Here is a 115,343-nt window from a genome sequence, read left to right as displayed (position 1 = left end):
GTCATGTCCGGATATAAGGGTGGCGTTTCCGGTAAATAGCCAATTTTGCCACGTGCCTTACGGGATGGCTCGTGCATCGGCAATCCATCGAGCCAGATTTGTCCTGAAGTTGGCGTTAAATAGCCCGTAATCATACGCATCGTCGTCGTCTTACCCGCTCCATTCGGACCGAGAAAACCAACGATTTCCCCACGTTCCATCTCAAAATTAATTCCGTCCACACTGCGTCGCCGATCAAAATGTTTGCTGACTTGCTGGACTTGAAGCATCGTTATTTCCCCTCCTGCCAGTTCCTGCCCGGATGAATCCTGCTTAACCGTTCATACACCGGGACATGGATAGGTTCCAAAAACCTATTTTACTATATCCGACAAACTATAAAAACAGCTTAAAATAGAATAAAGGAAAGCTTAAAAGGGATTCTGTGTGAAAACTAGCTGATTCTTTTACTGTTTCTTTTATTATGGATGGAATGAGCATATATTTCGTAGGATGCATTAGAGTAAACTTGGAATTGGAGTTGGTCAACATACTGCTATTTGTCTCATTGATCTATAGTTCATTCGTACGATGCAAAAAACGCCTACAACCCACAGGGGAGAGCATACCTGTGGGTTGTAGGCATTTCATGTATTGATGAGAGCGCATATCCATTCACATTCTGGTACGTCCAGCGTTTGTATAATTGCATATTCAGCAATTGTTCATCTCCTATCGCAGCGCCAGCGCATATCGTACAGATGAGCTGTGCACAGAGAACTATCTGCTGGACAGATCGACACGAAAATCATATCGATACTCCATATTTTTATTACTATTCTCGCATACATGAATTAGTGAGACATACGCCAGAATAAGACAAAAGTATAAAAGATCGCAGCTAATAGAAGTTGAATCCGGTAATATTGTTTTTCATTTCTATCACCTTGAATGTAGATGCCAATGGATACAAGTAGATTGGGCAGATAGACAAGTGCTAATAGAAGAACTCCTGTTGAAAAGCTAATCAATTTCAAGTTACCACCAATATAACTGAGGACTAGCAGACCAAGCACAAAGAAAATCAGCGTAACGATCTGCCATTTATCCATCGTTTTCCGATCTATGTTTTTGATCGCTTGGATCATCATTCATCACCTCATTATTGGTCTGGCGGTTAGGGGTTACTACGTTAAGTTGATTCTCTAACAATTCGTTTCTTATAGTTTATATATCAAAAAAATTGTACTTTTGCAAAAACTGTGATGAATGGTACTTGGTTTTATCTGTTTAGTTTTAGGCGTATAATTTTATTCTGGTATCAAGAAGTAAAACTTCTTTTCTACTCATGAACGACAATTAGATTGTGCTGTTGTGCTAGAGCAAGTAACTACCATTCGTTCTCTATACTCGTCCGACTGAATATTGCGCTGCCCTTTACGCTTTTTGTTCACCAATCCAATCCCGATCGCAATCATAATCAAGCCAGCAAACAGCGTGGCCGTTACTAGCTCGCCCAGCATGAAAATGCTAAATATATTCGACAGCACCGGAATGGCAAATGTGTACGAACCGACCGTACTGGCTTCGCCGCTGTTCAGCAGCTTGAAGTAGACGAGCCAGCCACCAGCGATGACGAACACTGAAATGAATACTAAAATCTCTACGAACGACACACTCCAATGAATATCCGACCAGCTTTCGGTGCCGCTACCCACTGCCAGTAAAACGATCCCACCCAGCAGTAGCTGCACGGTTAGCGCCCAGAGTGAATCGATGCGGGTGCTATGTTTTTTCATGCAAATCGTACCGATTGCCCAGCATAAAGCAGACGCAATCGCCAGTATGATACCGAGTGGAGACAGATGCCCTTCCAAACCGCCAGAGCTAATGACTGCTACACCGGCAAAACCGAATAATAAACCGGTTGCCTTCAATATCGTCATATTTTCGCCCAGCCATAGCCATGAGAACAAGCCGAGCAGTACAGGCTGTAAAAACACGATCGTTGAAAATAAACCTGCTGGCAAATAACCGATCCCAATCGTCTGCAAGCCATAGTATCCGATAATATTAAAAATCGCCAGTATGACATATACACGCCAGTTACGCTTCCACTGTAATGCAGAGCGGCTACGCCAGGCAATCGTCAGTAACAGCAAACCACCAATAAATGTACGCAGTCCGGAAAATAAGATCGGTGGTACCGATGGTAACGCTAGCTTGGTCAGCGGCCAGTTAATGCCCCAGATCGTAACGAGAAATAGTACAAGTAGTAACGTAGTGAGTGGAGTAAGTTTGGCTTGTTTCTCTTGTTTCTCTTGTTTCTCTTGTGCGCCCCGTTTGCTTGGATTGATCTGATGCACTTGCTTCAACTTCTGTCTGACTTGACCTGCATGTTGCGTCTGCTGTTTCTGATGCTGTTGCTTATCCGTCTGTGCGGCCGTTGATATTGTTCGAGCTTGTTCCACTTGATCTGACTGCATAGGCTGTGAAGCTTCATCAAACTGTAATGCTCGATCACTCTCGGCATGTATATCATGATTCCGGTCATTACCGGATCGATATGAATTCATAGCGTGCTCTCCTATCTATATGTTCATTTTGATCTATTGGATAGCTCTAGCGTATAACTTCTGCTATCATAAATAAAATGAATATTTTTCATGAAGGAGATAACTTTTTAGTTATGACAATCACACAGATATTGATTTTTGTACGTGTTGCAGAGACGTTGAATTTTACACAGGCTGCTCAAGAGCTACATATGACCCAGCCAGCGGTCAGTCATGCCATTGCCAGCATTGAAAATGAACTGGATGTGAAACTGCTGCTACGTGATCGTAAAAAGGGCGTTTTGCTCACCGATATCGGGCAACGCGTTGTACGTGAATTTCGAAGTATATTACAAAGTATGAATCGTGTGGAGCAACAGGTTGCCGCTGAAAAAGGACTGGATATCGGTACGATTACCGTCGGCGCCTTTCCGTCTGCGTCTGCATACTTTTTGCCGCCTGTTATTCAGCAGATTCAGCAGCAATATCCCAATCTCGTGTTTGATCTGCATGAAGGCTCTACGAATGATGTGAAGGAATGGGTGCATAGCCGGCGGATTGATGCAGGTATTATTTTGCTGCCTGATCCACTCGTGGAGACATTGCCGCTATACAGCGATCAGATGGTGTTGCTGTTACCGAATCAGCATCCCTTGCAACAACAGGAGCAGATTACGATTCGCCATTTGCATGGTCAGGATATGATTTTGTGTAAAGGTGGTCATGAGGTAGCTATACTGGATGCATTTGAACGGGAAAAAAGTGAGCTGCATATTCGCTTTACGACGCACAATGTGAGCACACTCGTACAGATGGTACGTCAGGGGCTTGGCATTGGCATCGTCTCAGATCTGGCATTGTCGATGTTCCCACATGAATTAACGGTGACACCTGTCTACCCGATCATTCATCGACAGATTGGTATTGCCGCACCTTCCATCGAACAGGCGTCACTGGCAACAAAGTTGTTCATCCGTACAGCTCAGGAACTATTTGTGCCAGAATTAGCACTCCACACAAAGTAACACATCAACCCATATCGCCCACAATCAAAGCAGCTTACAGCTATACAAACACTATCGAGCACATATACAACTGTTCGATAGCTCTACATATGTAAACGCAATCAAAAAACCGTAGCATCCACCCGCTCTGTCAGGTATACTTGAATAAATAAACCTCAATACTTATCCAACACTTTAGCAAAACTTACTCTTCTGTGCTTATGATGAACTACAGATTAGCATCGTGAACCTACACCTCCATCCGTATGACACAGACTCCATTTTAGATTGTGAAAGGAAAGTGAAGCCCCGTGGTAACCCGTTATTTTGATGAACCGCAAAGTATGCATTATCGTTTTGGTGAAGATCAATCCCAGGTGCTGAAAGTACTGGCTGAACGTTATATCGGAGCCAATGCGCAGGCGGATTTTGTATATCGTGCTTTTCAGCGTTCCGGTATTTTGCAAAATGCGGAAGGCTTGTATACATTCGATTTTGGTAAGCGCTTTCCAGAAGCGGTAAAAGGAGATTATGTATGGGCTGCCGGATTAGTTTGGGGGGATGAGCAGCGGAATTTGGATCTGCTTGTACGGTGCGATGGACCGGTGCGACTTTATTTTAATGGCGAGCTAATCTACCGTTCTACCGTTATTGACGAGCTGGCTCAGCACGCTGAGGTGAAGCTGCCGATCGATATTCAGCCAGGCTGGAATACGATGCTGCTGGAATGTCGTTACACACCAGCCGGATTCGGCTGTCAGCTTGGTGCGGATGAAGGCAAGGTACGGATTCTGAATGTGCTCGCTCCGTTCGGTGAGCGTGAAGGTCAGGCTGGCTGGGTGTACTCACCACTGCTGCATCGAGACACGACGAGCAAAGGAAGCGGATTAGCTTCGTTCGCTACATCGTTAAATGTAAGCGCCGACACAAAAGCAGCTCCCTCTATAGTAAATACTTTGCATGAGAAGGCTATACCTGAGCAGACGATCGATAAGCACGCAATGGATCAAAACATCGCTGTTGCTTCCCTTCATCCTACAGACGCCACGTCTCAGCAGACACATCTACAGCGACCGGATCGTATTGAGCAGCTTCATGCTGCATTGCTAGGAAGTGAGCCACAGAGCGGTATCGCCTGGTTGCCAAGCCCAACATGGTCAGATGAGCAGCAACAATTGCCCTCTCTGGAAAGAATGTATGGCAAACGTTCCGGTTACAGCGCGTATGCCTGGACACGTATCCAGCAGGAAGATACAGAGCAATCAATGATTCGACTGAAGGGTCATAGTCATGGCCCACTGCGTATCTGGTTACAGCAACAGCTTGTCGTAACGCTGACAGAAGCCGGTTCGTTTGCAGTCGATGTGGAAGCGGATTTTGGTCCAAATGATCTGCTCGTATACAGTGAATGTACAGCAGATGGCTCTTCATGGGATTATACTGTGCAGGCAACATGTGGTGATCATTCGTTAGCTCAGGAATTGCCGTGGCGCATCCGTGGTGCGTATGATCAGAGCTGGCTGTATGCCGGTCCATTTGCTGCCGGTAGCGTACCCGATCCTGCGCATATGTACACGATGAATCGACTGTATGCGACCGACACAACGACACTTACAAACGAAAGGGACGGAACGAAGCTAGCATCATCAGCACAGATATCCACTCCATCCGTTTCACACACGTACTGGCGGCTTGATCGCCCGGATACGTGGATTCGTCCGTATTATGAAAATGCGATGCTCAGCAACAAATGGACAGTCGGACAGGTGACTAACTATGGACGCTGGGACTATCCGCTTGGCGTCACCGTATACGGTCTGCTCCAAACAGGACGTTATCTACAGCGTCAGGACATTACCCAGTATGCCGCCGAGCATGTACAGGCATGTACGACAATGTATCACTATTCACTCTGGGATCGTGATCAATATGGGTTCCCTTCGATCAATCAGCAACTCGTCATGTTGAAAATGCTCGACAACTGTGGCTCTTTTGGTTCTGCCATGCTGGAAGCCTATGAAGAATGCCATGAACCTACATTTTTGGACATCGCTGATCGAATTGCTGACTTTATGCTCAATCGTCTGGAACGCCAGCCTGATGGTGCTTTTTACCGTACATGTGCCGGCGAATATGCTGCCAATACGATGTGGGCAGACGATCTGTATATGAGCACACCGTTCCTTGTGCGTTATGCAAGAATACGCAATCACCCGGCTGCACTGGATGAAGCGGCTCGTCAATTTTTGCTGTTCCGCAAGTATCTGTTTATCCCAGAATACCAGATCATGTCGCATGTGTACGATTTCAAATACGGTCAGGCGACTCAAATTCCGTGGGGACGTGGTAATGGCTGGACACTATTCTCACTGTCTGAGGTGCTGGAAGCCTTGCCTGAACAGCACCAGCAGCGTGCCGCACTAGTCGACTTTTTCAACGAGCTATGCGAAGGCTATGCTGCTCTGCAAAGCAGTAGTGGGCTGTGGCATCAGGTACTGAACGAGCCAGGCACCTACGAGGAAGCGTCTTGCACCGCCATGTTCGCCTACGGCTTCGCCCGCGGTGTACGGATGGGCTGGCTACGACAACCGGATCGCTACGCTGCTGCCGCTCGCAAAGCATGGAACGCACTCACAAGGCTTGCGATCGACCGCCAGGGCAATGTGCATGGCGTATGCAGCGGCTCTCGTTACGCGTTTACCGCTGAATACTACGATCAGGATTTGCGCACTGTGACTAACGATAACCACGGCATCGGCATCATGATGTTAGCCGGTACCGAGGTCGCCCGTATGAAACAACACCTCGGTCAAAAAATCGCCGTGTCTGACGGCGTATTGTCGTAAGCTTATCGTTTTACTATAACGATCTATGATTGGACTGTAACGATCCATGCTATGCTCACTTCATCATAAGCCAGCTCAAACAGAGGTTGCCGCCAAGCGTGCAACCTCTCCTATTTCCAGCACACACTAGAGGCAAGCAGTACATCTTTTCCTCACTGCATCCAAAAATCATCTCCAAACAAATGCTTACTTTTTTAACAGGATAGCTTACTTTTGTTTATGTCATCCCCAGGCTCGACCGGATACAATATTATTTGTAAGCGATTTCAAAATAGTTAGGGAGGGTTCAAGGATGATGCAAGGGAAGATGAAAAAGTGGGGCGTATTACTAACTCTGACCCTGTTATTGTTAACGACCGCCTGTGGTGGCGGCACTTCCAATACGGCTTCTTCTGGTAATGGGAACAGCGAAGCCGATGCTTCCGGGAAAATTGAACTGCGCATGACATGGTGGGGATCGCAAACTAGGCATGATCTGACGACCAAAGTGATCAAGCTATTTGAACAGAAGCATCCTAACATTACAATCAAACCTGAATACTCCGGCTGGGACGGTTATATGGACAAGTTAACGACCCAGGTTGCCGGCTCGAACGCTCCCGATCTGTTGCAAATGGATTACGCTTTTCTGAGCGACTTTGCCCGCCGCGGTGCGTTACTTGACCTTACCCCTTACACCCAGAATAGTGAGCTGGATATTTCCAAGCACGATAAAAGTATGATCGACGCAGGTTCGATCGACGGCAAGCTATACGCGATCACCCTCGGCGTGAATGCGCCTGGCGTGATCTACGATGCAACACTGTTACAACAATTAGGTATCGAAGCACCGCAGGAGAGCTGGACATGGAAAGACTTTAGCGATATGTCAGCTAAGATTGCAGCTGCTAAAGGTCAGGGTTTTTATGGCTCGGCAGATATTTCGGGTATGACCAATATGTTTGAAGTATTTTTACGTCAGAGTGGTGTCGGCTTATTCGAAAATGGTAAATTGGCAGCTACGAATGAGCAGTTACAGCAATGGTTTGATATGTGGGCAGCGCTGCGTGCGAACGGCGGCGTGACACCAGCCGAAGTAACAGCTTCCACTACAAATGCGATTGAAACGAGACCGATTTCACTCGGTACGGCAGCGATGGATTTTGCATGGTCGAATCAGTTGCTAACGTTCCAGCAAGTGAACAAAAATCAAGATCACAAGCTCGCCATTCAAGTTATTCCACATGGCGTAGATGAGAAAAAAAGCGGCGAATATCTCAAACCCGGTCAGTTTATGTCCGGCTATTCCAAAACAAAGTATCCAAAAGAAGTCGCTATGTTTATCGACTTTATGGTCAATGATCCTGAAGCGACAGCCATTCTCGGCTCAGAGCGCGGGGTTCCGGTAAACTCCAGCATTCGTGAGCAGATGCAAAGCAAGCTGCCGGAAGCCGAACAGGCTATCTTTCAATTTATCGATGTAGTAGCCAAACATTCCAGTCCGATCAATCCGCCTTACCCGCAAGGATATTCAGAAGTCGATACCAGCTTCAAAACAGCCAGTGAGCAAATTGCCTTTAATCAGGGCAATCCTGCGGATGTGATTCAGCAATTTATCGATAATGCTAATGCGGCGCTGGCAAGCGGACAATAGCATTGGCGTTCATCCATCTGTAGCGTTTGCTTGATAGTGCAACTAGTGTCTGTAGCGTTCGATTCATAATGCAACTAGCGTCTGTAACACTCGGTTCGCGATATCACGATTATCTGTAGCGCTCGGTTCATGATCATCTATAGCATTCCATTCATACTACAGCGTTCGATTTTATATACACTCGAAACTCCGTCACAGGATATTTACCTTTTATACATACATCCTGTGAGCTAGATAAACATATCGGGTGCACCAAACGCCATACATTTGGGAATGCTGTAGGTGGCATGTGCTGAACGCTATACATTTGCGAATGCCGTAGATGGCATGTGCTGAACGCCATACATTTGTGATGCTGTAGATGGCGTGTGCTGAACGCCATACATTTGTGATGCTGTAGATGGCGTGTGCTGAACGTCATACATTTGCGATGCTATAGATGGCATGTGCTGAACACTATACATTTGCGAATGCTGTAGATGGCATGTGCTGAACGCCATACATTTGTGATGCTGTAGATGGCATGTGTGCGATGCTGTAGATGGCGTGTGCTGAACGTCATACATTTACGAATGCTGTAGATGGTATGTGCTGAACACCATGTATCTGAGAACGCTGTAAATATCGTGTACTGCCTAATGACGCGTACTGACTGGTGCACATTGCACATCGACACACACTAAATGACGCATAGGGGTTAATGCTTACTGGCTGATACACACTCAAATGGTCACGACGACTGACTTTGATCCAAACGGGAGGTTGCTACTGTGAAAATGATAACGACAACGATCAGCCGTACCCGCGCCGGGCAAAAGGCTACGCGCAAAGTCAAACGGCGGTATGCTCATAATCGAATCGCCCTGCTGTTTCTAGCACCGTGGTTAGTTGGTCTTGTTCTACTTACACTCGGTCCAATGCTGACCTCGCTCTATATTTCATTTACCAACTACACGATTTTGAATCCGCCGGTATGGGTCGGTTTGCAAAACTATATTACGATGTTTACCGGTGATCCATTATTTATGAAATCACTTAAAGTCACATTCACGTATGTAGGCGTATCGGTACCGGTCAAATTGATCTTCGCACTGCTCGTCGCCATGCTGCTCAATCGTGGTATTCGCGGACTGGGCATTTACCGGACGATCTATTACATCCCTACGCTGCTTGGCGGCAGTGTAGCGATTGCAATGTTATGGCGCAAAATGCTCGGCGGTGATGGACTGCTGAACGGATTGCTCGCCATGATCGGCATTAAAGCACCGGATTGGGTGGCGAATCCGAACTATGCTCTCTACTCGATCGTTTTATTGTCTGTATGGCAATTTGGTTCATCAATGATCATCTTCCTCGCCGGACTGAAACAGATTCCACCGGAATATGATGAAGCGGCAGCAGTAGATGGTGCAGGCGCAGTACGACGCTTTTTCCATATTACACTGCCAATTCTATCGCCCGTTATTTTCTTCAATCTGGTCATGCAGTTGATCACATCCTTCCAGTCGTTCACACAGGCGTTCATCATTAGCAATGGCTCCGGTGGGCCGGTAAACTCGACGCTGATGTACTCACTGTATTTGTACAAAAAAGGCTTTGCCTTTTTCCAGATGGGTTATGCGTCAGCGATGGCATGGATTCTTGTCATTCTAATCGGACTGTTCACACTGCTTGTATTCCGCAGCAGCAAGCTGTGGGTACATTACGAGGATGGTGGTAAATGATGATCGGACAACGCAGTTCTACCGCATGGATTGTGATGAAGCATCTGGTCATTTCCGGCATCGCCTTTGTGATGTTGTATCCGGTGCTCTGGATGTTCGGTAGCTCGTTCAAGCCCGGACATCTAATCTTCTCGGAAATCTGGTTTTGGCCGAGCGAATGGAATTGGGGCAATTATCGCAGTGGCTGGGAAGGCATTCAAGGGAATCCGTTTGCTCGCTTTTTGCTAAACTCGATTGTGTTATCGCTTGGTGCGGTGCTCGGTAATGTGATCTCGTGCTCGATGGCAGCGTATGCGTTCGCACGACTTGATTTTCGCTTTAAAGCGTTTGGCTTTGCACTGATGCTGATGACGATCATGCTGCCGCATCATGTAACACTGATTCCGCAGTATATCCTGTTTAATCATCTGGAATGGATCAATACGTACTTACCGCTCATTGTGCCCAAATGGCTCGCTACGGATGCGTTTTTCATCTTTTTGATGGTGCAATTTTTCCGTGGACTGCCGAAAGAGCTGGATGAAGCCGCTACGATTGATGGCTGCGGCCCGGTTCGCATTTACTTAAAAATTATTATTCCACTCGCTTTTCCAGCGCTGGTCACAACGATGATCTTCACCTTCCTGTGGACATGGGATGACTTTTTCAGCCAGCTCATTTATTTGAGCGATGTGAGTAAATACACTGTACCGCTCGGCTTACGCCTGTTCCTCGATTCCAGCTCACAATCCGATTGGGGCCCGATGTTCGCAATGTCAGTGCTGTCACTCATTCCATGCTTTATCATTTTCATCGTCTGTCAAAAATACTTTGTTGAAGGTATTGCCACCTCCGGTTTGAAAGGATAGAACATATGGGTCCTACCTACTCTCATAATAAAGCGAGTGATGACGTATGACGAAAGCAAGTCTTTCCATCCGCATCCGACATAAGCTGCAACAAAGCAAGCTCACCACATTGATGGTGACTTGCTTTATTGCGTTTAATCTGTTGCTTGTGTCGGTCATTGTATGGCTCGCCTACCAGTCTTTCTCTGCCGTCACTTTTGCGGAGATTAGTAAGGCACGACTAGCCTTGTTAAACGAAAGTACCAGACGTGGCTTCGACTTTATTACCGGCGTGTCCGGTACTGCCTATTCGCTCGCCAGCAACCGCGAGCTATCGACATTGTTACATACGAGCAATGCCAGACCGCTAGCACAGATTCATCAGCGGCGCGAAGTATCGCGTATGATTGAGCATACGCTTGTGGTGAATGATCGGATTAGCTCGATTGAACTGTATACAGACGCATTTGATGAGGTGCCGGTGACGATGGCAGATCATATTTATCCGGTACAGCAAATTACAGATGAACACTGGTTTCAGACGTTACGACAGGCAGATGCCGTCTGGGTTCCGCTACAGGAGCAGTCATCCGGTCATTCATTAATTGGCTATGCGCAGCGTATTTTTGACAGTCACGGCGAAACGGTTGCGTATGTGCTCATTCGATTGAGCCGTGACGATATCGTACAGCGCTTTGCGGATCTGCCATTGCTGCAAGATGGTCAGGTGTTGCTGATCGATACTGCTGGGCATACGATTATGCGTATAGGTTCTCAGGGCACAGCAGTTACAGAGCCAGAACAAGCTGTCGATTCCAACCGATCCGGTTTGCTCACGCGTACAGCGGAGGCAGACGGAATGACGATTGATCCCTTATGGCTGGAGCAACATACCCGGTTAGGCGAAGACGGGTTTGAAGTGCTAACCGATGAAAACGGTAATCAACAGCTTGTGCTCTACTCTCGTCCGGGTACACTACAATGGCGAATCGTCCAGACGATTCCAGTGCATACGCTACTCGCTCCGGTGCAGACTGCTGGCTGGCAAATTATCGCGGTCGCTGTGATCGGTCTACTGTGTTCGGTACTGCTGGCGTACTGGTTTGTACGCCGGATCGTCCGTCCGCTCCAACAGCTGATTCAGCATATGAAGCGGCTGGAAGAAGGACAGTTTGATACGCGTATTACGCTCTCTTTTACCGAGGAATATGCACGGCTTGCTTCTGGATTTAACCATATGGCTTCCCGTTTGACCGAATTGATGAATCAAGTACGCGAGGAGAGCCGTGCCAAGCGCGAGGCGCAGACTGGACTGCTGGAAGCGCAGATCAAGCCGCATTTTCTGTACAATACACTTGATATGATTCACTGGCGGGCGCTTGATTATGAAGCGCGCGATATTAGCCGCATGATCGTACAGCTGAGTAAGCTACTGCGGATCGGTTTGAGTGGTGGGCGACTGTTCATCTGTGTGCGTGATGAGCTGGAACATGCACGTTGTTATGTGAGCATACAGGCGGAGCGGCTTCCTTTTGCAATCGCTTATGAAGAACAGGTTCACCCCCTGCTGCGTGGCTCGTATATTCCAAAAATTATTTTACAACCGTTTATTGAAAATGCGGTGATGCACGCCTGTCCTGACGACGATGTGTTGCGTGTGAAAGTCGAAATCCAGCCGCTGGGCGAGCAGGAACAGGATACGTTTACGCGGCGATTCGATCCTCCTATGCTGGAGCAGTCAGACGGCATCGTTATTCGTATTACCGATAATGGTCAGGGATTGCCGGAGAATTGGCGTGAAGATCAATGCTCTGGCATTGGCATCCATAATGTACAGCAGCGTATCCGGCTCTACTGTGGCCATCAGTACGGTGTACAGCTAGCCAATGGCGCTACAGGTGGAACGGTCGTGACCATCACATTACCGCGGATCGATAATGAGCAACAGCTCCGATTGTGGTTAGGAGGCGAAAGCGCATGAAAAGTATTTTACTCGTCGATGATGATCCCCATATTATTCGTGCACTACGTGAGCATATTGACTGGGCTGCTCTGGATTTACACGTTGCCGGTACGGCCGCTAGCGGTACGGAGGCATTGGAGCTGTTCTATCATTTACAGCCTGATCTGCTGATGACAGATGTGTATTTGCCGGACCTAAACGGACTGGAACTGACCCAGAAGCTGCGCGGAGATTATCCGAATCTGCCCATTATTATATTGAGCGGTTATGATGAATTCGAGAATGCACGTGCGGCGATGCGCTGGGGGGTAAGCCATTTTCTGTTAAAGCCGGCTGAGGTGGATGAAATTACAAATGTACTACAGGAAGTGATGCTGGAATACGATGTGAGGGAACGCCATGAGCAGCTGGAACTGACGTATCGGCAGGAAGTTGGGCGGATGCTGCCCTATTTGCGCAAGCAGTTTATGAAAGAACTGCTGACGACGCGGTATCGCCCTGAACAGCTGTCTCATGAACGGATGGATTATATCGGGATCGAGCATCGAGATCAGGTGCGTGCCGTCAGTCTGCAACTGAATCGTCCTAAGTTTGTCACGCGGATGAAGGAGCGTGATTGGCAACTGCTGCGCTACGGTGCCGCCGATATTATTCGGGAAAATGCTGCTCTTTACGCCCAGCAGCACGTACACGGTCAGGTTGAGCTTGTCGATTATTCGGATCGTGTATTTGTGCTTGTATTGCTGGAGCAGCATAGTGCACTGGATCGGCTGTATGTGTTATTAGAACGAATGATCGAGCAAATTTTCACGTATTTGAAAATTGAAGTTAGTGCCGGGATTGGGATGTGCAAACCTCATTTATGTGAGCTAATGGATTCATATCTGGAAAGCTGTGAAGCGCTGGAAAATGCTGAGTTTCAAGGTGGAAGCCGCATGTATTGTTATGAACACGATATGTTGGAACAATCTCCTGTACCGGATCATTCGGCTGCACTGCGGCAATGGCATGATGCGTGGAATGATATGCGTACCGATGCGGCGCTGGATATATGGCATACGTTACGGGTTCAACTGGAAAGCGGCAACTGTTTGCTACAGGATGTACAGGTAGTTGCGGTAAGCCTATTCGATACGCTTATTCATAGCTGGAATCGACGCTACCCGAGACTCCAGCCGCCCTTATCGATGAGTGAATTTTTACGGGATATTCAGTCAAAGTATGCGTTAACTGAACTAACGAACTGGATGGATGAACTGATCGGACACTGGCTGGAGCATATTCAGCGTGAGCAAGCCGAGAAAAAGAGCAATCGACTTGTCGCCCAGGTGAAGCAGTATGTGGAGCAACATTATGCGGAAGAGATTAGCTTTGAAGCGATTGCTCGTTCGCTCTATGTGCATCCGAAGTATTTGAGCCAGTTGTTCAAACGGATGACGGGGGAGAATTTTGTAAGCTATTTGAATCAGTATCGGATTGAGCAGGCGCTGGCGCTACTGGAGTCGGGGCAGTATATGGTGTATGAGGTGAGTGAGATGACGGGATTTCGTAATGCGACTTATTTTAGCCAGGTGTTTAAGATGGTGACGGGGAAGAGTCCGTCTGATGTTGTGAGGTGAGGGCGGTTGGTTTTGGGAGCTTTGTGCGTATTGCGGGGCTGATTTGGTACACCACTCCGGGAAGGAATAAGGGGACGGACTCCGGTCTCGCACAGGAATCTACGGAGTAAGCATGAGCTGTAGATTCCTGTGCTCAAAAGTCGTCCTTTCCCCTTATTTCCTTCCCTCCGTTCTGTGCTTGTCGCAGCCTTTTCTTTATAGCTACTAGGATCAAACCAACTGATCTTATGGGGGAGTAGGCAAGTTTTTTTTAAAAGCTATGTAATTAGGTCATTATGAGCAATATATAATAGGACATCCTAAACGAGCAAAAAAAGCCTACCATGTGGATTATCATCCTCTTTTGGGCTTTCGTTATTTTAAATAGATCAGCTCATTCGTAGATCAAAACTCGACACGCGTTCTGGGTTCACAACTTTTAGGAATTTTCGTACTATACTTCGCTCTGCAATACTATTAAAAAACAACAAAGCAACACATATCTTCCACAGTGTCTTGCTGCATTAGTATACTTTCTTCCTCTTCGTTTTCAGTAATATAAATAGGCATATCTTCAATAGCTTAGCGAATGTCTAAATCATTACTACAGATAATACCTGCACTAAGTAGCATGGCTGCTGCTAAACTATGCATTTCTCCCAGATCGTTTGTATTTTTTAAAAAGCGTCCTTGATTCATCTTTTTTGATCCAGCTGATAAAACGCTTCTTGAATATCTCGTACATATTTACAGTACCACTCGTATAATTCATCTGTAGCCATATATGTTTCTTCTTCGGATCAAACCATTTCCATTGTCCCGATTCGATCAATTGGATGGCTTTATTTTTGACTGAACAAACTTTAAGTTCCATTAGAACTTCAACATGAATATAAATCTCTGCATATAAATTATTAATCCATTGAAAGATATCCGCTTTAAAGCTATAAATTGTTCACCGGAAACGTGTTCGCTTGCCTGATAGTATATGTCCGATCAATGATTTGCTCACATTCAATTCATCAGCAAGCCATTGATGAGATTTACTATTTTTCTCCATCCAGGCTTTTACATTATTAATCACTACATTATTAGTACGCATGTCACTAACCTCCCTGACTACAATTATTTATCATTTCTTGTAGTCGGCTACAAAATATTTTTTACTATTTTACGTACCATGCTACTATTTTGCTAATGGATGATATGAATTTTTTAATCTGTTTTGCGATGAAAATAGCAAAAAGAGAGGACTGCCTTGTCGCTCAGCATCCCTCTCTTTTTATCAACATCCTAATTCAATGATATCCATATTAAATACTACTACTACATACTGACGAAGTTCAGTTTAAACGACATTACCTATATCCATCACAACACCGTCGCTGGCTCTGGCATTTGATCTACACCAGATGAACCGGACTGGATATGCACTTGCAGTTCGCCATTGGTGGCGGTTACTTCTACGATGGAACCAGCGGTTGCTTCGCCTGCGATTAATGCTCTCGCTACTCTCGTTTCCAGCGCACGCTGGATGAATCGCTTCAGTGGGCGTGCACCGTAAGCAGGGTCGAAGCCTTCGTCGGCGATCAGGCGTGCTGCGTCGTCGCTAATGTGCAGGCTGATCTGGCGATCGGCCAGACGAGCGCGTAGGCCGTCGGCCAGTTTGAGCACGATTTGTTGGATCTCATTCAGGCTCAGCGGCTTGAAGATGACGATATCGTCGACACGGTTTAGAAATTCTGGTCGGAAATGGCTGTTCAGTTCGCGCATTACGGTCTGACGAACGGATTCGCTAATCTCGCCTTCACGCTCCATCGCTTGCAGCAAATGCACGGAGCCGATATTCGATGTCATGATAACGATCGTATTTTTAAAATCGACATTGCGTCCCTGTGAATCGGTCAGGCGTCCATCGTCCAGCAGTTGCAGCAGCAGATTGAACACATCAGGATGCGCCTTCTCCACTTCATCCAACAAAATGACGGAATACGGCTGGCGGCGTACCGCTTCGGTGAGCTGTCCACCTTCTTCATAACCGATATAGCCTGGTGGCGCACCGACGAGACGGGATACACTGTGCTTCTCCATATATTCCGACATATCGATGCGGATCATATTTTCCTCACGATCAAATAACGAAGCCGCAATCGCTTTAGCCAGCTCGGTCTTACCGACACCGGTTGGGCCGAGGAACAGGAATGAGCCGATCGGGCGGTTCGGGTCTTTAATCCCTGCACGCGAGCGAATGACCGCATCGGCGACAAGCTGTACCGCTTCATCCTGCCCGACTACACGCTCATGCAGCACTTCTTCCAGACGCAGTAACTTTTCACGCTCACCTTCCACGAGGCGACTAACCGGAATACCGGTCCAGCGCGAAACGATATCGGCGATTTCTTCCTCCGTCACCGCTTCACGTAGCAATCTGCCATCGTGATCCTGCTGCGCTTCTTCCTCTGCTTGCTTGAGCTGACGTTCCAGATCTGGAATAATGCCATAGCTCAGCTCGGCAGAACGGTTCAGATCGTATTCCTCCTGCGCATTTTCCAGATCGATACGCGCTTGCTCCAGTCGCTTTTTCAGCTCATTGACGCGCTCGATGCCTTCTTTTTCCTTATCCCATCGCGCTTTCATCTCTAATTGCTTCTCTTTGAGATCGGCTAGCTCGCGCTGTAGGGCTTCCAGGCGTGAACGGCTGAGATCGTCCGTTTCTTTTTTCAAAGCAGCTTCCTCAATTTCCAGCTTCATAATGCGGCGGGTCACTTCATCCATCTCACCTGGCATCGAATCAATCTCGGTACGGATCATTGCGCATGCTTCGTCGATCAGATCAATTGCTTTATCAGGTAAAAAGCGATCTGAAATATAACGATCGGACAGCACACCTGCTGCTACGATCGCATGATCATGAATTTTCACGCCGTGGTGAACTTCAAATCGTTCCTTCAAACCGCGTAAAATCGAAATTGTATCTTCTACATCCGGTTCACTTACGAGCACCTGCTGGAAGCGGCGTTCCAGTGCAGGATCTTTTTCGATATACGTGCGATATTCATCCAGTGTGGTCGCACCAATACAATGAAGCTCACCACGTGCGAGCATCGGTTTGAGCATATTGCCTGCATCCATCGAGCCTTCCGTTTTACCAGCGCCCACAATCGTATGCAGCTCATCAATGAACAAAATGATCTGTCCGTTGCTCTCCTTCACCTCGCGCAGTACCGCTTGCAGACGTTCTTCAAATTCACCACGATACTTAGCTCCAGCGACGAGCGCACTCATATCGAGCGAGAAAATCATTTTATCTTTCAGCCCTTCCGGCACGTCCTTACGCACAATACGATGGGCAAGTCCTTCCACAATAGCGGTTTTACCAACACCGGGTTCACCGATTAGCACCGGGTTATTTTTCGTCTTGCGTGACAGGATACGGATCACGCGACGAATCTCATCATCACGACCGATCACCGGATCTACTTTACCAGCACGCACTTCAGCGACTAGATCGCGTCCGTACTTTTCCAGCACCTCATACGTTGCTTCCGGGTCTTTGCTCGTAATACGCTGATGTCCACGAATCTCGGTCAATGCGTCCAGCACCGTATCACGCTTCATCCCATGCTGATTAAGCAGTTGACGCACTTCGCGGTTGCCTGGCTCATCGCTTGATAATAATGCCAGCACGGCATGCTCAACAGCGACGAATTCGTCTTTCATCTCCGCCGCTTCTTTCTCCGCTTGATTGAGCACCTGTAGCAAACCTGCCGACGCATAACGACTGACCGCTGACGAGCCGCTAATGCTTGCCTTGCGGCGTAGTAACTCTTCATTTTGACGTGCAATCACATCCGGAGAAATATTCATTTTTTGTAGCAATCTAGGCAGTAAACCGGCATCCTGCTCCAATAGCGCTTTGAGCAGATGGGCGGTCGTAATTTCCTGATGCCCCATTCCGGTCGCAAGCGATTGGGCAGACGCTACGGCCTGTTGTAGCTTATTCGTTAATTTATTATAATCCATACTTCTCTCCCTCCTTCAAACATCCAATAAATGATTGGTGCTAGATGTTAAGACTTACGCTTCATATGCGCGCGATAGCCGTTCGTCCGCGATAATTCGCGGTACAGCTCACGCTCTCGTTCACTCAGTATATCCGGCACGATCACTTCAATCTCCAGCATCAGATCGCCATAGCCATGCTCATCGTCCTTCATCCCTTTACCGGGAATCCGTAACTGCTGTCCTGCCTGTATGCCCGCAGGCACCTTAACTTTGACACGGGACCAATCCGGGAGCTGAATTTGCGATTGCGTACCGAATACAGCTTCCCATGGTGCAATTTGCAATGTGCCTTGCAGATGCTTCCCATCCAAACGGAATATAGCATGAGGGAGAATATGCAGCGTAATGAGCAATTCTTCATTCGCACGAATGCCATTGCTGCCTGTGCCACGAATACGGATGGTACGATCGGTCTGAATGCGTTCTGGAATTTTCACATGAATATTGGAATCGCCTAGCTTGATCGGCAATTGATCGCCGCGATAAGCCTGCTCCAGCGTAATATTCATCGTCGCTTTGGTCGTGCGTGCCTGTGGATTGGCACCCATATAACCGCCGGTAAATGCACGTGCCGAGTCACCAAAAAAATCAAATCCATTCATCCGTTCGCCAAAAAACATATCGAACAAATCCTCATCGGCATCATTCGAATGGGTACGGTATTCATAACGTGTACCGCCGTTACTAGTAGACGAACGAGAACCGGACGAGGAAGCTGAACCGCCATTCTCGTATTCACGCCTTGCCTGTTCATGCTTTAACAGTTCATCATATTGTGCGCGGCGACGCTCATGGCCAAGCGTTTCATACGCTTCAGCAACCTCCTTAAAGCGCGACTCTGCCTCCTGCGCCTTGTTCACATCCGGATGCCATTGCTTAGCAAGCTTCTGGTATGCTTTTTTAATTTCCTGCGCAGACGCTGTCGCTGGAACACCCAGCACTTCATAATAGTTACGGGGCATATTCTCCCTCCTTTCATATCCATATGTTCGTTACGACGCAGATCTATTCATAACTGTACATGTACGTATACGCTTGTATTGGCGTGTACATATCTGTACCTATTCATTTTCATATATAACAAAGGTGCATTATAGCCTTCATATCTACAATGCACCTCAGATGGTCGGTTAGAACCTTGTATGATCGTTTGGCATGATCACTTTCCTGCAAAACCAATCGGATTTAGAATTATACGTGTTACGATACGAATCTGTTTCATAGAAAAGAAGGGTTGTCCCTCGAGCGCTCATGGCTGCCATTCCGGCAATCCGAATCATACGGATCATTAGCACCCGAATTGCCTAGCATATCAATGCTTATTTTACTTATTTTTAAGCCAATTGACTAGCCATTCAAACAATCGACGCTACTTATTCTCCCGATTGAATTTCGATGCGGCGGCCTTCTGGACGCTGACGTTTTGGAATATCCAGTTTTAGCAGGCCATCTTTGAGCGAAGCATCGATCGCATCGGCATCGATATCCTCCACATAGAAGCGACGCACGTATTCGCCATAACGACGTTCTTTGCGGACAAAGTGTCCTTTTTCCGTATCTTCAGTGTTATTTTCCTCCTGATGAACAGCTTTGATTGTCAAATAAGGAGCGGCATAGTCAATATTAATATTTTCCTTCGTAAAGCCCGGCAGCTCGGCTTCTACATGATAAGCCTGCTCGGTTTCCCGAATATCGGTTTTGAACGATAGCGTGCTCGATTTGAGCGGAGCAAAGAAATCATCATTAAACGCATCACCGAAGGACTTCATCAACTGACCCAATGCATCCTCACGACGTTTACCAAATGGAACCAGATCAAACATAACGCATCCTCCTTTAGTGAATAGTATGAAATAGATTGAATATCGATCAGTGTTGGATCAAATGAGCCATTCAGCCATTCGCAATCGGTCATGACCTGTACTGTTGCTACTCACTTGCACACAAATCATTCATTTTACAGTTCGACAACGAGCCGCAGTAAAATCGTTCACCGATCACGTCTGCTGAACTCTTTGACCTTCACTGACCTTGTGACTTTATTATAGCTCCATGCTATCGATACAACAAAAGCGATTTTAGCCCATTTACGGCGATTACAGGCGATAATGAGCGATTATTTCAACATATTTTATGATTGCTTATTATTTGACCTTTTTTGACCTTTAGTCCAATATTCTGATCCATAGCATCTAATTTTATATGTACAGTGATAGTTTAATCATTGTAGACAAGTCGGCCTGCTATGCCAAATGGTAAGCGTCTGTTCAAAGTTTTATATCGCTCATGATGTTCAGATAGCTTAAAACAAGCGTTAATCTGTTTAATCAATCGCCGTTCATCTGCTTTTTATAAGCTAACGGTGTCATCTGCATCAACTTGCGGAAACGCTCGATAAAATAACTTGTGCTATTGAATCCTACTCCATACGCCGTTTCAGTTACGCTTTGATCCTGTTGCAGTAAAATCAAGCTTTGCCTGATACGATAATCCGCGACATAATTCAGCGGTGATGTTTTAAAATAACGACGAAAATAACGACAGCATTCTGAACGACTTAATTGTCCGGCATGGGCAATCTCGTCTAGCGTTATCTTTTCAGCGTAATGAATATGAATCCATTCCAGCATCTGCTTGATGCGCTCGTTCTTGATCATTTCCGCCTGGCTATACTGAGGTTGGAATCCGCTGGTGATTAGATGCTGCCACATCGACGTTAATTGAACCGCCAGCTGGATCTCAAAAACTGGCGGACGCTCTTGCAGCAATTGCCACAGCTTGTGAACGCTCTGTACGATCGCCTTTCCCCATGCTTCATGGCACGGAATCGGAATAAACGGTAAATTCGTCGCCTGCACATAAGGATGTACACAGACGGCATACAAATCATGCGCTGTAATGAAATGAGCAGCCACATTCAAACAGATGTATGTACAGTCTCCATCTGAAGCAGCCTCCGCCATATGAAAACTACCACTATTAATAAATAATCCGTCTCCTTGCTGTACAGACAACTTTTGATCATAAACTTGAAACCAGGCACTCCCCTGTAGCATCACTACAAATTGCAGCTCGTCATGCCAGTGCAACGGAATATATCCTTGCACATGCTGACGAATATCTGTCTTGTAACAAGCAAGCGGTAAGGTTGTTGTGCGATGCACAGTCAGCTCCTGAAGACTGGTCGTATCGATTTTAAAATGAATAGCGGGCATAGATCTACCTCAATCTAGTGTTATTTTCTGATGCAATATCGATATTCTCTCACTATATATTTCGTTATGATCATTCTATCATTGTATTTTTAAAGGAGATAGCATGTATGCTTAGATCATCAAGACATAAAGGACTCGCTCTTGTCATTATAGGGGCGACGTGCTGGGGAATTGGAGGTACCGTTGCGAAAAAGCTGTTCGCACAATATGGCATTGATGTGAATTGGCTCGTTAGTATCCGCCTGCTTGCTGCTGGTCTGCTATTGCTAATCCTTCAGCTTCTGCTCGGACGCCGCGCTTCCATGATGGCTGTATGGAAAAATAAAGCTACGATCGCACGGCTTATTCTATTTAGTATCTTCGGCATGCTTGCCGTACAGTATACGTATATGGCATCTATTCAGCATGGCAATGCTGCTGTTGCTACGTTGCTGCAATATTTATCACCGGTGATGATTATCGTCTACTTGTTGCTGCGCAAACAGATGGCATTGACGCTACGCGATCTCATCATGGTCGCACTGGCACTGCTCGGCTGCTTTTTATTACTGACTAACGGCTCACTGGCTGGATTAGCCGTACCTGTGCCTGCGATCGTATGGGGTATATTATCCGGGGTAACGGCTGCCTTCTATACGCTGTATGCAGCCGAGCTGATCAGGCAGTATGATTCATTAACGATCGTCGGCTGGGCTATGGTGATCGGCGGCTGTGGAATGAGTTTCATCCATCCACCGTGGCAGGTTGATCTTGCTCGAATGACAGTAGAGGTCTGGCTGTATATGCTGTTTGTGATTGTTTTTGGTACGATGCTTGCATTCTGGTTTTATGTGAGTAGCCTGCATTATTTACCTGCCCGTGAAGTGAGTTTACTCGGTAGCCTCGAACCACTGGCTGCGGTCATCACGACCGTCTTCTGGCTGCATACGCCATTTGGTCTGCTGCAATGGCTGGGCACCGGGTGTATTGTCGGGCTGATTTTATTGCTTACGCTTCAGCGCAAGTCTGCCGCTGCCCCAGCTTGAACATTCGTTGGTATTAAATTTCCCAATACGAAGCTTGTATTGCACTTAGCTTGTATTACATTTGAAGCTCCTATTGTACTTAGCTTTTATTGCATTTAACTTCCACTACACTTAGCTGCCATTGCATTCCATGAAGCTTCTATTCCAAGCTTCTATTCCAAGCTTCGATCCCAGTCCATCAGGATAAAAAAACCAACCCGATGCGATCCTTGTTGCAGATCGCATCGGGTTGGCTTTTTATACTATTGCTATTTTTCATGGTTATGGTTGCTAATATACGCAACTACAGAGCGCGCCAACGTTTTTTATCCAAAATGTTGTTGCAAAAACTCCATCGTCCGGCGCGTATGATACGGCCCGACATAATGACCATCAAATGGATACACCGCGATCTGCTTATCTGCACGAATCCGATTATACGCAGCAAAGATCGTTTCCGGCAGACAGACCATATCTTTCAATCCGCAGGAAGCAAGCAGTGGAATACGAATGCGATCCCCCAGATTCATAATATCAAAATAGCTAAGCGTCTGGAGCACGTGTTGCAAATGCTGCGGATGACGGCTCACAAACTGAGCTGCTTCTTTCAGCGAGCTTTCCGAATTCAAAATACCAAAATCCATATGACACATATTCGGAATGTTCGCTACCACAACTGCCGGAATATCGCTTAATGCTGCTGTAATAAGCGCCAGTCCACCGCCCTGACTCGCTCCATATACCGCAATACGATCGCGATCCACATCATCACGCTCGGCTGCCCATTGAACCGCTTTCAACGCATCGATCGTAATCGCTAAATAATAAAACTTTTCCTTATCCAAAATGCCCTGTGACAGCCAGCCTGCACTCATTCCAAATTCAGACGATAAATGGTTGCCTGTCTCCCCACCCTGTCCACGCACATCGATGGCGAATACCGCATAACCTAATGCTGTCCATTGCGCATATTCTTCTGGATAGCCCTTACTCCCCGTATAACCATGATACATTACGATACAGGGTAAACGCTGTCCTTCCGCATCGGCAGGTCGAACAAACCAGCCTGACAATGGCGTATCATCAAAACCTTCATATGTCACCTTGTGCACTTCTACCGTGCGCATGGGCGTCGTCTCCAGCTCCGTTTTGCTATGCAATGGCTTATCGTTAAAACGCTCCAGCGTCCGGCTCCAAAATTCATCCAGATCCGTCGGCGCAGTGAGCATTGGAGCATATTGCTCCAAATCACGCATTCTGCGTGCAATCGCATTACTAATCATAATGTCCAGACTCCTTTGTTAGTTTGCCACAGGTGAACCGTGTCACGACTGCTGACAAAATGGGGTTCTTGGATCAACGTTCTCCAGATCCATATAGGCATAAATAGATGATGTAAGTCAGGGCGGGCAGCCTGCATCATGTGCAAGCCATCCCGCCCCTGTTCACCCTGCTGCTCATCTAACGATCAGCGGCACTTACTTGTTCAGCTTGACGATCCAGCCGGTAATCATACGAAAGCAAAAGCTGAAAATAGCAGATGGCACAATGGCAATCACCAATGTCAGCAATATACTTCCAAACCCGACTGTATCCGGGTTATTGCGAAACTCCAGCACGACAAGCAGCACGGCCATAATCACATACCAGCCTACAAAATCGGACACTCTGAAGTTCGATTTGATCCAGTTCATCGTATTCCCTCTTTACTCCAAAATAAGCCTTCACCGCCGCAATCTATCGGAGCGGAGGCTCAATATCCCCATGCTATCAGTAAAATCAGTGGATGACAAGCCAACAGTGAAGTGTATATTCGATTGTTTAACATAGCGCGGAATGAATGATGTTCAGCCGATCTTCCCATAATTAAAATGGAACAGATCGGCTTCAAGCTAATGTACAGCGCAAGCTACATTCATTCCTAAATGAGCAGCATACGACGAGAAAACAAGGGAACAATAGAGGAAGGAAATAGATGAAAATGGAGATGAATGGAAAATAATCGTAACGGATCAGGCATACAGTCGTAGTAACGTATAGATCATGCTAAGTGGAGTGCAATAGATAGCGATTCGAAAGCTGAATCCATTCGAAACCTGCATGCTTGCGCACGGATTCCTTAGCTGCATCGAATAAGCCCGTCTAATCATCCCCAAAATCCAATTTAACTACCGAAGTATAGCCAAAACGTACAACGAAAAATACAGCAAGAAGGACAGCCAAAACGCAAATTCATATTATACGTTGATGAAATGGAGGCATACATATGAACACATCTAGTACACGATTACAGTTAATTGACGCGATGCGCGGCTTTTCCCTGCTTGGCATCATTCTGGCGAATATGCTTATTTTTCAATACGGTAGCTGGGGATTGATCGATATTCAAGCTACGTCTTTTTCCCGTCTGGATCATATGGTGAACGGACTGCTGGAAGTGCTGGTCGTCGGCAGCTTTATGCCGATTTTTGCACTATTATTCGGATTTGGAATTGTGAAAATGAAGGAAAGTTTGGAGCGAAGGCATTTGTCGCCGTACACGCATCTGGGCAGGCGTTTTGCACTACTAATGGTAATCGGGATGGTGCACGCCTTTTTCATCTGGGACGGTGATATTTTAACGTATTATGGAGCGTTCGGTTTTGGCTTGCTATTGTATCTTCGCTGCCGCCCTAACACACTGCTCGTATGGACATCGCTTGGATTTGGCGTCCTATTGTTGATTGGACTCGTTAGCCTGATCGTGCCGGATTCAGGCAGTGATACGGCGGACAACGCTTATTTAATGAATATGTTGTCCGTGTACAGTCAGGGCAGTTATCTGGACATTGTGTTGCATCGCAATACGGAGACGCCGTTTGGCTCCTTTGCATTTAGCTTTGTACTGATGTTTTTGCTGCTATTCAGTACATCGCTGTTATATATTCCGTTATTCTGGCTGGGCATGTATATGGCGAAGAAAGGTGTATTTGAGCAAGCGAACACCAAAAAGTCGCTCTATATGCGCGGTACGCTCCTATTCGTTCCGATCGGTCTGGCACTCAAACTTACACCGCTGATCATACCGGTGCTGGAATGGGAAACGTTAGCGGTTCTGTTTGGCGGCCCGGTGCTGGCGATTGGCTATGTGTTTGCTTTTGCCTGGATCTATGTCGCTGTAGGCGAACGTCGCTGGATGAACCATTTTACAGCGGTCGGCAAATTGTCGTTGACGAACTATTTGCTGCAAAGTGTGCTCGCAACGACGCTATTTTATGGCTATGGATTCGGCTGGTTTGGGCAACTTGGCGTAACGATGGGCGCGGTCATCGCACTGGGCATTTATGTGCTGCAATGGCTGCTCAGCCCATTATATCTACGCCGCTATTCATATGGCCCGGTGGAAAAGCTGCTGCGGATGTGGACGAATCTGTCGCGCAATGGTCAGCCACGAGCTGTGACACCAAATATTCATTCAGCCCGTACGCCCTAGCGCTCCATTGTTTTTACATTCGTGATCATATCCGATTCAATACTATCCTTGAATGATTTGAATCGCAATTTGCGTCACATAACCGTCTGGATGTTGTACGGCTACTTCGGCAATTAAATATTTTTCATAGGCAAACGGTTCAGGAATTATCTTATTACTATTATGCAAAAGCAGTGACTGTATGATTTCAAACATATGTCTCAAACCCCTTTCACAACATAAAGGCTGTTCGCGTAAATGACATGCATACGCAAACAGCCTTTATCTATACCGCGTGACTTCCTTAGTGCAACAGCTTTACAAACCCGGTCGATGTACCGGTAAATCCAAGATGTCGATAAAAGTCATGCGCCCCTGTTCGTTCCTCGCGATTACCGCTATTGAGTGCCAGTGCACGCGCACCTACCGTTCCTGCCCAGCCTTCGGCAGCCAGCAACAGCGCACGACCGATGCCGCTGCCGCGATAACGATCATCCACAACCAGTGCTCCCACACGCACATGCATACCATCACGCTCAAACCGCAGTTCCTTAATCAAACCGATCATGCCTACGACTTCTCCATCCGACTCCGCTACATACGTCTGATAATCCGAATGCTCCTGTAAAGCAGCAAAACGCGTCTGAAAATCCTCCTCTGATACCGGATAACCAAGCTGATCCATTAATACGACAAGTCTTGACATATCGTCCTGCTTCGCTTCGCGAATAACGAGTGTATGCTGCTCCATCTCTTCTACTCCTCCTGTGCATTTCTTATGCATTTCTTGTTTACTGTAAATTTCTTATTTACTGCAATACGTATTTTAATTATGTACCCCATCACTATAGCATGCGCTCTCTGTGTAAACCAATTGTAGCTTTATGACACTTTTATCAGCTTGAAAAGATTGCGCCTGTGTACGATGCGAATAACACGGTTAAATAGTGAGGAGTTACATCCAAAATTTGTATATTCAATTTAAAAACGGTATAATAAAGATCATATATGTAAATAAATATATATAAATCTTAAAATGAACTGCGACACTGGAATGAAATGAATACTCGTTTGAATGTTGCCATTTAATCAATCAAGGAGGATATGTATGAATCAGACAACCAAGTATGCTAACTATATCCCGATGCGTGAACTGAATACGGTAGATCAACAACTTTATCCATTTAACGCTTATAACGAGCTGCTGGAGCAGACGCCCGTTCGTTATGATGAGAATCGTAAATGCTGGGATGTATTCCGTTATGAGGATGTACAGTATGTGTTGAAAAATCCAAAGCTGTTCTCCTCCCAGCGCAATCGCAGCAATCAAAGTCTGCTGTATATGGACCCACCTAAACATAAACAATTACGCGATCTGGTCAATCAGGCCTTCACACCGAAAAAGATCGAGCAGCTTGCCCCTCATATTCGTGAGATTGCTGAAGATTTACTCCGTTCGCATCTAGCCAATGGACGAATCGATCTGGTGCATGAACTTGCAGGACCGCTGCCTGTGATCGTAATCGCCGAACTCATTGGCGTGCCTACATCCGATCGTCATAAGTTCAAACATCTGTCCGACCTGCTCGTCAAAGGCGCACGTGACGACAGCGAAGAAGCGTTTCAAGAGCTAATGGATGAAAAAGCGAAGGCACATGAAGAGCTTGATCAATATTTTATGAATATTGTGAATGAGCGTCGACATGACTTGAAAGATGATCTCGTTTCATTGCTGATCGAAGCGGAAATTGAAGGGCAAAAGCTGAGCGATCTGGACATTGTACGGTTTTGTATTTTATTGCTGGTGGCAGGGAATGAAACGACTACAAATCTGATTACGAATGCGGTACGCATTTTGTGTGAACAGCCAGAGCTTCAGCAACGTATCGCTGAGCAACCGAGCTTCATTCCAACGACGGTGGAAGAAACGCTGCGCTATTATCCACCGATTGTAGCAATTGGACGCGTAGCTAGCGAAGAAGTCGTGTTGCAAGGACAAACGATTCAGGCGGGTCAGCAGGTGATCTCCTGGGTCGGTGCAGCTAATCGGGATGAACGCAAATTTGCACAATCCGAGCAGTTCGTGCCGGATCGTAAGCCAAACCAGCATATGGGATTTGGATTTGGCATTCACTTTTGTCTCGGTGCACCGCTGGCGCGACTGGAAGGACGGATTGTATTGGAGACGTTGCTTGCTCATATGCGTGAGATGAAGTTGGAAGCTGGAGCGGAATTGAAGCCAATTCAGAGTGCGTTTGTGTTTGGAGTACAGGAGTATCCTGTCGTGTTTGACTCTATTGATTAAAATTTCAAAATTTCGTGTGTAGGTGCTTTTTGGCTTTCTTGCAATAATCACTCTGGGAAAAATAAGGGGACGGACTCCAGTGGAGTTACGGGAATCTACGGATTAGAAATTTAGCTTAGATTCCCGCCCCCTCTACGTTTAATACATTTAATACGATATGTTGCTGCACAAAAATCTCTTCTGGTTGCACCCCGTGTTCAAAAATCGCTAACATCGTAAACCGTCTTTTCCCCTTATTGGCTTCCCGCAGTGAAGTGCGGATTACAATCTGAATATTTGCATCTATCCATGAAGTCTAATTTCTTGCAATTCCTTAATGAATAGCATCAATAGAGTTACTGTAGTTTTATAGATACCAACTAAGGTATGCCGCATATTAACATACCTGTACATAAGATATTTTGTTCAATCTTTATCTTTTAAGAACTCAAGAACTCAAGAACTCAAGAACTCAAGAACTCAAGAACTCAAGAACTCAAGAACTCAAGAACTCAAGAACTCAAGAACTCAAGAACTCAAGAACTCAAGAACTCAAGACTAATTGTAATGACGCAAATAAGATAATCAAGAAATTTGTAGTAGCCGTTCCATCGTTGATGAAGCGGCTTTTATATGAGCATGTATTGAGTGGTTGTTTCGATGAAATAAGACTAATTACTCACTTTTTGTTAGATAATGTATGACTTGTTTCGCAACCATGTCGTACCTTAAATGAAGATTGCATGAAATAGCAGGGCTTATGCCTTATTTTTGGACATCATAAGGTGTTTGCGGCTGTTATTTAACTTTTGAAGTGCTTGCTATGCTTGAATAAAAACTTGCTACTGCATCTTTTCGTGCAGGTGTAGTAAGCGATATTTTAGCAAAGTTGAAACTTACAATGTTACAGGTTACAATCGTTGTATTCGAGCAGTACGTGCTGCTTGCACATTATTTAGAGGAGTGATATTATGCCGAAAAAAAGTTATGCTCTATTGTCCATGACCCTTGCTTCTGCACTGGCCTTATCTACAGCTGGAGTTGCAGGTGCTTCAGCATCCCCGTGCGGCACCTCCACTACGTCTTCCGCTTCCGTCAAAGCGAAAACGGCGAAAGCAGCTACCGCTGCACCGTCTTCCCAGCAAAGCAGTGAGAAAGCGAATCAGAAGAAACTGGCTGAGAACAAGCAATTTGTGCTGAATATGTTCAAGGACATTTTCACCGACCATAAACTGGATACGGCAAGCAAGTATATTGCGGATGATTACATTCAACATAATCCGCTCGCTGGCAACGGACGTCAGGCATTTGTTGATTTCTTCGCTCCCTTTGTGAAGCAAAATCCGCAATACAATGTGGAAGTCAAACGCATTATCGCTCAAGGCGACCTCGTACTGGTGCATAGCCTGGCGAAAACGAACAAATCGGATCGCGGAATGGCGGTTGTTGACATTTTCCGTCTGGAGCGCGTGAATGGCAAACCGATCATCAAAGAACACTGGGATCTCGCTCAGCAAATCCCTGAGAAGTCCGCCAACAAAAATACGATGTTCCCACTGGCAGGTACACCTGTGCAGGTAACACCAACTAGTTCCAAGCAGGTCGCTGCCAATGTGAAATTCGTGACAACGTTCTATAACGATTTCTTTAACAAAAAAGATGGCGATGCGCTGAAAAAATACGTAGATGAAAACTACATCCAACATAACCCAAGCGTACCAACCGGACGCAAACCACTGGAATCGTTTATCCCGATGCTAAAAAGCAACCCGGATAGCCGCAACAATATCGTACGTGTCGTGGCTGAAGGCGATATCGTCGCGCTGCATGTGCATGCCCAAAACAACAAGGATGATCGTGGTGCAGCCGTTATAGATATGTTCCGCGTGAAAACGATTAATGGCAAGTTGAAAATCGTAGAGCATTGGGATGTTGTACAGGAAGTGCCTGAGAAGTCGGCAAATAATAATACGATGTTTTAATCGTAGGCGTATCATCGTTTTATAGTAAAAAAGCAAACCACACCTCTACCCTGATTGGTCATGATCTGGCAGGAGTAGGGGTGTGGTTTGTGTTGTTTGTGTTGTTTGTGTTGTTTGTGTTGTTTGTGTTGTTTGTGTTGTTTGTGTTGTTTGTGTTGTTTGTGTTGTTGTATTTATGTACAAATACTGTTCTACTACCATTATTCAGCGCGTGTACGCAAACTATTTCGCTGAGACAGAACCCACTGTGACTTACACGTATACGAGTTTGCGTATACATTCTAGGGCGTGTCTTCAAACCTAGTACGAGATACATATTGTTTTATTAAGCTGACATGATCGAATATATTCTACATGACCACCCTTCTCTTATAAATTTTATCAATAAGTAATTAGACAACATATAGCTTTTACCTATAAAAACATAGGAATCAAATATTGGATTGTATACGACGATCATAGTAAAGTGAACAGCATCTTCATATCGTGCATTTCTTCATCTCTACATTGATATACACCGACTGATAGAGGAATGGAATTCACGGCTTGCGACCAGAGAGGATGAACAAGATGCTGCTTCAATTATTGTCTACGATGTACCAGATTTTTCTGCCCATTTCACTGCCTGTTATTGGTGGTGTATTGCTCAAACGTTTTCGCCATTTAGATACACGTCCTATCGCTACCGTATCATTGTACATACTCACGCCTTCGATCGTCTTCCATACGCTTCTGCATGCACAATTGTCGATGGCGGATGTGGGCGTGACCATTGTATTTTCCTTGATCAGCCTTGTTGTGATGTGGTTGCTAGCTCTTGCGCTGGGAAGGTTGTTACGTCTACCTCAGCAAGAGCAAGCAGGGCTAACGCTCATTTCGATGTTTACTAACTGTGTGAATTACGGCTTACCGCTCGTGTTGCTCGCATTTGGACAGCTTGGACTGGATAAAGCGTCTGTATTTGTCATCGGTCAGATGATTATCGTGAACACGGTCGGTGTCTTTTTCGCGGCACGATCTCATTTTTCGGTCAAGCAGGCGTTTTATGCTGTTTTCCGCTTGCCTGCGGTATATGCAGCAATCGTTGCTTCCATTTTGCGGCTGTCTGGATTATCTTTACCGACTGCGCTGGATGATGGTTTTGCTATGCTTGCCGCTGCTTATTCACCACTCGCACTTGTTGTGCTTGGTGCACAGATGATCCATGTCAGCTCCAATGTATCCTCTGATGATGATACAGTCGCATCGCCACGCGCATTCTGGGCAGGCATGGGACTGCGTATGGTCGCCGCTCCGCTAATATCATGGCTATTGCTTATACTGCTCGGCGTGGAAGGTACGCTGTTCAGCGTGTTACTTGTGCTCACCTCAATGCCAACGGCGGTGAATGCCGTTATTCTCGCACAGCAATTTGGTGCAGCACCGCGATTAGTGTCACGCTGTATTCTGTGGACGACGCTTGGCTCGATCATGACGTTGCCTGCGTTGTTGCTGTGGCTACAATAGCGGACGCTGCTATGCCAATTATCAATCGCAAAATACCGGCAACTGCGGATTGCGTAAATGCTCGAACAACGTCCGAATCTGCTGTTCTGTATTCCGCTCTACCGATAACGGTGGCAATGCATCCTCAGCGAAAAATCCAACCTCGGTCGTCTCCGTTGTATTTGTCGTTGCTTCACCACCGGCGATTTCACATAGAATAAATATCTTATACACATGCCACGGAGAAGGCGGATGCGCGTGGAACTTTTTGTCCAGTACGCCCAGTAAACGAATTGGCTCTACGATATAGCCGGACTCTTCCCGCACCTCTTTGATCGCAATTTCTTTTGGTGAAAGTCCGATATCTGCCCAGCCTCCCGGCAATGACCAGTGACCATCGATTTTCTCTTTCACCATTAGAATCTTATTATCCCGAAATACGACGCCACGCACATCCACCTTCGGTGTTGCATAACCGGTCTCGGCAGCAAACAGCTCGCGAATTTGCTCACTTTCTACTTCGGTATATTGCTGCATAATCTCGATACTCAGCTCACGCAATTGCTGAAAACGCTCGATATCGTACACATCGCGCGAATATTCCAGTCCTGCCTGACTGATCGCCTGCATCTGCTTTGCCCATTCCAACCATTTCAATTGCACATGCTCCACCCTTTCCCTATTGGCTTACAACTCCTATTGGCTTACGGCTATTATTCCGCCGGTTTCGCCTCATGTGGTAACAGATGATTTGTGCAATTGTACAAGGCGCAATCCCATTTGTGCTCAGCATCACACGCGACAACCGTAATGGACATATTATCAAGTGAATGCCATTTTGGCGGCTGCTGGTGCAAAATCGCATTTAGCACATGACTGAGCAATACGCCATGACTCACGATTAGAATCTGCTCATTCGGATGACGCTGTGCCAGTTCCTGCAAACAGGCGACACCTCGTGTTGCGCCCGATTCCGGCGTTTCCAGACCGAGATCTTTTTCCTTCCAATCTTCGCCCCAGCGTTCAATCCGCTCGGCTTGCGTCGTACCTTCAATCAAGCCACCATCCAGCTCGCGCAGACGCGCATCCAGTGTAATTTCCAAGCCAGCCGCCTCTCCAATCGCCTGTGCGGTTTGCTGCGCTCGAATGAGATCGCTTGCATAAATACGATCCCATTGCTCCCCTGCTACACGTTGTCCAAGCAGACGTGCCTGCTGCCAGCCATTTTCATTTAATGGGATATCGGAGCTGCCCTGTGCACGGCCTTCCTTGTTCCATATGGTGCTTCCATGCCGGATTAAGCCGAAAGTCGTCATATTATTGCCTCCATTCCCTTATTTTCGTCGTCTTAGTCGTTAGATTATAAAGTGACTTTTATGTGCAAACGGTATACAATTATTTTTTATGAACAGGCGTGCGACCCGCTAATTCTTTTTATTTTACCATGTTTTTGGATAGCAGTCGCCTGATTGAACGTTTGCCTTTGTATCGATGAATCGTTTTAGCGCTTGCGTATAAGTCATAGTTGTGTCAATATAACGAAGCAAACGAATGTACGCACTATTTTTCCTTATTTTGGAAAGGAGATCACCTGGATCATGGCCAACACGATGTTTCGCCTGCTCACCGAGCTATCCTCTCGCAAGTGGGTATCCCGGCTTACAGGCAGCTTTGCCAAATCACGGGCCAGCCGCGCGTTAATCCCGAAGTTCATTCAGGCTTATCGCATCCCGGCAGAAGAAGCAGAAAAACCGTTACAGGATTATCATACATTGAACGAATTTTTCACGCGTCGTCTTCAGCCTAGCGCACGCCCGGTTGATGCCGACCCGATGTCACTCGTTAGCCCGGTTGATGCGCTCATTACCGCGATGGGACCGCTGGATGACCAGTTAATTCCGAATGTAAAAGGACAGGACTATACGCTGGACGAGCTGCTTAACCACTCGCCGCGTCTGGAATCGTATCGAGACGGTTATATGTTCGTGCTGTATTTAAGCCCGCGCGACTACCACCGGATTCATACTCCTGTTACCGGCAGACAGACCGAACGCGAATATATACCGGGTAAAGTCTATCCGGTTAATGAGCGCAGTATGGTCAATATGCGTGCTGTATTGAGCCGCAATGAGCGTCAGATTACCTATATCTCTCACCATTATGGCGAGGTCGCTGTAGCTAAAGTAGGCGCGCTCAATGTGAGCAGCATCCGCTATGCTGACGAGACACGCACATCATGGAATAAAGGCGATGAGCTTGCTTATTTTGAATTTGGTTCTACGGTTGTGCTGCTCATGCAAAAACATACGTTTGAACCGAATGAGCTGCTTACCGTAGGCAGCCGTGTCAAAATGGGTGAAAAGCTTGGCACATTGCTTGACCTGGAAGCCACACGCCCGTATCAGCGGATCAAGGATACCGATATGTAAGCAACGCAAAGCCCGGACAGGAGTTAGCTCCAGTGTCCGGGCTTTTTGTTATATTCGACTGGTTGTTTGGTTTATCTAGTTTTGATTCAGCTAGTTTGATGTCGCTATGTTTGCATCGGTTCCATCGTATTCGTTCAGATCAGATCTGTTGAATACGATGGATTCATCCTATCGCTTCTGTGCTCTTTAACGAATCTCCGATGGACTTTTTCCAGTATACTGCTTGAACTGCCGGCTGAAAAAGAAAATATCGCGATAACCGAGCGCATCGGCAACCTCGGTCACATTCATGCCCGTATACACGAGCAGATGCTCTGCACGCTCAATCCGCATCCGAATAATGTATGACTGTACGGATACACCGATCAATTCTTTGAATTTGATCGAGAAGTAACGCGGCGACAGACCGGCTCTAGCAGCCAAATCTTCTACCCGATGCGACAAACTTGGGTGCTGACGAATGTAGTTGGCCACTTCCTGAATCGTCTCGTTCAGTTGATTACTCACCTTACGCGGTACAGGCTTACGCTGCTCCTCACGTAATAGATGAATCATGAGCTGCTTGAGAATAAGTCGCGCTTCTTCCTCTGCTGCAAAAGCATGTTCCAGCAGCAGTCTCACATAACGGACAAGCATATATTCAAAATCAATCGTCTCATCCAGTATCCGATAACGGATCGGTACACGACTCACCGGCTCATCCACATCAAAATGAATATACGTCAGCACAAGCGGCTTTTGCGCATTATGGGTTGCTGTTGTCTCATCACCCGGGCGGAACAAAAAACAGCTGCCTTTGCTAATCGCATATGGCTCGCCGTTTAGAATCAGCTCGCCCTCTCCGCTCCACACATAGAACAGATCGTAGTTGGGCATCGGTTTTTCCCGCTTTGGCCAGCGCCACTCCGGTTCACAGAAGATTTTGGCAAAAGCCGGTTTGAGTACAAATGAAGATGGCGATACTTCAAGCATCGGATTCCCCCCTTTTTCTATACACTGCTTCAATAGGCAGATCGATATCGTTTATGCTACAACGCACACACAGCGCAAGCTTATCGCATCATAAGATATATACCTAACATCTAAAATTCAAAATATCATCGTATAGCTAGCGGAATGCTATAGTTATGCCGGGTGATCGCGTATAGGCTAGTGATACCCAACGAAACGATAACAAAAAGCTGCTATGCGCTTATATTGCGCAAAAACTGTCATTTCGTCAATGCTATCGTGGAATTTGGTCATTATCCCCCTGCTGCAAGCGCGCGTGCTCCTGTAGCTCATCGTCAATAAAAGCCGCAATCATCGCGCGATACACCTGCTCTGCCACCAGCGGATTCAGTTCATTAGCGAGCGCGAGTCCGCGTACCTTCTCGATGACCGCCTCTACTCGTGCGGGTGCTTTAACTGCATCTGTATCCTTTTTAAAAGCAGCTGCTTGTTTCACATATTGACTGCGCTCACCGAGCAATGCCACGATCTGCTGATCCAACCTGTCTATACACACACGTACCTCATCCAAACTTTGACATGGCTCCATCGCTCATCCACTCCTCATCATTGTTGCTTTGATCACTGTTACTTTGTTAGGTATTCAGTTACTTTGTTAGGTATTCAGTTACTTTATGATGTGTATTCATACTATAAATAGCGTCTATCCCAGCGTCCGTTGCCATGCCTGCTCCAAACGTTCCATGCCCTGCCTGATCTGCTGCTCATCCGTATGGGCAAAACTAAAACATACCGCTGGCGCTCCAGCAGCTAACTGGTACAATGAAGCATCCTTCCATATGACACCTAGCTCCAATGCCTCCCTGCGGAATTGCTCATATTGCGGACGTTCCAGACGCCAGCTTCCGTAAATGTGCAAGCCCGAATCGGTATCTATCCAATCGAACAGCTCGGACAAACGTTCGGTTAACAGCCGATGTAGCTCATGAAAACGTGGACGGTACAATCGAGTCATTCTGCGCAGATGACGCATATAATCGCCACGCTGCATAAAACGAGCCAGTGCACGCTGCTCCAGCGGTGAAGAGGGTAAAGGTGCGTACAGACTTTTAGCAGCGACCAGTGGTTGAATGAGCGCTGGCGGCACGATTGCGTAACCGATGCGTAGCGCTGTAAACATACTTTTTGAAAAGGAACCGACATAGATCACCTGCTCCGAATGATCCAGTGCCTTAAGCGGTTCCAATGGACGACCACCCCAGCGGAATTCACTATCATAATCATCTTCTACAATCCATGCGCCCTGTCGATCTGCCCATTGTAGCAATTGCTGTCTGCGTGCGAGCGGCAATACCGCACCGGTTGGAAATTGACGTGCCGGTGTGACGAACAACAGACGGGAATCCCAATTCGCTGGAATGATACCATGCCGATCGATCGGTACACCGAGCAGTTCACCACCAGCTGCCCTCACTGCTCTCATAATTCCCGTATAACAGGGATCTTCGACCACGACCGCTTCCTGCTCATTAATGAGCAATTGACAGAGCAGCACAAGCGCCTCCTGCGAACCGCTATACAAAATAACCTGTGCCGGATGAGCACGAATACCACGCGTACGTCCCACATCAGCACAAATTGCTTCCCGTAGCCGCATATCTCCAATCGTACTCATATCTTCCGCAAAATGGGCAGATTGCATATCCTGAGACGCTGCCGACAGTGCCGCTTTCCAATCCGTCAGTGAATTACCGTGCAGCACCAGATCCTGCGGGCAAAAAGAGATGGGCGATAATACTGCTTGCCCCTCTTTATCGTGTGTATACGAGCTGGAAGTTGTTGGCTTGAGCTTCGTTGGTGTGGGGGCAGTCGCATCGAATGGCATAGAAGCATTTGATCGCATAACAGCGTCTAAGGCTGCTGCTGAAGTCATACGAACCTGAGTATGACCTGTATAGGGCGTTTTATCAGAATGATGACCTGCATGGGGCGGCGTTTTATCAGAAACATCTGACTTCGCTATCGAAGTAGCAAGAGTCGTATCATTTCCAGCACCCATAGCTCTTTTTCCATTATTATACATATCAGCTAATGAAGCATCATGCTCCCTATTGGATAACTCCGCAGGCTGTGTCGTATCCAATTGCATAATGCGCTGTCCCCAGCGCGACAATGTCGGTGTAGAGCGAATTTCATTCTGTCGCTCTATTTTACCATTCCTGTTCCTATTCGTGTCTGCTTCGTAAGCGGACGGTTCCATTCGATCCACTTGCTCGGACACATAAGTTCCCCTGCCTACCGCAGCTTCCACATAGCCTTCGGCCAGCAATAGATCGTATGCTTCCGCAACGATGCCACGCGATACTCCGTACATTTCAGCCAATCTGCGGGTGGAAGGCAGTCGACTGCCGGCAGGCAGTGTACCGCTTAGTATAGCTTCGCGTAACGCATGATATAGCGCTACATATTTATATCCATGCTGTTCCAGCAGCCGCTGATAAGCAATCGTAATTTCCTGCATCTCAAACCCTCTTTTCTATGTTCCAGCTCGCTCTTGCTTAGACGTAGCGATCTTGATCCAGTTTATGCCTAGCTGTATTCATCGTTAGTTCAGTAACAAGGCTTGGTTCTATTCATGATTAACTCAGCGATTAGTTCAGTAATTAGTTCAATGATTAGTTCAGTGAGCAGTTAGATAGGGAACGATCTCTATACGATTCAAATTGGCCTATTCATTTTAACTAATATTGGCTCTTTTAACCTGTCAATATTCAGCATAAGCTGGAACAACAGAGCGGTCAAGCGATGGAATGGGATCGGGATATCGTAATGAAATCGATTGGTGATCACACCGATTAGATTGGTAACTATACCGATATGAAGCCCTTTTCAATGCGTTGAGCACGCGAACTTAACCATCTAGCAAGACATCGATAAGGGAGAGAAACGATATGCGTAGAAAAGAATTTTCGATTGCAGAAGAACAGGAAATGGCAGAATTTTTGGAGGAAGTGACATTTGGCTTTCTCGGTCTGGCAAGCGAGGACGGTTGGCCGCGAGTCGTGCCGCTTAATTTTGCGTATGGCAATGGTGTATTTTATGTGCATGGCAGCCGTGCAGGTGAGAAAATGAAGCTGCTCAAAAAGGACACCCGTGTCACCTTCTCGGCAGCACGTGAATATGCGTTGCTGCCCTCGTATTTTACAGATGATCATATGGCGTGTCCGGCAAGCGCTTATTTTAAAAGTGTGACCGTGCGTGGTCATGCAGAGATGGTCGAGGATCTGGAGGAGAAAGCGGAAGGTTTCAGCCTGTTCATGCGTAAGCTACAGCCAGAGGGTGGCTATGATCCGATCACAACGGAAGACCCGCGCTATGTGTCTCAGCTTAAAGCGGTAGCATTAATTAAGATCGTACCCGAGGAATGGAGCGCCAAATTCAAATTTGGACAAAATGCTCGTGAGCCGGAGCGCCAGCGCGTCATGCAAGGATTGGAACAAAGGGGACTGCCGGATGATCTGGAAACACTGCGTTTGATGGAGAAGTATTGTCCGTATCATCGCGGAACGGAATAATAGCGAAATAACGACGGAATAACAATAGACCCGTGTTGGGACAGTGGTCATGGCGTTGCTTGAATCCAGTGACGTATCCAGTAGTCAGATTTGTATTGTACGGACTATTCAGCCCATTTGTTATCATGCTCCAGCTTATTTATTGTCGTTCTCTAGTTATTATCGTGCTCAAGCTCATTTATTGTCATTTCCTAGTTACTATTATGCTCCAGCACATTGCTATCATGTTGTCGTTTCTTGCTCCATCCCGGATACTAAGCTACACCTGTGCAGGCTCCATCATGAGCGATCACCTATACGCTTTTTATAAGAAGACACTGTAAATAAGCTGCGCTCATCGATTCGTTTACGATTCGTTCACATCTAAAAACGTAAAATTCACCAGTCGCACCGTGACACCTTCCCCCTAACAGTGATATACTATGATGCAGCGAAATCAGGCGGAAAATCGATACTTAAACCGCAATCGAATCGCCTGGTTATCATTTAAACAGACCCGGAAGGATGAAAAAGATGAACCCACTGGCAGGACAATTGAATGACACGCTCAAAGCAGACAGCCCGTTTATTTACGACATGCTGTCCACACTCGGCAAAGAACTGTATTTTCCAAAGGAAGGCATATTGAGCCAATCGGCAGAAGCATCGAGCCAGGCGAAGAAATACAATGCGACGATTGGAATTGCAACCGAAAATGGAAAGCCGATGCATCTGAAGGTCATTCAGGACTCCTTATCCGCATTTCAGCCAAAAGACCTGTATCCTTATGCACCACCGGCAGGCAAGCCGGAGCTGCGTAAAGCATGGCGGGAAAAGATGATCAAAGACAACCCGTCTATGGCTGACAAGACGTTTGGCAATCCGATCGCAACTAACGCCCTGACGCATGGACTGAGCATCGTTGCCGATCTGTTCGCGGACGCTGGTGACGTTGTCATTTATCCGGACAAAAACTGGGAAAATTATGAACTGACCTTTGGTGTACGCCGCGGCGCCGAGATCGTGAACTATCCCCTGTTCACAAGTGATATGAAATTTAATAGTGACGGCTTGCGTGAAGCGCTGCTGGCACAAAAAGATAAAGGGAAAGCGATCGTCGTATTGAACTTCCCGAACAACCCGACCGGCTATACGCCCAATGTAGAAGACGGACACCGGATTGTAGCAGCTATTAATGAAGCGGCGCTGGCAGGTATTAATGTCGTCGTAGTTACCGATGATGCCTACTTCGGATTGTTCTTTGAAGATTCGATGCATGAATCACTGTTTGGCGAATTGGCAGGTTTGCACAACCGCATTTTGCCGATCAAAGTCGATGGGGCAACCAAAGAAGAATATGTATGGGGCTTCCGCGTCGGCTTTATTACGTATGGCGCAACAAGCAGCACCGCACTGAATGTACTGGAGCAAAAAACGCTCGGTATTATTCGCTCCACCATTTCCAGCGGTGCGCATCCGTCTCAGACATTCGTCCTGAACGCACTGCAATCGCCGGAATTCGATACGCAAAAGGCAGAGAAATTCCAGATCATGAAAGGCCGCGCCAATAAAGTCAAAGACTTGCTCGACAGCGGCAAATACGGCGATGTGTGGGAATACTACCCGTTCAACTCCGGCTACTTTATGTGTCTCAAACTGAACGATGTATCCGCGGAAGCGGTACGTCAACGTCTGCTGAGCGAATACGAAGTCGGTACTATCGCACTGGGCGAACACGATCTACGCGTAGCATTCTCCTGTATCGATGAAGCGTATCTGGAAGATCTGTATGATCTGATTCACCGAGCGGTATTGGAAGTAAAGCAGGGCTAATCTTACTTATCAATAGTTAATGTCCATATCTACTGCAAATAGCCTATGTAACACTCTAATATAACGTTCTACTACATTATGCTCTTTCATTTATATTTTCCGAAAAGGATGTGCCTTATAAGAAGGTACATCCTTTTCGTTCATTCATTTACCTGAATGCAAATTATCCCCCTCCATTCTCTCTCTATCCCCACCTCCTACCAGTAAAGGAAAATACATTTCCAAACCCTATTCTGTATAGTATGATGAATCTATATACCTACATAGCTTTCCCTATAGTTCTAAATAGAAACCATATTATAGGTCATAAGCTGTACATCTGGATTGCTTCATTTATATCAATTCACTGGGGGACTAACAGGAATGTTTAAAGTAAATAGACAAACATGGACTGCGCTCGTATTAAGCGCTTCTCTGGTGCTGCCACTTGCAGGGGTTGCCTACCCGACATCCGTGCACGCAGCATCCGACACGCAAAACCACTGGGCACGCAATGTACTGAATGAATGGCAAACGAAAGGCTTTATTAGCGGTTTCGCTGACGGTAGCCTAAAGCCCGATCAAAGTGTCACGCGTTCGCAGCTCGCGGCACTGATTAACAAAGCGTATGGCTTCACACGTACCACCTCGATTCAATATACCGATGTACAAACGTCAGACTGGTATTATAACGATGTTGCAATCGCCAGAGCACAGGGCTATATGGAAGGATACAAAGACTCTACTTTTCAGCCAAATAAGCAGGTCAGCCGCCAGGAACTGGCTGTTATTTTGACTACGCTCAAAAAGCTTAAGTCTTCAAGCTCTGCCAATAGCATGTTTGATACTCAAAATAGTCCGCAATGGAGTAAAGGCTCCATCGGTGCGGTGCTGGATAGCGGTCTCATGAAAGGCGACGAAAAAGGCTTTCGTCCACGAGATATTACGACCCGCGCTGAAGCCGTAACGGTACTGGATCGTTCCATGCAAGGCACATCTGCTGCATCGACCGTATATAACTCAGCTGGTGTATATGGCCCGGAAAGTGGATCGCAAACATTACATGGCAATGTCTATTTAAACGCTGCCGGCAGTACGCTCCGCAATGTCGCCATCGATGGTGATCTGATCCTCGGTGCAGGTATTGGCGAAGGCGATGTGCTGCTAAGCCACATTACCGTTAAAGGAACAACAATGGTAAATGGCGGCGGCAGCCATAGCGTTCATATTAAAGATTCCACACTGGCGAATATGATCGTGAATAAACCCAATAGCACCGTGCGGATTGTATCAGCAGGTTCCACCAGCATTCAACAGACAACACTGCAAACAGCTGCGCTTCTGGAAGAAGAACAGCCGACCGCTTCCGGCTTTCATAACGTAGTGCTAGCTTCCCAGCTTCCATCTGGTGCAGCCGTTAATCTGAAAGGAAATTATGATGCCGTTGATGTGAGTTCATCCGGTGCGATGCTCAGCATGACTACCGGTGCGATTGATCAATTCGCTGTTGCCACAGGTGCAATGAATAATCGAGTTACACTAAATCCTGCCTCATCGATCAATATGTTTACGGCCAATGCACCAACGACCGTGAACGGAGACGGTACGATTAATCGTGCGATTATTCAATCTTCCGATGTGACGATCACACCGCGCGTGACACAGACAACAGTCGGTTCGGGAATCACCGCCAGAGTGGAAGGCCGTACAGTCGGTGCACCGCAGGCCGAGACAAATGTGAAGAAGGATGATAAGAAAGATCATTCTTCAGCAGGCACGACGCAGCCCGTGACACCGGGCACATCTACCCCATCGCAAACTACTTATGTTCTGGGCATCAACAACGGACAGGCCATTTTACCTGATCATGCTAATTATGCCGGGCTGAATATGAGCGATATGAAGATTACCGTGACGTTAGACGGTCAACCTGCGCCTCATTTATTGAGTTCACTCCATTTTAATAGTGAGACACGAGCGATTGAGTTTACTCCGTTGTATGTTAAACCTTCAAATTACGGAAAGACGATCCAGATGACCGTTGAACCTTCTGGCCCTTCTTCCTTACTTAAAGATCGCTTTGTCGGTAGTTTCCAAATGACCGGAGCTTATGGACAAATCACCGATGCTCAGGGCAATGCTGTAGCGGATATGCAGATTTCATTCCGCCGCGGAACCGATGTGAAAACAGGGCCAATCGTGCTGACCACGTCAACCGATGTGGACGGTTATTACTATACCGATTTACCGCCTGGCTCTTATACGGGTGAATTGCAAAAAGATGGCTATCTGATCACCTATATGAACGCATCCGTCTTAGCAAGCGAATATATTCAAACGGATGCAACAGCGATCACTAAAGCTGCGCAGGATCAGATTCGCATTGTACTTACCTGGTCGGCGCTTCCACAGGATTTGGACGCTCATTTGTATGGGCCAACAGCAAACGGTTTTGGCTTCCACATTTCTGCGCTTGAAAATGATAGCTATTCATATCGTGGAGAAGTATACGCTTCGTTGGACAAAGACGTTATGAAGGGTTTTGGTCCAGAAGTCATTACGATTAACAAGCGTTTAAATGGTACCTATGTGTATTATGTTGAAAACTACCCTGAGAATACGATAGGTAGCTTAGGCAAGTCTGCGGCTACCGTGCAGGTGTATATTGGCGAGGCAAGTGCCCCTGTTAAATCGTATACACTGCCAGCAAGTAGCGGTGGCGAACATTTTTGGCGTGTATTTGATCTGGAGGTTACCGACGGTAAACTTCAATTTTTGGATTACAATGGATTATGGGACACCGCACCACCGTACAAATATTTCGGCAGTGTAGAGGAAGAATTGGAGTTGGAGAAACGTTTACAAGATCAAGTCGACCGTTTACCAGCGAATCTATACTTGCCTTATACTACTAACTTGAACAATGCCATTAATCTTATGCCTAATGAAACAAGCGATTCCGGCGTTACTCAAGCTGTAAGCGCAATTGAAGCCGCCCCTTCCAACTCATCCAGTTCAGAAACGACGGTCACTGCTGATGCGTATCTGCAACCAACGGCGCAATCTGAAACGATCAAATTGTTACGTTATAATGATAGTGCGGATGAATTGGCGTTTAAAGTGAAAGTGAATTTTGAAATTTGGAATCTAAAAGCCAATCGCGATATACTCGTACATGTGCCTACATTAGATGAATGGCTTCGCGATGCAGCCGCTGATGCAGAGGATACGATTGCAGCAGAAAGTCATCCCGCTACTACGACACTAAAAGATACGACTGCACTAAAAGCTGCGCTTGCTCATCAACAAGCCTTATCAGTTAGTGCTACAACGAATGATAAAATAGCCGCTTTGGAGCAATTGAAGACCGCTCTTGCGCCGTGGCAAAAATAAGCGACATCTAGCGTATTTATCTTTACCTGTTGTACACTTCCTATTTAAAATAAACTAGCATCAAGCCATATTGAAAAGCCGTCTCCTCAAATGAGAGACGGCTTTTGGTATTTAGGAGTCGGCATTTCCATTAAAAAAGTAGCTGTTCCTTGTTCTCTGCAAGCATTGTATATAAATAATCTCTATTGTATACCACCTGCTAGGATCAAAAAAGCGACTATTCCTAGCTCACAGACAACGGCTGTTCAATGCTCGCTCTACTTTTTAAACGTGATGATCATTCGATACAGACATCAAGCCAAATACGCTTCCTTCACCTGATCATTACGCAGCAATTCCGCCGCCACATCTTGCAAAGTAATCTCCCCAGTCTGAATCACATACCCGCGATGGGCGATTTGTAGCGCCTGATACGCATTTTGCTCCACCAGCAAAATCGTCATCCCCGTTTCATTCAACTCCTGAATAATCTCGAAAATTTGATCCACAATAACCGGTGCAAGTCCCATCGATGGCTCATCCAGCAGTAGAATTTTAGGTCCCATCATCAGTCCGCGAGCAATCGCCAGCATTTGCTGCTCGCCGCCGCTCATCGTGCCGCCCACCTGCTGGTAGCGTTCTTTCAATCTAGGAAAATAAGCAAATGCCTTTTCGATCCGCTCCTTGATGACCGTCTTGCTTTTAACCGAAAAGGCACCCATTTCTAAATTCTCCTTCACGGTCAAACGCGGAAATATACGGCGACCTTCCGGTACATGTGCAATACCACCAAGTGCAGTCAGATGAGGCGGCTGAGCGGTAATGTTTTTACCGTTGAACCAGATCTCGCCCTTCATCTTCACCTGTCCACAGATCGATTTAAGTGTGGTCGACTTGCCTGCCCCATTGGAGCCGATCAAGGTCACAATCTCGCCTTCGTTTACTTCGATATCGACACCGCGCAGCGCTTGAATGGCGCCGTAGTAAGCTTCTACCTGTTTGAGTTGCAGTAGACTCATTCCGCTATCACTCCTTCTTCGACCGCGCTTTTGCCCAGATACGCCTCGATCACTTTCGGGTTGGAACGAATATCTTCCGGTCTACCCTCTGCAATCTTCACCCCATGATCCAACACGAGAATATGATGCGACAGCTCCATCACCAGCTTCATATCATGCTCGATCAAAATAATCGAGATTTCCAGCTCCTTTTGAATACGGCGAATTAGTCCGGTCAGATCTGCCGTCTCGCGTGGGTTCATTCCTGCTGCGGGTTCATCCAGCAGCAATACTTTTGGCTTCGCGGCTAATGCGCGTGCGATTTCCAGACGACGCTGGGCACCATACGACAGACTGCTCGCTTCGGCATTGTACCATTCCGCTAGACCTACATATTCGAGCAGGCGATACGCTTCACGCTGGGAATGATGTTCTTCATGGCGTACACGCGGCAGATTGAGCAGCGTACCGACAACGCCGGTTTTCAGATGAATGTGCATGCCCACCTGTACATTTTCAAGTACGGTCATACTGCCGAATAAACGAATATTTTGAAAAGTTCGTGCGATGCCTTTGCCTGTAATCCGATCGGGCTTCACATTAACGATCGATTCACCATCCAGCTCAATTTGGCCTCCATCCGGCACATAAATGCCGGTAATCATATTAAAAAAGGTTGTTTTGCCTGCCCCGTTAGGCCCGATCACGGCTGAAATCTCTCCACGCGGAAATTCAAAATCGACGCCGCTTACCGCCGTTAGTCCGCCAAAGCGCTTCGTGAGCTGGCTCACCTTCAATATGCTCATCGCTCTATCCTCCTTATGCAGTCAGCCTTTATCGGGATGAGATCGTATCCTTTGATTCCGGTACTGGAACGACAACACCCGGTGCATAACGTGCGATAATTGTTCCGGTCAGATGAACATAACCGGACTTCCATAACTGTTTATTCCGAATGGACTTTGCGAAGAGCAGTAGTGGTTGAAGAATTGGAGTTTTCATCACCTGTAACAACCTCCTTCGGTATTTTGCGATTTTTGGCAGCAATCAATCCATTAGGACGGAAGATCGCCACCAGAATGAGGATCATGCCGAAAATAAAACGCTGCATTTTGGACGGCGATAATGCGGTCGGTACATTGATCATGCCCTGCATCGACAGCTGATTGAGCCAGTTTGTCACTTCCGTAAGGACCTGTAAGTTCAAAATGGTGACCAGACTCGCCCCCAGAATAACACCGGGCACACTGCCCATTCCGCCCAGTACGACCATGACCAGAATCGTTGTCGATTCAATCAGCGTAAAGCTCGTCGGATCGATAAACGTCTGCTTTGCCGCGAACACAACACCCATCATGCCGGAAAATGATGCCCCAATCGCAAAGGCGATCAGTTTGGTACGAATAAGGGGGATGCCCATCGATTGCGCCGCGATCTCATTTTCACGCACTGCCTTCCACGAACGTCCCAGCCTGGAATGCTCCAGCCTGCGTACCGCAAAGATGACGATCAGCAAAATGCCGATCACGATAAAATAAAACTGATGTGGGAACGTAAAGTCATATCCGAACAGATCCGGTGGCTGAATTGAGGACAACCCCATCGCACCGTTCGTAATATTGATCGGCTTTTCCAAATTGTTAAAAATGATACGAATAATCTCTCCGAAGCCCAGCGTAACGATCGCCAGATAATCCCCTTTGACCCGTAGCACTGGCAAACCGAGCAAAATGCCGAAAATCCCTGCCATAAAGCCACCCAGCAAAATGAAAATCCAGAACGTCCCGCCCGATAGCGGAAATAGATCGCCAGCGATAAAATTGTTCGCCTGTCCGGTCGCAAAAATTCCATACGTATAAGCTCCAACCGCGAAGAAAGCGACAAAACCCATATCCAGCAAACCTGCAAAACCGACAACGATATTCAAACCGAGCGCCATCGCGACATAAATACCACACTGTGTTGCCACTTCCATATACGATTCATACGATGATCCACCTGATGTCGCAAACGGAATAACGACCACAAGCAACACGAGTGCCATCATCCATTTGATCCCATTCGTAAATGACGTGTAATATAGCAGCAACAATGATGCCAGCAGGAGCAGAAAAGCAGTCACTGAACGATCCATGAAGTACACAGCACCTGCTGTCACGAGCGTAAACGCAATGAGCAGAATCGCTTGCGCCAGCTTATGATGTTGAAGCGAAGCTTTGAGATCGGCCCATTTCCCCATAATGTTCACCTACACTTTCTCTTTGACGGCTTTACCAAACAAGCCCTCTGGTTTGAAAATAAGCACCACGATCAAAATCGCAAATGCAAATACATCTTTGTACTCCGCTCCGAAATTGCCTCCGGTCATCAAACCGAGATTCGCAGACGCGAACATTTCCAGTACGCCGATCACCACACCGCCAAACATCGCACCACGGATATTACCGATTCCACCAAGCACAGCAGCCGTGAATGCTTTCAAGCCAAGAATGAATCCGATGTACGGATCAATCGTTCCATACTGCTGTGCGAACAGTACGCCTGTAGAGCCACCCAGTGCCGAACCGATAAAAAAAGTTAACAAAATTATTTTATTCACATTAATCGACATCAGCGAAGCCGTTTCCCGATCCTGTGCCACCGCGCGCATCGCGCCGCCCCATTTGGTCCGGTTGACGAAAATGTCCAATCCAACCATCAAAACGATGGCCACGATAAAAATAAATACCGTGTTCGTTTTCACCGTTGCATTGCCGAGCGCTGCCGACATGGAGGAAAAGCCCATGGTGAAGCGTCCTTCAAATAGCTGCGGTACGCTGACGATATAGTTACCTGTTTTGAGTTCAGCGATAAAACGAACCAGATCCTGTAATACGAACGATACACCAAATGCAGAGATTAATGAGATCAGCTTGGGCGCTTTGCGTAGCGGTCGATAAGCTACGCGCTCAATACCAACCCCGAGCGCCCCCGTCACCATCATGGCCACAAATAAAATCAACACGTAGGAAATCCACGGCGGCAGCCCACCGGTCAAGCCCATCCCTTGAAACAGGAACAGCACGGCTGTCCCTACAAAGGCACCTGTCATAAAAATCTCACCGTGCGCAAAGTTGATCAGTTCCAAAATGCCATATACCATCGTATAGCCAAGAGCTACAACCGCATAAATAGCGCCCAGTGCCAGACCGTCAATTAGCACCTGTGGCAAGGTTTGTAAAATGGTTGCGAACATGAACGTACCCCTTTCGTAAGGACTAAAACAAGAGCCAAAAAGTATGGCATCAACCTGCACATACCTTTTGGCCGCATGCTAACTTCCCGTCATTATTGGCTCACTTCAGAAACCAGTTCACCTGGATACGTGTCGCCTTTAAATTCGTAAATGTAGACCTTGGCAAAAGAGTTGTCGCCTTTATCATCGAACGTAACCTCGGTTGCAATCCCTTTGAAATCCTTTGTGGCACGTACAGCATCGCGCACCGCTTCGCGTGTAGGCATCTGCCCATTGCTGCTTTCGAGCGTTTTCTTGATCGCATCCAGCATGATCGTCATCGAATCATACGAATAAGCCGAATAACCTTCCGGTGCTTTGCCAAATGCTTTCTGATAACGTGCCCCCCATTCCGGTCCGCCCTCCATCTTAGCAATCTCGCCTGCAACCGAACTGTATAGCGCGCCCTTCACATCCGGGCCTGCCACTTCAACGAGACCGGAGGAATCGAGTGCATCACCACCCATAATCGGTGCTGTAATGCCTTTATCGCGAGCTTGCTTGATGATCAGACCGCCCTCAGCATACAAACCGCCGAAGAAAATAAAGTCTGGACTCTGTGTAGCAGCGATATTGAGTACACCGTTAAAATCCTTCTCCCCAACGGTAATGCCTTCATATCCAACAATCGTTGCGCCCAGCTTCTGCGCTTCGTCGCGGAATGCTTCAGCAAGACCTTGACCGTAGGCTGTTTTATCTTGAATAACGAAGATTTTCTTCGCACCTACGGTTTTCACGGCATAGTTCGCCGCTGCCGGACCCTGGAAGTCATCCCGTGCTACGACACGGTTAGCGACTTTCAGCTTACGATCGGTAAACTCGGTCGCTGTACTGGCTGGGGAGATCATCGGGATATTGTATTTTTCATATACGACAGAAGATGGAATGGATACACCGGAGTTTAAGTGACCGATAACGCCGAGCACAGCTTGATCAGCGCCGATCTGCTCTGCATTGGCAACGCCTTTTTTCGGATCACCCTGATCATCATAAGGTACGAGTTCGAGTGAGTAGCCTAGCTTAGTAAACTCTTCTTTATGATCTTCCAGCGACATTTGAGCGCCAAGACGAATCGCTTCCCCTTGAATGGAGCTACCACCGGATAGAGGAGATTGCGTAGCGATTTTAATAACTTTTCCGCTACTGCTACTTCCTCCACCTGATGCACCAGTCGTTGTGGATGTACTACCGTTACCGCAACCAGCCAGCAGTCCCATCAGTAGCGTTGCTGCCACCAAACCATTCCATTTCCATTTCATACGTATAAATCCCCCTTTTAATGTTAGTTTATGTAACATTAATTGATATAATGTCTGGTTCAAAGTATACATACTAAATATACATCTCGCAACGCTAAATTTTGAATTTTATTTTCATTTATTGGAATATATTATGAATTAATATTTCAAAAAAGCGAATATTAAGCTATATTATTATCAAAAAAGTTCGTTTCAACTCTAAGTATAATGTATATATTAAATATTTATGCATTTTATGCAGATTCATCGTTTTCGTTATTGTAGGTTTATGTAGTTTTTCGTAGGTGTAAATTTATAATTTTAATCTCTTAATGTGTAATATTATATTACATTTAAGTTTTAAATTTTTTATCGGTCTCATAAAAAAATTTATAAACTTTATCCAGGCGTAAAATGAGTCTACTTTGCTACAGCTTTCATACTGGAATGGTCATTTCCGTAATAAATATTCAATTTAACTAATTAACTAAACTATGAAATCAGTTATAATGATAGAAGTAAATAATGATATACGTAACATCAAATTTTGTATAAGGGGATGGATGAAATGAAGTTCAGTATACGTACACAGGCATTAAAAATCAGCGTAGCATTGACACTGCTCACCGGAACTATCGTTACAGGTGTACCGCCGCTATCTGTCATACCGACTGCCCATGCAGCAACCGTATCGTTAACACAGCAACAACAGCAATTGCAAAAGCAAATTTACAGCGCTTTGACGGCACGCAAAGCCAGCTTCCAGATTACTTATGAAGGCAGTACGGAACAATTGGAGCAAAATATCGAGTTAGCATTTGACGATGCAAACGTACAGGACCCGTATACGATTAATACGGTAATCGATTATGCCTGGCAAGCGGAAAGCGACGGAACGACATCTACAGCGATCATGGACGTTACATATCGCGAAAGTGCTGAACAGAGCGCTTACGTGCATAAGCAAGTAGCGGCAGCGCTCAAAAAAATCATCAAGCCTGGTATGAATGATCATTTAAAAGTAAAAGCAATCCATGATTGGGTAGTGACCACATTGAAATATGATGAGACAGAGCAAAAGTTTACCGCTTATGAGGGGTTAACGACAGGCAGCACGGTCTGTCAGGGTTATGCCATGCTTACGTATGATATGCTAAAACAAGCTGGCTTTGAAACTAATATTGTCGCTGGCTATGTGAATAAAGAGGAAGCTCATGCATGGAATATGGTTAAACTGGACGGCAAATGGTATCACCTCGATACCACCTGGGATGATCCGACACCAGATGGTGGCAAAACCTTTTCAACCGACTATTATCTGCTTACTAACACACAATTGAAACAAGACCATCGCTGGAAAATGGACGATTATCCCCAAGCGGTCACTTCGTATAACAAAACAGTAAACGCATTAGTAGCTAAAGGGGTCAAAGGAGCTAAAGATTTGCGTAGCTCGCTAGCGGGAAATTCGGAAAAATAACATAAACCATTAGCGATTTGTCCGTTGCAATGATACGATTTTCCAAAAGTTTAAATCATTTACTGCTTATCAACAAAAGACCACCGTTTCGCTTTTTCTATCTCTTCGTCGGTGTATCGATTTGTGCTCTACGCATATGCTACCGATCCATCAAAAAAACCTTCATGCCGGCATATTCGGCACGAAGGTTTTTTGTATATCTTTGTATTTTTTTATCATCAGTAGCAACAGATGAATAACAGATCAGGCTTTTTATATTTTGCTTTTTATATTTTTCTTTTTATATTTTTGTATATCAGTAGCGACAGATCATGCATCGACAACGATGATCCGTACATACCACAATCGTTTTTGCCGATCAACGATCTGCATGATATCCGGTTTGATGACACCATTAACTCATCGCTGCAAATGTACGTTCCAACGCCTGTTCGACCCGTACATACTCGTACCCGAGATCACGCGCTACCGCTTCATAAGTCATTGCGCCCGCAGCTGTATTCACACCTAACTTCAGCGCATCGCTTCGCTCCAATGCCGCACGCAGCCCCAGATTGGCGATTAATGATACGAATGGCATCGTTGCATTGGTCAGTGCCATCGTAGACGTTTTTGGCACAGCACCTGGCATATTAGCTACAGCATAATGAACGACACCGTGTTTTTCATAGGTTGGATCATTATGCGTCGTGATCCGATCGATCGTTTCGACAATTCCGCCCTGATCGATAGCAACGTCCACGATAACCGAATGAGCTTCCATACTTTTCACCATGTCCTCGGTTACTAGCTTTGGTGCTTTCGCGCCCGGAATGAGTACCGCCCCGATGACAAGATCAGATGTCGCTACCGCTTCAGCAATGTTGTACGGATTGGACATTAATGTTTGCACCGAGGAACCGAACAGATCATCCAGCTGACGCAAACGATCTGGACTGAGGTCGATGATCGTCACCTCTGCGCCCATGCCTGCGGCGATTTTCGCTGCATTTGTGCCTACAACCCCGCCGCCGATTACGGTAACTTTGCCTTTTTTCACGCCTGGAACGCCGCTCAGCAAAATCCCTTTGCCACCATGCGGTCGCTCCAAAAATTGTGCTCCGATCTGTACCGCCATTCGTCCAGCCACTTCGCTCATCGGTGTGAGCAATGGCAATGTGCGATTAACCTCTACCGTTTCGTAAGCGATCCCGATTACTTTTTTCTCCAACAGTGCAGCAGCCAGCTCCGGCGCCGCAGCCAGATGAAGATACGTAAACAGAATCAATCCTTCGCGGAAATAACCGTACTCCGATGGAAGAGGCTCTTTTACTTTGAGAATCATGTCCGCCGTATCCCATACTTCGGCTGCCGCTGCCAGAATGTTCGCCCCGGTGCTAGCATACGATTCATCACTAAATCCGCTGCCTGTACCTGCCCCGCTCTCCACATACACATCGTGGCCGGCAGCCGTCAGCGTAGCGACACCTGCTGGTGTGATCGCAACACGGTTTTCGTTGTTTTTAATCTCTTTTGGGACTCCAATTCTCATGTTATTTCCTCCTTCAATAGGCGAATCTGATTTGTACACTTAGTATAGGATAGTAAAAATATCATGTAATCGTTCGATTTTCCAAATTTGAATAAAATGAATTGGTTGAAAACACAAAGAATTGATTGCAGTGGTAGGTTAATTGACATATATTAAGTAGCTGTTGATGAAATGAGGAGATATTAGGAAGATATTGTTGTAGTTGATGTGAATTATGATTGCATTTATAGAGTTATTACCCGGAAATGAGGAGAGGGGAACAAAGAGTTAGACGTTTTGAGTATCAATCACTTCCGGGAAGGAATAAGGGAACGGACTCAGGTGGAACCCAGGAATCTACGGATTAAGAGTGAATATAGATTCCTAGACTCCAAAGCAGTAAGATATTTTGATACACAAAAATCACTTTTCATTCATCGCCGTGTTAGGAGAGCGCTAACACTAGAAATCGTCCTTTTCCCTTATTTCCTTCCTTCCGTTCTGTGCTGCTTGCATCACATAGCTAAGCTCTAAGATCCGTATTGCAATGTAAAGTGAATGCTAATGGTTTACTTTATTATTCAATTTCATCAGCATATTATAAACCTAGGCACCAGTTAGAAGATATTCTACAGCAGTTCTACAGTTTCGAGAAATTATTATCGCTAACTGCACAAACTTCATTTTAAAAAACCTTATATATCCTCACAAATTTTTTGGGCGCAAATCAAATCGCCTATAGAACAAGGCTTGAGGGGTCGGCATAAATAAAACTGTGCATTATTCGTAATCTTATATGTATTCGCTTTAACTTCTATACCTTTAGCGCACTACGTTCATCAGAAGAAAGAGCAGATAGCCATCAGCCAACTGCTCTTTCATTTTGATTATTCGGGTATGAACACACCTACTGTTTCAAAGTATAACGATCTCATTGTGTCTTCTTGGTTCTCAATTGGCATTTCTTTAAACCATGGCTGCTCCATGTCTTCCTCTGAAAAGTCAAGATTTCTCCATAACACCAAACCTAGTTTCGGGAATCGATAAGTAAAACCATCTGAATCTTCTCGATCATAAGGAGAAATAGCATCAAGTATATCTACAAGCTTACTAGCTTTTGTTTTGAATAAATCAATATTGTTATAGTAACAACTAAACTCTATTTCTGCTCCAGCATTGATTTCTACAAAACTAACTATGTCTCCTTCGTATTCTATTTGAAAAGAAAGTTGAGAATTTGAAAGGAGTTTTTCTGCATCATTCTTCGACATTCCAATATGAATTTCACCTATAGACTTTCCAGGCTTTACATGAACTATAGCAGCCATTTATGCCAAACCTCCAAGTTATTATTGACTGACAAACCCAAAATATTTTTCGCAACGAGCAAGTGTAGCTACTATTTGATCCAAATATTTATCTGCCAGTGAACTATATTTGCCATCAGGATCAGAAGAAGCTTTAAAATCATTAACTTCAAGCTGCATCAATTCCTGATATTTTTTAGCTTTAAGGAGAGCAATTTCTTGAGTTGTAAACGCAGTTGCAGTTGTTCCGCCCCCACGCGATCCTGTTTTGTAATGATCAGCTTGAGTCATACGTATAGCAGGGGCTGTAGTATAACTATAACCATTAGAAGTCAATGCCTTTGTAGAAACAAAATGATGGCGTTCACCACCAAGAGCTGTCAAAGTATTATATGGTCCTGTTTGAAATAAATATCGTTGATATTTGTGATTATGCAACGTTTCGCTTTTATTATTATAAGCTTGTACCGTTGCATCTTCTTTTACAGTAATTTCATATTGGAAGAAATCAGAAACTTTGCTCCGAGGTTGACTCCAATTATATATAGGTCCTGAATTTACAGATGTTTTCGAAAATTTAACAGATGCAGCCTATGTAAATGTTTTTGCACTAAGATCAAATTTTCTAAGTACACCCGAAACAGAATCTAACGGGTCTTTACCAACATTGGTAACATTCACAGTAAAACCAGCGTTTGTTGTAATATAGTTGATATACCACACATTAGAAACACTTGCTACCTGTTCGCTTATTGTGTTATTTCGTTCTACAATTACAAATTGCTCAAAATTCTGGACAACATTCTTAGGTTGCTCAATTCCATATGCACTCATAATACGTTTTGCGTCTTCTGCTCCAACCTCTTGTTCAGTCTCAGCAGATATACCTAAAGTATGGGATTGAAGATTGAATTTTCGAATAATTTCGTCACTAGTCTCATTAGGTTTTTTCAACTTATCTTCGTAACCATTATCATAGATAAATTTCTTTACATCTGGGTATTGATCCAATTGATCAACGTTAAATGTTTCAAGATTGGTTTTAGATTGATCGTTTGTATCCGAGTAAACATCGTTTGATACAGGAACATATACGTCTTCAACTATTGGGCTATACACATTGCCAGACACAGATTGATTTAAGATCGATTTGTGCGGAGTAATAACTTTCTTTGGCATTTGCTTGATTAAACGTAAGGATGGGCGACAAAAGCAATGATGTAGCTAGAAATGTTGTAACAATTTTTTTCACTATAGCTATTCTCCTCTTCTTTATATTTTATTAGCCCGATATTTAAAGAACTTCATAGCAAACTAGTATTCCCTCTAAATCGGATAATTACGATTGTATATATCTGGTACCTTAATTAAAAGGCAACTAAAGCATCAATTTCGAATATACAATTGTATGCAATGTAACTTTTTGTCGATTATGTTTATTTAAGTAGGTATATTGCTTTGATTTACAAACTGACTACTAGAAACTATAAGTAACTTAAGGGAATACTATAATTTTGTAATTGTTTAATTTTGATTCGATAAGTTATTTGAGGGTTGCAAACTAATGTGACTTATTACTCACTAATACTAAATCTTTAGTATTTTTAGGGACATATGTCTCTAAGTCATATGTCGTTTCAAAAAAGTTTTTTCATCCCTTTCAGTCTGAGAATTTAACACAAATCTATAATTTCATTAAAGATACTATATTAACTTTTTGTATTTTCAATCTTTCATATTTATTATAATCGTCTTTTATATAAAACGTGCGTACAAAAATCACTTTTATTGTTTCAAAGTATTTTTTTGTTTTTTCATTATTTATTCTATTCACTTGTTCTCGCCCTTCGGTTGAGCTACACTCTCTACAATATCCTTCTATCGCTCTTTCTTCTTAATTATACACATCTTGCTTGTTTATACAGATAGATATTATGAGAAAACCCTTTAAAGCGAATACATATAAGACTATGAATAATACACAGTTTTATTTATGCCCATAATTGTACGGATATCTTTGATACAACTCCCTTCGCCGTTCAAGCAACTTTCCTGATCTGTAATAGTTATACAATAAAGCAAATAGCCTTATATCATGAATGCTTCCATATATACAGAATGTGCATATTGCCTCTTTCGGACAATAGCATGCATCTTCTCTATATTGAACGCTTATTCATGGTAAAGGCTATTTTCTTCCTACCTGTAAGTATGAGTATAGATATTCATTTTATCGTATGTTGTTGAGATTGATCGTTTCCTTAATAGCCTGTCTATATTAGTTACTTGTATCAAACCATAGTAATTTGAGTTCGAGGTACAGTGTAACTTTTTCGGACATGCTCGTCAGGTCGATGCCGCCTACTTCGGTAATTCGTTTGAGACGGTAGTTAAGTGTGTTGCTGTGTACATGCAATCGGGTAGCAGCGCGTTTCGTATCGCTATCCAGATCGAGGAAGACAGCAAGCGTTTGTAATAAGTTGCTATTATGCTCTTGATCGTAAGCTGCAAGTCGATCCAGTGGACCCCAGGTAACGGGGAACTGTTCGGCTTCACGGTGCATCGCTGGTAGATAGCGATAGAAGCCTGCTTCTGGATAATAGTGAATAGTACGTGTTTCCGGTAATTGACGGTGCAGCAATACTAGCTCGCGTGCCTGACGGTAACTACGCTGAATATGCAGTGCAGAGCCAACCTGTTCGCCTGCTGCGATATAGAGTTCTTCTTGTTGTGGCAGCAATTCACGTGTGCGCGTGATCATGGAACGGATTAACGCCGCAGCGTCTGCGTGATGGGCATTGATGGCGGTTGTTCCGAAGCCACATAGCAGTACAATCCGGCTCGGCTCCTGCATGTGCAGGGTGACCCGAATCGCGTATTCATTTGCTGCTTGCACGATTCGCTCAGACCAGCCGCTCATATCGGGTGGATGATCATGCTCCAGCAATAAGACATAATGATGAACGGGCAGTTCCACACCACTTTCTTTTGCTTGCTGGGCTGCTTCCTGCTCGGATTGAAATCGTCCACTCAGCAAACGACGCAGTAGATCGATATGCTGCTGACGACGCTGTTGTTGCATAATCTGTCCAGCGGCAATACGTGCGCCATGACGGAACTGCTCCAGCTGCTCATCCGTATAGGAGCCATCGTATTCTAAGAGCCAGATATAGCCAACAATCTCATCATAATGCCGAACAGAAATCGCCATCCGGCGACTTAGTCCGACTTCGCTTAACTGCTCGATATGCTGTGGTTCTGTACTATCTTGAAGTCGCTGCATCGCTCCCGACTCATATAAGGCACGCTGCACATGTTCCGGTACACGCCGTCCGATAATGGTAGCGATGCGAGCTGGGTCTGTATTCGGATCATGCATGCTATACGCCAGCAGGCGATGGGCTTCGTCTTCAATCGTAACCGGACTGCCCATCACCTCACTGATCAGTTCAGCCAGCGTTTGCAGGCTATCCACTTCACCTTCAATGATTTTCGCCATCCTGTATCCCTCATTTACCGAGTGTATAGCTATGCTGCGAATCGATTATTCAAATTCCTCTTCCAGTTGAAGCTCGCGTAACCATTTACGATTCAGTGATGCACGCTGAATCCAGACGATGAGCAATCCAGCAATAAGCGCGCCTGTTAGCCATATGATGTTGCCGGTAATGGCAATCGGTAGCCACAGTACAACAGCGACTACCCATTGTACGATCGTAATTAAGCGAATCGTTTCCAAACGTCGTGCCGCAGGCGGAAGCGGATAAATCGATAGCCAGAGTGTATCGGTATGTTGCTTGCGTAACATCGTGAGTTGCATGCCGGCCAAAATAATAAAGAGCAAATATACCGCGATTCCAAACCATGATTCACGCGCCAGCATGATCAGAATGATCCCAAACACGACGAAGCGGCTCAATGTTGGCAACAACTCGGTTCGAACGAACGTGCGCGTAAGCAAAAAGCGAAACGCCTGCTCCTGCTTCCACGGCAATCGTCGCCCGATAAATGATAGCCAGCGCCGATGATTGACTTTACGCTCGCCAGTCGGCACATCGACGAACCAGCCCAGCATGCGCATGACAGCAGCCGCATGATTTTTCTCAGCGGCAATGAGCCGTTCCCACGGCACAGCAACTTTCCCTGGCAAACGCAGGCAAATGATATACACGATGATACCCGCAGCCAGTACGATGATTGCCATCGGTAATGGCAACCAGAGCAAAGCACCAAGCAGTCCGATCATCGCTACATAGCGAAGCAGTCGGTATGATACACGGGCGCGCTGTCCTTCCATTCGCATCTCCTGCCAGCTACCATAGTTACTTGTTCCTTTGAGCAGCAAAATACAGATCAGCAAGACGAGTAGCGGCTTTGGCTCCATTACTGCACGCACATAGAATGGCCAGGCTACAATAACAAGGATCATCAACCAGAATGACTTGCCGATCATGCCACCGCGCCATGCCGGTGCAAAGTAACTTTTCATCTGTGTCTCCAGTGGAAGCATAAATACAACATCTGCCGGACGCATATACGTACGCACAGAGCCGTACACCGTGAGCGGTGTGAACAAGACGAGCATAATCCAGTATACAGGCAAGCCTGCCGGTATGTTCTGAACGAACGTCGTATACCAGGCGGCAAAGGCAATGAGCAGAAAGAATGTTAATACCGCCACACCACTCTGAATAATATACTGCGTATACGGCAAAATCTGTGCCCAAAAATCGCCGCGGCGTTTCTGCCGCAGCTCTGGCAAATTAGTCATTGCTCACCGTCCAGGTGGAGTCCTGCACCAGATCATAGAAAATCTGCTCCAGTGGTGTGCCCTGCTGACCCGTCTGCTCACGAATCTGCTCCAGCGTACCCTGCACAATAATCCGTCCACGATGCAGCACGATAAAACGATCACAATAATTTTCAATCGTTGATAAAATATGCGAGCTTAGCAGGATCGATGATCCGCCCTGCTTCGTTTCCACCATAAAATCAAGTAAGGAGCGGATGCCAAGCGGGTCCAATCCGAGGAAAGGCTCATCGATAATGTACAATGGCGGCGCTGCCACGAAGGCACACATAATCATTACCTTCTGCTTCATCCCTTTGGATAAATGCATCGACAGGCTATCTTCCTTTTCTTTCATATTAAAAAGGTCGATTAAACGGGCAGCACGGCGTTCATAATCCGCCGGATCGACGCCATAAGCACGCGCGGTAAATTCCAGATGTTCACGCACCGTCATTTCCTCATACAGCTGTGGTGATTCCGGTACAAATGCCAGGGAGGAGCGATATTGCTCTGCGTCTTTACGCAGTGTCGCTCCTTGAATATGCACTTCACCGCCCTGCGGTGTCATCAAACCGAGAATATGCTTCATCGTGGTGCTTTTGCCTGCTCCGTTCAGACCAATCAGTCCGATCATCTCACCTTTGCCCACCTGAAAACTAATATCGTGCAGGACAGGCTTGCCAAGACTGTAGCCGCCGGTCAAGCGGTCCACCTGAAGTACAGGTACCTGTTCCATCCTCATTCCCTCACTTTTCATCCGGGGAGCTTGCACGTTTGGCTTTCAGCCACTTCGGTGCTCCCTTGCTTTTTTTGTCCACATGACGAGCTTTCGGTTTATGATCACGTTTGCTAGTCGAAGCGGACTTGCTGCTGGCAGGCTTACGGACTACAGGCGCAGACGAAGCTGCTGCTTGCTGATCATCATTTGATGTAGAGGTAGACTCTGCTGTTGAGGATGCCGTAGTCTTCGGTTTGCTATCGGTACGACGAGCCGATGCGCGTTTGCCTGCTGGCGCACTCACGGTTTCGCCTCCACGCAATACCATTTCTTGCAAACGGATATGCAGCGTATCTGAAAATTTACGCATAATAAAACGCTCACGCTCCGTAATGATCGAAGCCGCTACACCCTTTTTGCCCATACGTCCGGTACGACCACTCCGATGCACATAAAATTCAGCATCAAACGCCGGGTCCAGACTGACAACCAGATTCAAGTCTTCAATATCCAGTCCACGGGCTGCCACATCGGTAGCGACGAGCACTTCCAGCTTGCCGGAGCGGAATTGGGACAGCACGGTGCTACGAGTCACTTTGTCGGCGTCACCGTAAATAGCACGCGCTTTAAAGCCCATATACTCCAGCTTCGATTCAACTTCACCAATCTGCTCGGTTTGATTTACAAATACGATCGCGCGTGTCGCCTTGTAATGACGCAGCACACGACGCAGCATATCCAGCTTATCACGTTCCTCTGCTACAAAATACACATGCTCAATCGCAGACGCTGTATGTTGTCCTGGTTCGATCCCGACAATGGCATGATCGTTCATTTCACGGTTGGCAATTTGATGAATTTCTTCATTAATTGTTGCCGACAGGAACACCAGTTGACGGTCACGGCGTGCGCTTTTAATAATACGCTGTACATCGGTACCTCCGCCTAATCCAAGCACCTGATCCACTTCATCGACTACGATCACATTGGTCTGATGCATTTTCAGCTTACGCAAACCGATCAGCTCATTGATCCGTCCTGGTGTACCGACCGCAATATGCGGATGGCGTCTTAACTTTTCAATCTGACGTTTGATCGCTGCGCCTCCGATCAGACCGAGTGAGGTAATGCCACGTTCTTCACCATAACGCTCACATTCACGCACGATCTGCATCGCCAGCTCCTGTGTAGGGGCGAGGATTAATGCTTGCAGCTCCTTTTGCTCTGGATTGATTCGTTGCAAAATCGGCAGCAGGTACGCGAGCGTCTTGCCGCTACCCGTCTGTGATTGTGCGAGTACATCGCGTCCTTCCAGCATGAGCGGAATCGTCTCCGCCTGTACCGGTGAAGGTGTTGTAATACCATAACGGGACAATGCATCATTCAAACTTTCATCCATGCCAAGCCCAATAAAATTCGTATTTGTTTCCATTGTATTCATCCTTTATATATCCATAGTATGGCGTCATCGTCACAATTGCTCGCACCCGCCGGGTACGATAGGTCTGTGTCATCGCAGCATGTATCATTATATCAGTATTCGCTTCGTCTGCGCACGCTCTTGCGATAATCTTGTACTTTTAGAATATGTATGCAAACTTGGATGCTTGGGGCAGACACCACTCCGGGAAGGAATAAGGGGACGGACTCAGGTGGAGCCGCGGGAATCTTTTGGATTAGAAAGGAATGAAGATTCCCGCCCCTCCAAATCAGTAAGATATTTTGCTCTGCAAAAATCCTTTTTTCATTGAACCCCGTGTTAGCACTGCACTAACACTAGAAATCGTCCTTTCCCCTTATTTCCTTTCCGCAGTGAAGTGTTGCTCGCATCATATAGGTTTGCGTACAGGCTCTAGCAAGTACTTGTAGCTTTGATTCTTTACTTCTTTACTTCTTTACTTCTTTACTTCGTTACTTCGTTATTTCGTTATTTCGTTATTTCGTTATTTCGTTATTTTTTCAATTTTACTTCCGATCAAAAAAAGAATAGGTCAACCGATCGATCAGGCGTGGGCATAACTGATACAGACGCATCGCGATACCTGCGTAACGGGGTAAATCGACTTCCTCGCGTCGTTTTTCCATCATGCGAATGAGTTCGCGGCATACTTTGTCGGTCGATAGCATAAATCCGCTCACATTGCTGACGTAGGCGCCGGTTGGGTCGGCTCGTTCGAAAAAGGCAGTATGGATCGGGCCTGGATTGATTGCAGATACGGTAATGCCTGTAGCGCGTAGTTCTTGCCGAAGCGAGTTGGTGAAACCGAGCACAGCAAACTTGGTGGCGGTGTAGGATGTGGATTTGGCAGTGGCGAATTTGCCTGCCATCGAAGCGACATTTAGAATCTGTCCACCACCGGCTTGCAGCATATGAGGCAGCACGGTATGGGTACAGCGCACGATGCCCATGTAGTTTACGTCCATCATCTGTTCATACTGTTCCAGATCGGTATCCAACATGGCGGTAAATTGTCCGTATCCCGCATTGTTAAGCAAAATATCGATGCGTCCATATTGTTCGATGACTTTCGCAACGACATGCTCGATCTCGTCCTGTTGCTGAACATCCATCGCAAAGACGCGGTGCTCCCCCCGTAACTGCTGCGAAAGTTGCTCCAGCTTCGCCTGTGAGCGCGCGGTCAAGATCGGAATGGCTCCTTTTTCCGCAAGCATTTCAGCCGTCCGTGCGCCCAATCCACTGGAAGCACCGGTAATGAGTACGATTTTGTTGGCAAGTGTCACAATAAGCCCCCCTAGTCTAGTTTCATTTTAGGGGATGCTGGTGCTGATATCCAGCATTATCCGTATCCTGCCATATGGAATGTACCTATCAAAAAAGCCATCCCTTGCCTCTAGGGCAGGGACAGCTTTGATTTGTGTATTCACCGTTCGTTGGGTCAAGGCCATTTATGGAGGTCTTACATGTTACCGTTATCGGCACAGTCGAGAAGTGTTGAAATCAATCAGCTTGGAAATTAGGACACCATGACCTGAATGTCCAATTCGCCAATGCCATCCATGATCAGAGGAATGGTCAATGCTTTTGTAGACATAAAGCCTGTCACTGCACTTGTTTTCATCACTTTTGGCGGTGTGATATCTACTGTTACACCTTGATTGGATAAAATGGTACTTGCGTTACCGCTAATCATATTACCCAGCTCGGAAATAGCACTTTGGCCCATTTCGTCCATTTCAGTTAACACAAAACCGCCCATCATAGCTGATACCATACGCAGTGCTACACTTTCATGAATACCGAAAATGATATCACCGCTCATCTGTCCTGTCATGCCGATTTGAATCCAAATATGATCATCCACCAGTTCGATATCCTTGATACCGAGATTTCCGGTGGAAGGAGAGACCTGAACAACCTGTCCGATTACCAATCTCGCTGCTTCCAAAAAAGGATTAATTACTTCCGCCTTCATACTTTAATACTCCCCTCCGCTAATGGGTTAATATTTTAAATGAAACTTATGACCTATAATTAGTAAACTCATTATACCTTATAACCTAGTACAATTCATCCAGAAACCTACCCCTATCCCAAAATATTTAAAATATTTTTCGGATATGTTGCTGGAACGACTCTTTCACATCTTTCATAGGTATAAAGATGCTTATTTCGTCGATTTTTCTAGGCCCATTCGACGACTTTTTACTATTATCGGATAATGTAGCGATTTTATGTATACTACCGTTTGCTAAATTGCTCAAAACACGTCGTTTTTTTGTAAAAAGTTTCCGTTACCGCTTCCGTAAACTTGCGAAAGTATGCGAAATTGCAGAAATGTATTTTCAGCCGCATTGCTGGTTTTTCAGCAATCCACTATAATTTATGAACAGGTGTACATAAGGAGGAACTCATGAATATCAGTCAACTGGAAACATTATTGACCATTTCGCGCACCATGAGCTTCCGTAAGGCAGGTGAACTGCTGAATCTCACCCAGCCTGCGGTATCCGCTCAGATCAAAAGCCTGGAGGATGAGTTCAAAACGGTGCTTGTTAACCGTAACCAGCCGGTAACGCTGACTGACCAGGGAACGGTATTTCTGGAGCATGCAGAGCAGATTTTATCGGTTGTTGAGCAATTAAAACAGCGCCTTGCTGATCTGGACGAAACGCCGCAAGGGCGAATTTTGCTCGGAACGACGACTTCGATTGCCATTCAGATTTTACCGAGAGTGCTGGCGTATTTTCAAAATCAATTTCCACTGATTAAAACGATGATTCATTCGATGCCTTCCTCTCAAATTTATAATAGTGTAGAGCATGGTCTGGTCGATGTTGGAATCGGTTACCTGATTGAACGGAATCCGAATCTGGAAACGTCCATTCTATACTATGATATGTTTGAGCTGGTCGTCTCGCCCCAGCATCCGCTGGCACGTACACGCAAGGCGACGATTCAAGATTTGCAGCACCTGCCACTGATTATGCTTTCGCCCGATACGGTCGGACGTCGATTTGTAGATGAGGTGTTCAAGCAACATGGTGTTGTACCCGAAATTATTATGGAGCTATCCAGTAGTGAGGAAGTGAAGCGGATGGTTGAGATTGATCTCGGCGCTGCCATCATTTCGCGCCAGTCGATCAGCAGTGAACTTCGTCATGGCACACTCGTAATGATTCCAATGCCTGAGTTCGAAGTTAGCCATCCGGTAGGATTAATTTACAAATCTGGACGCTATCTAAACTCGGCAATGCGTCAATTTCTGGATGATCTGAAAGGCATGCCTGCTGATCATTTTCTCAGTCCAGAATAATCCGTACTTCAATTATTCCATATTGTCAGAAAAGTTTCGGTCAGGCTAGAACAGGTCTGTGATTCAGACTATTTAGATTATGTAAGCTATTAGACTCTTTAAACTGTTTAGAATACAAATGTCGAATACGACTTATTATGATTCAGAAGCAAAGGAGCGAGCCTATGAAATTTGATCTTCATACCCACCATTATCGCTGTGGACACGCGGATGGCAATATCCGCGATTATGTTGAAGCAGGCATTAGCGCCGGTTTACAGGTGATCGGTATTTCGGATCACACGCCTTATTTTGGCTTTGAAGAGGATCAAGCCTTTCCGAATACTGCGATGGGAAAAAGCCAGCTTGCTGCCTACGTGCAGGAAGTGCTTGATTTGAAAAAGGAGTATGCGGGCCAAATTGATGTGTTGCTCGGTATCGAATCCGATTATTTTCCACATCATGCCCATTTGTACAAAGCAGCACTGGATGCCTATCCATTCGACTATATTATTGGCTCCGTCCATTTTAGCGGCGGCTATAGCATTTTTGACCCTACACGCTGGGAAGGACTGAACAAGCAGGAAAAGGTCGCGACGAAGGCGGAGTATTTCCGTATGATCGGCGAATCCGCTAAGAGTGGCATGTTCCACATCCTCGGTCATATTGATGCGATGAAGAGCAGATATCCCGAATTTAGCGATATTGAAGCACCGGAAGCGCTGGACGATATGTTACGCACGATCGCTGACTCCGGTGTGGCGATTGAGGTGAATACTTCCGGCAAAATCAAACTGTGCGGACTGTGGCATCCGATCGATGCGATGCTGGAACGCGCCTTCCATTTTGGCGTGGAAATTTCCTTCGGCTCTGACTCTCACGTACCGGAGCGCGTAGGGGATGACTTTGAGCTTGTGGCGAGCAAGCTGCGTGAGATCGGTTATACGGAATGGGTGTATTATAAGCAAAAGCAGCGTCAGGTTGTGGCCTTGTAACGATAAATAGATAGCAATTAGCACAAAAAGAGGACCTGCCCACAGGGGACAGGTCCTTTTGCATGTATCAAAAAGGGGGTCTTGTTATGTATCATAAAGCAAGCTTGTTAGGATTGCATTGCAGCTATGTTGCAATTACATAACAATCACTACCAAATCCTGTACAAAGCACATTTTACAGCAACTCATGAGCGAATGAAGGCGGAATGACATTACGTCTGCTTTCGTGCAGCCTTACCGTTAGCTATCTGCTCTGCACGTCGTCCTCTATTCACCAGCATAATGCTTGCCGTAACAAGCACCAGTGCGACCAGTGACCAGAGCGAAGCACGCTCACCGAGCCAGACGGCAGAGAGAATCACACCGAATGGCGGAGTTAAAAACAGATACATCGACACACGGCCAACTTCGTTATATTTCATCACCGTATTCCAGAGCGCAAACGCACCAGCTGATAAAAGCGCCAGATACAATAACATAAGCAGTCCTATACCGTCCCATGCAAACGGAAACGGATGACCTGATGCACAGCCGATGATAACGAGTCCGAGTCCACCCCAGAACATTTGTCGTCCGGTCAGACTGATCACTGGCTCGATAGCTGCCTCGCGGCGTGCCAGTACATTACCGACTCCGCCGGATAATGCAGACAGTAACATAAGCAGTTCTGCGACTCCAAATGTAATATGCAGCTGATTTCCAGATGCCATACCCATTACCGCAATACCGCCAAAACCGAGCAGCAAGCCCAGCCATTTACGCAAAGAGAGCTGTTCTGTTTTCATCATCCAGCGCACTGCTAACAACTGAAACAGAGATACCGAACCGGCGATGATCGACATCGTCATGCCTGAACCCTGTCCAAGCGCAGCATATACAAACACATATTGTAAAAATGTTTGCAGCAGCGCCAGCACAAGCAGTGACGACGCTTTGACCCGCTGCGGCTTGATGCCTTTACGCTGTAACAGGCGCGCCAGCACCATCAGCAGCAGTCCTGCCAGTACGAATCGATAGCCGGCGAACAGCCACTGGGCAAAGGGATCATTGGATGCAATATGTAGATGATAATAACTCAGCTTGATAAAGGGCAGCGCGCTGCCCCACAAAATCGTCGCGGCTACCGAGCTGACCATAATGCCTGTTGTGCTGGTGAACCAGCGTTCAGCCGTCATGAGGAAAAGGACTCTCCGCTGTTATCCAGCAGCTGAGCATGCATCGCTGCACGCTCTTTGCGCAGCTCGAATTCACTGTTGGCTACGGAATAGACGACGATGCCCATCTCCTGCCAGTAGCTGCGAACACCAGAATTGGATGGCGGCTGCTGGCGCATGCCGTTTTTCTCCAGTACGCGAATGGACAGATCATTTTTGATATGGCAGCGCCCGACGATATAGGACAGATCCATCTGCTGAAATCCAAATTCAATCAGACGTCCCACCGCTTCTGTCGCATAGCCCTGACCCCAGAAGCGCTTACTGAGCGCAAAACCGATCTCTGCGCGAGCTGCACGTTCATCCCAGCGCTGGAACGAACACACGCCATACATCTCATCCCCTGCCGCCGACATAATCGCAAAATGAATCGAACTCATACTACGGAACGCTTCTTCCACACGTCGCCCCAATCGATCCGGTTGCAGCTTCTGATATTCCTTCATCTCCGGTGTACCATACAGATACGTGATCACCTGCGGATCACTCGCACAGTCCCACCAGCGCTCAATATAGTCAGCAGTCAGTCGGCGGAGCGATAAACGCTCGGTATACAGATCAGGTATTCCTTTTTTCAAATCCTCTTTATTCAGCATGGTCACTCCTCCAGTCGCTTACGTCTGCAATCCCCGATAAATGCCGGTACGCAGTTCTTTAATATAAAAATCAAGCGCTGGAATTCCAGCATGCTGTGCATCCTGAACCGCTTGTTCTACGTCATACGGAATACGCATAAATTGCAATGAATACGGAACCAGCTCTGTCGCATCTGGTTCCCCTTCCAGAATAACATAAGAAGCGCCCTTTCCGTCGAGCGGATTGCCGACACTCCCTACGTTAAACAATACATGTCCATCCAGGTGCTGCATATAAGCATTATGAATATCTCCATAGCCAACGATGTCGGGCAGACGTGACTGAAACGGGCTGTCTTGAGCCGCCAATGGACTCCCCTCTTCCACAGCCGTGAACATGCCCATACGTGCCTCTATCGCATCCCAAGGCTGGACACGTTGAAATACGCTTTCTGGCGAGGCATGTACGAACGAAATCAGTCGTCCGCTCAGTGTAAAATCATATCGTAATGGCAGCGAATCCAGATAAGCGAGCCGCTCCTCACCGAGACGTCTGGCATGCCAGCCAAACAGCTCATCCTTCTCACTCATACGCACGATTAGCTCTTCCCAATTGCCACGCAGTACGACCTCACAACGCTGCCGTACACTATCGGTAATCCGAATCGAATCCGGCCCTTTACCGACAAGGTCACCGAGGCAAAAAATTCGCGTAATGCCACGGCTGTCGATATCATCCAATACAGCCTGCCATGCCGGATAATTGCCATGAATATCAGATATTAGTGCAATGCGCTCCATGAAAAATCCCCCATCTTGACCGTTTGCCGGTATTCGTCTCATTTCTCTTCACCCTTGTGCATACGCCTAACTACAGACTTTATTACTCCTCGCGATCATGTAGTGTATACACTTAACAATGTGCTGGATTGATCGTCGCGATCATGTGCTGTATACACCTGACGATATGCTGGATTGATCGTCGCAATCATGTGCTGTATACGCCTGGCGATATACTCGATTGATCGTCGCGATCATATACATATGTTTAACGACGTGCTCTATGGCTCTACGCGATCATGTGTATATATAACGATGTACTTTATTGCTCTGCACGATATAACGTAAAAATCGTCAATTCCGGTCGGCACATAAACCGCACCGGAAGCTGTGACATCCCAATGCCACGATTAACGTACAATGGCAAATGTCCGTCTTTGCCTGCACGATAGCCGCCCATAATGTATTTCCGTGATCCTTTAGGGGTGATGATCGCACCGAATAATGGCAGGCGAATCTGTCCACCGTGGCTATGACCGGATAGCTGCAAACGGAATTTAAGTTCCTCTGGCACACGATCTGCATAATCTGGCTCATGCATAAGCAAAATACGGCAGGCTGCGTCTGGAACGCCACGTGTTGCCTTTTGCACATCGGGATTACCGAGTAACTGGTCATCCAGCCCGACCATCGCCAGTATACCGTCCTGACGATGCACCAGACGATGCTCGTTAATGAGCACTTCGAAATCTCCCTGTTGCAGCAGTTGGGTGACCGCTACGACATCATCCAGATAATCATGGTTGCCAAGTACTGCATATTTGCCCAGCGGCGCCTGTAGGCGCTGTAAAGCCGCTACACCAGTTATTAAATCAGCCGGATGCTCGTCAACGATATCGCCGGTAAAACAGATCATATCCGGCTGCTCGCTATTGATCACATCGACCAGTTGCTCCAGATCGCTCGCATTTTTGCCCATGCCCAGATGCATATCGCTAAACTGAACGAGTCGCATTCCATTCAGACTGGGCGGCAAATCAGGCAGCTCCAGTCGAATCCGAATTTTCTCCAGCCAGTTCGGCTCGCCAAACCACGTATATCCTAATCCGCCCGCACCAAGCGCTGCACCGACCACGGCACTACTTTTTAGAAACTGTCGGCGTGTAATGCCACGTTTACTGCGTTTGTTTGTTGCTGGCTGCCTGGTTTCATCTCGGTTAGCTAATAAAAGCGAGTTAGGTTGCCCCGCAAACATGGACACTACCGGATCATGGGTATGAATAAAACTCATTATGTTTAGACTTATAAGGAACGGTTGCCGAAAATGAAATCGATGCAGACCGATCCATTTTGGCACCGCACCTTTATCTGTATATATTGCTTCGTTGCGATGCTTCAGATACGTTCCCTCCGTTTCCAGACTGCACTATACCGATTCAGTCGGATGCACACCGGCCGCTTGCACTTGCTCCGGTTGCGATATATTTATTGACTATTTTGGCGCAATACGCTTACTGTCGTCAAATATACCGCAGATGTGCGGGGAAATAGCTGTACCATTTACTCGCTTTTAGTTTGAACACCGGTTGCTGTCAGGCTTATGAACAAGTCCGCAGCTTCGTACCTTTTGACTAATACCATGACCCACTTTAATTGAAAGCCTGATTTATTCCATCGTATATTGTATGCGACGTTTTATTAAGATTTTCTCTTTTTACCGACCCTTGCAGTAGTTCTTGCACTAGTTCTTGTTCTCATTCAAGCTTACGTCTGCTTGCCTTTAAATACAATGCGCTGCAACTGTTCTTCGGAAGCTTCATACGCTTCCGCCAGCCCCTGCTCAGCGATCGACGACTTGGACACCTCGCGATAGATCACGGTCACCTCAACCGGCTGCTGAAATGGGAATGGATCAAGCTCCACATAACGCTCATCCAGCCACTTTGGCATGATCGTCTCATACTGGGCAGCTTCCAATTTCTTGCCCACATCAAAGCCATCCTTCCACCACTGCATCTCGTCTTCCTTAGCGACACCCGGCTCATTCAGACATACATATAGTGACAGATCATCACATAGTTCTAACACTGCACGATGAAAACGAAGTTCTTCTTCTCCCGGCGAAGTCAGTGCTTTAATGCGCTCATGCCGCTGCGCTTCCTCTTCCAGAAAGGCACGACAAAATGGATCTTCCGCACCATAATGACTGATCAATGCACAATAATGCAAACTTGCCAGCATCGCCGCGTATGGACTCATCTCCTCCATCTGATCAATGCCATAACGGTAAAAAACAAGCTTGGCTGGCTCTGGAAAATCCAAAAACGAGAACGGACGCTCCTTCGCATCGTTCCAGATCGGAATGCGATCGAGCGGAATCCAGCCGCGATCATGCTGTTCACAACCAAGTAACACTTCATCCCAACGCTTCGGATCGCGGGTTGGTCCTGCATGCAGGTTTCTGGAAAACTCACCGGATACACGGGCATGGTCATGCTGCCGAATCATAATAAAAGAATGTTCTCTTTCTCTCCAGATCATAAGTAAGTGCCTCCTTTGGCGAATAAAAGTAAGATCGTGCTGTTGTAATGGGTAGATTAGGGCGGCAATCGCGTATGCGTCATACGCCAATCGTATACCGACATATGTAAAGCACATCACAGACCGTACCTTCAACCGATCGGATCGATTTCGGCAACATGCCTGTTTCTATTTATATAGCCTTAGCGATTCGTTTCCAACCAGCCGGATGCATAATCAACCAGTGCAGGCTGCGATACTAATCTCGCCGTCGCATTGCCGATTTTACCGCTGACAACGAGATGCGGACAATCCGCTTCCAGATCGGCACCAATATCATCAAAATCATCCGAATTAAAATTCAGATCGCGAAAACGAACCCATTGCTTACCTTTGTCCGTCATAACAGGCGCATCCATCATAATCGTCTTTTTGCCATTCCATTCGGCATGATATTCTGCCAGATGGATCGATGTATTTGTCACATACTCCGTACCGAGCATAAGCACATAGCCATCATTATCATATAGATGCTGTAACGGCGAACTGTTGCCAAGCCCATAATCCAGCTCATGATGTTCCGTCCATGCCTGTGCATGTTTGCCCCATACAGCGAACGATACATGTGGATGCTCACTACGCAGCACACCACGCTGCTTGCGGAACGTTTCCGCAATCGCACCCATCCCTGTCGTCACGGTAAAATCAGGATCATACGGGGGCATACTTTCACGAATCAAATCCCACCAGCGCGGATCGGCAGGCGGATAACGCCACAGCTTCGGATCGGTCAACTGCGACGTTTGTGTCGGCATCATTAATGTGCCTTCTGATCCCAGCACATCCTCTAACGCAAGAATGACGGTCTCCGCTCCACCGGGAATCCAGCCCCCTATACTTTTAAGCGACGAATGCAGCAGAATGCTCATACCTGCCTGTACGCCCAGTGCAGCAAACTCCTGCTTGAGCTGTGTAAAACTGATCGGTTTTTCCGTAATCATAGAACTTCCTCCAAAATGATGTTGAGACTTCGATGTTCAAACCGTATGCAAATAACAAAAAGCGGGCCGCACTGGATATGCGCAACCCGCTCCTGCCGAAATGGTTCCCTACCTACTACACGGACCGAACCATACTCGATTCACTATATTGCCGGTTGATATTGATTATACACTCAACCAACGTTTAAACATACGCTTATTCGTTTCCTTGTTCAGGTCAGCAATAGACGTGGTGAGCGGAATGCCTTTTGGACATGAACGCACACAGTTTTGCGAGTTACCGCAAGCCTCAATACCGCCTTCGCCCATAATCGCATCCAGACGCTCTTCTTTGTTCATTTCACCTGTAGGGTGAGCATTGAACAGACGCACTTGAGACAGAGGAGCTGGACCGATAAAGTCCGTTTTCTCGTTCACGTTTGGACAAGCTTCCAGACATACGCCACATGTCATACATTTGGACAGCTCATATGCCCATTGACGCTTCGTTTCAGCCATACGCGGACCTGGACCGAGATCATACGTACCGTCAATTGGAATCCATGCTTTAACCTTTTTCAGTGCACTGAACATACGGCTGCGATCGATCACAAGGTCACGCACAACCGGGAATGTTTTCATTGGTGCAACCGTAATCGGCTGCTCCAGCTTGTCGACGAGAGACGAACAAGCCTGACGCGGCTTACCGTTAATAACCATCGAGCAGGCACCGCACACTTCTTCCAGACAGTTCGATTCCCAGCATACTGGCGCTGTATCTTTACCGCTGCTGTTCGTCGGATTGCGCTGAATTTCCATCAAGGCGCTAATGACGTTCATACCCGGACGATACGGAATTTCAAATTCCTCTGTATAGGATGGACCTTCTGGCTTGTCCTGACGGGTGATGACAAACTTCACTTTCTTCGCTGTCTGCTGTACGGCCGGATTTCCGGTTGAAACTGCTTCCGCCATGGTAATGCCCCCTTCATTTCATAGGCTACTTGCTTGTGTAATAACCAACCGAGTGGAAAGGTCGGACTACCTTATAGCGGTAGCCTGACCTGTACGATATTTTGTGTGGTAGCATTCTTTTCATTGGATCATATGTTGATCGCGCTCAATATGTGATCAGACAATGAATGTAAACCGAACATCCGATGACACAGCTTAATTAGCTTTTGGAATAGTCACGGATACGCGGCGGAATCAACGATACATCGACTTCATCGTATGAGATCTTTGGTCCATCCGCTGTCCATGAAGCGATCGTCGTTTTCAGGAAGTCCTCGTCGTTACGCTCTGGGAAATCCGGTTTGTAATGCGCACCGCGACTCTCGTCACGCATCAGCGCGCCCAGCGTCATCGCTTCGGCAAGCTCCAGCATATTCCACAATTGACGGGTGAAAGCGACACCCTGGTTGTTCCAGCGCGAAGCATCGTTCACGTCAATTTTAGTGTAACGTTGTTTCAATTCCTTGATTTTGTTAATTGTAGCTTGCAGCTTGTCATTGTAACGAACAACCGTCATATTGTCGGTCATCCATTCGCCCAGCTCACGGTGGATCACATAGGCGTTTTCGTTACCGTCCATACTGAGCAGACGCTCGTATTTCTCTTCATGCTGCTTACGCGATTGATCGAATAGCGATTGCGGTAAATCCGCAGCGGACTTTTTCAAACCTTTTACATATTCAACCGCTTTTGGACCGGCTACCATACCACCGTAGATAGCGGACAGCAGTGAGTTGGCGCCCAGACGGTTGGCACCGTGATACTGGTACTCACACTCGCCTGCTGCGAACAGACCCGGGATATTGGTCATCTGGTTATAATCGACCCACATGCCGCCCATCGAGTAGTGAACCGCAGGGAAGATTTTCATCGGGATTTTGCGCGGATCGTCACCCATGAATTTCTCATAGATTTCGATAATACCGCCCAGTTTAACGTCCAGCTCTTTCGGGTCTTTATGAGACAGATCGAGGTAGACCATGTTTTCAGCGTTGACGCCAAGCTTCTGGTTCACACACACGTCGAAGATTTCGCGAGTGGCGATATCACGAGGTACGAGGTTACCATACGCCGGATATTTTTCTTCGAGGAAGTACCACGGCTTACCGTCTTTGTACGTCCAGATCCGACCACCTTCACCACGTGCCGACTCGGACATCAGACGTAGTTTGTCATCGCCTGGAATCGCTGTCGGGTGAATTTGAATGAACTCACCGTTCGCATAGTTAACACCTTGCTGATACACCGCACTTGCCGCTGTACCTGTATTGATAACCGAGTTGGTCGTTTTGCCGAAAATAATACCAGGACCACCGCTCGCCAGAATAACCGCATCAGCAGCAAAGCTGGAAATTTCCATCGAACGCAGGTTTTGCGCATTGACACCGCGACAAACACCTTCGTCATCCAGAATCGCACCGAGGAATTCCCAGTTCTCGTATTTGGTCACGAGACCAGCGGTTTCCCAGCGACGTGCTTGCTCATCAAGTGCATACAACAGCTGTTGTCCGGTCGTTGCACCGGCAAATGCTGTACGGTGATGCTTTGTACCGCCGAAACGACGGAAGTCGAGCAAACCTTCAGGCGTCCGGTTGAACATAACACCCATCCGGTCCATCAGGTGGATAATGCCTGGTGCCGCATCACACATCGCCTTAACCGGCGGCTGATTGGCAAGGAAGTCACCACCATAGACCGTATCGTCAAAATGCAGCCACGGCGAGTCGCCTTCCCCTTTTGTATTAACCGCACCGTTGATGCCGCCCTGCGCACATACGGAGTGCGAGCGCTTCACAGGTACGAGTGAGAATAGATGAACGTGTACGCCAGCCTCTGCTGCCTTGACCGTAGCCATTAGGCCAGCCAGACCGCCGCCCACAATAATAATATTGGATGTTGCCATAAGAAATTACCCTCCCCTTTAACCTGCTTGCTCTGGGGACAACTTCATATCCGCTAAACGGATCATAAAGGCTGCCACACCGCGAATTTATGCTACCAGCGCACGAATACTTTCAAATGCAACAGTCGGGTCCTGGAACTCCACATTACGGAAGGCTACCATGGACAGAATAAACATTACAGCTACGACTACGAAGATCGTCATGCAAATGTAGCTGGACACACGCTGTGCGCGTGGGCCAACTGTAATTCCCCATGTAACGAGGAAAGACCAGAGTCCGTTGGAGAAGTGGAAAGACGCTGACACAACACCAATCGCATACAGTACAAATGTAGCTGGATTGGTCATAATATTGTGCATGATGCCACCGAGCTGTTCGTGTGTAACGTTACCAAGTGCTACCTGGAAGCGCGTATCGTATACGTGCCAGGCTACATAGATAAATGTGATCACACCGGTTACACGCTGTAGCGTATAACGCCAGTTGCGCTCATTTCCAAAGTGATTGTTGTTCGGCTTGGCCTGGTATGCGATATACAGACCATAGATGCCGTGGTACAGTAACGGCAGGAAGATAAAGACAATCTCCAGAAACAGCACGAGCGGCAGACCGTTTAAAAAGGCCACGCCCTGGTCAAATGATTCCTTTCCTCCTTCATAAGCGGAAAAGTTGGTGATCATGTGCTCAATAAAGAACAGACCCAGTGGAATGATCCCGAGCAACGAGTGCAGCCTTCTGGCGTAGAAGCCTTTCATGAATGACGTTCCCCTTTCATAATAAGAGCGTTTTCATCGTGACAAGCATTGATAATGCTGCCTAAACTTGAATGAACAAAATATTCGGACCTCTGCTCATTCTTGCATAGGAAGTTCCCCATCTTCCGTAGCATTGCAACCTGTTCATGCCTGCCAGGAATCGCAGTATGTCGCGTATTGTGCGTGCTTCGTTTGAAGGATCGTCACAGAACACCTAGTGTGAACAAGTTGTGTCACTTTTTATGTTACTCTAAATTGTCTTATAATGGAATTGCAATATAATTATTAATTGTTATAACTTTTTTGCATAAGAGAGGAGCTTTTCGTCACATGATCGAAGATCTTGATGTGTTTGCTGTCGTTGTGGAGCAATCCAGCTTGAATCAAGCTTCCCGTTTGCTCAATTTGTCTCAGCCTGCTCTATCTCGTAAAGTCGCCAAACTGGAGGAACAACTCGGCGTTGCGCTCTTTAATCGCAATGGTAAACGGCTGGAACTGACCGCCATCGGCAGATTAACCTATACATTTGCACTGGAACAGCGTCAGCAGCAGCTACGCTTTTTGCAAAGTTTAAACCGTTACAAATCCGAAGAACAGACTACCGTCACGTTCGGAGCCAGCCTGACCACACTTCAAACGACGATGCCACCGCTTGTACGCAGCTTTACCGAGAAGCATCCGTATGCCGAGGTGAAGCTTATTACAGGTAAGACGCACGAGATTGTCAATGACATTCGTGACAAAAGAGCTGATATCGGCATTGTCGCTTCATCGATTCACGAATCCGGTCTAGTATGTGTGCCCTTATTCGATGATCATCTGGAACTGGTGGTGCCCAAAGCACATCCATTAGCTGAGAAAAAGCAGCCTGGTATGCAGCAGCTACAAGGCTTGCCGATGATTATGTTTTCCAAAGGTACATGGTATCGTAAGCTGATCGATGATGTGTTTCATCGGTATATGGTCATGCCTGATCTGCGCATGGAGATCGATTCGTTTGAAGCGATTGTACGATTGCTGCCGATCTGTATGGCGGCTGCCTTGCTACCACGTTCGTATATCGGAGAACAATTGCTGTCGAGCAATGAGCTGGTGTCGCTCCACATTCCAGAGCTGGAGCAGACGCGCCGTACAACGTGTCTCATTTATAATGAAGCAGCTGATCTGGGTACCGCCGCACGGCAATGGATTGCCGATACGACCGCTGGCTTTAAAAGTCGTAAACCGATGATTCGGGATGCTAATATTCGGGTCGAAGACAATCCGCCTGTGCTGGAAAATGAACAGTGGCCCACCGAACATAACCATAACTTTAACGTGGATTGACATCTGATCGAAATCGTACATGTACACTGAGCGCATAGGCTATAAAGTTGCTGTCTTTATTGAGCGTTTGCTTAATCGTCTGCTTCAATGGAATGCTTAACCGTTGTTCTGAATAATTCATCCCAACTATAAGTCGTAATTACAGCTCTCAACAATACACGTTAACAATCAAGCTCCACCATAAACAGCGATACTACACAGGGCGATAATCGTCTATTTCCCTGCCCTGCTGTCTTTTGCAAACACCGTATGATTACGTTACACTTGCAATATCTATGTCTGGCCTGTGCCAGCACACTCTAATAATCTGTACACCATTATTATAGGAAGATAGGGAGGAAGTTATGAATCCTGTAGGCCAACCTGTACAACTCAAACCGAATTATAAATGGCTCGGTTTGCTCGCGGTCATTGCATTGCTCATATTCCTGTTCACCCAGGTATTTCCGCTTACAGCTTCGGATACACTGGAAGCCCAGCAAACCGCATCCATTACGGAGGAGCAAGCGATTCAGAGCGCCAATACATTCAAAGCCAGCCTGCCCATGAATGAAAATGATCGGGCAGCACTGGGTGATCCGACGATCACGTATGTGACAGATGCAGCGCTAAGCGGCTATATTGCGCGTGAAAAGCTAACTAAAGAATATACAAATAACATTGAGAAATGGGCACCTTATGATGTATTTCGGGTTCATTATCAAAGTTATCAATATTCTGTAGATATGGATGTACATATGAATAGTGGCAATGTACTTGGATTTCGTATCCACGCCATCAATAATAGCTTGAACTCGATGTCTTCTAGCAGCGATAGTGATCTGCCAGCAGATGACGGTTCGCTTTTATTGGAAGATAAAGAGCAGCTTGCTCGTCCACTGTTGCAAAAGCTTGGCTATGATCCCTCCAAGCTGAAGCTACAAACGACCGACATTGAAACTGGACTGGACTATACGGTTCCTACTGCCAAACTTGGCGAATCCATATTGCATATCCAGTTAACGTTTAACAATGATGAAGTCGCTTCGATCGTACCTGTGATCACACCACCAGCGACTTACACAAGCTATATTAAATCCCAGACCACGCTCGCTACGTGGCTAACGTTCCTCGGCTACGGTCTGTTCACACTCGTACTGGGCGTGCTGGCAATCGTATTTGCTTCATTAAAACGCAAGCATACTTCGTTTACACGTGGCATTATATTAACGTGTATATACACTGCCGTTTCAATGATCAGTGTATTTAATATGTGGCCTTATCTTGAACGGGAATATGGACAAACCGGCTGGACAGGACAGCTTACGCTGCTGTTTCTCGTTATTTTACAGCTTGTACTGAATGTGATGATGGCTGTGCTGCTGTACTTCTCGCTTGTCGGCGGGGATGGTCTATGGCGTGAACGTGGTCTGAATATGTGGCCTCGCTCACGTGAGATCGGCTATGGCAAATATGTACTGCATAGCGCAGCGGTCGGTTATTTGTTCGCGATCATGTTGCTCGGTGTACAATCGATCATCTATCTGATCATGGAGCCGGCATTCGGTGTCTTTTCCTCCACCGATGATTCCAGCTCCCCCTATAATATGGTCGTGCCTGCGCTGTTTCCACTGCTAGCGTGGATGGCAGGAATTGGCGAGGAAGGCGTATACCGTCTGTTCGGTATCGTGATGTTGAAAAAATTGCTGCGCAATACGTTTGCCGCTGCCGCGATCACATCGATCATCTGGGCGCTCGGTCATACGCTGTATCCGATTTATCCAGTCTACTCCCGTCCGATCGAACTGCTCATTATCGGCTTGCTATTCAGCCTTGTATTTATACGTTATGGTTTTATCGCAGCTGTATTTGCACACGTCATGTTTGATACGATTCTAATGTCGCTAAGCCTGATGTCGCTTGGCGGATGGGGAAATACGACACTTGGCATCGTGTATATCATTTTGCCAGCTGTGATTGCTTATGGGATTTACCGGTATACACGGAATAAAGGTGTAGCGAATATGTATCCGCCTTATGTACCGCCAGCACCGCAGCAGCCGCCTTTTGCACCACCGACGTATCCAACGCCGGATGCCGGTCATCCGTATTATCGTCCATATGAGGGCAAGCCAGGTGATGTGCCTAATGATCCTTCGCGCTTTCGTCTGTATCAGGATCAGGATCATAAAGTAGCAGAATCACCATCGGTAACAGCGACGAAACCGTCTGAGTCGGAGGATGATAGCCGCCCTATCGCCCCGTCACTAACGAAACGCGACCCGGATTCAACCGATGAAGAATGATAATAGACTATGCTGCGCTATATGCACCGTATGCTAAAGCATGTAAAAGAACCTCATCCTAGCAGATGGGGTTCTTTTACGTACTTTATTTCCTTTCTCGACTCTGTTCATGTATCTCGACTCTGTTCAGTATCTCGTCTCTATTCCTTTACACATGCAGCTAAATGCATCTTCCAATATATGCACCCGTCAACTCAATATGTTAGTTACGCAAGCGACTTACTATAATACTACGTTGCCTGAGATGGTCAATACCAGCATACGATCTACCAATGCCTGCATATTCACTTCCTCATTTCAGCTTCATAATCAGCTTCTTCGTCCTCTTTCATCGCCTGTACATACACTCGTGGCGACATACCAAATTCACGTTGAAAGGCACGATAAAAGGTACTGTAATCACCAAAACTGAATTGTTCACAGATGGAATGAGTCGATTGACCGGATAACAACTCTCGTTTAGCCAGATGCAATTTCTTTTGTACGATATATTTATGGATTGATATCCCCATATTTTCAGTAAACATTTTCGATAAAAAGGAGCGACTGACGAACAATTGCTGCGCCATATGCTCCACCGTCATCGCTTCATGAATATGTTCGTGAATATAATCCAGCGTCTCTACTAGCAATTGTTCATCATTCAAATGCTTCGGGCGATAGTACAATGGATTGTTTAATTTGGCACGCGCAACCATAATGAGCAATTCATTCATATAACTACGTGCCAGCATGTCCGCTCCGTATTCCTGTGACTGCGATTGTACCCAGATATGATGCAGCAGATTGCTGAGTAATACAATCACATCGCTACTGAGGCTTAAATGGCTGCCGTGAAAATTAATATGGTTGAAAGCAAGCTGCAAATCGGTCGATGCGGTAGAGATCTTTTCCAAATATGACGGATGTAGCCATAATACATAACGTTCATACGAATCGTCCGATGGAATCAACTCGGCGTAATGTTGCTGACCCGGTCGAATTAACATAATATCGCCTGCTTTTAATGTAAAAGAACGCTGTTCGACATGATAATGGACATTACCCGATATTAAAAAATACAGTTCATAATGCTGATGAACATGACGTTTAAATCGGCTTCTTAATTGTGTAATTGCGCGATCCCGATTGTAATGAATCTGATAATCGCGCTGTTCCATACTTGGCTTTGGGGCATAAGCTGTGGGCATCATTTTTTTGCTCATGACATCCTCCATGTATAACGATTGATTGTATTCACAAGTATGCCGTGTATTCGTAAATTACAATAAAGCGAAACGTCAATTTTTTATCAATTCAGCTACTTTTTATACCATCTCATGCTGGCTAACCTTCTACCCGTTTGAAAAGAATAATCAAAAGACAAAATGCAATATTTCAAAGAGGTTTGAACATGCCCTTTCTGAATCGTCAACGATACAATACAGATACAGGACGAAACAGGCCACGGCCAGAAAGGGGAGTTACTATTAACATCATTCAACAAACCAGTGTGAGTAAAAATAGACATACCGCCAATGAAGACGCTCTCATCATTACCGATCACTTTATCGCTGTGATCGATGGCGTGACGAGTAAATTGCCGATTCGTTATCATGGTAAAACGACAGGCCAAATCGCTATGGAGCTTATAACACAACAGATCCAGCAATTGCCTGCTGATACGACGATTCATCAGTTCATCAATGCGATTAACAACGAATTTATAACATATTCACATTCTATACTACATCATTCCAGTGATCACAACCAGCCATTTCAAGCAGTAGCGGCTATCTATTCTGATTATTATCGGCAAATCTGGCTCATTGGCGATTGTCAGCTGCAAATTGACGGTCAGTATTATGCTAACCCGAAAAAGAGCGATACGATTTTGTCCGATATACGCAGTTTTATTTTAACGATGCGCGACTGGCAAATGGATCCGATTCATTCTAGCGATCCGCTACCTGCTGGCGAAGATCCCGGTAGAGATTTTATTTTACCGTGGATTCAACAAGCATGTATGTTTGCCAATCGGGATATTCCCGAATATGGCTATGCTGTACTCAATGGACAACCGATTCCAGATCGCTTGCTGCGTATTTTCCAGCTTGATGAGCAGCAGCACGAGATCATTTTGGCAAGCGACGGTTATCCGCGGATTCATTCCACGCTAGAGCAGACGGAAGCGTTTTTACAAGCTCAGCTCCAGCATGATCCGATGTGTTACAAACACTACCGTTCCACTAAAGGTATGACTGCACAGTCCGATAGCTTTGATGATCGAACCTATATTCGATTTCACATTTGAAAGGAAGATTGTTTATGAAAGCTATGTCATTCACACACACATTCAGGCTGCTGCTAAGTATGGTAACGCTATTCATTCCCATTACACTGACGACAGCATGCAGCACCCCGTCCGATGCTACGGCGACAACCTCCAGTACAGCTGTTAGTACCCACACTGCCGGTGAACAGACGGCTTTGGATATGAAGTCTATTTTGGCGCAAAAGCCCAGCGGCCAACAAATCGTCGTTGCTACCAACAATACTGGCAACGGACGTGACCAATGGTTAGCCGATGCTGCCAAACAGGCTGGCTTTAATATCAAGCTAGTCGGTCTCGGCGGTGGCGATTTGACATCACGTGTTATCGGTGAAGTGAATAATCCGACGCTGAATGTTGTCTGGGGTCCTTCCGATACGATGTTCCAGTCAATGAGCGATGCCCATGCTTTACAAAAATGGACACCTAGCTGGGCAGATCAACTGACCAGCCATAACGAGCAAAATGGCTATAGCTGGTCATATGAGTTGCAACCCAAACTTTTAATCGCCAATCCGAAGCTATACACAGCGACAACAGCGCCGACCAGCTATCAAGACCTGTGGCAAAACCCACAATTTCATGGCAAATATGCGGTTCCAACCGACTTTGGCGGTACGACCAATCGCGCCATCATCGGTGGTATTATTGCTCAGTATCTCGATCCTAAAGGCGAACTTGGTGTATCTCAAGCAGGCTGGGATGCGATCAAATCGTATTTCCAATATGGATACCAGACGCCCAAAGGTGAAAAAGATATGCAAAATCTAGTCGATGGCAAAGTGCCCATCACCTACATCTATGCTTCTGGTCTCAAATCATTTATCGATACGTATCATATGGAACCGCTGATTGTATATAGCCGCACAGGTGAACCGACGAATACGAATCAGCTGGGTGTCGTGAAAAACAATAATCCAGCTGTAGTGGAAGAGTCGATTCGTTTTGCCAACTGGCTCGGCAGCGCCGATATGATGGGCGATTACGCTTCCACCTATGGCAGCATCGTAGTTAATCGGCAAGCGCAATCACATATCGATCCATTTATGCAAAAAGTGATGAAAACATCCAAACCGCAGCAGGCAGACTGGAATTACATCAACTCGATGATGGATCAGTGGGTCGCTAAAATTCAACTGGAGTATATGAAATGATATCCCTATGGAGGAAATTCGTATGATCCGACTGAATGGGCTTGAAATTCTTTTTAATCAGAAAGCTGTTATTCAAAACCTATCGCTGGACATCCAAAAAGGTGAATTTTTCACCTTTCTGGGTCCATCCGGTTGCGGCAAAACGACTACTTTAAAAGCGATTACTGGTTTCATCATTCCAACGCAGGGCAGCATTCAGATCGATGGTCATGATATTACGCAGCTTCCAGTAGAGGAGCGCAGGATCGGGATGGTGTTCCAAAATTATGCGCTCTTCCCCACGATGACTGTACGGGAAAATATCATCTTCGGCCTAAAAGAACATAAATGGTCCAAAGAGCGCATTCGTATACGGCTGGAGCAGGTTGCCCAGATGGTCAATCTGACAGACGAACAATTGGGCAAGCATATTAGCGAACTGTCTGGTGGTCAGCAGCAACGTGTGGCAATTGCGCGTACACTGGCACTGAATCCAGACATCATCGTGCTGGATGAACCGCTTTCGAATCTGGATGCAAGACTGCGCAAAAAATTACGCAGCGAATTAAAACGAATTCAGACGGCTTCTGGTGTCACGATGATTTATGTAACTCATGATCAGGAGGAGGCGCTTACGCTCTCTGATCGCATTGCTGTATTTAATGAAGGCGTCATTGAGCAGGTCGGCACACCATACGATATTTATTATGAGCCAGCCACTGAATTTGTAGTCGATTTTATCGGTGAAGCTAATCGTTTGCAGCCGTCTACACTTGCCCGATTGAACATGTTAAATGCTGACTTTAAGCCTTCCCCTCAGCAACAAGTGTATGTACGATCAGAGCATATTAAAGAACAGGTTTCGGAGACGATGCTTGACGAGCATTATGTACTGGATGCTCAGTTTGACACGGAAGAATTTTACGGATTACATGTCAAACGGATCTTTGAAATTGAAGGTGAGCCGCTCTACAGTGTATCCAATCGAAGGGAACGAGCTATGCAGCAAGGCGATCAACAGCGACTGTACATTAGCAAACACGATCTTATTTTTTTCCAGGATGGACAACGATTATGAATGATCGATTATTACGTTATCGCCTTAAAAAACAGGTTACTTTGATCGGTTTGAGTATCGCATTAGTATGGCTTGTGTTCACCTTTCTCATCTATCCAAATCTTGAATTGATTCGTACAACGATGATGCCGCAAGGACAGTTGAATATACAGCCTATTTTAAATATTGTAGCTTCCCATCGAGCGATGAGCAGCTTGGGTAATTCGCTTCTGCTGGGCTTTAGTCTGGCGATTACGGTAGCGATACTCGGTCTGTTTCAAATTGTTGTGTTGGACTATTTTCAGATTAAAGGGAATCGCTGGTTGACGATTGCGTATCATTCGCCACTTATATGTAACGGTATGGTGCTTGTGATGGCCTATAACTTTTTGTACGGCAGTCAGGGCTTTGTGACCGCGCTGGTGCCGGGCTTGCCTGCCACCTGGTTTCAAGGCTTCTGGGCGGTATTGATTGAGCTTACGTTTGCTGGGACAGCCAATTATATGCTGTTTGTACGTAATTCATTACGCTCTATCGATAACCAAACGATCGAAGCGGCACGCAATATTGGCGCGAGCAAGCTGCGTATTTTAATCCGGGTCGTACTGCCCTGTTTAAAGCCTTCCTTGCTGGCAGCATCGATTATCGCTTTTATTACTGGCATTTCGGCGCTAGCTACTCCGCAAGTTCTGGGCGGTGCGCATTTTGAAACGATCAATACGTTAATTTATTCTTTTGCACAAACATTAACGACACGCAATTATGCGGCAGTGCTCGCCATCTTTCTCGGCTGTATCACATTCGTCATTTTGCTGCTATCGATTCAGATTGAAAAAAAAGGGCATTATTTATCTGTATCCAAAGTGAAAACGAATCTGCACAAACAGACGATTCGCTCGCCATTCGTTCGGATCACGATTACAATTATCGCCCATCTGATCGCCATCATTCAAACGGTGCCGTTGTTAGCTGTGCTTTGCTTTTCGTTTATGCCTGTCACGGATTTGTATGCCGGCACGATCAATATCCAGCATTTTTCACTGGTCAATTACGAAGCGGTATTCCAATCCGTAGCAGGCATTCAACCACTGTTTACAAGTATCGTCTATGCAGCGACTGCAAGCTTCGTGATCGTACTGATGATGTTAGGAATAGGCAGACTTATCACCAAACATCACAATCGCTGGACAGGTGGACTGGAATTTGTACTGCAAATCCCCTGGTTTCTGCCGTCCACATTAATTGCACTCGGTTTGTTAATGACGTTTAATCGTGCCAATGGTCTGGTAGGTGGTATCGTATTGACGGGAACGGTGTTTATTTTAGGGATTGGGTATATGATTCTCGTCACTCCCTACACACTACGTATGCTCAAAGCGGCTTATGCTAGTATCGATCGTACACTTGAAGATGCCGCCCAAAATCTAGGTGCTTCCACATGGCGCATGTATTGGAGAGTTGTATTCCCTATTTTACTGCCACTGGTGCTGTCCGTGTTTTTGCTTAATTTTATCGGCTTGCTGGCGGAATATGATCTATCTGTATTTTTATTTAATCCGTTGTATCAACCGCTTGGGGTGGTACTCGGTGCAGCTACGAATCCAGAAGCAGCTCCGCAGGCACAGATGCTAAGCTTTGTCTATTCCGTCTTAATTATGATCGTATCAACTACTGCCATTTTGTTAGTGTATCGACAGCAGCGACGCTAGAAATCACAATCAATGTTCAGAAGCGATGTACCGATCAAAGATCAAATGCTCCATACTCATTGTTCGTATCCGCGCATGCGTGTGGAGTCATGGCAAACTATACTGGAATGAATATACACGTGATCCACAACGATACGATTAACGTTGCATGATCAATGATAGCGAAGGAGTGCTGACGTATGCGAGACGAAGCAAGCTACAAATTTGACGATCATGGACAAGCTCTATATTACCCGGGCAATACGGTCATTAGCTTTATAAATGATGATCGGTTTGCCGCCTATCGACTGGCGCAGCAAATAAGTCAACGATTCCGTGAATCCAGCATTGCACATGTATATACTTTTTTGCCGCATACTTCATTTCATATGACCGTGTTAAAGCTCTGCCGTCATATCGACCGCGGCACGTCGGTATGGCCGCATCATGTAACGAACGATGCCTCGTTTACCGAGATTGATCGCAAGTTACAATCCATCGTCGAATCGATACCGAAACCTGAACCGATTCATATGCGTGTTCATGCCTGCCATGCTGCCAGTATCCGGCTGGAGCCAGCAACAGCCGCCGCTGCTCAACGCCTGGCAGCTTATCGTGAACAATTAGCACAAGCGACCGGCATTCGCCATACCGACCATAATGATTATGCGTTTCACCTTACATTTTCATACCAACTGGCTGCGCTCCATCCCGATCAGGAAGCGGTGGCACAGCGTATATGCAGTGAATATACCGAAATGATGAAGCGTGAAGCAATAGTGTTCAAGCTGCCGGAACCTGTATTTGCTATTTTCAACGATATGCTACACTATGATACGAATGTGCAAACGAGAATCATGAAATGAACTGAAGGTAAATGGTAAATGGTTAGATATCCATTGGGATGGAATCCACTTCAATTGTACAGACCTGTTATCTTGCAATAAACACAGTTATGTGTGTCTTTCTGTTGTCAAGTCAGTCCTATAATCTTGCACAAAAAATGGCGTACCGAGCACCTGTTCATCGTCAGGTCGGTACGCCATTATTGGTACGCTATGAATTGATAAGCTGTAACTGATCGCTTAAAGGCGTACACTCTCTTGCTTTACCTGTATGCCTTGCACTACTTACGATCGATTCGCCTAGTCTACTCCTCGCGTAGCGCATCCAGAATCGTCCGCGCTAGCTTGTCTCCAATCGACAATGGACGGAAGTCTTCCACACTCGCTTCACGGATTTTCTTCACCGAGCCAAAATGCTTGAGCAGCTGCTTGCGGCGCTTTTCTCCAATTCCCGGAATGCTGTCCAATTGGGACACGATCATCGACTTGGCGCGTTGTTCACGGTGGAATGTAATCGCAAATCGGTGTACTTCATCCTGAATCCGTTGCAGCAAATAAAATTCCTGGCTATCCCGTGCCAATCGTACTGGCTCCGGTGGATCGCCGATCATAAGCTGTGCGGTACGGTGCTTCGCATCCTTTACCAGGCCGCAGACCGGAATATACAGACCGAGTTCATTTTGCAGTACATCGATTGCCGCTGAAATCTGACCTTTACCACCATCGACAACGATCAGATCGGGCATGTCCAGATTTTCTTTCAGCACACGTTCATAACGGCGGCGAATCACTTCGCGCATCGTGCCATAATCATCGGCACCTGTAACGGTACGAACTTTATATTTACGATACTCTTTACGCGCAGGCTTTCCATCAACAAATACGACCATCGCGGATACCGGATTGGAACCTTGAATGTTGGAGTTATCGAACGCTTCGACGCGATTCAAGTTTTGCAAACCGATCGCCTGACCGAGGTTTTCGGCAGCTTTCGATGTGCGCTCTTCATCACGCTCGATCAGGCGGAATTTCTCATCCAGCGATACACGTGCATTATCTTGCGCCATCGTCACCAGCTGGCGCTTCAAGCCACGACGCGGAATATGCACTTTCACGCTCAGCCATTGTTGCAGCAGTGCGGCACTGCTTACCGCATCCAATGTTTCTTTGGACTCAGCCGCCCCATTTGCAGTAGCGCTTGCAGAGTCCAATTCATTTACGCTATCATCTGATGGCTGTGCTGCTTCATCCTCGGCATCAGCCGCAGCCAGTTGCTCCGCATTCACACGTTGCAGACGAATACGAGCGGCAATGTCGTTCGAGCTTTCAGCAGCAGAGGAAGCTTCATACGTCGCACTGGCTTCAGCAACCCGACTGACCATCTCAGCCGCTTCATCTGCACCTGCTGCCTCATCATTACCGTCCACATCGGGACGATTCAGACCTTCTTGCTCAGCAGCAGACAACGCCTCTTCATTCGCGCTATCCAACTCCACAATCATTTCTTCCGCAGGCAACATAATCTCCTGTGGCATTGCCGGATTCTCACTATAATATTGCGTTACATACGACATAAAGTCATTGTAAGGCTCCCCGTAAAATGGAAATACCGACGCATGACGTTCGATCATTTTGCCCTGACGCACATACAGAATCTGTACACACATCCAGCCTTTATCTACGGCAAAGCCAAAAATATCGCGATCTTTGGCATCCGCCATGGTAATTTTTTGCTTTTCCATCAATGCATCGATATGGCGAATCTGATCCCGTAATTCTTTGGCACGTTCAAAATACAAATCTTCGGCGGCTTCTTCCATTTTACGTTGTAAATCTTTCTTAATCTCCTCATGCCCACCGCTCAGGAAGCGCGTAATCTCCTGCCGAATTTCTTCATACGATTTTTCCGGCACTTCATATTCACATGGTGCAAGACATTGTCCCATATGATAATACAGGCAGACTTCCTTCGGCATCACTTTGCATTTACGCAGTGGATACATGCGATCAAGCAACTTTTTCGTTTGCTGCGCGGCAAAAGCATTCGGATACGGTCCAAAATACTTCGCTTTATCTTTCAGCACACGCCGGGTCACTTCCAACCGCGGATGCTCTTCATTCGTAATTTTAATATAGGGAAATGTCTTATCATCTTTCAGCAGCACATTGTATTTCGGCTGATGCGTCTTGATCAGATTACACTCCAAAATAAGTGCTTCCATATTACTTCCCGTTACAATATATTCAAAATCGCGGATGTCCGCGACCAATCGCTGGGTTTTGCCATCATGACTGCCTGAAAAGTAAGAACGCACGCGGTTTTTGAGTATTTTCGCTTTACCGACATAAATAATCGTTCCCACTCGGTTCTTCATCAGATAGCAGCCGGGCAGATCAGGCAGCAATGCGAGCTTGTTGCGAATATTATCCATCGCCTGCTCCTGCTCCCGGATCGTTTCGATATGCGAGTCCATGGCGCTCTCCTTTCGATATCGTCACCTTTCATGAGTAAAAGGCAACATATGTTCTATTATAAAACAAAATCCCCCTCCGAATCCATTACCCTGCCGTAATCATAATAAAAACCTCCGGCAAAATGCCGGAGGTTTCGGTGATCTGTCACATTGTCTTAGGTAAGACGTGTAACAGACTGTATTTCATCAATCGTAATTACTCGTGTTTAGCAAGGATCGATTTCAGAGAATCCTTAGAGTTCAGACCTACCACTTTATCAACAGGTTGGCCATCTTTGAAGAAGATCATTGTAGGAATACTCATCACGCCAAAACGGGAAGCCGATTCAGGATTTTCGTCTACATTGACTTTAGCGATTTTCACGCTGTCGCCAACTTCAGTTGCCAGCTCGTCCAGAATAGGAGCAAGCATTTTACAAGGGCCGCACCACGGTGCCCAGAAGTCTACCAATACCGTGCCTTGTCCTTCTACTTCGTTTGCGAACGTTTGATCAGATACATTAACGATTGCCATGGAAATAGCCTCCTCAGAAACATTTATTTGAATTATTCATTATTTAAACAACGAATGAGGTCAGTACAACCTTATTATAACACAGAAGAGCGAATTCCGAAACAGCAAATACGAATTTTTAATATCTAACTTTAATTTAGTAAGTATTTTCCGTTTTGGAATCAACCTCTGTCTTTTTCTATTATAATCATTTCTTTTGAAAAAGGAATATTCTTCATCAGAAACTCATTATTGACGATGTTATCCGGATTGACTGTGTATCCCCTGCTGTTTGGCTATCACTGCGTATAGAAGGATAGAACATTTCGATGTTCTGACTAGCGATTGCGCCAGACGCTTAGTTTATATCGATCCAATCGAGTTAGATTCCGTCCATCCCGCCACGTTTATTTTCTCCACTCACACTGACTACGTCTACAAATGGAGCGATTCGGTTAAGCAGGCGCTCCCCTTTATATCGTTCTTCTCCATCTTTGTTCGTAAAGCTCAGATGTTGTAGCAGAGCATCCATCGAATAATTGGACGTGTAAAAGGTCGGCTTACGCTCCATCCGATAGTTTAAAATGGCACCAAGCACATGATCACGCACCCACGGGTTAAGATTTTCCGCGCCAATATCATCAAATACGAGCAGATCGGTATTTTTCATGATTTCAATCGTCTGCTTAAGACGACTATTGTCCTGCAACATCGATTTCAAATCCTCGACAAACTCAGGCATATACACGATCACCCCGGTATACCCTACTTTGGCAAGCTCATGCAGCATGTATGACATCAGAAATGTTTTACCGGTGCCAAAATGTCCAACCAGATATAATCCTTTGGCGGTCAGACCCTCTTGCTTCACCTGATTGATATAATTGAAAATTTGTTTAACTGCCGGTACACGCTCCATATCTTTCGATACGATCTCGACTGCATTGTAGCCTTCATTTAGCGCCCGATCATCCACATAAAAGCTCTGGATACGCTCGCGTACTTGCAGCTCATGCTGCCGAACGAGCTGCTTCTGACATGGTGTTTTGCGTTCATGCAATCTGGTGCCTTCTTCGGATGGCTGGACGACCAGATTCGTATAATGCCCCTGAAAATCATTGGGACAGCGATCCAGACCAGGACAATTATCGCAATGACGACGATCGCCAATATATTGATAAAGCTTACTCAGATTGGTCAGTAGCTCCCGATCGGTTAGCTCAGGATGCTTGCTACGCAGTTCCAGCACCAGCGGATCACTCAGAAGCTGTGCGGCAAGTTTATCCGATTGTTCCCGAAAACGGGAATTTTTCATCTGCCGCAGCAGATCACCGATGGATTCCATGGTGGTTGACCCCTTCCTTCAATGAACATACCGTATAGCGATTGATTGTATACGATATCGATTTGATCCTAGCGTTTGATCCCAGGTATCGTCCGTTATAGCGTCATTATCTATAATACTTTATTAGGGCACAGTTATGAGCCTTGCTTGCCCGATTGCAGCTGTTCAGCAAGCCGCATCACTTCAGCCAGTTCGTCTTCAGAAATGCCGGATGCTTTTCCTTTTGAGTTTTCGACAATTGGAATTTCTGGTTTTGGACGAACGTTCCGATTGTACGTGCGATTACCACGCTTGCCGCCAGCACCTGCCGCAGCACGTCCCTGTGCCGGATCATTTAGCTGCTGATCCAGCTTCTGCTGCTCACGCACATAACGAACCGCCTTTTCGTAGGTCGTCACCTGCTGATTGAGCATATTCGTTACGATCCAGTCAACGAATTTGCTGCTCAGACGTTCGCCTGGTTGCGACATTTTCACCGCCAGCAAGTAATGAATCAGTACGTTCATCACTTGCTCAGGCAGCTTATAATTAATATCGATATGCTCGAAAATATCATGAATACTGTTCGGCACACTACCTGGATAAAACATTTCCAGTACCCGTGTGTACGGCTGATTGCGCAGCATCATATTGTACTGGCTCGTATCGCATTTGCCCGTAAATTGACGTGGCACATCAAGGAAAAATTCCATTTCGACCGCATGCTCGACCGGTGTATCGGATTCATCTTCCGCCTTTGTTGCCGGTGCCTCAGCCGCTTGGTGCTCCGCCTCCTGCTGTTTACGAAGCGAAACAACCTTTGCCTCATAAATTTGCCGCTCTTCTGTGCGCTTTTTACCCTGACGGAACTGCAAATTAGCACGGCGCTGAATTTCTTCCTCTGCCAGCTCACCACTCGCCATGAACACACCATCTTCATCCAGCATACGGCAAATATCCTGAATGTCCAGCTTATACTTGTACGCAATATAGCTCAGTATATTCATCTGCTCCGGTTGAAAGCGCAGTTTCTCGACATATGGACGATTACGCGAGCCACGCGGGAAGTAACGAATAATATCTGCGTAATTGATCAGATCCTCCTCGCTTACTTTCGGCTGACGAGCACGCGGCTGTGCACTCACTTCTGTCAGCGCCTGCTCCAGCTCATAATCGATCACATGCGTATTCAGCTCGAAAATATCGTAAAACGGCTGTGAAATATTTTCCCGTTGTACAGATGGATGCTCCCATTCCTCTGGCTGCGGCGCAAAAAATTGCTCGCGCAGTGACAACACAGCAAACTTACCCACTTTATCACGCAGCAGCAACGTCAAATGCTGTGTTCGGAAAAATTCGCCCGGTGACAATGGCGGTTGCAATTCATATTCATATATATAATCATCATGCTCTGGAAAATACACGCGGCTCGTCTGTAGCAGACCGACCGCCTCAAGCAGTGATGCCTGCTCCATCAGTTGCTTCCGACCGCGTTCACCTGGCTCCAGTCCGAGCGTGAGAAACAAGCTACGCTGCTGCTCTACAGCGGAATAGCCGACACGACGTGCATCTACCTGCTCACACAACAATCGATACAGACTGATGGCAAACGCTCCGGTTAGCGGCTGGTATACAAGACTAAGCATCCGTTCGTCCAGATGACCGAGTCCAAACTCGCGGTATACGCAGTAGCGATGATTTTCTGTAAAATGAAGCAAATTTTTGATGCGCATAATCCGCCCCCTTTTTTGTTTGCGCCCAATATGCGGAATTCTATTCTACCACAAATTCTTCTTATTCAAGCGAGCAAAGAAGTCCAAATTTCCGTCACAATCTGCCCTTCACTTGCTGAGCATCCATCGTTTGCCGACTTACGCCAGATCGCCCCTTTTTTTATCTGGCGGATCTTTTTTTCTGTTATCCTGTTCCCTTAAGCTACAAATGGATAATTGTGTCTGGCAGGCAGTCCTACTGAACATAGACGATATGAAGCAACCATGAACAGAGTGTGAAGTCAATTGCCGTGCATCCTGGCTTGCGGTACAATAAAAAGGTCAGAATGGACCGTATTGTTCTGGATCTGCTCGGCTTTATACAGCAAGTTTGCCGATGGAGATGTGATATGGAGCTATGCAAAAATCGCTCTTTATTGAATCCTTTGTTAGAACATCGCTAACTCTGCAAACAGCTGAATCTTATTTTTAACAGATACACGCAGGACTCCGGCTTGCCGGATATCTATATTACGTACAGGAGTGATCCATAATTATGAACGAAGCAGTAGCTACATTGGAAGGCTGGTATGCCCTGCATGACTTCCGTACCATCGACTGGACGGCCTGGAAAGCAGCTGATGATGAAGAACGAGCTGGGGCTTTGGAAGATTTGAATGCCCTGCTGGATGAATGGAACAGCGTGAGCGAAGCTGGAACAGGCAGCACCGCTACGTATAGTATTGTCGGACAAAAAGCCGATTTTGTGATGATGCATTTCCGCGAAACACTGGAAGACTTGAACGCAATCGAAGTCGAATTTAACAAAACGACCTTCGCCCGCTTCACGCACAAAGCGTACTCCTATGTGAGCGTAGTGGAACTGAGCAGCTACATGGCTGGCAATAGCGACGAAGATCCGATGCAAAATCCACATGTTGTCGCACGCCTGAAACCTGCTTTGCCAGGTTCGCGCTATGTCTGCTTCTACCCGATGAACAAAACGCGCAATCTGTCTGACAACTGGTACATGTTGCCGATGGAGGAACGCCGCGAAATGATTCGCAGCCACGGCCTGATCGGACGCAGCTATGCAGGCAAAGTAAAACAGATTATTACCGGCTCGGTCGGTCTGGATGACTGGGAATGGGGCGTTACCCTCTTCTCGGATGATGCACTGCAATTTAAAAAGCTCGTCTATGAGATGCGATTTGATGAAGCGAGCGCACGCTTTGGCGAATTTGGCGCCTTTTATGTAGGTAGCCTGCTGAACGGTGAGAAGATCGATGAGATGCTGAAGCTGTAATAGCATCCGCAATGCAATTCTAATGAAGTGAGCAATAACATATGATTTTAGCTAATAAGACCTGATTATAAGATGATAGGGCGTTATTAGAAAATGTATGCGATAACGTGATGCTTATATCATTTCGGGATCGTATTTCTAAAATTAAAATCATCCGTAGAATGACATGTAATATAGAATCACATGTAATATAGAAGCAAAAGACTTTCTCCAATGGGAGAAAGTCTTTTTGTATAGATTTATCATGTAAGCGATGTAAGCGTCTCTTTATGTAAAGTCTGTTCATTGCATCGTTAGCGCCCTCTTGATCATCCTCCTTGCTTGCTAATATTTTGTTATCAGACATCTCTTATTCCATATCACTAAACGATCCGTAATTTCCACTTTATAGTGTATTGTAAAAAAATCATAAACTGTAAATTTTGCTCATTATTTTGTCGGAAAAAGTTAATAATTTATCGTTTTTTGACGATATAAACATCAAGCTGATGCCTGCACCGTCGCACATACACATAATCAGCAACTTAGCCGACAACAGAAAGTAGGGAATAATGATGTCATTAAAAATCAAATTGATTTTACTTGTAGTCTGTGCAGTAATTCTGATTGCGGTGCCTGTAGGTGGAGTCGCTCTATATGCGATCAAAGGTGAGGCAACTCAGTCGGTTAATAATGAACTAAAAAATACAGTCCAAACTGCGGTTAGCCAGACTCAGGGCTGGATCAATACTAACCAGAAAGTGATCGAAACGATGGGCAGCTACATTCAGGACAATATCCCATTAGATCAGGTTACTACTAAACAGCTTTCCGTATACAAAAGCGACTTTAATGACGGCAACATTTCCGATTTATATATGGGTCTGGAAAAAGGGAAACGACTGATCGATGGTAGTGGTTGGGTGCCTTATGCTGGTTATGATCTGTTTCAGCGTCCTTGGTATATTAGCGGTAAAGCCGCTAACAAACTGACCATCAATGATCCTTACCTCGATCCAAGTACGAATCAATACTCCGTTCCGATTACGATGCCAATGAAAGACGAAAATGGTAACTTTGCCGGTATTTTAGGAGAAGATATCCATCTATCCACCATTACCAAATACATTAATCAAATTAAAACACCGGGTGGCTTCAGCTTTTTGCTCGACAAAAAAGGAACGATTCTTGCCCATGCCGATACTAAATTAGTCAACAAAATGCTTAGCGAGCAAAAAGATTATAGCAGTATCGCTGCCAACATGCTTGCCAATGATTCCGGTCAATTAATATACAATTATAACGGTGATCCACAATTGCTGTATTTCCAAAAGCTTCCGGACAGCGGCTGGACGATCGCGACTTCCATTTCCGAAAAGTATGCTTTCGCTGATTATGTTTCCCTCCGTAACAATATTGCACTGATCATCATTGCACTCACGATCATCTGTATCGTACTGGCGATCATTATCGCTTCCCGTATGGTCAAACCAATTATACAGTTGAAAAAAAATGCACAATTGCTGGCTGAGGGTGATTTGACTGTACAAGCCAATGTACGGGGCAAAGACGAAATTGCACAGCTCGGCACCGCATTCAATACGATGTCCGCTTCACTACGCAATCTCATCTTAACCGTCTCCCATTCAGCGACGAACGTCAACGACGCTTCACGCAATATGTACAAAGATGCCGCTAATTCCAGCGATATTGCACGCCAAATTTCGACCGTTATCGAAGAAATTGCTCGTGGTGCTAATGAGCAAGCCGAATCGATTCAGGGCGGCGCTGAACTCGTATCCGATATGACATCTTCACTGGAGCAAGTTTCCCGTCGTGCCGGCGAAGCATCCGGCATGATCGATCAAGTGAATGAGGCGATGACACGCGGTACCGATGCGATCAATCGTCAAAATGGACTGGCTGAATCGAGTCAACAGGCAACGCATCGTGTGGAAGCGTCCAATACGCTACTCATTCAAAAGCTGGATGAGATTGCAGTCATTACTAAAGCGATTCGCGATATTAGCAGTCAGACGAACTTGCTCTCGCTCAACGCTTCCATTGAAGCGGCTCGTGCCGGCGAACATGGCCGTGGTTTTGCTGTTGTCGCAAGCGAAGTGCAGAAGCTTGCTGATCAATCCGCTCGCTCCGCCGAAGATATTAACCGTCTGCTGATCGAGCTGCAAGAAGCCGGCAAACAAAGCTCTGACGTGCTCGCGTCTTTCCGTGAAACGAATCAGCATCAGCAATCGTCGATGCAAGATACGCGTCATTCGTTTGAAGACATTCGTGAATCGGTCGATGGCATCATCTCGCGCATCTCGCTCGTGCTATCCGGCATTGAAGATGTACAAACTGGGGCGGCTCGTGTGTCTGATGTGATTACCGGACTGGCTGCCGTAGCAGAGGAAAGTGCAGCGGCAACCGAGCAAGCCGCATCTTCAACGATGGAGCAATCCGAATCGATCGGTAGCATTTCCGATTCGTCCAAAAACCTTACCGTCAGCGCAGATGTGTTGCTGCAAGAAATGGGACAATTTAAAGTAGATAGCAGTAGCATTTCATCCACTGGTACAGCTATAACAGATGCTAATACACCTGCCTCCACTTCGGTTAAACCTGTGAATACCCAAACAACTCGTCGCTCTGCTTAATTCAACCGCATCTATTTCTGTTATGTATTACTCTTCTGGAACCAATACGGCTCTATTTTTTGTATTTAGCTGTATTGGTTCTATTTTTATACTTAATTTAAGATGTGACCCATCTATCGTTAGAATAAACTAAAATTGGGAATTATTGCTTTACACTACACCAAATCAGTTAACAATTCAGCAAATTCAGACGATATAAAATTAAAGCTGATGCCGAGACTTGCACAACTAGACAAGATCAGTACTATAGCCAATGATAGAAAGAAGGGGATCATGATGTCATTAAAAATCAAACTCATTTTGCTAGTTGTTTGTGCAGTCATACTGATTGCAGTGCCTGTAGGGGGAATCGCTTTGTACGCGATTAAAGGCGAAGCTACACGATCGGTTAATAATGAGCTGCAAAGTACGGTCAAAACGGCAGTTAGCCAAACGCAAGGTTGGATCAATACGAATAAAAAAGTACTCGAAACGATGGGCACCTTTATTCAAGAAAATATCCCACTGGAAGAAGTCACAGTAAAACAGCTATCTGTCTACAAAAGTGAATTCAATGGCGGTAATATTTCCGACCTGTATATGGGCTTAGCCAACAATAAAATGGTTGATGGTAGCGGCTGGGTACCCGAAGCAGGTTATGATTTGCGTGTACGCCCGTGGTACGTCAACGGCAAAGCTGCCAACAAACTTGCAGTCAATGAACCTTATGTAGATATGATCAGTAAAAAATATTCTGTGCCGATCACGATGCCCTTGAAAGATGAAAATGGTAATTTCGCTGGTATTCTGGCGGAGGACATCTATCTGTCCACCATCACTGACTATATTAATCAAATTAAAACACCAGGCGGCTTCACACTGCTGCTTGATCAAAAAGGCACCGTCCTTGCCCATCCAGATCAAAAAGCAGTCAGCAAATCAATCGCCGAGCAAACTGATTACAGTGCCATCGCATCTTCGATGTTGTCTAACGATTCCGGCATGGTCAGCTATAACTATAAAGGCGACCCACAATTAATGTACTATCAGAAGCTACCGGATACAGGCTGGATTATTGCTACCTCTATTTCCGAAAAGTATGCTTTTGCTAATTATGTTTCCCTGCGTAACAATATTGCACTGATCATCATTGCACTTACGATCATCTGTATCGTACTGGCAATCATTATCGCTTCCCGTATCGTTAAACCGCTTATACAGCTGAAGAAAAATGCACAATTGCTGGCGGAAGGTGATCTGACTGTACAAGCCAGTGTACGAGGCAAAGACGAAATTGCTCAACTGGGTACGGCATTCAATACGATGTCTGCCTCACTGCGTAATTTGATCTTAACCGTCTCCCATTCAGCGACGAACGTCAATGATGCTTCGCGCGAGATGTACAAACATGCCGCCAATTCTGGCGATATTGCACGCCAGATTTCGACCGTTATCGAAGAAATCGCGCGCGGTGCCAATGAGCAAGCCGAATCGATTCAAGGCGGCGCTGAACTCGTATCCGATATGACGTCTTCACTGGAGCAAGTTTCCCGGCGCGCTGGCGAAGCATCCGGCATGATCGATCAAGTGAATGAGGCGATGACACGCGGTACCGATGCGATCAATCGTCAAAATGGACTGGCTGAATCGAGTCAACAGGCAACGCATCGTGTGGAAGCGTCCAATACATTACTCATTCAAAAGCTGGATGAAATTGCAGTCATTACTAAAGCGATTCGCGATATTAGCAGTCAGACGAACTTACTCTCGCTCAACGCTTCCATTGAAGCGGCTCGTGCCGGCGAATATGGCCGTGGTTTTGCTGTTGTCGCAAGCGAAGTGCAGAAGCTTGCCGATCAATCCGCTCGCTCCGCCGAAGATATTAACCGTCTGCTGATCGAGCTGCAAGAAGCCGGCAAACAAAGTTCCGACGTGCTCACATCCTTCCGTGAAACGAATCAGCATCAGCAATCGTCGATGCAAGATACTCGTCATTCGTTTGAAGACATTCGTGAATCGGTCGATGGGATCATCTCGCGCATCTCACTCGTGCTATCCGGCATTGAAGATGTACAAACCGGGGCGGCTCGTGTGTCTGATGTGATTACCGGACTGGCTGCCGTAGCAGAGGAAAGTGCAGCGGCAACCGAGCAAGCCGCATCTTCAACGATGGAGCAATCCGAATCGATCGGTAGCATTTCCGATTCGTCCAAAAACCTCACCGTTGGCGCAGATGTGCTATTGCAAGAAATCGGTCAGTTCAAAATAGACGGACCTGCGACTAGCACTGCTGATGCAGCAACAGACGTTACACCGGAACCTAATCCGCAGCAACCGACAACGACTAAAAAGATGCGTCGCTCTGCATAATGGATAGCGTGCATTGTCCCATTGTAGTGCAGGTGTAACTCATTATTGTGCTGCTTGAGTCGGTGAGCTATCAGGGTGCATTGTCGCATTGTAGTATAGTGGTAACCTTGTATACGCTCCAATTATATTTTAAAATTATCGATTACCTAAAATAATGCCACCAAAACCATCTATACAAGCATGCCATCGTATAAAATGACCGACGATTAAGCAAAAAGGCGCTCCGAATGTACATTCGGAGCGCCTTTTATTTTACTTTTTAATTTTAGATGATACCAAGCAAATGATCCAGATAAGCATCCGCTCACTTTTACCGAAAGAGCGATTCGTTCACTCCATCAGCTTGCACTCCACCAACCGCCTTAATCAGCAGATGGCAGGGAATCGTCCTGTTCGCGGGAAGAGAGGAATTCCTGCTCCTCCCGGTCGCGTGTGCGGCTTTTATCCTTGAGCCGCTCAATAGCAGGCAGGATGAGAATATCTACTTCCTTCTGAACGGTATAGGCCAGATCATAACGACCGGCATCTTCCAGAAATCCGCCAACTTCCATCAAGCCATTATAACGATCCAGCTCATCACGTGTAAGCAAACCGCGCACTTGAACGCTGCAATGTCTCATCTTACAGGAATTTACCTTTTTTCAGTGCCAGCGATACGCCGCCGATGATGAACAGCCAGCGAATATCGATTACTTTTTTCAGTTGAGCGGCTACAAAGCCTTTCAGCTTACGATCGCCCACGATACCTACGGCTTCGCCTTTACCCAGGGATGCAACTGTACCTTTGTTGTGGAAGACGAATTTCTTCGGCTGTTGACCACGGATCGAAGCCAGAATGTTTTGCGCCACAACCGGACCTTGCTGCATAGCGATCTGTGCAGTTGGAGGGTATGGACGACCTTCTGGGTTGAACATCAGCGCGCTATCACCGATGATGTAAATGTCTTCGTGACCTGGTGCACGCAGGAACTCGTCGATTTTAACGCGACCGCGCATGTTTTCGAAGCCCGCTTCTTCCACCAGACGGTTACCACGGATACCACCTGTCCATACTACTGTATTCGCAGGGATTTTTTCCAGATCGTCGCCAACGATAACACCGTCAGTCTGACATTCTTTAATCGCGATACCGATTTTGAATGTAACGCCTTTATTTTTCAGTACGTTCATTGCATACTCAACCAGTTCAGGATCGAAGCCTGGCAGTGCGGTTGGAGCTGCTTCAACGTTATAGATTTTTACAAGGGAACGATCGATACCGTGCTTGCGGCACAGCTCAGGAATACGATCTGCCAGCTCAGCTACGAACTCGATACCGGTAAAGCCCGCGCCACCTACAACAAAGCTCAGACGCTCAGGCTTCTGATCTTGTTTGTATGCTACGAATTGACCTTCGATATGCTCGCGGATTTTGCGAACCGAGTTAATGCTGCGGATCATCATTGCATTTTCCATCATACCTGGGATGCCGAATGTTTCAGGCTCGCCGCCGAGGGAGATCACGAGGTAATCGTAGGACAGTGTGCCGTCCTCCAGGATTACTTTTTTCTCTTCTGGTACGATTTTTTGGATGTTGGATTTCACCAGGTCGATTTTGAATTCATCAACCAGTTTGGAGATGGATACTTGTGCGTTATCCAGTGCATCTGTACCTGCTGCTGGCATATGCAGGTGAGTGGTGAAGTAATGATAATCATGACGGTTAACCAGTGTTACGTCAGCCTCATTATAGTTCAGTTCTTTTTGAAGACGTTGTGCTGTCATAATGCCGCCGTAACCAGCGCCCAGAATGACGATTTTTGGAATGCTACTCATGTGAATTTTCCCCTTCCAGTTTTGTTCAATTCAGCATGTATGATGCTGAATTTGAATGGATGACACATCAATGACAAACGCTTACCGGCAACGGCGAGTCGCCGTCAAGCGCAAAGCATATCTACTTCTTATTAACCATACTTCCGATACCGGCTTGCAAAAACTCCGGAAATCAGCGAAGTACAGGCTGTATTCCGGTTCATCAGGCGCTATTTGTTATTGTGAAAATATACACAACAGGGAACAAATGTATGCGCCACAACAAAGATTCTATGTTATAAGTCACATAACATTGTAACCTTTATTGCTGATTTTTTCAAAAAAATTTTGTTTTTTTTTCAAGAAAATGTTCGTTTTCTGTCACAAACCAATATCGACACATCTGAAATGATAGCGATAATTTTATAAAAGATCAAGGGGTAAAACAACTTTAATTGCTGTTGTGGTGGGAAATTGGCGATGTTTTTTGAAGGAAGCGTTTACAGGTTGCTGAAATGGGATAGTTGCTGCATGTGCGTAATGTTATTGCATGGTGGTATGGCTTAAATACGATGGAGCAGTATCGGTAAGATCGACTTGCCGAAGAAGTTTTTTTGTTTAGCTTTGGGAATCTATCGGCTTTGATGGTCTATCAGCTTTGGAAGGTACACCACTACGGTAAGGAATAAGGGGACGGACTCAGATGGAGCCGCGGGAATCTTTTGGAATTGGGAAGGAATGAAGATTCCCGCCCCTCCAAAGCAGTAAGATATTTTGCTTCGCAAAAATCACTTTTTCATTAAACCTCGTGTTAGGAAATCGCTAACACTGTAAATCGTCCTTTCCCCTTATTTCCTTCCCGGAGTGAAGTGCTGATCGCAGACGGTGTGCTTAAAGAGAGATGAAAAAAAAGGATCAGCAATGACGTTAATATAAATATTTTGTACAAAGAATGGCTCGGATAATAAGTCCATTCTACAACAAAGAAGCGGAAACGATTGCTTTTCAATCCACACTCTCACACGGAGAGTGACGGGATGGCATGCATTTCTCAAGACACAAGCACAAGGACTTTCAATCCACACTCTCGCACGGAGAGTGACAACAATGGAAACAAACGAATACATGATAACTGGCGTCTTTCAATCCACACTCTCGCACGGAGAGTGACGGGGTTCTTATGGTTGATGATAAAAGAACAATTGAAGCTTTCAATCCACACTCTCGCACGGAGAGTGACAAAGCATTTTGCAGTTGCCAAGCACGCGGTTGTACTTTCAATCCACACTCTCGCACGGAGAGTGACGACGCATACGGACTGCCTGATGTTGGTGGTTCGATCTTTCAATCCACACTCTCGCACGGAGAGTGACCGAAAAAGACGACTGACAAGAAGGAGGACACCGGCAGTCTTTCAATCCACACTCTCGCACGGAGAGTGACGCAGGCGGTTTGGTATTGGGATATCACCCTCATGGACTTTCAATCCACACTCTCGCACGGAGAGTGACAAGAAAACAGAAGCCGATTTTGATTCGGTTCAATATCTTTCAATCCACACTCTCGCACGGAGAGTGACCAAGTAAGTTCTACATGCTCAATATGCTTGGAATCTTTCAATCCACACTCTCGCACGGAGAGTGACCAAGGCTACCAAAAAAACAGGCGAAGTCATTGCAATGCTTTCAATCCACACTCTCGCACGGAGAGTGACTTCTGATGTCAGAGGTGCTTTTCATACGCTTAAACTTTCAATCCACACTCTCGCACGGAGAGTGACATACATCGAAACTCTTCTTCACCTCAGCGGTTAACTCCTTTCAATCCACACTCTCGCACGGAGAGTGACAACAAGGTAGAGGTAAAAGCAACGTCACCAAAGACTTTCAATCCACACTCTCGCACGGAGAGTGACCAAGTGTGAGCGGTGTATTCGCGTTAGATGCCTGACGCTTTCAATCCACACTCTCGCACGGAGAGTGACTTTTGGGATTTAAACCTTTATTTTTCTTCTCATTAAACTTTCAATCCACACTCTCGCACGGAGAGTGACTTTAATTTTGATCAGTCTCGGAATGGAGGCTTAATTTTTTCTTTCAATCCACACTCTCGCACGGAGAGTGACATTCGTGAACTATCCACTAAAGTCCAGCAATCCACTTTCAATCCACACTCTCGCACGGAGAGTGACGATCAGACCGACCGGTTAATTGAGGGCGTTAACGATACTCTTTCAATCCACACTCTCGCACGGAGAGTGACAATCTCCCTTGCCGCGAACAGTCATTGATCCATTCATCTTTCAATCCACACTCTCGCACGGAGAGTGACTCTCTATACAAAGTCTCATTACTGTATGCTCCATAACCCTTTCAATCCACACTCTCGCACGGAGAGTGACACTATTTCGTTTCCGGACAACTATTCTATATCACTACTTTCAATCCACACTCTCGCACGGAGAGTGACTGCACCCGTTCCCACCCCTTATACAGCAAGGAAAAAACGGTCTAAAATCGCGAACCTCTTTTTTAGACTACTGAAAATGGTGACAAAAGACAACCAAAATCGTGCAATCCCTTACGTAGCAAGGAGCGCGAACCTCCCAGGGATTTTATGTGAGCTTGGGGTTCGCGCTTTTTGAGTTTGTCTGGGGTGCAGTAGACAGCATGCTTTAGTAGGAAAATGGCATGTATAAGCGTTGCTTGTTGCTTATTGCAGCGTTCGTTTATAATGCTTATCCTTTTACGTTTATAGTACCTTCTCTCGCTATAATATAGATGAATAGGCAGTCACAAAATGTTCATTTTTACAATGTATCATTCAATTTGTGACAACTATATTCGCTTTTTCTCCAAATTTTCTTACTTTGAAAATATAATTAGCTACACGTATAATGAATACTGACTGGTGCCACATTTGTAACGCAATGCACAATATGTACTTATATTAAAAAAAGACAATACAGCATGTTCGCGATTTCGCTGCTTGCATATTGCAACCATCATACTTTGGAGGTGTACCACGGTGACATCTACATCCACCGGAGAACGTACAGATATTATTATTATTGGCGGAGGACCTGCGGGCATGTTTGCTGCTTTTTATGGCGGTATGCGTCAGGCGTCCGTGAAATTGATCGAGAGCATGCCACAGCTTGGCGGACAGCTCGCTGCGCTGTATCCTGAAAAATACATTTATGATGTAGCCGGGTTTCCGAAAGTTACTGCTCAAGAGTTGGTAAACAATCTGCATCAGCAGATGAACCATTTTGATACCGATATTCTTTTAGAAGAAAAGGTATTGAACGTAGAAAAGAAAGGCGATCGTCATTTTGTCGTAACGACAGACAAAGGCGTGCATGAAGGTAAAGCGGTCATCATTACGGCTGGCGTAGGTGCATTTGAGCCACGTCGTCTGGAACTGGAAAATGCTGCTCAATATGAGAAGCAAAATTTGCACTATTTTGTAAGCGATCTGAGCCGTTTTGCTGGTCGCAAAGTTCTGATTAGCGGTGGGGGCGATTCCGCGGTAGACTGGGCGCTTATGCTGGAGCCAATCGCAGCAGAAGTTACACTCATCCACCGTCGCGATAAATTCCGCGCGCATGAGCACAGTGTGGAGAACTTGCTCGCTTCCAGCGTGAAGATCATTACACCAACCGAAATTACCAAGCTGCACGGTGGCGAACAGATCGAGCGCGTTACGCTAAGCGATGTAAAAACAAAGGAAACACAAGAAATCGAAGTAGACGATGTGATTATCAATTTCGGCTTCCTCTCCTCTCTCGGCCCGATTGCCGAATGGGGCATTAACATTGAAAAGAACTCTATCCTCGTTGACTCCCGTATGGAGACGAATGTGGAAGGTATTTTCGCTGCTGGCGATATTACAACCTATCCAGGCAAGCTGAAACTGATCGCCGTTGGCTTTGGTGAAGCACCGACTGCGATCAACAATGCCAAAGTATACGTTGATCCAGATGCCAAACTGTCCCCTGGACATAGCAGCAACTTGAAAATGTAGTTCAATTTATCCTTTTAACTTGCAAGTAAAAAGCCGCGAACCGTCATCCTGGACGGACGATACAGCGGCTTTGCTGATCGACCCGATGCATCCGAGCTGTATGATCCCAAGTGACCAGCAGCTCGGATGCTTTTTTTATGGACAGCTACTTTACGTATACTTATAGCTATGCTATGTCCATTGATACATAAAGCTGTAACCAAGCACGCGAAGTTGCCAAATTGTTCAACTTTTATGCGTTAAAGAACGACACTTTTGTCGTATAGTAAAGGGAAGTGGAAGCTACCGCTCTAACAAGGGCGTTATTTTGCTATTACAAAAATCACTATGATGGAATAGTGTAGCAGTAGATCACTAAAATTGTACTTGATCTACTATTACTCGATCTAATATCCTGATCATATTACATGTAAATGTTCATATGGTGTAGCAGAGATACGTTCATGCTGTGATGCAGCCATAGTTTGCAGCAGATGGAGTGGATCGGATGTTCTATCCGAATTGTTCACCGTATTTATACCTTGACCACGTTATATGTACATGTTGATGCTGTACAGCAAAGATGAATTCATGTAGTGATATCGATACATGTTTCACAACATGGGTTACATCAATTTAGAATTTGAGTAGGTTTGAGTGCGTTAACGTATGAAGTTGTGTATGTAAATGCGTATGGATATAAGCCGCACGAAACGTTTATTTCAAAAAGGAGGTTAACCCTTTGAGTATTGGTGTATATTTTGCGCTCCGGTTTGTCATTTCACTGATTTTGCTTGTGATCGGTGCAATGATGATCATACTGGGCAGAAAGTTTTTTAAAGAAGCGAGAAAAGGCGCTGCGATTGGCTTTATTATTTTCGGCCTGCTTGTTATTTCACTGGCAATTCGCGGAATTCTGCTGAATTTTGCCTGAATGAGCTTATTGGAGGTGCAGCCCATTGCAATGGATTGCCATGATCACCATGCTGATCGATCATCTCGGCTATGCCTTTTTTAGCGATGAACGCTATTTGCGAGTAATTGGACGAATCGCGTTTCCGATCTATTGCTACCTGCTCGTTGTCGGTTACCAGCGTACACGTAATGTGCAGAAGTATACGGTGCGACTATTGTTAATCGCTATGCTGTCCCAATTTCCGTTTATGTATGCGTTCAACATTTCCAATCTGAATGTGGTGTTTACGTTGTTATTCGGGCTGCTGCTCATGATCGCGATCGATCGCATCCCGCGCCAATGGATGATTTTGTCCGTTATGCTTGCGTTTGCAGTCGCACTAGGTGCCGAGGTGCTACATACGGATTATGGTGCATACGGTATCGCACTCATTCTCATTTTCCGTTACGCGCCGGGCTATTGGGCGGTGCTGCTTCATCTGGTGCTGAATATTTTGTTCCAGCTGGGCGGATTCAATAGCTCACTCCAGAGCTTTAGCATTGTGGCGACATTACTGATTGCGATCCAACAATCCGCTCTGGATACGCTGCGCTTACCGCGTGCTCCATCCTGGCTATGGAGAGCCTTTTACCCGGCACATTTAGCGATAATTGCGCTGATTGTGCAAGGAATACGCTACGGTTATTTGTAATGGGATCGGTTTAGAACCGCTTCCAGTGGAATGAAAATGAATATTTGTCTACTTTTTCGATTTTTTGTTTAAAAAGCTATCGCCAGATAGATAAGCATGGAGTATAATCTTTACCGGAACAATTCCGCCGGGCCAAGGCGGTTTTAAATATAGGAAGGGGCTCCTCCATGAAATCGAACAAAAAACACACGTTGACTGAAGACATTCATTTTTTTACAGCCGGGTTGTCGGGTAACCTCATTACCGTCTGGCAGGAAGATCCTGCTGGCGTATATTGTGAGATCGGACGCGGTTACGTAGAAGCCTACACAAGCAAGTATGTGCGTGTACGCAATCTGCAATCCGGAACGAAAAGTTTGTACAGTCGCGATGTAACGATGTTTCAAACGGACTGATTTCTTGTTCACCTTGAAATTGCTGTGAGACACACTCCTCAGCAGCATAATCATGTTAAAGCTAGCCCTCATCCAACTGCGAACCGATGCAGGTGGGTGAGGGCTTTTTGCTGTGTTCAAGTGGTCGCTTGCTTGATTCACAGATTGTTCATGTAACGTCGCTATACTGTAAAGCGTAAGACCGCTACTTTTAACTATACATCACCTATTTCAGGAGGAACTCCATGATGAAAACAAGTAAGATGATGACAGGAATCGCTCTTTCCGCTGCTTTGCTGACTGGCTCGTTTACTACTGCTTTCGCTACAGCCCAGGCTGCCGCCGTGAAAGCAGCGCCAACCAAGTCAAACACGACCACGGCGCAAACGTCCGCAAACGATAACCGTGTGATCATCGCCAAAATCAAATCGATCAGCAGCGGCAAACTGGTCGTCTATACATCAAGCACCCAGCCGGATATACCTACTGGTGCGGAAGGCACAACCGTTCCTAAAGCAGGCGAAGCACCGCCAAGCGGACAGGCACCTACTCCCCCTCCAGCTGGTGAAGCCGCAGCCAATGCAGGTGGACAACCACCCGCAATAAACACATTTAGCTCGTCGGCAACGACATTGACTACAACCCGTGCTACAACCGTCGTCAGTGTGAGTCATGTCGCCGGCGCAACGAAAGCAACAGAAACGAAAAAATCACTTGCTTCGCTCAAAGCAGGCGATATTGTCTTTATTACACTCGTTTCTGGCAGCACCTCACAGATTAGCAGAATCGAGTTAATGACCACTCCAACCGCAGCTAAGACTACAGCTTCAAGCAAATAACCGCTACAGATAAACGATATAAGCAATATATAAAAAGTCACCGAATGATCTGCATCGGTGACTTTTTATATATTTTAAATTTTAAAAATATCTTTTTTTATTTTCTTTGAATACCGCATAGTGACGCGGATTACGACAGATAAAAGAGCATTAACGCGCGTTGAAATTTCATTTTTTAAGGATTTGTTCATATAGAGTTCATATTGAATGTCTACACTCGCTATCGAACAGGCAAACACGATCTGTTCAGCACAGGTAACATTAAAACCGGCAATTATTATAAGGAGGAATATTTTTATGAAAAACACATGGAAAGTACTCTCCAGCACCGCATTCTCAGCTGTCTTGTTGGCAGGTACGATAACAGCATCCACTCATGTATTCGCAGACGCAGCAAGTGATGAGACAACAACAGGAACTACAACACAACAAAGTACAACAAAGTCCAGTCCGAATGTACAATCGAATAAAGGCACAGCTAACGGTACAGCCGCTCAGCTTCCAGCCCCTCCAGCAGGCGGACCGGGAACAGGCGCACTTCCTGCTCCACCTGCGCCTCCAGCTCCACCGGCAGATGGTCGTGATCATGCACACGGTAAAGTGACAGCGATCAGCGGCAATACGATTACGATTGAGAAACCACCCGCACCTGGTGCAGGTCCAGGCCCTGACGGCATCAAAGGCAAAAAAGCAAGCAAACGCAGCACGGTAACTAATAACACGTATTCCAACAGCAACAATAGCTCTTCGGTTGCTCAAAATACGTATGGTCAAACCGTCAGCTTTACGATCGGTAGCTCCATCAAAATCGTTAAAGTGAGTGATAGCCCGGGCACAGGCAGAACGGAAAAGACCATTTCCCTGTCTGATATCCAGGTTGGCGATCATGTAGATCTGGCGCTGGAACAAAACACGCAAAACGTAACGGCGGTTGAAGTGCATACGCCACCTACACCTCCGGCTGATGGACAAACGCCTCCGGCTCCTCCAGCACCAGGTGAAGCTCCACCAGCACCTCCAACACCACCTACAGGTACGGATGCGCCACCAGCACCTCCGACTCCGCCAGCAACATCTTCCGGTTCTTCGTCTTCCAGCACAGGAACATCGGGAGCAGCAAGCTCATCTGAATCTTCCGGCTCCTAAGTACGGATATACGGATGAGATCGAGCTAGCATACAAAGTCGGATACCGAGCTTAATCCGTGTCGTGGGGCTTTGATGAACGATAGAATCATCGCCCTATCCAAACTAACCGAAGCCACCGAATCGCATGCCACGCGATCCGGTGGCTTTTTATAATGTTCATCATCAATTATCCGTGCATTTCTTTTTGTCATCGATCCGTCATGCGGTGTATAAATAAATCATATACCGTGCGGATGAACAACACATGAATACTTTCTGCCCAAAATGCAGTTGAAGATATGATATGATAGCTAGAACACATACATGTTTCAAACTGTTCACGCTAAAGGAGGAATCTTCCATGAAACGACGCACTCTGGCCATTAGCGATATCCACGGCGAAATCGATTTGCTGAATCGGCTGCTGGATGAAACTGGCTATACGCCCGAGCACGATCAGCTTGTGCTACTGGGGGATTATGTAGATCGTGGACAGGATGCAAGAGAGACGCTGGAGCGGGTCATAGCGCTTGTCCATGAAGGGGCAGTCGCATTGCTTGGCAATCATGAAGATCTGATGCTGACGGCGCTCACAAGCGGCCGTGAATCGGACTGGAATCGTTGGCTCAAAGTGAATGGCGGCCTTGCTACGTTACAAAGCTATGGCTTCACCTCAGAGCAGCTCATTACCCTTTCCGGCGAAGACTTTCAATTGCCTGATCTGCATTGCGAAACACTGGATCGTCATCTGGAATTTATTCGTAGTCTAAAGCTATATTATGAGACAGACGACTATCTGTTTGTACACGCTGGTATCGAGCCAGGCAAGCCGGTATCAGAATGCTCCAGAAGACAGCTGATCTGGATTCGAGAAGCATTCCATAACGATTATGATGGCGAAAAATTCGTTGTGTTCGGTCATACGCCGACCTTTTATCTGTACAAGGATAATACGCGCTTTGATATCTTTTATGGAATCAATCGTATTATCGGGATTGATGGTGGCGCTGTATACGGGGGTCAGTTGAATGCGCTGGATGTGACGAACGGCATCGCCTATTCGGTACGCCCTACATGACCTTACTTGAATAAGATTTATCCTTAAGCGGTTTTCATAGTTAGTTTTTAGTTAGTTTTTAGTTAGTTTTTAGTTAGTTTTTAGTTAGTTTTTAGTTGGTTTTTAGTTAGTTTTTATAATTATTAAGTTCATGCTGGTAGTATATGTATGCGATGTGAACATGGTAGCGTAACTACGGCTATGATCACATGGCGTGCTGTAGATTTGTAATTGAGGTTCCTTTTCTTTTAAAATAAGAAGTAACGAGCAACCGCTCCATACGATGTACCGTCAAGGAGGCACACATGAACGGAAGTACAGAACGAAAATTAACGACTAACGTCCATTTCTTCGCAGCCGCGCTGTTTCAAACACGTGTGTATGCCTGGCAGCCTGGCTTTAGCGTCGAGCACGGTGTTATTGAGCGTATCGGTCACGACTACATAGCTCTGCGCAATGAACAGGGCGATCTGACCTTTTATGAGCGACAACAAACGATTTTTGTGAATAAATAAGCTGACTGTATAGACAATTTAATTCAGTTCAATTCAACATAGTATAAAAAAACAAAGCACAGACATTGGCAATCCGCCGCCATGTTCTGCGCTTTGTTCGTTTTCATTCATCATGAACGTTCATGATCCATCTTCTTTTTATCCTTTGCTGACATCTAAGCACGTCTGTAAAGGAATGCTGCCATTAATCCTCGCAAGGTTGTGCCAGTGCTTCATCTTCTTCACGCGTACGGAAAGAAGCTCCACAACCACAGGTTACCAGCGCATTCGGGTTAAAAATCGTAAATCCGCCGGACAGACCCGATTCCTCGTAATCGATCTCAACACCATTCAAATATTTCATATCGTCCTTCGTCATAACCACTTTCATATCTTGAATCGTCATATATACATCCTGATCGGTTTCCTCACTGTCAAAGCCCATTGCATATGAAAATCCGCTGCATCCGCCCGCATTTACACCTACGCGGACAAACAGGCCGGGAATATCCTGCGCAGCCATAATTTCTTTCATTCGTTCTGCTGCTGGTTCGCTAATTGTAATCATTCCAATTCCCTCCTTTTCCCTTTCCATTATACTCCTATCGTCAAAGCTGCTCAAGGCTCTAAAGAAACGGAAAATCCCCCATTTTTTAAGCAATTGTGTTGCCCGTGTCACATGAGAGGTTTATAATGGGTAAGTGAACAATGACATGAAATGTCGAATTTCCGTCATAAACAATTACGTTTTTAGCCTTATTTGCCGTTGTAACTTTTTTCACATTTTATTGCTAATATGGATGACTTCTTATGTATATTGTTGTATATTGGATAATGGACGTTTTTTTAAAGTTTAAATAACTGTGTCGAAAACTGTAACGAATCACAGATGAAATGATGTCCTATGTATTTTTTCTATTATTCAATTGGCTCAAATTGGTGTAAGACAGGACAAGAGTGTCTTATAAGATTGGCATACCACATATAGAAGTAAGATAGAGGCGTCAAGGAGAACAGGAGGAATCTGCATGTCCACCATTATTACACCGCATACAGACACACGTATGGCTGAAATTATTCATAAGGTGCGTTCCGGTGAACGTTTGTCACTTGAAGACGGCGTTTATTTATATGAAAGTGATGATATTTTGACGATTGGCCAGCTTGCCAATGAAGCAAACCTGCGCAAGAATGGCAAAAAGGTATATTTTATCGAAAATATGAGCCTGTACTTTACGAATGTATGTGAAGCACACTGTGCATTTTGCAACTTCCGTAAAGATCAAGGGGAAGAAGGTTCCTACACGCTAAGCGGTCCTGAAATGGTCGAATACGTGAAGCAGCATATTCATCCAGGTGTGCGCGAGTTCCATATCGTGGGCGGACACAACAATCATGTACCGTTCCAGTATTATGTCGATTCACTCAAAGCATTGAATGAAGCCTTCCCTGAAGTGACACTCAAAGCTTATACTGCCGCAGAGATCGACTTCTTCACTCGCATTAGCGGAATGAATGTCAAAGAAGTGCTGGTCAAGCTGCGCGAAGCAGGTCTGCAATCGTTGACAGGTGGCGGCGCCGAGATTCTGTCGGATGAATACCGCAAAAAAATGCGTGTGAACAAAGCGAATGTTGACCGCTATCTGGAAGTTCACCGCACGGCTCATGAGCTGGGCATGCGTACACACACGACGATGCTGTACGGCTCGATCGAGACATACGAAGATCGTGTGCAGCACATGATCCAAATTCGCGAATTGCAGGATGAAACGAATGGCTTCCAGGTGTTTATTCCACTGTCCATGCAACCGAAAAGTAAAAATGCCAGCATTATGCGTCGTAACTCCGCTTACGAAGACCTTAAGACGATTGCGATCAGTCGCCTGATGCTTGACAATATCGATCATATTAAAGCGTACTTTATTAATATCGGTACCCAGCTGACCCAAATGGCGCTGACTTTTGGCGCTTCGGACGTGCACGGCACGATTCTGAAAGAGAAGATCAGCCACGCTGCGGGTGCACTCACACCGGAAGGCTTGACCCGTAAAGAGCTTGTATGGCTCGTGAAGGGCGCTGGCCGCATCCCGGTTGAACGGGACACCTTCTATAACGAAATCAAAGTATACGAATAAGCAGACCGGCGACAGTCCTTGCGACTGCCGCCGTTAAACTGCGCCCGTGTCACTTTGCTTTTATCTTATATCGGGCTTTACTTCATAAGACGAGAACATGTGAATTTGCGCTCTCTTCAAGTAAAGCCCGTTTATCCGCCTGCCTTCTGATGCGGTACATACCGTTGTAAGCTCCAGGCCGATCCGGCTTCACCCGGTCCTCTGCCAGTCTCCTCTGTACCGGATGATGCCTGTACACATATAATCGTTTCCATCTATGTTATTGCTACTCAGGAATGGTTCTGGCATTCCTTGTTACCTACACTGCATATAAGGGAGAAGATATTATGAAAAACTTTGTCATTCTGGGCGGAGGGTACGGCGGGATTACGCTGCTGCACGAACTGCTTGATCAGAAAATTCCAGCCGATACACAGATCATCCTTATTGATCGCATGCCTTTTCAAGGGTTAAAAACAGAATATTACGCACTTGCAGCAGGTACATCCTCTGATGTCGAGCTGCGCGTTAAATATCCGACCCATTCCAAGCTGACGATTCGTCATGGTGAAGTGACCGACGTGAAGCTGGACGACAAAATCATTACCTTTGCAGACGAAAGCACACTCGCTTATGATCAGCTTGTGATCGCACTCGGTTGCACAGATAACTTCCACGGCGTACCCGGTGCTGAGGAGCATACTTGCACGATTCAGACGTTTGAAGCGACACGTGAGACGTATCGCCGTGTAAACAATCTGCCACCAGGCTCGACGATTAATGTCGTGGGCGGCGGTCTGAGCGGTATTGAAATTGCAGCCGAAATTCGCGAAAGCCGCGAAGACTTGAAAGTGCGCATTCTGGATCGTGGTGAGCGCCTGCTTTCCTCCTCTCCAGCACGTTTATCCAAATATGTAGAAGAATGGTTTATTGAGCACAATGTGGAGCTGCGCAACAAGATTAACATTAGCCGCGTGGAGCCGGATTGTGTGTACAATGGACCTGAAGAGCGCATTGGAGCGGATATTACGATCTGGACAGCAGGTATTCGTCCTGTACCATTGATCGATGAGCTGAATGTGAATCAGGATAACTCCGGTCGCGTTATTTTGGATGAATTATACCGCATTCCAGGTCGTCCGGAAGTATTCGTATGCGGCGACTGTGCATCGTTACCCTTTGCAGCCAGCGCACAGGCAGCTCAAGCACAAGCCGAGCAAATCGCCAATGTCGTTGTTGCAGGCTGGAAAAACGAAACGCCTAAAGTACAGCCGCTGAAATTAAAAGGAACACTCGGTTCGCTCGGTAAGCATGATGGCTTTGGCTCCGGCTTTAGTTTTGGCTTTGGTGCTAAAGGCAAAAGCTCGGTGACCGGACGTGTACCGCGTTTGCTGAAAAGTGGCGTGCTCTGGATGTCCAAGCACCATTTCGGATAATGATGGCGAGCTACGTATAAAAAAGCCTTCTGTTCTGTACAAGCTAAGCTTGCGTACAGACAGAAGGCTTTTTATAATAAAAGCTGCTTGTTTTATCCTACCAGTTAATAGCTCGAGCAAACGATACACGATCATAGATCGTGCTTATTTTGCTAATCCAACTGGATAGGATGGATCACGATCAGCATGGTACTTATGCTTGATATGGTACTCATGCTTAATCCAGATCGAGATTCGCCCAGGCGTCCGCTTCGTCGATCTTTTCCTGAATGCGCTCGCGCAGTTCATCCACGTCGTCAGCAGCGATAATTTCACCGTTGACCATAGCATAAGGCATCGCATAACACTGTCCGCAATTACCGAGACAGCCGTATTCAATCACATCGTAATCAGGATTGCTCTCCAGCTCCTTCAGGATGCGACCGGTGCCATGATGCATATTACTCTGGCAAAATTCGATGATCGGTCTCATCATAGTTTAACACTCCAATCTATATATTCCGGTAGTTCGGAAGGTGATCATTAGGCGCCGATATGTCCATTTTTCAAATTAATTTGAAATGAGTATAAAAATCAATGGCGCAATTGCTGAAATTGGTTTACTTTTATATTATAATATACTTACGAAAGGAGTTGAACAATATGAGTGAGAGTGTACAAACAGAAATGTACGATGAAGTACTTGAAGTGCTGGATAAGCTGCGTCCATTCCTGCAACGCGATGGCGGTGACGTGGAACTGGTAGACGTTGAAGATGGTATCGTCAAACTGAAGCTTGTAGGCGCATGCGGTAGTTGCCCAAGCTCCACCATCACACTGAAAGCCGGTATTGAACGCGCCCTTTTCGAAGAAGTTGAAGGTGTGGAAGAGGTTGTACAGGTATTCTAATCTGTCCCTTATCATGCGTTAATTCATACGGCGATTAGCCAAAACGAAAAGGATGTCCTCTTCCTTTCATGGGAGGAGCGACATCCTTTTTTAGGTTGTCTGTTATTTGACATAGGGGCGGATCGGGTCAAGCCCACCGGAGATATCCATAATATTGCCAGTAATAAAGTCGGAATCCTCATCACATAGATAGGCGATGACACGGGCGATGTCTTCACCGCTACCCGGGCGTCCGCGCGGCGTTTCACCGTCACTCATCCCGAGCACTTCCTCAATCCGCTTCTCTTTGTTATCGCCACGGATATCGCCCGGACAGATCATATTAACCGTAATGCCACTGGATGCCTCTTCGACAGCAAGCGTTTTCGTAAATGAAACGAGACCGACCTTCGCCGCTGCATACACCGCACGATGCGGCCATGCACGAGATTCAGCAGCATGTCCAAAGCCAAAATGAATGATCCGTCCCCACTTCCGCTCCCGCATACCTGCCAGTACCCGATGATCCAGCAACATCGTACCGATCAGATTTCCCTGCAACATCTCCATAATCTCTTCACGCTCGTAATCGATAAATAAACGGCGTTCCCGTATAAAGGGTCCTGCATTGTTGACGAGAATATCAACGGTACCGAGACGCTGCTCCACCTCATCGATCAGGCGATCAATTTCCGACGCCTGTGATACATTCGCCTGTATAGCGATACATTGCACGCCCATCGCCTCAATCTGCTGTTGCAACTGCTCGGCTTCTTGCTTGCTATTCACATAGTTTAACGCAATATGATGACCCTGACTGGCCAGCGTGAGTGCTGTCATTTTTCCCAGGCCTTTGGCACTTCCGGTAATAAGGGCTATTTTTCGTTCCACAGATGTGCCTCCTTCGTGTAAATATAGCTGTAGTCTATTTAAAGTGTACTGATGGGGATGCCTTAATGTCAAAATAAATGCAAACTTATGGTGTGGGGCAGACACCACTTCGGGAAGGATTAAATGGACAAGCACCTTAACCAGGATTACGTTTACGTTTAAAATCGATTCAAAGCTTGAGCTGTAAACAAACATGCCCGCATATCATCGAAACTATGTTTAATAAGGTCTATATAATAGCGTCTTCAAAGCGTTAAATCTCAGTTCTCCTGATGTGCTGATATTGCGATAGGGTAAATTGCAAACTATGCATTAGCTTTAAAACTTACATCAGTTAAGAGCAACGCACCAACTGACTGATTGATTGATCGATTGCAGATTGAAGTAAAAGATTCGATTAGGCACATGTGTTAAACTGCTGTTTTCCGATAGATGAGACCTACTTAATTATTTAAAATGAACGGATGTCCAAACAGGTTAGCCACCAAATTATGTACCCGCTCTTGAATCCGTTTGAAACTTTTTTCCATTTGAAGTACATTAAGAAAAGCAATGATGGAGGATAGAACCATCGCTTTTCTGCTGCACTCTATTTCACTTGTTTCAACATCCGATTACATCTTATGTTTCATTACATACCAAGAACATACAGAAAGGAAGCCATAGTATGAGTACAGCCAAAACGAATGCGATGCGCATTCTGGACAAAGAACATATCCCTTACCATGTGCATGAATATGATCCCGAAGATGGACAGGTACATGGTACAGCCGTAGCCGAAAAGATTGGTAAACCGGCTCCCATTGTACATAAGACGCTCGTTACGCGCGGCAAAAATGGACTGCATATTTTTGTCATTCCGGTTGCCGAGGAATTGGATTTGAAAAAGGCGGCGCGAGCGGCGCAGGAGAAAAAGTTGGATATGCTGCCGGTGAAGGAATTGCTTGCGCATACCGGCTATATTCGCGGTGGCTGCTCACCGATTGGGATGAAAAAGCTGTATCCTACGTTTATCGATCACCGGGCGGAAATGCTGGAGCAGATGATCGTGAGCGCTGGCAAAGTAGGTATGCAGGTGGAGCTTGCGCCAGAGCAGCTGGCGGCAGTAGTAAAGGCACAGTTTGCGGAGATTTGTGTATGATGTGGTAGACTGTTCAGTTCAGACTGTTGATAAACGAAAAGGATCGTATACAGGTATATGATTAGCGTGGATGCTGTTCAAGCAGCATGGTATAGTAAAGGCTATTGGCGTCTGAAT

Annotated in this window: 93 protein-coding genes and 1 CRISPR repeat array (1 of these 94 cut by a window edge); of the genes, 41 read left to right on the top strand and 52 right to left on the bottom strand. The window is 46.1% G+C overall.

Annotated elements, in window-relative coordinates:
* The 3 genes from AAHF22_RS13335 to AAHF22_RS13325 all read right to left on the bottom strand — a co-directional run.
* A protein-coding gene (locus tag AAHF22_RS13335) for an ABC transporter ATP-binding protein (protein WP_347325510.1) crosses the window boundary here: on the bottom strand, positions 1-269 show its start. The gene continues 967 nt to the left of window position 1, outside the view; the window shows 269 of its 1,236 coding nt (coding positions 1-269); its start codon is at positions 267-269; its stop codon lies off the left edge, out of view.
* A gap of 564 nt (positions 270-833) precedes the next feature.
* Positions 834-1,130, bottom strand: a complete 297-nt coding sequence (locus AAHF22_RS13330; protein WP_347325509.1) for a hypothetical protein — start codon at positions 1,128-1,130, stop codon at positions 834-836.
* Positions 1,131-1,325: 195 nt separating this feature from the next.
* Positions 1,326-2,336, bottom strand: coding sequence for a DMT family transporter (locus AAHF22_RS13325; protein ID WP_347325610.1), 1,011 nt, complete (start codon positions 2,334-2,336; stop codon positions 1,326-1,328).
* A 332-nt stretch (positions 2,337-2,668) separates the two neighbouring features.
* Between AAHF22_RS13325 and AAHF22_RS13320 the strand changes: the two genes are divergently transcribed.
* The 7 genes from AAHF22_RS13320 to AAHF22_RS13290 all read left to right on the top strand — a co-directional run bounded on the left by AAHF22_RS13320 (position 2,669) and on the right by AAHF22_RS13290 (position 14,150).
* The gene (locus AAHF22_RS13320; protein WP_347325508.1) at positions 2,669-3,559 is read left to right on the top strand and encodes a LysR family transcriptional regulator; all 891 of its coding nucleotides are present in this window, start codon (positions 2,669-2,671) and stop codon (positions 3,557-3,559) included.
* Between the two features lie 290 nt (positions 3,560-3,849).
* On the top strand, positions 3,850-6,384 hold the full coding sequence (locus tag AAHF22_RS13315; RefSeq protein ID WP_347325507.1) for a glycoside hydrolase family 88/105 protein: 2,535 nt from the start codon (positions 3,850-3,852) through the stop codon (positions 6,382-6,384).
* Positions 6,385-6,676: 292 nt separating this feature from the next.
* Positions 6,677-8,017 carry an ABC transporter substrate-binding protein gene (locus AAHF22_RS13310; protein WP_347325506.1) on the top strand — a complete coding sequence of 447 codons (1,341 nt, stop codon included), beginning with the start codon at positions 6,677-6,679 and terminating at the stop codon, positions 8,015-8,017.
* 776 nt (positions 8,018-8,793) lie between these two features.
* The gene (locus tag AAHF22_RS13305; RefSeq protein ID WP_347325609.1) at positions 8,794-9,741 is read left to right on the top strand and encodes a carbohydrate ABC transporter permease; all 948 of its coding nucleotides are present in this window, start codon (positions 8,794-8,796) and stop codon (positions 9,739-9,741) included.
* Positions 9,741-10,589, top strand: coding sequence for a carbohydrate ABC transporter permease (locus tag AAHF22_RS13300; protein WP_347325608.1), 849 nt, complete (start codon positions 9,741-9,743; stop codon positions 10,587-10,589). Before AAHF22_RS13305 ends, AAHF22_RS13300 begins: the two co-directional genes overlap by 1 nt.
* A gap of 46 nt (positions 10,590-10,635) precedes the next feature.
* On the top strand, positions 10,636-12,549 hold the full coding sequence (locus AAHF22_RS13295; RefSeq protein WP_347325505.1) for a sensor histidine kinase: 1,914 nt from the start codon (positions 10,636-10,638) through the stop codon (positions 12,547-12,549).
* Positions 12,546-14,150: a response regulator gene (locus AAHF22_RS13290; protein ID WP_347325504.1), complete on the top strand. Its 1,605-nt coding sequence runs from the start codon at positions 12,546-12,548 to the stop codon at positions 14,148-14,150. The genes AAHF22_RS13295 and AAHF22_RS13290 overlap by 4 nt, the downstream gene beginning before the upstream one ends.
* 934 nt (positions 14,151-15,084) lie before the next feature.
* Here AAHF22_RS13290 and AAHF22_RS13285 read toward each other — a convergent pair.
* From AAHF22_RS13285 to AAHF22_RS13265, 5 genes are all read right to left on the bottom strand, one after another.
* On the bottom strand, positions 15,085-15,231 hold the full coding sequence (locus AAHF22_RS13285) for a hypothetical protein (protein ID WP_347325503.1): 147 nt from the start codon (positions 15,229-15,231) through the stop codon (positions 15,085-15,087).
* 269 nt (positions 15,232-15,500) lie between these two features.
* Positions 15,501-18,152 carry an ATP-dependent chaperone ClpB gene (gene clpB / locus AAHF22_RS13280; protein ID WP_347325502.1) on the bottom strand — a complete coding sequence of 884 codons (2,652 nt, stop codon included), beginning with the start codon at positions 18,150-18,152 and terminating at the stop codon, positions 15,501-15,503.
* Between the two features lie 47 nt (positions 18,153-18,199).
* Positions 18,200-19,156 (bottom strand): DnaJ C-terminal domain-containing protein, encoded by a 957-nt coding sequence (locus AAHF22_RS13275; RefSeq protein ID WP_347325501.1) that lies wholly within the window; start codon positions 19,154-19,156, stop codon positions 18,200-18,202.
* 411 nt (positions 19,157-19,567) lie between these two features.
* The gene (locus AAHF22_RS13270; RefSeq protein WP_347325500.1) at positions 19,568-20,017 is read right to left on the bottom strand and encodes an Hsp20/alpha crystallin family protein; all 450 of its coding nucleotides are present in this window, start codon (positions 20,015-20,017) and stop codon (positions 19,568-19,570) included.
* 504 nt (positions 20,018-20,521) lie between these two features.
* A complete protein-coding gene (locus tag AAHF22_RS13265) occupies positions 20,522-21,409 on the bottom strand; it encodes a helix-turn-helix domain-containing protein (RefSeq protein ID WP_347325499.1) in 888 nt (295 codons plus the stop codon).
* 107 nt (positions 21,410-21,516) lie between these two features.
* Between AAHF22_RS13265 and AAHF22_RS13260 the strand changes: the two genes are divergently transcribed.
* Positions 21,517-22,434: an EamA family transporter gene (locus AAHF22_RS13260; protein WP_347325498.1), complete on the top strand. Its 918-nt coding sequence runs from the start codon at positions 21,517-21,519 to the stop codon at positions 22,432-22,434.
* Between the two features lie 305 nt (positions 22,435-22,739).
* On the opposite strand, the gene AAHF22_RS13255 is transcribed toward AAHF22_RS13260, so the two are convergent.
* Both AAHF22_RS13255 and AAHF22_RS13250 read right to left on the bottom strand, forming a co-directional pair.
* Positions 22,740-23,696, bottom strand: a complete 957-nt coding sequence (locus AAHF22_RS13255) for an acetylxylan esterase (protein WP_347325497.1) — start codon at positions 23,694-23,696, stop codon at positions 22,740-22,742.
* A 195-nt stretch (positions 23,697-23,891) separates the two neighbouring features.
* Positions 23,892-24,107: a hypothetical protein gene (locus AAHF22_RS13250; protein ID WP_347325496.1), complete on the bottom strand. Its 216-nt coding sequence runs from the start codon at positions 24,105-24,107 to the stop codon at positions 23,892-23,894.
* Between the two features lie 572 nt (positions 24,108-24,679).
* Between AAHF22_RS13250 and AAHF22_RS13245 the strand changes: the two genes are divergently transcribed.
* On the top strand, positions 24,680-25,885 hold the full coding sequence (locus AAHF22_RS13245; RefSeq protein ID WP_347325495.1) for a DUF418 domain-containing protein: 1,206 nt from the start codon (positions 24,680-24,682) through the stop codon (positions 25,883-25,885).
* Between the two features lie 42 nt (positions 25,886-25,927).
* Here the strand turns inward: AAHF22_RS13245 and AAHF22_RS13240 are convergent, their stop codons facing one another.
* Together AAHF22_RS13240 and AAHF22_RS13235 are read right to left on the bottom strand one after the other, a co-directional pair.
* Positions 25,928-26,080, bottom strand: coding sequence for a hypothetical protein (locus AAHF22_RS13240; RefSeq protein ID WP_347325494.1), 153 nt, complete (start codon positions 26,078-26,080; stop codon positions 25,928-25,930).
* Between the two features lie 88 nt (positions 26,081-26,168).
* Complete coding sequence (locus tag AAHF22_RS13235) at positions 26,169-26,615, bottom strand: GNAT family N-acetyltransferase (RefSeq protein ID WP_347325493.1); 447 nt, start codon at positions 26,613-26,615, stop codon at positions 26,169-26,171.
* A gap of 357 nt (positions 26,616-26,972) precedes the next feature.
* On the opposite strand from AAHF22_RS13235, the gene AAHF22_RS13230 reads away from it, so the two are divergent.
* The 3 genes from AAHF22_RS13230 (at position 26,973) to AAHF22_RS13220 (ending at position 31,636) form a co-directional block, all read left to right on the top strand.
* Positions 26,973-28,169, top strand: a complete 1,197-nt coding sequence (locus AAHF22_RS13230; RefSeq protein WP_347325492.1) for a cytochrome P450 — start codon at positions 26,973-26,975, stop codon at positions 28,167-28,169.
* Positions 28,170-29,119: 950 nt separating this feature from the next.
* A complete protein-coding gene (locus AAHF22_RS13225; protein WP_347325491.1) occupies positions 29,120-30,130 on the top strand; it encodes a nuclear transport factor 2 family protein in 1,011 nt (336 codons plus the stop codon).
* Positions 30,131-30,700: 570 nt separating this feature from the next.
* Positions 30,701-31,636, top strand: a complete 936-nt coding sequence (locus AAHF22_RS13220; RefSeq protein WP_347325490.1) for an AEC family transporter — start codon at positions 30,701-30,703, stop codon at positions 31,634-31,636.
* 21 nt (positions 31,637-31,657) lie between these two features.
* Here AAHF22_RS13220 and AAHF22_RS13215 read toward each other — a convergent pair whose 3' ends face one another.
* Positions 31,658-32,278 carry an NUDIX hydrolase gene (locus AAHF22_RS13215; RefSeq protein WP_347325489.1) on the bottom strand — a complete coding sequence of 207 codons (621 nt, stop codon included), beginning with the start codon at positions 32,276-32,278 and terminating at the stop codon, positions 31,658-31,660.
* Between the two features lie 50 nt (positions 32,279-32,328).
* Positions 32,329-32,931, bottom strand: a complete 603-nt coding sequence (locus AAHF22_RS13210) for a histidine phosphatase family protein (RefSeq protein ID WP_347325488.1) — start codon at positions 32,929-32,931, stop codon at positions 32,329-32,331.
* A gap of 282 nt (positions 32,932-33,213) precedes the next feature.
* On the opposite strand from AAHF22_RS13210, the gene asd reads away from it, so the two are divergent.
* Positions 33,214-34,044, top strand: coding sequence for an archaetidylserine decarboxylase (gene asd, locus AAHF22_RS13205; RefSeq protein ID WP_347325487.1), 831 nt, complete (start codon positions 33,214-33,216; stop codon positions 34,042-34,044).
* 186 nt (positions 34,045-34,230) lie between these two features.
* On the opposite strand, the gene AAHF22_RS13200 is transcribed toward asd, so the two are convergent.
* The 3 genes from AAHF22_RS13200 to AAHF22_RS13190 form a co-directional block, all read right to left on the bottom strand.
* The gene (locus tag AAHF22_RS13200) at positions 34,231-35,016 is read right to left on the bottom strand and encodes a helix-turn-helix domain-containing protein (protein ID WP_347325486.1); all 786 of its coding nucleotides are present in this window, start codon (positions 35,014-35,016) and stop codon (positions 34,231-34,233) included.
* A 253-nt stretch (positions 35,017-35,269) separates the two neighbouring features.
* Positions 35,270-35,584 (bottom strand): chorismate mutase, encoded by a 315-nt coding sequence (locus AAHF22_RS13195; protein ID WP_347325485.1) that lies wholly within the window; start codon positions 35,582-35,584, stop codon positions 35,270-35,272.
* A 114-nt stretch (positions 35,585-35,698) separates the two neighbouring features.
* Positions 35,699-37,516, bottom strand: a complete 1,818-nt coding sequence (locus AAHF22_RS13190) for an aminotransferase-like domain-containing protein (protein ID WP_347325484.1) — start codon at positions 37,514-37,516, stop codon at positions 35,699-35,701.
* 430 nt (positions 37,517-37,946) lie between these two features.
* Here AAHF22_RS13190 and AAHF22_RS13185 point away from each other — a divergent pair, with 430 nt between their 5' ends.
* From AAHF22_RS13185 to AAHF22_RS13175, 3 genes are all read left to right on the top strand, one after another.
* Positions 37,947-38,570, top strand: a complete 624-nt coding sequence (locus AAHF22_RS13185; RefSeq protein ID WP_347325483.1) for a pyridoxamine 5'-phosphate oxidase family protein — start codon at positions 37,947-37,949, stop codon at positions 38,568-38,570.
* Between the two features lie 513 nt (positions 38,571-39,083).
* Positions 39,084-40,382 (top strand): aminotransferase class I/II-fold pyridoxal phosphate-dependent enzyme, encoded by a 1,299-nt coding sequence (locus tag AAHF22_RS13180; protein WP_347325482.1) that lies wholly within the window; start codon positions 39,084-39,086, stop codon positions 40,380-40,382.
* A 363-nt stretch (positions 40,383-40,745) separates the two neighbouring features.
* A complete protein-coding gene (locus AAHF22_RS13175; RefSeq protein ID WP_347325481.1) occupies positions 40,746-43,754 on the top strand; it encodes an S-layer homology domain-containing protein in 3,009 nt (1,002 codons plus the stop codon).
* A 293-nt stretch (positions 43,755-44,047) separates the two neighbouring features.
* Here the strand turns inward: AAHF22_RS13175 and AAHF22_RS13170 are convergent, their stop codons facing one another.
* The 5 genes from AAHF22_RS13170 to AAHF22_RS13150 form a co-directional block, all read right to left on the bottom strand.
* Positions 44,048-44,752: an ABC transporter ATP-binding protein gene (locus tag AAHF22_RS13170; protein ID WP_347325480.1), complete on the bottom strand. Its 705-nt coding sequence runs from the start codon at positions 44,750-44,752 to the stop codon at positions 44,048-44,050.
* Positions 44,749-45,537 (bottom strand): ABC transporter ATP-binding protein, encoded by a 789-nt coding sequence (locus AAHF22_RS13165; RefSeq protein WP_347325479.1) that lies wholly within the window; start codon positions 45,535-45,537, stop codon positions 44,749-44,751. The genes AAHF22_RS13170 and AAHF22_RS13165 overlap by 4 nt, the downstream gene beginning before the upstream one ends.
* Before the next feature lie 140 nt (positions 45,538-45,677).
* On the bottom strand, positions 45,678-46,970 hold the full coding sequence (locus AAHF22_RS13160) for a branched-chain amino acid ABC transporter permease (RefSeq protein WP_347325478.1): 1,293 nt from the start codon (positions 46,968-46,970) through the stop codon (positions 45,678-45,680).
* Positions 46,971-46,979: 9 nt separating this feature from the next.
* Positions 46,980-47,966 carry a branched-chain amino acid ABC transporter permease gene (locus tag AAHF22_RS13155; RefSeq protein WP_347325477.1) on the bottom strand — a complete coding sequence of 329 codons (987 nt, stop codon included), beginning with the start codon at positions 47,964-47,966 and terminating at the stop codon, positions 46,980-46,982.
* Positions 47,967-48,058: 92 nt separating this feature from the next.
* On the bottom strand, positions 48,059-49,264 hold the full coding sequence (locus AAHF22_RS13150) for a branched-chain amino acid ABC transporter substrate-binding protein (RefSeq protein WP_347325476.1): 1,206 nt from the start codon (positions 49,262-49,264) through the stop codon (positions 48,059-48,061).
* A gap of 547 nt (positions 49,265-49,811) precedes the next feature.
* Between AAHF22_RS13150 and AAHF22_RS13145 the strand changes: the two genes are divergently transcribed.
* Complete coding sequence (locus AAHF22_RS13145) at positions 49,812-50,723, top strand: transglutaminase domain-containing protein (protein ID WP_347325475.1); 912 nt, start codon at positions 49,812-49,814, stop codon at positions 50,721-50,723.
* A 394-nt stretch (positions 50,724-51,117) separates the two neighbouring features.
* On the opposite strand, the gene ald is transcribed toward AAHF22_RS13145, so the two are convergent.
* The 10 genes from ald to AAHF22_RS13095 form a co-directional block, all read right to left on the bottom strand.
* Positions 51,118-52,254, bottom strand: coding sequence for an alanine dehydrogenase (gene ald / locus AAHF22_RS13140; protein WP_347325474.1), 1,137 nt, complete (start codon positions 52,252-52,254; stop codon positions 51,118-51,120).
* A gap of 866 nt (positions 52,255-53,120) precedes the next feature.
* Positions 53,121-53,561 carry a hypothetical protein gene (locus AAHF22_RS13135; protein ID WP_347325473.1) on the bottom strand — a complete coding sequence of 147 codons (441 nt, stop codon included), beginning with the start codon at positions 53,559-53,561 and terminating at the stop codon, positions 53,121-53,123.
* 21 nt (positions 53,562-53,582) lie between these two features.
* Positions 53,583-53,924, bottom strand: a complete 342-nt coding sequence (locus tag AAHF22_RS13130; RefSeq protein WP_347325472.1) for a hypothetical protein — start codon at positions 53,922-53,924, stop codon at positions 53,583-53,585.
* A gap of 207 nt (positions 53,925-54,131) precedes the next feature.
* Positions 54,132-54,719, bottom strand: a complete 588-nt coding sequence (locus tag AAHF22_RS13125) for a hypothetical protein (protein WP_347325471.1) — start codon at positions 54,717-54,719, stop codon at positions 54,132-54,134.
* Positions 54,720-55,818: 1,099 nt separating this feature from the next.
* Positions 55,819-57,039 (bottom strand): PucR family transcriptional regulator, encoded by a 1,221-nt coding sequence (locus AAHF22_RS13120; RefSeq protein ID WP_347325470.1) that lies wholly within the window; start codon positions 57,037-57,039, stop codon positions 55,819-55,821.
* 45 nt (positions 57,040-57,084) lie between these two features.
* Entirely contained in the window at positions 57,085-58,311 is a 1,227-nt protein-coding gene (locus AAHF22_RS13115) for an ABC transporter permease (RefSeq protein ID WP_347325469.1), read from the bottom strand.
* Positions 58,304-59,068, bottom strand: a complete 765-nt coding sequence (locus tag AAHF22_RS13110) for an ABC transporter ATP-binding protein (protein ID WP_347325468.1) — start codon at positions 59,066-59,068, stop codon at positions 58,304-58,306. Before AAHF22_RS13110 ends, AAHF22_RS13115 begins: the two co-directional genes overlap by 8 nt.
* A gap of 10 nt (positions 59,069-59,078) precedes the next feature.
* On the bottom strand, positions 59,079-60,482 hold the full coding sequence (locus tag AAHF22_RS13105) for a DEAD/DEAH box helicase (RefSeq protein ID WP_347325467.1): 1,404 nt from the start codon (positions 60,480-60,482) through the stop codon (positions 59,079-59,081).
* Between the two features lie 533 nt (positions 60,483-61,015).
* Complete coding sequence (locus AAHF22_RS13100; RefSeq protein WP_347325607.1) at positions 61,016-61,795, bottom strand: SDR family NAD(P)-dependent oxidoreductase; 780 nt, start codon at positions 61,793-61,795, stop codon at positions 61,016-61,018.
* A 230-nt stretch (positions 61,796-62,025) separates the two neighbouring features.
* Positions 62,026-62,484, bottom strand: coding sequence for a chemotaxis protein CheX (locus AAHF22_RS13095; protein WP_347325466.1), 459 nt, complete (start codon positions 62,482-62,484; stop codon positions 62,026-62,028).
* 438 nt (positions 62,485-62,922) lie between these two features.
* On the opposite strand from AAHF22_RS13095, the gene AAHF22_RS13090 reads away from it, so the two are divergent.
* A complete protein-coding gene (locus tag AAHF22_RS13090) occupies positions 62,923-63,825 on the top strand; it encodes a LysR family transcriptional regulator (RefSeq protein WP_347325465.1) in 903 nt (300 codons plus the stop codon).
* 164 nt (positions 63,826-63,989) lie between these two features.
* On the top strand, positions 63,990-64,799 hold the full coding sequence (locus tag AAHF22_RS13085) for a histidinol-phosphatase (protein ID WP_347325464.1): 810 nt from the start codon (positions 63,990-63,992) through the stop codon (positions 64,797-64,799).
* Positions 64,800-65,011: 212 nt separating this feature from the next.
* Here AAHF22_RS13085 and AAHF22_RS13080 read toward each other — a convergent pair whose 3' ends face one another.
* The 9 genes from AAHF22_RS13080 to AAHF22_RS13040 form a co-directional block, all read right to left on the bottom strand.
* Entirely contained in the window at positions 65,012-65,974 is a 963-nt protein-coding gene (locus AAHF22_RS13080) for a DMT family transporter (RefSeq protein ID WP_347325463.1), read from the bottom strand.
* Entirely contained in the window at positions 65,971-66,609 is a 639-nt protein-coding gene (locus AAHF22_RS13075) for a GNAT family N-acetyltransferase (protein ID WP_347325462.1), read from the bottom strand. The genes AAHF22_RS13080 and AAHF22_RS13075 overlap by 4 nt, the downstream gene beginning before the upstream one ends.
* 18 nt (positions 66,610-66,627) lie before the next feature.
* On the bottom strand, positions 66,628-67,389 hold the full coding sequence (locus AAHF22_RS13070; protein ID WP_347325606.1) for a metallophosphoesterase family protein: 762 nt from the start codon (positions 67,387-67,389) through the stop codon (positions 66,628-66,630).
* A 301-nt stretch (positions 67,390-67,690) separates the two neighbouring features.
* Positions 67,691-68,659, bottom strand: coding sequence for a metallophosphoesterase (locus AAHF22_RS13065; RefSeq protein WP_347325461.1), 969 nt, complete (start codon positions 68,657-68,659; stop codon positions 67,691-67,693).
* Positions 68,660-69,132: 473 nt separating this feature from the next.
* Positions 69,133-69,909: a DUF3891 family protein gene (locus tag AAHF22_RS13060; protein WP_347325460.1), complete on the bottom strand. Its 777-nt coding sequence runs from the start codon at positions 69,907-69,909 to the stop codon at positions 69,133-69,135.
* A gap of 182 nt (positions 69,910-70,091) precedes the next feature.
* Entirely contained in the window at positions 70,092-70,889 is a 798-nt protein-coding gene (locus AAHF22_RS13055) for an AAC(3) family N-acetyltransferase (RefSeq protein ID WP_347325459.1), read from the bottom strand.
* A 165-nt stretch (positions 70,890-71,054) separates the two neighbouring features.
* A complete protein-coding gene (gene sdhB / locus AAHF22_RS13050) occupies positions 71,055-71,843 on the bottom strand; it encodes a succinate dehydrogenase iron-sulfur subunit (RefSeq protein WP_347325458.1) in 789 nt (262 codons plus the stop codon).
* Positions 71,844-72,042: 199 nt separating this feature from the next.
* Entirely contained in the window at positions 72,043-73,785 is a 1,743-nt protein-coding gene (gene sdhA / locus AAHF22_RS13045; RefSeq protein WP_347325457.1) for a succinate dehydrogenase flavoprotein subunit, read from the bottom strand.
* 87 nt (positions 73,786-73,872) lie between these two features.
* Positions 73,873-74,541: a succinate dehydrogenase cytochrome b558 subunit gene (locus tag AAHF22_RS13040; protein ID WP_347325456.1), complete on the bottom strand. Its 669-nt coding sequence runs from the start codon at positions 74,539-74,541 to the stop codon at positions 73,873-73,875.
* A 330-nt stretch (positions 74,542-74,871) separates the two neighbouring features.
* Between AAHF22_RS13040 and AAHF22_RS13035 the strand changes: the two genes are divergently transcribed.
* Complete coding sequence (locus AAHF22_RS13035; RefSeq protein ID WP_347325455.1) at positions 74,872-75,867, top strand: LysR family transcriptional regulator; 996 nt, start codon at positions 74,872-74,874, stop codon at positions 75,865-75,867.
* A 344-nt stretch (positions 75,868-76,211) separates the two neighbouring features.
* On the top strand, positions 76,212-78,152 hold the full coding sequence (locus AAHF22_RS13030; protein ID WP_347325454.1) for a CPBP family glutamic-type intramembrane protease: 1,941 nt from the start codon (positions 76,212-76,214) through the stop codon (positions 78,150-78,152).
* A 284-nt stretch (positions 78,153-78,436) separates the two neighbouring features.
* Here the strand turns inward: AAHF22_RS13030 and AAHF22_RS13025 are convergent, their stop codons facing one another.
* Positions 78,437-79,357, bottom strand: coding sequence for a helix-turn-helix transcriptional regulator (locus tag AAHF22_RS13025; protein ID WP_347325453.1), 921 nt, complete (start codon positions 79,355-79,357; stop codon positions 78,437-78,439).
* 188 nt (positions 79,358-79,545) lie between these two features.
* On the opposite strand from AAHF22_RS13025, the gene AAHF22_RS13020 reads away from it, so the two are divergent.
* From AAHF22_RS13020 to AAHF22_RS13000, 5 genes are all read left to right on the top strand, one after another.
* A complete protein-coding gene (locus AAHF22_RS13020; RefSeq protein WP_347325452.1) occupies positions 79,546-80,445 on the top strand; it encodes a hypothetical protein in 900 nt (299 codons plus the stop codon).
* A gap of 14 nt (positions 80,446-80,459) precedes the next feature.
* Positions 80,460-81,617 (top strand): ABC transporter substrate-binding protein, encoded by a 1,158-nt coding sequence (locus AAHF22_RS13015; protein WP_347325451.1) that lies wholly within the window; start codon positions 80,460-80,462, stop codon positions 81,615-81,617.
* A 22-nt stretch (positions 81,618-81,639) separates the two neighbouring features.
* Positions 81,640-82,674, top strand: a complete 1,035-nt coding sequence (locus AAHF22_RS13010; protein ID WP_347325450.1) for an ABC transporter ATP-binding protein — start codon at positions 81,640-81,642, stop codon at positions 82,672-82,674.
* Positions 82,671-84,362, top strand: coding sequence for an ABC transporter permease (locus AAHF22_RS13005; protein WP_347325449.1), 1,692 nt, complete (start codon positions 82,671-82,673; stop codon positions 84,360-84,362). Before AAHF22_RS13010 ends, AAHF22_RS13005 begins: the two co-directional genes overlap by 4 nt.
* Positions 84,363-84,541: 179 nt before the next feature.
* The gene (locus AAHF22_RS13000; protein WP_347325448.1) at positions 84,542-85,207 is read left to right on the top strand and encodes a DUF1868 domain-containing protein; all 666 of its coding nucleotides are present in this window, start codon (positions 84,542-84,544) and stop codon (positions 85,205-85,207) included.
* Between the two features lie 284 nt (positions 85,208-85,491).
* Here the strand turns inward: AAHF22_RS13000 and uvrC are convergent, their stop codons facing one another.
* From uvrC to AAHF22_RS12980, 4 genes are all read right to left on the bottom strand, one after another.
* Positions 85,492-87,660, bottom strand: a complete 2,169-nt coding sequence (gene uvrC, locus AAHF22_RS12995; RefSeq protein WP_347325447.1) for an excinuclease ABC subunit UvrC — start codon at positions 87,658-87,660, stop codon at positions 85,492-85,494.
* Between the two features lie 196 nt (positions 87,661-87,856).
* Positions 87,857-88,174, bottom strand: a complete 318-nt coding sequence (gene trxA, locus AAHF22_RS12990) for a thioredoxin (protein ID WP_347325446.1) — start codon at positions 88,172-88,174, stop codon at positions 87,857-87,859.
* A 361-nt stretch (positions 88,175-88,535) separates the two neighbouring features.
* The gene (gene dnaI, locus AAHF22_RS12985) at positions 88,536-89,498 is read right to left on the bottom strand and encodes a primosomal protein DnaI (protein ID WP_347325445.1); all 963 of its coding nucleotides are present in this window, start codon (positions 89,496-89,498) and stop codon (positions 88,536-88,538) included.
* Between the two features lie 134 nt (positions 89,499-89,632).
* Positions 89,633-91,210, bottom strand: coding sequence for a replication initiation and membrane attachment family protein (locus AAHF22_RS12980; protein ID WP_347325444.1), 1,578 nt, complete (start codon positions 91,208-91,210; stop codon positions 89,633-89,635).
* Between the two features lie 535 nt (positions 91,211-91,745).
* On the opposite strand from AAHF22_RS12980, the gene hemQ reads away from it, so the two are divergent.
* From hemQ to AAHF22_RS12965, 3 genes are all read left to right on the top strand, one after another.
* On the top strand, positions 91,746-92,495 hold the full coding sequence (hemQ, locus tag AAHF22_RS12975; RefSeq protein WP_347325443.1) for a hydrogen peroxide-dependent heme synthase: 750 nt from the start codon (positions 91,746-91,748) through the stop codon (positions 92,493-92,495).
* Positions 92,496-93,049: 554 nt separating this feature from the next.
* Positions 93,050-95,131 (top strand): methyl-accepting chemotaxis protein, encoded by a 2,082-nt coding sequence (locus AAHF22_RS12970; RefSeq protein ID WP_347325442.1) that lies wholly within the window; start codon positions 93,050-93,052, stop codon positions 95,129-95,131.
* Positions 95,132-95,407: 276 nt separating this feature from the next.
* Positions 95,408-97,480, top strand: coding sequence for a methyl-accepting chemotaxis protein (locus AAHF22_RS12965; RefSeq protein ID WP_347325441.1), 2,073 nt, complete (start codon positions 95,408-95,410; stop codon positions 97,478-97,480).
* Between the two features lie 362 nt (positions 97,481-97,842).
* Here the strand turns inward: AAHF22_RS12965 and AAHF22_RS12960 are convergent, their stop codons facing one another.
* Entirely contained in the window at positions 97,843-98,100 is a 258-nt protein-coding gene (locus tag AAHF22_RS12960) for a hypothetical protein (RefSeq protein WP_347325440.1), read from the bottom strand.
* A gap of 1 nt (position 98,101) precedes the next feature.
* Entirely contained in the window at positions 98,102-99,295 is a 1,194-nt protein-coding gene (locus AAHF22_RS12955; protein WP_347325439.1) for an NAD(P)/FAD-dependent oxidoreductase, read from the bottom strand.
* 981 nt (positions 99,296-100,276) lie between these two features.
* Positions 100,277-101,743: a CRISPR direct-repeat array (repeat unit 32 nt; unit sequence CTTTCAATCCACACTCTCGCACGGAGAGTGAC).
* 558 nt (positions 101,744-102,301) lie between these two features.
* Here AAHF22_RS12955 and AAHF22_RS12950 point away from each other — a divergent pair.
* From AAHF22_RS12950 to AAHF22_RS12915, 8 genes are all read left to right on the top strand, one after another.
* Entirely contained in the window at positions 102,302-103,300 is a 999-nt protein-coding gene (locus AAHF22_RS12950; RefSeq protein WP_347325438.1) for an NAD(P)/FAD-dependent oxidoreductase, read from the top strand.
* A 721-nt stretch (positions 103,301-104,021) separates the two neighbouring features.
* Entirely contained in the window at positions 104,022-104,213 is a 192-nt protein-coding gene (locus AAHF22_RS12945) for a hypothetical protein (protein ID WP_347325437.1), read from the top strand.
* 25 nt (positions 104,214-104,238) lie between these two features.
* Positions 104,239-104,886, top strand: coding sequence for a TraX family protein (locus AAHF22_RS12940; RefSeq protein ID WP_347325436.1), 648 nt, complete (start codon positions 104,239-104,241; stop codon positions 104,884-104,886).
* A 167-nt stretch (positions 104,887-105,053) separates the two neighbouring features.
* Entirely contained in the window at positions 105,054-105,281 is a 228-nt protein-coding gene (locus tag AAHF22_RS12935; protein WP_347325435.1) for a hypothetical protein, read from the top strand.
* A gap of 227 nt (positions 105,282-105,508) precedes the next feature.
* Positions 105,509-106,099 (top strand): hypothetical protein, encoded by a 591-nt coding sequence (locus AAHF22_RS12930; protein ID WP_347325434.1) that lies wholly within the window; start codon positions 105,509-105,511, stop codon positions 106,097-106,099.
* A gap of 297 nt (positions 106,100-106,396) precedes the next feature.
* The gene (locus AAHF22_RS12925; protein ID WP_347325433.1) at positions 106,397-107,245 is read left to right on the top strand and encodes a hypothetical protein; all 849 of its coding nucleotides are present in this window, start codon (positions 106,397-106,399) and stop codon (positions 107,243-107,245) included.
* A gap of 342 nt (positions 107,246-107,587) precedes the next feature.
* Positions 107,588-108,304 (top strand): metallophosphoesterase family protein, encoded by a 717-nt coding sequence (locus AAHF22_RS12920; RefSeq protein ID WP_347325432.1) that lies wholly within the window; start codon positions 107,588-107,590, stop codon positions 108,302-108,304.
* Positions 108,305-108,588: 284 nt separating this feature from the next.
* Complete coding sequence (locus AAHF22_RS12915; RefSeq protein WP_347325431.1) at positions 108,589-108,798, top strand: hypothetical protein; 210 nt, start codon at positions 108,589-108,591, stop codon at positions 108,796-108,798.
* A 184-nt stretch (positions 108,799-108,982) separates the two neighbouring features.
* Here AAHF22_RS12915 and AAHF22_RS12910 read toward each other — a convergent pair whose 3' ends face one another.
* Entirely contained in the window at positions 108,983-109,345 is a 363-nt protein-coding gene (locus AAHF22_RS12910) for a HesB/IscA family protein (protein ID WP_347325430.1), read from the bottom strand.
* Between the two features lie 460 nt (positions 109,346-109,805).
* Between AAHF22_RS12910 and mqnE the strand changes: the two genes are divergently transcribed.
* Positions 109,806-110,912 carry an aminofutalosine synthase MqnE gene (gene mqnE / locus AAHF22_RS12905; RefSeq protein ID WP_347325429.1) on the top strand — a complete coding sequence of 369 codons (1,107 nt, stop codon included), beginning with the start codon at positions 109,806-109,808 and terminating at the stop codon, positions 110,910-110,912.
* A gap of 131 nt (positions 110,913-111,043) precedes the next feature.
* Here mqnE and AAHF22_RS12900 read toward each other — a convergent pair whose 3' ends face one another.
* Positions 111,044-111,166 carry a hypothetical protein gene (locus tag AAHF22_RS12900; protein WP_347325428.1) on the bottom strand — a complete coding sequence of 41 codons (123 nt, stop codon included), beginning with the start codon at positions 111,164-111,166 and terminating at the stop codon, positions 111,044-111,046.
* A 72-nt stretch (positions 111,167-111,238) separates the two neighbouring features.
* Here AAHF22_RS12900 and AAHF22_RS12895 point away from each other — a divergent pair, with 72 nt between their 5' ends.
* Positions 111,239-112,327, top strand: coding sequence for an NAD(P)/FAD-dependent oxidoreductase (locus tag AAHF22_RS12895; protein WP_347325427.1), 1,089 nt, complete (start codon positions 111,239-111,241; stop codon positions 112,325-112,327).
* Between the two features lie 217 nt (positions 112,328-112,544).
* Here AAHF22_RS12895 and AAHF22_RS12890 read toward each other — a convergent pair whose 3' ends face one another.
* Positions 112,545-112,802, bottom strand: coding sequence for a YuzB family protein (locus AAHF22_RS12890; protein ID WP_347325426.1), 258 nt, complete (start codon positions 112,800-112,802; stop codon positions 112,545-112,547).
* 167 nt (positions 112,803-112,969) lie between these two features.
* Here AAHF22_RS12890 and AAHF22_RS12885 point away from each other — a divergent pair, with 167 nt between their 5' ends.
* Positions 112,970-113,215, top strand: a complete 246-nt coding sequence (locus AAHF22_RS12885) for a NifU family protein (RefSeq protein WP_347325425.1) — start codon at positions 112,970-112,972, stop codon at positions 113,213-113,215.
* A 102-nt stretch (positions 113,216-113,317) separates the two neighbouring features.
* Here AAHF22_RS12885 and AAHF22_RS12880 read toward each other — a convergent pair whose 3' ends face one another.
* Entirely contained in the window at positions 113,318-114,085 is a 768-nt protein-coding gene (locus AAHF22_RS12880; protein ID WP_347325424.1) for an SDR family oxidoreductase, read from the bottom strand.
* Between the two features lie 667 nt (positions 114,086-114,752).
* Here AAHF22_RS12880 and ybaK point away from each other — a divergent pair.
* Entirely contained in the window at positions 114,753-115,226 is a 474-nt protein-coding gene (gene ybaK, locus AAHF22_RS12875; protein ID WP_347325423.1) for a Cys-tRNA(Pro) deacylase, read from the top strand.
* The last annotated feature ends 117 nt before the right edge of the window (positions 115,227-115,343 follow it).

The sequence above is a fragment of the Paenibacillus wenxiniae genome, from assembly GCF_039822605.1.
Taxonomy (GTDB): domain Bacteria; phylum Bacillota; class Bacilli; order Paenibacillales; family Paenibacillaceae; genus Saccharibacillus; species Saccharibacillus wenxiniae.
The sequence above is the reverse complement of the archived record's forward strand: the minus strand, read 5'-3'. Positions and strand labels throughout refer to the sequence as shown.

What these genes read in the sequence shown, in the direction of transcription:
- AAHF22_RS13330 (WP_347325509.1), bottom strand. Translation starts at nt 1,130, where the DNA reads ATGATGATCCAAGCGATCAAAAACATAGATCGGAAAACGATGGATAAA.
- AAHF22_RS13320 (WP_347325508.1), top strand. Translation starts at nt 2,669, where the DNA reads ATGACAATCACACAGATATTGATTTTTGTACGTGTTGCAGAGACGTTG.
- AAHF22_RS13310 (WP_347325506.1), top strand. Translation starts at nt 6,677, where the DNA reads ATGATGCAAGGGAAGATGAAAAAGTGGGGCGTATTACTAACTCTGACC.
- AAHF22_RS13305 (WP_347325609.1), top strand. Translation starts at nt 8,794, where the DNA reads ATGATAACGACAACGATCAGCCGTACCCGCGCCGGGCAAAAGGCTACG.
- AAHF22_RS13300 (WP_347325608.1), top strand. Translation starts at nt 9,741, where the DNA reads ATGATCGGACAACGCAGTTCTACCGCATGGATTGTGATGAAGCATCTG.
- AAHF22_RS13295 (WP_347325505.1), top strand. Translation starts at nt 10,636, where the DNA reads ATGACGAAAGCAAGTCTTTCCATCCGCATCCGACATAAGCTGCAACAA.
- AAHF22_RS13290 (WP_347325504.1), top strand. Translation starts at nt 12,546, where the DNA reads ATGAAAAGTATTTTACTCGTCGATGATGATCCCCATATTATTCGTGCA.
- AAHF22_RS13285 (WP_347325503.1), bottom strand. Translation starts at nt 15,231, where the DNA reads ATGCGTACTAATAATGTAGTGATTAATAATGTAAAAGCCTGGATGGAG.
- clpB (WP_347325502.1), bottom strand. Translation starts at nt 18,152, where the DNA reads ATGGATTATAATAAATTAACGAATAAGCTACAACAGGCCGTAGCGTCT.
- AAHF22_RS13275 (WP_347325501.1), bottom strand. Translation starts at nt 19,156, where the DNA reads ATGCCCCGTAACTATTATGAAGTGCTGGGTGTTCCAGCGACAGCGTCT.
- AAHF22_RS13270 (WP_347325500.1), bottom strand. Translation starts at nt 20,017, where the DNA reads ATGTTTGATCTGGTTCCATTTGGTAAACGTCGTGAGGATGCATTGGGT.
- AAHF22_RS13265 (WP_347325499.1), bottom strand. Translation starts at nt 21,409, where the DNA reads ATGCCCGCTATTCATTTTAAAATCGATACGACCAGTCTTCAGGAGCTG.
- AAHF22_RS13260 (WP_347325498.1), top strand. Translation starts at nt 21,517, where the DNA reads ATGCTTAGATCATCAAGACATAAAGGACTCGCTCTTGTCATTATAGGG.
- AAHF22_RS13255 (WP_347325497.1), bottom strand. Translation starts at nt 23,696, where the DNA reads ATGATTAGTAATGCGATTGCACGCAGAATGCGTGATTTGGAGCAATAT.
- AAHF22_RS13250 (WP_347325496.1), bottom strand. Translation starts at nt 24,107, where the DNA reads ATGAACTGGATCAAATCGAACTTCAGAGTGTCCGATTTTGTAGGCTGG.
- AAHF22_RS13245 (WP_347325495.1), top strand. Translation starts at nt 24,680, where the DNA reads ATGAACACATCTAGTACACGATTACAGTTAATTGACGCGATGCGCGGC.
- AAHF22_RS13240 (WP_347325494.1), bottom strand. Translation starts at nt 26,080, where the DNA reads ATGTTTGAAATCATACAGTCACTGCTTTTGCATAATAGTAATAAGATA.
- AAHF22_RS13235 (WP_347325493.1), bottom strand. Translation starts at nt 26,615, where the DNA reads ATGGAGCAGCATACACTCGTTATTCGCGAAGCGAAGCAGGACGATATG.
- AAHF22_RS13230 (WP_347325492.1), top strand. Translation starts at nt 26,973, where the DNA reads ATGAATCAGACAACCAAGTATGCTAACTATATCCCGATGCGTGAACTG.
- AAHF22_RS13225 (WP_347325491.1), top strand. Translation starts at nt 29,120, where the DNA reads ATGCCGAAAAAAAGTTATGCTCTATTGTCCATGACCCTTGCTTCTGCA.
- AAHF22_RS13220 (WP_347325490.1), top strand. Translation starts at nt 30,701, where the DNA reads ATGCTGCTTCAATTATTGTCTACGATGTACCAGATTTTTCTGCCCATT.
- AAHF22_RS13210 (WP_347325488.1), bottom strand. Translation starts at nt 32,931, where the DNA reads ATGACGACTTTCGGCTTAATCCGGCATGGAAGCACCATATGGAACAAG.
- asd (WP_347325487.1), top strand. Translation starts at nt 33,214, where the DNA reads ATGGCCAACACGATGTTTCGCCTGCTCACCGAGCTATCCTCTCGCAAG.
- AAHF22_RS13200 (WP_347325486.1), bottom strand. Translation starts at nt 35,016, where the DNA reads ATGCTTGAAGTATCGCCATCTTCATTTGTACTCAAACCGGCTTTTGCC.
- AAHF22_RS13195 (WP_347325485.1), bottom strand. Translation starts at nt 35,584, where the DNA reads ATGGAGCCATGTCAAAGTTTGGATGAGGTACGTGTGTGTATAGACAGG.
- AAHF22_RS13190 (WP_347325484.1), bottom strand. Translation starts at nt 37,516, where the DNA reads ATGCAGGAAATTACGATTGCTTATCAGCGGCTGCTGGAACAGCATGGA.
- AAHF22_RS13185 (WP_347325483.1), top strand. Translation starts at nt 37,947, where the DNA reads ATGCGTAGAAAAGAATTTTCGATTGCAGAAGAACAGGAAATGGCAGAA.
- AAHF22_RS13180 (WP_347325482.1), top strand. Translation starts at nt 39,084, where the DNA reads ATGAACCCACTGGCAGGACAATTGAATGACACGCTCAAAGCAGACAGC.
- AAHF22_RS13175 (WP_347325481.1), top strand. Translation starts at nt 40,746, where the DNA reads ATGTTTAAAGTAAATAGACAAACATGGACTGCGCTCGTATTAAGCGCT.
- AAHF22_RS13170 (WP_347325480.1), bottom strand. Translation starts at nt 44,752, where the DNA reads ATGAGTCTACTGCAACTCAAACAGGTAGAAGCTTACTACGGCGCCATT.
- AAHF22_RS13165 (WP_347325479.1), bottom strand. Translation starts at nt 45,537, where the DNA reads ATGAGCATATTGAAGGTGAGCCAGCTCACGAAGCGCTTTGGCGGACTA.
- AAHF22_RS13160 (WP_347325478.1), bottom strand. Translation starts at nt 46,970, where the DNA reads ATGGGGAAATGGGCCGATCTCAAAGCTTCGCTTCAACATCATAAGCTG.
- AAHF22_RS13155 (WP_347325477.1), bottom strand. Translation starts at nt 47,966, where the DNA reads ATGTTCGCAACCATTTTACAAACCTTGCCACAGGTGCTAATTGACGGT.
- AAHF22_RS13150 (WP_347325476.1), bottom strand. Translation starts at nt 49,264, where the DNA reads ATGAAATGGAAATGGAATGGTTTGGTGGCAGCAACGCTACTGATGGGA.
- AAHF22_RS13145 (WP_347325475.1), top strand. Translation starts at nt 49,812, where the DNA reads ATGAAGTTCAGTATACGTACACAGGCATTAAAAATCAGCGTAGCATTG.
- ald (WP_347325474.1), bottom strand. Translation starts at nt 52,254, where the DNA reads ATGAGAATTGGAGTCCCAAAAGAGATTAAAAACAACGAAAACCGTGTT.
- AAHF22_RS13135 (WP_347325473.1), bottom strand. Translation starts at nt 53,561, where the DNA reads ATGGCTGCTATAGTTCATGTAAAGCCTGGAAAGTCTATAGGTGAAATT.
- AAHF22_RS13125 (WP_347325471.1), bottom strand. Translation starts at nt 54,719, where the DNA reads ATGCCAAAGAAAGTTATTACTCCGCACAAATCGATCTTAAATCAATCT.
- AAHF22_RS13120 (WP_347325470.1), bottom strand. Translation starts at nt 57,039, where the DNA reads ATGGCGAAAATCATTGAAGGTGAAGTGGATAGCCTGCAAACGCTGGCT.
- AAHF22_RS13115 (WP_347325469.1), bottom strand. Translation starts at nt 58,311, where the DNA reads ATGACTAATTTGCCAGAGCTGCGGCAGAAACGCCGCGGCGATTTTTGG.
- AAHF22_RS13110 (WP_347325468.1), bottom strand. Translation starts at nt 59,068, where the DNA reads ATGGAACAGGTACCTGTACTTCAGGTGGACCGCTTGACCGGCGGCTAC.
- AAHF22_RS13105 (WP_347325467.1), bottom strand. Translation starts at nt 60,482, where the DNA reads ATGGAAACAAATACGAATTTTATTGGGCTTGGCATGGATGAAAGTTTG.
- AAHF22_RS13095 (WP_347325466.1), bottom strand. Translation starts at nt 62,484, where the DNA reads ATGAAGGCGGAAGTAATTAATCCTTTTTTGGAAGCAGCGAGATTGGTA.
- AAHF22_RS13090 (WP_347325465.1), top strand. Translation starts at nt 62,923, where the DNA reads ATGAATATCAGTCAACTGGAAACATTATTGACCATTTCGCGCACCATG.
- AAHF22_RS13085 (WP_347325464.1), top strand. Translation starts at nt 63,990, where the DNA reads ATGAAATTTGATCTTCATACCCACCATTATCGCTGTGGACACGCGGAT.
- AAHF22_RS13080 (WP_347325463.1), bottom strand. Translation starts at nt 65,974, where the DNA reads ATGACGGCTGAACGCTGGTTCACCAGCACAACAGGCATTATGGTCAGC.
- AAHF22_RS13075 (WP_347325462.1), bottom strand. Translation starts at nt 66,609, where the DNA reads ATGCTGAATAAAGAGGATTTGAAAAAAGGAATACCTGATCTGTATACC.
- AAHF22_RS13070 (WP_347325606.1), bottom strand. Translation starts at nt 67,389, where the DNA reads ATGGAGCGCATTGCACTAATATCTGATATTCATGGCAATTATCCGGCA.
- AAHF22_RS13065 (WP_347325461.1), bottom strand. Translation starts at nt 68,659, where the DNA reads ATGAGTTTTATTCATACCCATGATCCGGTAGTGTCCATGTTTGCGGGG.
- AAHF22_RS13060 (WP_347325460.1), bottom strand. Translation starts at nt 69,909, where the DNA reads ATGATCTGGAGAGAAAGAGAACATTCTTTTATTATGATTCGGCAGCAT.
- AAHF22_RS13055 (WP_347325459.1), bottom strand. Translation starts at nt 70,889, where the DNA reads ATGATTACGGAAAAACCGATCAGTTTTACACAGCTCAAGCAGGAGTTT.
- sdhB (WP_347325458.1), bottom strand. Translation starts at nt 71,843, where the DNA reads ATGGCGGAAGCAGTTTCAACCGGAAATCCGGCCGTACAGCAGACAGCG.
- sdhA (WP_347325457.1), bottom strand. Translation starts at nt 73,785, where the DNA reads ATGGCAACATCCAATATTATTATTGTGGGCGGCGGTCTGGCTGGCCTA.
- AAHF22_RS13040 (WP_347325456.1), bottom strand. Translation starts at nt 74,541, where the DNA reads ATGAAAGGCTTCTACGCCAGAAGGCTGCACTCGTTGCTCGGGATCATT.
- AAHF22_RS13035 (WP_347325455.1), top strand. Translation starts at nt 74,872, where the DNA reads ATGATCGAAGATCTTGATGTGTTTGCTGTCGTTGTGGAGCAATCCAGC.
- AAHF22_RS13030 (WP_347325454.1), top strand. Translation starts at nt 76,212, where the DNA reads ATGAATCCTGTAGGCCAACCTGTACAACTCAAACCGAATTATAAATGG.
- AAHF22_RS13025 (WP_347325453.1), bottom strand. Translation starts at nt 79,357, where the DNA reads ATGAGCAAAAAAATGATGCCCACAGCTTATGCCCCAAAGCCAAGTATG.
- AAHF22_RS13020 (WP_347325452.1), top strand. Translation starts at nt 79,546, where the DNA reads ATGCCCTTTCTGAATCGTCAACGATACAATACAGATACAGGACGAAAC.
- AAHF22_RS13015 (WP_347325451.1), top strand. Translation starts at nt 80,460, where the DNA reads ATGAAAGCTATGTCATTCACACACACATTCAGGCTGCTGCTAAGTATG.
- AAHF22_RS13010 (WP_347325450.1), top strand. Translation starts at nt 81,640, where the DNA reads ATGATCCGACTGAATGGGCTTGAAATTCTTTTTAATCAGAAAGCTGTT.
- AAHF22_RS13005 (WP_347325449.1), top strand. Translation starts at nt 82,671, where the DNA reads ATGAATGATCGATTATTACGTTATCGCCTTAAAAAACAGGTTACTTTG.
- AAHF22_RS13000 (WP_347325448.1), top strand. Translation starts at nt 84,542, where the DNA reads ATGCGAGACGAAGCAAGCTACAAATTTGACGATCATGGACAAGCTCTA.
- uvrC (WP_347325447.1), bottom strand. Translation starts at nt 87,660, where the DNA reads ATGGACTCGCATATCGAAACGATCCGGGAGCAGGAGCAGGCGATGGAT.
- trxA (WP_347325446.1), bottom strand. Translation starts at nt 88,174, where the DNA reads ATGGCAATCGTTAATGTATCTGATCAAACGTTCGCAAACGAAGTAGAA.
- dnaI (WP_347325445.1), bottom strand. Translation starts at nt 89,498, where the DNA reads ATGGAATCCATCGGTGATCTGCTGCGGCAGATGAAAAATTCCCGTTTT.
- AAHF22_RS12980 (WP_347325444.1), bottom strand. Translation starts at nt 91,210, where the DNA reads ATGCGCATCAAAAATTTGCTTCATTTTACAGAAAATCATCGCTACTGC.
- hemQ (WP_347325443.1), top strand. Translation starts at nt 91,746, where the DNA reads ATGAACGAAGCAGTAGCTACATTGGAAGGCTGGTATGCCCTGCATGAC.
- AAHF22_RS12970 (WP_347325442.1), top strand. Translation starts at nt 93,050, where the DNA reads ATGTCATTAAAAATCAAATTGATTTTACTTGTAGTCTGTGCAGTAATT.
- AAHF22_RS12965 (WP_347325441.1), top strand. Translation starts at nt 95,408, where the DNA reads ATGTCATTAAAAATCAAACTCATTTTGCTAGTTGTTTGTGCAGTCATA.
- AAHF22_RS12960 (WP_347325440.1), bottom strand. Translation starts at nt 98,100, where the DNA reads ATGAGACATTGCAGCGTTCAAGTGCGCGGTTTGCTTACACGTGATGAG.
- AAHF22_RS12955 (WP_347325439.1), bottom strand. Translation starts at nt 99,295, where the DNA reads ATGAGTAGCATTCCAAAAATCGTCATTCTGGGCGCTGGTTACGGCGGC.
- AAHF22_RS12935 (WP_347325435.1), top strand. Translation starts at nt 105,054, where the DNA reads ATGAAATCGAACAAAAAACACACGTTGACTGAAGACATTCATTTTTTT.
- AAHF22_RS12930 (WP_347325434.1), top strand. Translation starts at nt 105,509, where the DNA reads ATGAAAACAAGTAAGATGATGACAGGAATCGCTCTTTCCGCTGCTTTG.
- AAHF22_RS12925 (WP_347325433.1), top strand. Translation starts at nt 106,397, where the DNA reads ATGAAAAACACATGGAAAGTACTCTCCAGCACCGCATTCTCAGCTGTC.
- AAHF22_RS12920 (WP_347325432.1), top strand. Translation starts at nt 107,588, where the DNA reads ATGAAACGACGCACTCTGGCCATTAGCGATATCCACGGCGAAATCGAT.
- AAHF22_RS12915 (WP_347325431.1), top strand. Translation starts at nt 108,589, where the DNA reads ATGAACGGAAGTACAGAACGAAAATTAACGACTAACGTCCATTTCTTC.
- AAHF22_RS12910 (WP_347325430.1), bottom strand. Translation starts at nt 109,345, where the DNA reads ATGATTACAATTAGCGAACCAGCAGCAGAACGAATGAAAGAAATTATG.
- mqnE (WP_347325429.1), top strand. Translation starts at nt 109,806, where the DNA reads ATGTCCACCATTATTACACCGCATACAGACACACGTATGGCTGAAATT.
- AAHF22_RS12900 (WP_347325428.1), bottom strand. Translation starts at nt 111,166, where the DNA reads ATGGAAACGATTATATGTGTACAGGCATCATCCGGTACAGAGGAGACT.
- AAHF22_RS12895 (WP_347325427.1), top strand. Translation starts at nt 111,239, where the DNA reads ATGAAAAACTTTGTCATTCTGGGCGGAGGGTACGGCGGGATTACGCTG.
- AAHF22_RS12890 (WP_347325426.1), bottom strand. Translation starts at nt 112,802, where the DNA reads ATGATGAGACCGATCATCGAATTTTGCCAGAGTAATATGCATCATGGC.
- AAHF22_RS12885 (WP_347325425.1), top strand. Translation starts at nt 112,970, where the DNA reads ATGAGTGAGAGTGTACAAACAGAAATGTACGATGAAGTACTTGAAGTG.
- ybaK (WP_347325423.1), top strand. Translation starts at nt 114,753, where the DNA reads ATGAGTACAGCCAAAACGAATGCGATGCGCATTCTGGACAAAGAACAT.